The organism is Nocardioides sp. LHG3406-4 (genome assembly GCF_049897745.1).
GTDB lineage: Bacteria > Actinomycetota > Actinomycetes > Propionibacteriales > Nocardioidaceae > Nocardioides.
Map to the genome: position 1 here is coordinate 280123 of NZ_JAFCWV010000005.1, position 102200 is coordinate 382322.

General features: G+C 70.6%; 91 protein-coding genes, 1 tRNA gene, 1 rRNA gene and 1 other RNA gene (1 of these 94 running past the window's edge). 31 read left to right on the top strand and 63 right to left on the bottom strand.

Features of this window, described 5'->3' with window-relative positions:
• The 5 genes from ACP7BP_RS18170 to ACP7BP_RS18190 form a co-directional block, all read right to left on the bottom strand.
• A protein-coding gene (locus ACP7BP_RS18170; protein WP_426246627.1) for a bifunctional metallophosphatase/5'-nucleotidase crosses the window boundary here: on the bottom strand, positions 1–1931 show its 5' portion. 223 nt of this gene lie to the left of the window's left edge; only the first 1931 of its 2154 coding nucleotides appear in the window; it begins with the start codon at positions 1929–1931; the stop codon falls past the left edge of the window.
• Between the two features lie 183 nt (positions 1932–2114).
• Complete coding sequence (pgsA, locus tag ACP7BP_RS18175) at positions 2115–2750, bottom strand: CDP-diacylglycerol--glycerol-3-phosphate 3-phosphatidyltransferase (protein ID WP_426246629.1); 636 nt, start codon at positions 2748–2750, stop codon at positions 2115–2117.
• Positions 2750–4165: a 30S ribosomal protein S12 methylthiotransferase RimO gene (rimO, locus tag ACP7BP_RS18180; protein WP_426246631.1), complete on the bottom strand. Its 1416-nt coding sequence runs from the start codon at positions 4163–4165 to the stop codon at positions 2750–2752. Before rimO ends, pgsA begins: the two co-directional genes overlap by 1 nt.
• 63 nt (positions 4166–4228) lie before the next feature.
• Positions 4229–6004 carry a RodZ domain-containing protein gene (locus tag ACP7BP_RS18185; RefSeq protein WP_426246633.1) on the bottom strand — a complete coding sequence of 592 codons (1776 nt, stop codon included), beginning with the start codon at positions 6002–6004 and terminating at the stop codon, positions 4229–4231.
• Positions 6001–8358 carry a DNA translocase FtsK gene (locus ACP7BP_RS18190; RefSeq protein ID WP_426246635.1) on the bottom strand — a complete coding sequence of 786 codons (2358 nt, stop codon included), beginning with the start codon at positions 8356–8358 and terminating at the stop codon, positions 6001–6003. Before ACP7BP_RS18190 ends, ACP7BP_RS18185 begins: the two co-directional genes overlap by 4 nt.
• Before the next feature lie 476 nt (positions 8359–8834).
• Between ACP7BP_RS18190 and ACP7BP_RS18195 the strand changes: the two genes are divergently transcribed.
• Complete coding sequence (locus ACP7BP_RS18195; RefSeq protein WP_426246637.1) at positions 8835–12284, top strand: M4 family metallopeptidase; 3450 nt, start codon at positions 8835–8837, stop codon at positions 12282–12284.
• Positions 12285–12369: 85 nt separating this feature from the next.
• On the opposite strand, the gene ACP7BP_RS18200 is transcribed toward ACP7BP_RS18195, so the two are convergent.
• From ACP7BP_RS18200 to gcvT, 10 genes are all read right to left on the bottom strand, one after another.
• Complete coding sequence (locus ACP7BP_RS18200) at positions 12370–14175, bottom strand: sensor histidine kinase (RefSeq protein ID WP_426246638.1); 1806 nt, start codon at positions 14173–14175, stop codon at positions 12370–12372.
• A 10-nt stretch (positions 14176–14185) separates the two neighbouring features.
• The gene (locus ACP7BP_RS18205; RefSeq protein WP_426246640.1) at positions 14186–15991 is read right to left on the bottom strand and encodes a sensor histidine kinase; all 1806 of its coding nucleotides are present in this window, start codon (positions 15989–15991) and stop codon (positions 14186–14188) included.
• A gap of 111 nt (positions 15992–16102) precedes the next feature.
• On the bottom strand, positions 16103–17788 hold the full coding sequence (locus tag ACP7BP_RS18210) for a ribonuclease J (protein WP_426246642.1): 1686 nt from the start codon (positions 17786–17788) through the stop codon (positions 16103–16105).
• A gap of 10 nt (positions 17789–17798) precedes the next feature.
• On the bottom strand, positions 17799–18692 hold the full coding sequence (dapA, locus tag ACP7BP_RS18215; protein ID WP_426246643.1) for a 4-hydroxy-tetrahydrodipicolinate synthase: 894 nt from the start codon (positions 18690–18692) through the stop codon (positions 17799–17801).
• On the bottom strand, positions 18689–19198 hold the full coding sequence (locus tag ACP7BP_RS18220) for a dihydrofolate reductase (protein WP_426246645.1): 510 nt from the start codon (positions 19196–19198) through the stop codon (positions 18689–18691). The genes dapA and ACP7BP_RS18220 overlap by 4 nt, the downstream gene beginning before the upstream one ends.
• Positions 19188–19997 (bottom strand): thymidylate synthase, encoded by an 810-nt coding sequence (locus ACP7BP_RS18225; protein WP_426246647.1) that lies wholly within the window; start codon positions 19995–19997, stop codon positions 19188–19190. Before ACP7BP_RS18225 ends, ACP7BP_RS18220 begins: the two co-directional genes overlap by 11 nt.
• Before the next feature lie 84 nt (positions 19998–20081).
• Positions 20082–21044, bottom strand: a complete 963-nt coding sequence (locus tag ACP7BP_RS18230) for a hypothetical protein (protein WP_426246649.1) — start codon at positions 21042–21044, stop codon at positions 20082–20084.
• 183 nt (positions 21045–21227) lie between these two features.
• A complete protein-coding gene (locus ACP7BP_RS18235) occupies positions 21228–22031 on the bottom strand; it encodes an aminoglycoside adenylyltransferase domain-containing protein (RefSeq protein ID WP_426246650.1) in 804 nt (267 codons plus the stop codon).
• 5 nt (positions 22032–22036) lie between these two features.
• The gene (locus ACP7BP_RS18240) at positions 22037–22291 is read right to left on the bottom strand and encodes a hypothetical protein (RefSeq protein WP_426246652.1); all 255 of its coding nucleotides are present in this window, start codon (positions 22289–22291) and stop codon (positions 22037–22039) included.
• Positions 22291–23412 carry a glycine cleavage system aminomethyltransferase GcvT gene (gene gcvT / locus ACP7BP_RS18245; RefSeq protein ID WP_426246654.1) on the bottom strand — a complete coding sequence of 374 codons (1122 nt, stop codon included), beginning with the start codon at positions 23410–23412 and terminating at the stop codon, positions 22291–22293. Before gcvT ends, ACP7BP_RS18240 begins: the two co-directional genes overlap by 1 nt.
• Positions 23413–23452: 40 nt before the next feature.
• Between gcvT and ACP7BP_RS18250 the strand changes: the two genes are divergently transcribed.
• Positions 23453–24970: a leucyl aminopeptidase gene (locus ACP7BP_RS18250; RefSeq protein ID WP_426246655.1), complete on the top strand. Its 1518-nt coding sequence runs from the start codon at positions 23453–23455 to the stop codon at positions 24968–24970.
• Here the strand turns inward: ACP7BP_RS18250 and ACP7BP_RS18255 are convergent.
• Positions 24967–25326 (bottom strand): hypothetical protein, encoded by a 360-nt coding sequence (locus tag ACP7BP_RS18255; protein ID WP_426246656.1) that lies wholly within the window; start codon positions 25324–25326, stop codon positions 24967–24969. The genes ACP7BP_RS18250 and ACP7BP_RS18255 overlap by 4 nt on opposite strands.
• A 144-nt stretch (positions 25327–25470) precedes the next feature.
• On the opposite strand from ACP7BP_RS18255, the gene lpdA reads away from it, so the two are divergent.
• Both lpdA and sucB read left to right on the top strand, forming a co-directional pair.
• Entirely contained in the window at positions 25471–26847 is a 1377-nt protein-coding gene (lpdA, locus tag ACP7BP_RS18260; protein ID WP_426246657.1) for a dihydrolipoyl dehydrogenase, read from the top strand.
• A 49-nt stretch (positions 26848–26896) separates the two neighbouring features.
• Positions 26897–28774, top strand: coding sequence for a 2-oxoglutarate dehydrogenase, E2 component, dihydrolipoamide succinyltransferase (gene sucB / locus ACP7BP_RS18265; protein ID WP_426246659.1), 1878 nt, complete (start codon positions 26897–26899; stop codon positions 28772–28774).
• A 65-nt stretch (positions 28775–28839) separates the two neighbouring features.
• On the opposite strand, the gene ACP7BP_RS18270 is transcribed toward sucB, so the two are convergent.
• A complete protein-coding gene (locus ACP7BP_RS18270; protein WP_426246660.1) occupies positions 28840–29919 on the bottom strand; it encodes an SGNH hydrolase domain-containing protein in 1080 nt (359 codons plus the stop codon).
• A 74-nt stretch (positions 29920–29993) separates the two neighbouring features.
• Here ACP7BP_RS18270 and ACP7BP_RS18275 point away from each other — a divergent pair, with 74 nt between their 5' ends.
• Positions 29994–30884 (top strand): TIGR01777 family oxidoreductase, encoded by an 891-nt coding sequence (locus ACP7BP_RS18275; RefSeq protein WP_426246662.1) that lies wholly within the window; start codon positions 29994–29996, stop codon positions 30882–30884.
• 6 nt (positions 30885–30890) lie between these two features.
• On the opposite strand, the gene ACP7BP_RS18280 is transcribed toward ACP7BP_RS18275, so the two are convergent.
• Positions 30891–31397 (bottom strand): hypothetical protein, encoded by a 507-nt coding sequence (locus ACP7BP_RS18280; RefSeq protein ID WP_426246663.1) that lies wholly within the window; start codon positions 31395–31397, stop codon positions 30891–30893.
• A 78-nt stretch (positions 31398–31475) separates the two neighbouring features.
• On the opposite strand from ACP7BP_RS18280, the gene lipB reads away from it, so the two are divergent.
• Genes lipB through ACP7BP_RS18295 form a run of 3 tightly spaced genes read left to right on the top strand, consistent with a single transcriptional unit; the run spans position 31476 to position 33954 of the window.
• Positions 31476–32216, top strand: coding sequence for a lipoyl(octanoyl) transferase LipB (gene lipB, locus ACP7BP_RS18285; RefSeq protein WP_426246664.1), 741 nt, complete (start codon positions 31476–31478; stop codon positions 32214–32216).
• A gap of 42 nt (positions 32217–32258) precedes the next feature.
• On the top strand, positions 32259–33188 hold the full coding sequence (gene lipA / locus ACP7BP_RS18290) for a lipoyl synthase (RefSeq protein ID WP_426246665.1): 930 nt from the start codon (positions 32259–32261) through the stop codon (positions 33186–33188).
• 46 nt (positions 33189–33234) lie between these two features.
• The gene (locus ACP7BP_RS18295; protein ID WP_426246666.1) at positions 33235–33954 is read left to right on the top strand and encodes a DUF4191 domain-containing protein; all 720 of its coding nucleotides are present in this window, start codon (positions 33235–33237) and stop codon (positions 33952–33954) included.
• A gap of 10 nt (positions 33955–33964) precedes the next feature.
• Here ACP7BP_RS18295 and ACP7BP_RS18300 read toward each other — a convergent pair whose 3' ends face one another.
• Positions 33965–34807: a hypothetical protein gene (locus ACP7BP_RS18300; protein WP_426246667.1), complete on the bottom strand. Its 843-nt coding sequence runs from the start codon at positions 34805–34807 to the stop codon at positions 33965–33967.
• A gap of 10 nt (positions 34808–34817) precedes the next feature.
• Entirely contained in the window at positions 34818–35222 is a 405-nt protein-coding gene (locus ACP7BP_RS18305; protein ID WP_426246669.1) for an RDD family protein, read from the bottom strand.
• A 196-nt stretch (positions 35223–35418) separates the two neighbouring features.
• Between ACP7BP_RS18305 and glnA the strand changes: the two genes are divergently transcribed.
• The 3 genes from glnA to ACP7BP_RS18320 all read left to right on the top strand — a co-directional run bounded on the left by glnA (position 35419) and on the right by ACP7BP_RS18320 (position 39256).
• Positions 35419–36837 carry a type I glutamate--ammonia ligase gene (glnA, locus tag ACP7BP_RS18310; protein ID WP_426246671.1) on the top strand — a complete coding sequence of 473 codons (1419 nt, stop codon included), beginning with the start codon at positions 35419–35421 and terminating at the stop codon, positions 36835–36837.
• A gap of 213 nt (positions 36838–37050) precedes the next feature.
• Positions 37051–37800 carry a class I SAM-dependent methyltransferase gene (locus ACP7BP_RS18315; RefSeq protein WP_426246672.1) on the top strand — a complete coding sequence of 250 codons (750 nt, stop codon included), beginning with the start codon at positions 37051–37053 and terminating at the stop codon, positions 37798–37800.
• Between the two features lie 145 nt (positions 37801–37945).
• Positions 37946–39256 carry an HNH endonuclease gene (locus ACP7BP_RS18320; RefSeq protein WP_426246674.1) on the top strand — a complete coding sequence of 437 codons (1311 nt, stop codon included), beginning with the start codon at positions 37946–37948 and terminating at the stop codon, positions 39254–39256.
• Positions 39257–39601: 345 nt separating this feature from the next.
• Here ACP7BP_RS18320 and ACP7BP_RS18325 read toward each other — a convergent pair whose 3' ends face one another.
• From ACP7BP_RS18325 to ACP7BP_RS18400, 16 genes are all read right to left on the bottom strand, one after another.
• Positions 39602–42400 carry an FAD-binding and (Fe-S)-binding domain-containing protein gene (locus ACP7BP_RS18325; protein ID WP_426246676.1) on the bottom strand — a complete coding sequence of 933 codons (2799 nt, stop codon included), beginning with the start codon at positions 42398–42400 and terminating at the stop codon, positions 39602–39604.
• Positions 42401–42494: 94 nt separating this feature from the next.
• Complete coding sequence (locus ACP7BP_RS18330; RefSeq protein WP_426246678.1) at positions 42495–43322, bottom strand: DUF6282 family protein; 828 nt, start codon at positions 43320–43322, stop codon at positions 42495–42497.
• On the bottom strand, positions 43322–44170 hold the full coding sequence (locus ACP7BP_RS18335) for a carbon-nitrogen hydrolase family protein (RefSeq protein WP_426246679.1): 849 nt from the start codon (positions 44168–44170) through the stop codon (positions 43322–43324). Before ACP7BP_RS18335 ends, ACP7BP_RS18330 begins: the two co-directional genes overlap by 1 nt.
• On the bottom strand, positions 44167–45126 hold the full coding sequence (locus ACP7BP_RS18340) for a glycine betaine ABC transporter substrate-binding protein (protein WP_426246680.1): 960 nt from the start codon (positions 45124–45126) through the stop codon (positions 44167–44169). Before ACP7BP_RS18340 ends, ACP7BP_RS18335 begins: the two co-directional genes overlap by 4 nt.
• Positions 45127–45226: 100 nt before the next feature.
• Complete coding sequence (locus ACP7BP_RS18345; RefSeq protein WP_426246682.1) at positions 45227–45997, bottom strand: ABC transporter permease; 771 nt, start codon at positions 45995–45997, stop codon at positions 45227–45229.
• Positions 45994–46968: an ABC transporter ATP-binding protein gene (locus tag ACP7BP_RS18350; RefSeq protein WP_426246684.1), complete on the bottom strand. Its 975-nt coding sequence runs from the start codon at positions 46966–46968 to the stop codon at positions 45994–45996. Before ACP7BP_RS18350 ends, ACP7BP_RS18345 begins: the two co-directional genes overlap by 4 nt.
• Positions 46961–47608, bottom strand: a complete 648-nt coding sequence (locus tag ACP7BP_RS18355) for an ABC transporter permease (protein WP_426246686.1) — start codon at positions 47606–47608, stop codon at positions 46961–46963. The genes ACP7BP_RS18350 and ACP7BP_RS18355 overlap by 8 nt, the downstream gene beginning before the upstream one ends.
• Positions 47605–48510, bottom strand: coding sequence for an alpha/beta hydrolase (locus ACP7BP_RS18360; protein ID WP_426246687.1), 906 nt, complete (start codon positions 48508–48510; stop codon positions 47605–47607). Before ACP7BP_RS18360 ends, ACP7BP_RS18355 begins: the two co-directional genes overlap by 4 nt.
• Before the next feature lie 85 nt (positions 48511–48595).
• Positions 48596–49378, bottom strand: coding sequence for an IclR family transcriptional regulator (locus ACP7BP_RS18365; RefSeq protein ID WP_426246688.1), 783 nt, complete (start codon positions 49376–49378; stop codon positions 48596–48598).
• An 83-nt stretch (positions 49379–49461) separates the two neighbouring features.
• Positions 49462–50553, bottom strand: coding sequence for a 4-carboxymuconolactone decarboxylase (gene pcaC, locus ACP7BP_RS18370; RefSeq protein WP_426246689.1), 1092 nt, complete (start codon positions 50551–50553; stop codon positions 49462–49464).
• 16 nt (positions 50554–50569) lie between these two features.
• Positions 50570–51334 carry a hypothetical protein gene (locus tag ACP7BP_RS18375; RefSeq protein WP_426246691.1) on the bottom strand — a complete coding sequence of 255 codons (765 nt, stop codon included), beginning with the start codon at positions 51332–51334 and terminating at the stop codon, positions 50570–50572.
• A complete protein-coding gene (locus ACP7BP_RS18380) occupies positions 51331–51981 on the bottom strand; it encodes a SatD family protein (RefSeq protein WP_426246693.1) in 651 nt (216 codons plus the stop codon). The genes ACP7BP_RS18375 and ACP7BP_RS18380 overlap by 4 nt, the downstream gene beginning before the upstream one ends.
• Before the next feature lie 14 nt (positions 51982–51995).
• Positions 51996–52880 carry a class I SAM-dependent methyltransferase gene (locus ACP7BP_RS18385; protein WP_426246695.1) on the bottom strand — a complete coding sequence of 295 codons (885 nt, stop codon included), beginning with the start codon at positions 52878–52880 and terminating at the stop codon, positions 51996–51998.
• 58 nt (positions 52881–52938) lie between these two features.
• The gene (locus ACP7BP_RS18390; protein WP_426246696.1) at positions 52939–54348 is read right to left on the bottom strand and encodes a PepSY-associated TM helix domain-containing protein; all 1410 of its coding nucleotides are present in this window, start codon (positions 54346–54348) and stop codon (positions 52939–52941) included.
• 119 nt (positions 54349–54467) lie between these two features.
• Positions 54468–55157, bottom strand: a complete 690-nt coding sequence (locus tag ACP7BP_RS18395; RefSeq protein WP_426246698.1) for a hypothetical protein — start codon at positions 55155–55157, stop codon at positions 54468–54470.
• 127 nt (positions 55158–55284) lie between these two features.
• Positions 55285–56067 carry an isocitrate lyase/PEP mutase family protein gene (locus ACP7BP_RS18400; RefSeq protein WP_426246699.1) on the bottom strand — a complete coding sequence of 261 codons (783 nt, stop codon included), beginning with the start codon at positions 56065–56067 and terminating at the stop codon, positions 55285–55287.
• Between the two features lie 188 nt (positions 56068–56255).
• On the opposite strand from ACP7BP_RS18400, the gene ACP7BP_RS18405 reads away from it, so the two are divergent.
• Entirely contained in the window at positions 56256–56834 is a 579-nt protein-coding gene (locus ACP7BP_RS18405) for an HNH endonuclease signature motif containing protein (protein ID WP_426246700.1), read from the top strand.
• A 78-nt stretch (positions 56835–56912) separates the two neighbouring features.
• On the opposite strand, the gene ACP7BP_RS18410 is transcribed toward ACP7BP_RS18405, so the two are convergent.
• From ACP7BP_RS18410 to ACP7BP_RS18435, 6 genes are all read right to left on the bottom strand, one after another.
• The gene (locus ACP7BP_RS18410) at positions 56913–57884 is read right to left on the bottom strand and encodes an alpha/beta fold hydrolase (RefSeq protein WP_426246702.1); all 972 of its coding nucleotides are present in this window, start codon (positions 57882–57884) and stop codon (positions 56913–56915) included.
• 60 nt (positions 57885–57944) lie between these two features.
• Positions 57945–60923 (bottom strand): bifunctional [glutamine synthetase] adenylyltransferase/[glutamine synthetase]-adenylyl-L-tyrosine phosphorylase, encoded by a 2979-nt coding sequence (locus tag ACP7BP_RS18415; protein WP_426246704.1) that lies wholly within the window; start codon positions 60921–60923, stop codon positions 57945–57947.
• A gap of 26 nt (positions 60924–60949) precedes the next feature.
• Positions 60950–62287: a glutamine synthetase family protein gene (locus ACP7BP_RS18420; protein ID WP_426246706.1), complete on the bottom strand. Its 1338-nt coding sequence runs from the start codon at positions 62285–62287 to the stop codon at positions 60950–60952.
• 548 nt (positions 62288–62835) lie between these two features.
• Entirely contained in the window at positions 62836–62967 is a 132-nt protein-coding gene (locus tag ACP7BP_RS18425; protein WP_426246708.1) for a hypothetical protein, read from the bottom strand.
• An 11-nt stretch (positions 62968–62978) separates the two neighbouring features.
• A complete protein-coding gene (locus ACP7BP_RS18430) occupies positions 62979–65015 on the bottom strand; it encodes an NAD(+) synthase (protein ID WP_426246710.1) in 2037 nt (678 codons plus the stop codon).
• Between the two features lie 35 nt (positions 65016–65050).
• Positions 65051–65701: a class I SAM-dependent methyltransferase gene (locus ACP7BP_RS18435; protein WP_426246711.1), complete on the bottom strand. Its 651-nt coding sequence runs from the start codon at positions 65699–65701 to the stop codon at positions 65051–65053.
• 101 nt (positions 65702–65802) lie between these two features.
• Here ACP7BP_RS18435 and ACP7BP_RS18440 point away from each other — a divergent pair, with 101 nt between their 5' ends.
• The 6 genes from ACP7BP_RS18440 (at position 65803) to ACP7BP_RS18465 (ending at position 70785) form a co-directional block, all read left to right on the top strand.
• Complete coding sequence (locus tag ACP7BP_RS18440) at positions 65803–66312, top strand: hypothetical protein (protein ID WP_426246713.1); 510 nt, start codon at positions 65803–65805, stop codon at positions 66310–66312.
• The gene (locus ACP7BP_RS18445) at positions 66309–66647 is read left to right on the top strand and encodes a hypothetical protein (protein ID WP_426246715.1); all 339 of its coding nucleotides are present in this window, start codon (positions 66309–66311) and stop codon (positions 66645–66647) included. Before ACP7BP_RS18440 ends, ACP7BP_RS18445 begins: the two co-directional genes overlap by 4 nt.
• On the top strand, positions 66644–68476 hold the full coding sequence (locus ACP7BP_RS18450; RefSeq protein WP_426246716.1) for an alpha/beta hydrolase: 1833 nt from the start codon (positions 66644–66646) through the stop codon (positions 68474–68476). Before ACP7BP_RS18445 ends, ACP7BP_RS18450 begins: the two co-directional genes overlap by 4 nt.
• Positions 68477–68486: 10 nt before the next feature.
• Positions 68487–69005, top strand: a complete 519-nt coding sequence (locus ACP7BP_RS18455; RefSeq protein WP_426246718.1) for a hypothetical protein — start codon at positions 68487–68489, stop codon at positions 69003–69005.
• Positions 69006–69101: 96 nt separating this feature from the next.
• Positions 69102–69977, top strand: coding sequence for a 3-methyl-2-oxobutanoate hydroxymethyltransferase (panB, locus tag ACP7BP_RS18460; protein WP_426246720.1), 876 nt, complete (start codon positions 69102–69104; stop codon positions 69975–69977).
• Positions 69978–70011: 34 nt separating this feature from the next.
• Positions 70012–70785: a hypothetical protein gene (locus tag ACP7BP_RS18465; RefSeq protein WP_426246722.1), complete on the top strand. Its 774-nt coding sequence runs from the start codon at positions 70012–70014 to the stop codon at positions 70783–70785.
• 43 nt (positions 70786–70828) lie between these two features.
• On the opposite strand, the gene ACP7BP_RS18470 is transcribed toward ACP7BP_RS18465, so the two are convergent.
• Positions 70829–71113: a hypothetical protein gene (locus ACP7BP_RS18470; protein ID WP_426246723.1), complete on the bottom strand. Its 285-nt coding sequence runs from the start codon at positions 71111–71113 to the stop codon at positions 70829–70831.
• A gap of 64 nt (positions 71114–71177) precedes the next feature.
• Here ACP7BP_RS18470 and ACP7BP_RS18475 point away from each other — a divergent pair, with 64 nt between their 5' ends.
• Positions 71178–71717: a hypothetical protein gene (locus tag ACP7BP_RS18475; RefSeq protein WP_426246724.1), complete on the top strand. Its 540-nt coding sequence runs from the start codon at positions 71178–71180 to the stop codon at positions 71715–71717.
• Positions 71718–71720: 3 nt separating this feature from the next.
• On the opposite strand, the gene ACP7BP_RS18480 is transcribed toward ACP7BP_RS18475, so the two are convergent.
• Complete coding sequence (locus ACP7BP_RS18480; protein ID WP_426246725.1) at positions 71721–71918, bottom strand: hypothetical protein; 198 nt, start codon at positions 71916–71918, stop codon at positions 71721–71723.
• A 24-nt stretch (positions 71919–71942) separates the two neighbouring features.
• On the opposite strand from ACP7BP_RS18480, the gene map reads away from it, so the two are divergent.
• Complete coding sequence (gene map, locus ACP7BP_RS18485; RefSeq protein WP_426246727.1) at positions 71943–72791, top strand: type I methionyl aminopeptidase; 849 nt, start codon at positions 71943–71945, stop codon at positions 72789–72791.
• Between the two features lie 170 nt (positions 72792–72961).
• Here the strand turns inward: map and ACP7BP_RS18490 are convergent, their stop codons facing one another.
• Positions 72962–74440, bottom strand: coding sequence for a S8 family peptidase (locus ACP7BP_RS18490; protein ID WP_426246728.1), 1479 nt, complete (start codon positions 74438–74440; stop codon positions 72962–72964).
• A 120-nt stretch (positions 74441–74560) separates the two neighbouring features.
• Here ACP7BP_RS18490 and rnpB point away from each other — a divergent pair.
• An RNA gene (gene rnpB / locus ACP7BP_RS18495) (RNase P RNA component class A) lies at positions 74561–74949 on the top strand.
• Between the two features lie 89 nt (positions 74950–75038).
• Here rnpB and ACP7BP_RS18500 read toward each other — a convergent pair.
• The 3 genes from ACP7BP_RS18500 to ACP7BP_RS18510 form a co-directional block, all read right to left on the bottom strand.
• The gene (locus ACP7BP_RS18500; protein ID WP_426246730.1) at positions 75039–75611 is read right to left on the bottom strand and encodes a VOC family protein; all 573 of its coding nucleotides are present in this window, start codon (positions 75609–75611) and stop codon (positions 75039–75041) included.
• Positions 75612–75741: 130 nt separating this feature from the next.
• On the bottom strand, positions 75742–76431 hold the full coding sequence (locus ACP7BP_RS18505; protein ID WP_426246731.1) for an ANTAR domain-containing protein: 690 nt from the start codon (positions 76429–76431) through the stop codon (positions 75742–75744).
• Positions 76432–76552: 121 nt separating this feature from the next.
• Positions 76553–76930 (bottom strand): sigma factor-like helix-turn-helix DNA-binding protein, encoded by a 378-nt coding sequence (locus ACP7BP_RS18510; RefSeq protein ID WP_426246732.1) that lies wholly within the window; start codon positions 76928–76930, stop codon positions 76553–76555.
• Positions 76931–77251: 321 nt separating this feature from the next.
• Here ACP7BP_RS18510 and ACP7BP_RS18515 point away from each other — a divergent pair, with 321 nt between their 5' ends.
• Positions 77252–78163, top strand: coding sequence for a MerR family transcriptional regulator (locus ACP7BP_RS18515; protein WP_426246733.1), 912 nt, complete (start codon positions 77252–77254; stop codon positions 78161–78163).
• Between the two features lie 113 nt (positions 78164–78276).
• Positions 78277–78609, top strand: coding sequence for a helix-turn-helix domain-containing protein (locus ACP7BP_RS18520; RefSeq protein ID WP_426246734.1), 333 nt, complete (start codon positions 78277–78279; stop codon positions 78607–78609).
• Positions 78610–78625: 16 nt separating this feature from the next.
• Here ACP7BP_RS18520 and ACP7BP_RS18525 read toward each other — a convergent pair whose 3' ends face one another.
• From ACP7BP_RS18525 to ACP7BP_RS18540, 4 genes are all read right to left on the bottom strand, one after another.
• Positions 78626–79219: a ClpP family protease gene (locus ACP7BP_RS18525; protein ID WP_426246735.1), complete on the bottom strand. Its 594-nt coding sequence runs from the start codon at positions 79217–79219 to the stop codon at positions 78626–78628.
• Positions 79216–79827 (bottom strand): ClpP family protease, encoded by a 612-nt coding sequence (locus ACP7BP_RS18530; RefSeq protein WP_426246737.1) that lies wholly within the window; start codon positions 79825–79827, stop codon positions 79216–79218. The genes ACP7BP_RS18525 and ACP7BP_RS18530 overlap by 4 nt, the downstream gene beginning before the upstream one ends.
• 135 nt (positions 79828–79962) lie before the next feature.
• Positions 79963–80847, bottom strand: coding sequence for an endonuclease domain-containing protein (locus ACP7BP_RS18535; protein ID WP_426246739.1), 885 nt, complete (start codon positions 80845–80847; stop codon positions 79963–79965).
• Positions 80848–80917: 70 nt separating this feature from the next.
• Positions 80918–82366, bottom strand: a complete 1449-nt coding sequence (locus ACP7BP_RS18540) for an RNB domain-containing ribonuclease (protein ID WP_426246741.1) — start codon at positions 82364–82366, stop codon at positions 80918–80920.
• 60 nt (positions 82367–82426) lie between these two features.
• Here ACP7BP_RS18540 and yaaA point away from each other — a divergent pair, with 60 nt between their 5' ends.
• Entirely contained in the window at positions 82427–83197 is a 771-nt protein-coding gene (yaaA, locus tag ACP7BP_RS18545; protein ID WP_426246742.1) for a peroxide stress protein YaaA, read from the top strand.
• Here yaaA and ACP7BP_RS18550 read toward each other — a convergent pair.
• The 7 genes from ACP7BP_RS18550 to ACP7BP_RS18580 all read right to left on the bottom strand — a co-directional run bounded on the left by ACP7BP_RS18550 (position 83194) and on the right by ACP7BP_RS18580 (position 89739).
• Complete coding sequence (locus tag ACP7BP_RS18550) at positions 83194–83937, bottom strand: zinc ribbon domain-containing protein (RefSeq protein ID WP_426246770.1); 744 nt, start codon at positions 83935–83937, stop codon at positions 83194–83196. The genes yaaA and ACP7BP_RS18550 overlap by 4 nt on opposite strands.
• 33 nt (positions 83938–83970) lie before the next feature.
• Positions 83971–85089: a Nif3-like dinuclear metal center hexameric protein gene (locus tag ACP7BP_RS18555; RefSeq protein WP_426246744.1), complete on the bottom strand. Its 1119-nt coding sequence runs from the start codon at positions 85087–85089 to the stop codon at positions 83971–83973.
• Positions 85090–85098: 9 nt separating this feature from the next.
• The gene (locus ACP7BP_RS18560) at positions 85099–86652 is read right to left on the bottom strand and encodes an AMP-binding protein (protein WP_426246745.1); all 1554 of its coding nucleotides are present in this window, start codon (positions 86650–86652) and stop codon (positions 85099–85101) included.
• A 193-nt stretch (positions 86653–86845) separates the two neighbouring features.
• Positions 86846–86920, bottom strand: a tRNA-Val gene (locus ACP7BP_RS18565).
• 206 nt (positions 86921–87126) lie between these two features.
• Positions 87127–87591 carry a peroxiredoxin gene (locus ACP7BP_RS18570; protein ID WP_426246746.1) on the bottom strand — a complete coding sequence of 155 codons (465 nt, stop codon included), beginning with the start codon at positions 87589–87591 and terminating at the stop codon, positions 87127–87129.
• 45 nt (positions 87592–87636) lie between these two features.
• On the bottom strand, positions 87637–89247 hold the full coding sequence (locus ACP7BP_RS18575; RefSeq protein ID WP_426246748.1) for an AMP-binding protein: 1611 nt from the start codon (positions 89245–89247) through the stop codon (positions 87637–87639).
• A gap of 39 nt (positions 89248–89286) precedes the next feature.
• Positions 89287–89739 carry a DUF3052 domain-containing protein gene (locus tag ACP7BP_RS18580; RefSeq protein WP_426246772.1) on the bottom strand — a complete coding sequence of 151 codons (453 nt, stop codon included), beginning with the start codon at positions 89737–89739 and terminating at the stop codon, positions 89287–89289.
• A 175-nt stretch (positions 89740–89914) separates the two neighbouring features.
• Here ACP7BP_RS18580 and aceE point away from each other — a divergent pair, with 175 nt between their 5' ends.
• Complete coding sequence (aceE, locus tag ACP7BP_RS18585) at positions 89915–92704, top strand: pyruvate dehydrogenase (acetyl-transferring), homodimeric type (protein ID WP_426246750.1); 2790 nt, start codon at positions 89915–89917, stop codon at positions 92702–92704.
• A 17-nt stretch (positions 92705–92721) separates the two neighbouring features.
• Here aceE and ACP7BP_RS18590 read toward each other — a convergent pair whose 3' ends face one another.
• Complete coding sequence (locus ACP7BP_RS18590; protein ID WP_426246752.1) at positions 92722–93705, bottom strand: alpha/beta fold hydrolase; 984 nt, start codon at positions 93703–93705, stop codon at positions 92722–92724.
• 84 nt (positions 93706–93789) lie between these two features.
• On the opposite strand from ACP7BP_RS18590, the gene ACP7BP_RS18595 reads away from it, so the two are divergent.
• The 6 genes from ACP7BP_RS18595 to ACP7BP_RS18620 all read left to right on the top strand — a co-directional run bounded on the left by ACP7BP_RS18595 (position 93790) and on the right by ACP7BP_RS18620 (position 100287).
• A complete protein-coding gene (locus ACP7BP_RS18595) occupies positions 93790–94998 on the top strand; it encodes a PucR family transcriptional regulator (RefSeq protein ID WP_426246754.1) in 1209 nt (402 codons plus the stop codon).
• Between the two features lie 79 nt (positions 94999–95077).
• Positions 95078–96262 (top strand): acyltransferase domain-containing protein, encoded by a 1185-nt coding sequence (locus ACP7BP_RS18600; protein WP_426246755.1) that lies wholly within the window; start codon positions 95078–95080, stop codon positions 96260–96262.
• Positions 96262–97263 (top strand): beta-ketoacyl-ACP synthase III, encoded by a 1002-nt coding sequence (locus ACP7BP_RS18605; RefSeq protein ID WP_426246757.1) that lies wholly within the window; start codon positions 96262–96264, stop codon positions 97261–97263. Before ACP7BP_RS18600 ends, ACP7BP_RS18605 begins: the two co-directional genes overlap by 1 nt.
• 55 nt (positions 97264–97318) lie before the next feature.
• The gene (locus tag ACP7BP_RS18610; protein WP_248581188.1) at positions 97319–97564 is read left to right on the top strand and encodes an acyl carrier protein; all 246 of its coding nucleotides are present in this window, start codon (positions 97319–97321) and stop codon (positions 97562–97564) included.
• 51 nt (positions 97565–97615) lie between these two features.
• Complete coding sequence (locus ACP7BP_RS18615) at positions 97616–98854, top strand: beta-ketoacyl-[acyl-carrier-protein] synthase family protein (RefSeq protein WP_426246758.1); 1239 nt, start codon at positions 97616–97618, stop codon at positions 98852–98854.
• The gene (locus ACP7BP_RS18620; RefSeq protein ID WP_426246759.1) at positions 98854–100287 is read left to right on the top strand and encodes an acyl-CoA carboxylase subunit beta; all 1434 of its coding nucleotides are present in this window, start codon (positions 98854–98856) and stop codon (positions 100285–100287) included. The genes ACP7BP_RS18615 and ACP7BP_RS18620 overlap by 1 nt, the downstream gene beginning before the upstream one ends.
• A 48-nt stretch (positions 100288–100335) precedes the next feature.
• On the opposite strand, the gene ACP7BP_RS18625 is transcribed toward ACP7BP_RS18620, so the two are convergent.
• The 3 genes from ACP7BP_RS18625 to rrf all read right to left on the bottom strand — a co-directional run.
• Positions 100336–100812 carry a DUF3145 domain-containing protein gene (locus ACP7BP_RS18625; protein WP_426246774.1) on the bottom strand — a complete coding sequence of 159 codons (477 nt, stop codon included), beginning with the start codon at positions 100810–100812 and terminating at the stop codon, positions 100336–100338.
• Between the two features lie 212 nt (positions 100813–101024).
• Positions 101025–101993 (bottom strand): tetratricopeptide repeat protein, encoded by a 969-nt coding sequence (locus ACP7BP_RS18630; protein ID WP_426246760.1) that lies wholly within the window; start codon positions 101991–101993, stop codon positions 101025–101027.
• A 96-nt stretch (positions 101994–102089) separates the two neighbouring features.
• Positions 102090–102200: ribosomal RNA gene (gene rrf, locus ACP7BP_RS18635) — 5S ribosomal RNA — on the bottom strand; the annotation flags it as partial.

Consider the following 102200-nt stretch of genomic DNA (forward strand, 5'->3'; position numbering starts at 1 on the left):
ATGCGCGGCGCGCCCTTGCGGACTGCGGTGTGCTTGGGGAAGTACTTGACCTTGGTGACCTTGGGTCGAGTCTTCTTGACGTCGCGGACCAGCGTGGTCTTGCTCGGCAGCGCGACCAGCTCGACCTGCGAGGCGCCGGGCACGGTGAACTTGACCTCGGCGGAGCTGTTGGTGACGGCCACGGTCTTCATGACCTTGCGCTTGCCGTCGCGGACCCGCACCACCTGGACCTGGGTGTTCTTGACGCTGCCCTTGGAGGTCACGTCGAGCTTCGACAGGTTGGTGGTGATCTTCTGGCCGGTCTGGAGCGACGCGGGCAGACCCTGGGCCACGACCTGCTCCCGCGCGAAGTTCGGCGCAAGGTTGGCGTGCTCCCGGAGGTACTTGATCCACAGGTCGCGGTCGATGAGACCGGTGTCCTTGGCCTTGCCCTCGGTGAAGGCGGTGAAGTTGTCACCGCCGGTGCCGAGGAACGAGAAGGTCGACACCGTGTAGGTCTCGGTCATGCTGATCGGCTTGCCACCGATGCGGATCGCGGTGATCCGCTGCCCCGCGGGCTTGGTCGGGTCCTGGGTGACCTGCACGTTGTCGGAGACACCCATGTGGAGGTACGACCGCGAGGATCCGGCCGGCGGCCACTGCTGCTCGAGCACCTTCTTGAGCTGGGCGCCGGTGAGGTCGATCGTCCAGATGTTGTTGACGAACGGCAGGACCGCGTTGGCCTCGGCGTAGGTGACCACGCCGTCGGTGTTGGCCGGGTTGGTGGTGGTGTCGCCGGCGAACGTCAGGTCGGCGCGGAGCCCGCCCGGGTTGACGAGTCCGAGCTCAGGCTTGGCGATGTCGGCGGGTACGCCGTCGCGCAGCGCGTTGGCCACCAGGGAGCCGATCGTCGACTCCGCGGTGCGGTCCTCGTCCACCGCCGGCGTCGAGAGATCGCGGTCGGCCCGGGTGATGTCGGCGGTGATGGTGCCGACCGGGGTGTCGCCGACGACCTTGGCGTCGGCCAGGGCCTTGTCGACGATGGTCTTCACCGCGTCGACCCGTGGGAACGCGCCCGGCGCGGCCGCGGCGGCGACCCTCGGGACGTTGCTGACCCCGTTGACCGTGACCGCGTCGGTGGTGGTCTCGTAGCTCAGGTCGACCCGGCCGACGTACTCCCCGTAGCTGCCGGTCTGGACGACCGGCCGAGGGGTGCTGAGCGCGTAGCGCTTGTGCGTGTGTCCGGTGAAGATGACGTCGACCTTCGGGCTCGTCTCGTTGACGATCCGGCCGAACGCGCCGCTGGTGGTGCCGGCGTCGTCGGGGGCACCCTCGTGGTACTCCGCGACGACCACCTGGGCCTCCCCGTTGGCGGGGTTGCCGTCGGTGAGCTGGCCGGCCACGCGGTTGACGGCGGCGACCGGGTCGCCGAAGTCGACCGCGGCGATGCCGGCGGGGCTGACCAGGGACGGCGTCTCTTGGGTGACGGCACCGATGATGCCGACGGACACGCCGCCGACGTCGCGGATGTCGTACTCCTTGAGCGCCGGGTTGGTGGTGCCCTTCTGGTAGACGTTTGCGCCGAGGTACTCGAAGGCGGCGCGGTCCTGCACGCGGCCCTGGAGGTCGGTGAAGCCCTTGTCGAACTCGTGGTTGCCCACGGCGGACGCCCTCATCTCGAGGGCGTTGAGGACGTCGATGGTCGGGTTGTCGTCCTGGCTGGCGGAGGCGAACAGCGACGCGCCGATGTTGTCGCCCGCCGAGAGCAGGAGCGTGTTGGCGTTCCGGTTCTGCTCGATCGTGGTGGCGAACTTCGTCGTGTTGTCGTCGATGCGGCCGTGGAAGTCGTTGATGTTGAGCAGTCGGATGTCAACCGGCGCGGCGTGCGCGGGCACGGCGGTGGTTGCAACGACGGCGAGTGGCGCCGCGGTGAGGGCGGCGGCTGTGGCCACGGCTCCCCATCGTCGGCGCAGTGGGCTGCGTGTAGTCCCCGTACTCTTCGACACAGTTGTGTTCCTCCGTGATGTGGATGGTGGTGACGCACGCCACCATAACCCGAAGGGACTACTCCACCGTGACACCAAAGGGCCATGCCTCTCTGGCGACAAGGTCAGGTGTCCGGTCAGGTGTGCCGGTCAGGCTCGAGTGCCACGCCTGACGACCGCCCGCTGGCGCCACACGTCGCGGAAGAACTCGTAGCCGGACCACAGCGTCATCGCGACCGCGCCCGCCAGGGCCACCTGGCTGAGGTAGAAGAGCGCCTCCCCGAGGCCGCCCCACGCGTCGAAGTTGCCGCCGTGCGCGTCCCCGTGCGGCAGCGGCCAGATGAGGCCGCTGAGGGCGACCGCCTGCACGGTGGTCTTGATCTTGCCGCTCTGGTTGGCGGGCAGGACGACGTGCTTGAGCACCGAGAGGCGGAGCAGGGTCACCGACCACTCGCGGACCAGCACCAGGATCGTCACCCACCACCAGATGTCGCCGACGACCGAGAGGCCGATGAACGCCATGCCGGTGATGGCCTTGTCGGCGATCGGGTCGGCGATCTTGCCGAAGTCGGTGACCAGGTCGTGCTTGCGCGCCAGGTCGCCGTCGACCTTGTCGGTGATCATCGCGACCGCGAAGATCCCGAATGCGACCCAGCGCCACAGCGTCGAGTCGCCGCCGTCGTGCAGCAGCGCCCAGCCGAAGAACGGCACCATCACGATGCGCAGGGCGGTGAGCATGTTCGGGACGTTGACGTTGCTCGCCTTCGCGGCGCCGGCCTCGCTCATCACACCCTCCTCGCGATCAGGTCGACCCCGTCCGTGCCGATGACCTCGGCGGCGACCAGGTCGCCCACCGACACCGCGCCGGGCAGGTCTACCAGGGACGTGGTGCCGTCGACCTCGGGCCCCTGGTGCGCCGCCCGGCCGACCACCTCACCGTCGGAGACGTCCTCGACCAGGACGTCCACGACCTCGCCGATGCGGTCCTCGGCGCGCTGGGAGTTCAGCTCCTCGACCAGGGCCGTCACGTGCTCGGTGCGCGCTCGGACCTCGTCGTCGTCGAGCTTTCCGGCGTACGTCGCCGCCTCGGTGCCGTCCTCGTCGGAGTACCCGAAGACGCCGGTGACATCCATCCGCGCCGCCTCGAGGAAGTCGCACAGCGTCTGGAGGTCGGCCTCGGTCTCGCCGGGGAAGCCGACGATGACGTTGGAGCGCACGCCGGCCGCGGGGGCGAGCGTGCGGATCTGCTCGAGCAGGCCGAGGAAGCTCTCGGGGTCGCCGAAGCGGCGCATCCGACGCAGCACGGAGGCACTCGCGTGCTGGAACGACAGGTCGTAGTAGGCCGCCACGCCCGGAGTCGACGCGATCGCCTCGATGAGCCCGGGCCGGGTCTCGGCGGGCTGGAGGTAGGACACCCGGACGCGGTCGACCCCGTCGATGCCGGCCAGCTCGGGCAGCAGCGTCTCGAGGAGGCGCAGGTCGCCGAGGTCCTTGCCGTAGGAGGTGGAGTTCTCGCTGACCAGGAACAGCTCCCGAACTCCCTGCGTGGCGAGCCAGCGGGCTTCCTGCACGACGTCGCTCGGGCGGCGGCTGACGAACGAGCCGCGGAAGCTCGGGATGGCGCAGAAGGAGCAGCGGCGGTCGCAGCCGCTGGCGAGCTTGAGCGGGGCCATCGGACCGCCGTCGAGGCGGCGGCGTACGGCGCGGGGGCCGCTCTCGGGTGCGAGGCCGGCCGGCAGGTCGGGGGCTGCGTGTCCCGGCACGCTGACGGCGCTGGCGTCGCGCTCCGTCGGCGAGATCGGCAGCAGGCGACGCCGGTCGGCGGGCACGTGCGACTGGTGCTTCTCCCCCGCGACGATGGCGCGCAGCCGCGCCGCGATGTCGGGGTAGTCGTCGAAGCCCAGCACGGCGTCGGCCTCGGGCAGCGACTCGGCGAGGTCCTTGCCGTAGCGCTCGGCCAGGCAGCCGACCGCGACGACGGCCTGCGTCCGGCCGTGCTCCTTGAGATCGGCGGCAGCCAGCAGGGTGTCGACGGAGTCCTTCTTGGCCGCCTCGACGAACCCGCAGGTGTTGACCACCACGGTGTCGGCGTCCTCCGGGTCGGCGACCAGCGCGAAGCCCCCGGCCTCGAGCCGTCCCGCCAGCTCCTCGGAGTCGACCTCGTTGCGCGCGCAGCCGAGAGTGACGACGGCGACGCTCATGGGTGATTGCTCAGTGGTGGTGCTCATCGTGGTTCGAGTATGCCGTGAGGCACCCCGGGGGCCTCATTCCGCGGCGTAGGTGCCCTGCACTGCCTCGCCGGGCTCCCCCACGGCACCGCGGTCGCGGCCGTCGACGGAGACCGTCACGGCCCCGTCGGAGGTCTGGACCCGCAGCGGCGGGGACGCCTTGACGATCTTGCTCTCGCCGATGGCCAGGTTGCCCCTGAACACCTCCGCGCCCGTGCTGTCCCGCACCACGATGTGGGCCCCGCCGGAGACCGCCGAGATCTCGACCGGGACCGGGTCGGCCGCCTTCGCAGACCCGCCGTGCGGGCCACCGGAGCCGTTGAGCACCGGCTCGACGCCACGCAGCTCGCTCGGCGCGTCCATCACCAGGCGGGCGATCGACCAGGCCAGCACCAGCGCCATCACGACGGCGACCACGATCGACCAGTTGGGTCCGCCGCGCGTGCCCCGGATGCTGCCGTGCGAGCCGGTGGCCAGCTCGGCCTCGAAGACCCGGCGCGGGTCGATCGGCGCGTGGGCGTACCGGTCGTCGTAGGCCGTCAGGAGGGGCGCGACGTCGATGCCGAGCACGCGGCACAGCGTGCGGAGGTGTCCGCGGGCGTAGAAGTCGCCGCCGCACGGCACGAAGTCGTCGACCTCGATCGCCTCGATGACGTGCGGCCGGATGCGGGTGCGCTCAGCCAGCTGGTCGACGGTGAGGCTGAGGCGGGTACGGGCTGCCCTGAGCTCGGGTCCGACCACCGGGTCACTGGCCGGCTCGATGCCGAGCTCGTCCATCACCAGCGGCGCGACCGCGTTGCCCTCGCGGGCGATCGGGCGGACCCGGTCGCCCCAGACCTGGTCGTCCTCGACCATCTCGACGACGGGCCGGGTTGCGGGTGCCTCGTCGACGTGGCGAACCTCTGCGCGGGCCCCCACGACCGGGGCGCGGGTCGGGTCGGGAGTCGGCGTCGCGACTGTGGTGTCCACCGCAGTCTCGTCGAGGTCCTCGTCGACCTCCCCGTCCTGCTCATGGTCGTCCTGCTCATGCTCGTCCTGCTCGCGACGAGGCAGCAGCGCGGAGACCCGCGCGATGCCGAGAGCCAGCAGCGGGCGCGGGTCGCGCACCAGTGGCGGCAGGGATGGCCGGGAGTCGTCGGACTCGTCGTCCCGGGTCTGGCCGGGCAGCAGGTCCTGCGGCAGCTCGGAGCCCGCGTCGGGCTCGGGGTCGGCGTCGATGACGACCAGCTCGGTGTTCCGGTCGGCCAGTGCGGCCAGGGACGCAGCCAGGTCGTCGGTGCCCACGACTCGTGTGGCCAGGCCGAGCGGCATGGCCAGCGGGGCGCCGTACAGCCAGCTGGAGAGCCGCGCTCGGCGCGAGGCGCTGGCGTCGAGCTCCTCGACGAGCCGCTCCGGGTTGTGCGGTACGACGACCAGCCGGCCGTCTCGCCTCAGGCCCGCGCGGGGCGTGTGCTCCACCCGCGCCACGGCACCCCACGGCAGGCCGCGCCACGAGCGGCCCAGGCGGATCCGGACGCCCTGGGCGTCGGCGACCAGCAAGGGCGTGCGGGCGTCGACCAGGGCGGCGAGCCAGCCGATTCCGAGGGCGCCGATGGCGGCCGCGAGCACCCAGTCGAGCGGTGACCCGGTGATCACGGCTCGGCGCAGGTACATGATCGCGATCGTCGAGGCGACCGCACCGACGGCCGCGGCGAGCCCCGCGTTGCGGCGTACCTCCACCGGTCCGGGGGCCATGCTCAGAGTGCGGCCTCGGTGGTCCTGCGCGTCGTCGTCGTACGGGTCGTGGATGTCGTGGACTTCGGTTGCGCTCATCGGTCCCCCTCCAGCGTGGCGATGACGGCGTCGATCTCGTCGGGCTTGATGAGCACGTCTCGCGCCTTCGAGCCCTCGCTGGGCCCGACGACGCCGCGGCTCTCCATGATGTCCATCAACCGGCCGGCCTTGGCGAAGCCGACGCGGAGCTTGCGCTGCAGCATCGACGTCGAGCCGAACTGCGTGGAGACGACCAGCTCGATGGCCTGGACGACCAGGGCCATGTCGTCGCCGATGTCGTCGTCGAGGTCGCGCTTGGCGGCCGCCGGGGCGGTGACATCGTCGATGTAGCTGGGCTCGAGCTGGGTCTTGCAGGCCTTCACCACCTGGTGGATCTCGGCCTCGGTGACCCACGAGCCCTGGACGCGCACCGGCTTGCCGGCCCCCATCGGCAGGAACAGGCCGTCACCCTGGCCGACGAGCTTCTCGGCACCGGGCTGGTCGAGGATCACGCGGCTGTCGGTGACGCTGGACGTGGCGAACGCCAGGCGCGACGGCACGTTGGCCTTGATCAGGCCGGTGACGACGTCGACCGAGGGTCGCTGGGTGGCGAGCACCAGGTGGATGCCGGCAGCACGGGCGAGCTGGGTGATCCGGACGATGGCGTCCTCCACGTCGCGCGGCGCGACCATCATCAGGTCGGCGAGCTCGTCGACGACCACCAGGAGGTAGGGGTACGGCGACAGCGTGCGCTCGCTGCCAGGAGGCACCTCGAGCTTGCCGGCCCGCACCGCCTTGTTGAAGTCGTCGATGTGACGGAACCCGAAGTTGGCGAGGTCGTCGTAGCGCATGTCCATCTCGCGCACGACCCAGGCCAGTGCCTCGGCGGCCTTCTTGGGGTTGGTGATGATCGGCGTGATCAGGTGCGGGATGCCTTCGTAGGCGTTGAGCTCGACCCGCTTCGGGTCGACGAGGATCATCCGCACCTCGTCGGGTGTCGACCGCATCAGGATCGAGGTGATCATCGAGTTGATGAACGACGACTTTCCGGAGCCGGTGGCGCCGGCGACGAGCAGGTGCGGCATCTTCGCGAGGTTCGCGACGACGAAGCCGCCCTCGACGTCCTTGCCGAGCCCGGCCACCATCGGGTGGTGGTCGGCCCGTGCGATGCCCGACCGGAGCACGTCGCCGAGGCTGACGATCTCCTTGTCGGTGTTGGGGATCTCGATGCCGATGGCCGACTTGCCGGGGATCGGCGAGAGGATGCGGACATCGGCGCTCGCGACGGCGTACGCGATGTTCTTCGACAGCGCGGTGACCTTCTCGACCTTGACCGCCTGGCCGACCTCGACCTCGTAGCGGGTGACGGTCGGGCCCCGGGTGTAGCCGGTGACCTGGGCGTCGATGCCGAACTCGTCGAGCACCTGCGTCAGCCGACCGACGACGTCGTCGCTCGCCTTCGAGCGCGCCTTGTGCGGCGAGCCGGGCTTGAGGACCTCGTTGGCGGGCAGGGTGTAGGTGACGTCGCCGGAGAGAGCCAGCTGCTCGACCCTCGGCGGCAGCGGGGTGTGCGGGGGCGGCTCGACGCGGTCGTCGCCGACGGGGGGCGTGACCTCTGTCGGAGCGTCGGCGAGGAGGTCGAGGCCCACGTCGGTGCTCTCAACCGCTCCCTTGCGCCGGCGCTTCCTGACCTCACGGTCCTCCAGGACCGGGCTGTCGTACGCCGGGTCGCCGAGGTCGGGGTCGATCTCGTCGAGCATCCCGCGGCGACGGGTGCGGATCGGCTGGGTGAGCTGGGTGTCGTCCTCACCGTCGGCGCCGGCGGGGGTGCGGCCGAGCAGCCGGTCGCGGGTGGCGGCGAGCCTGGCCGGCACCTGGTAGACGGGCGTGGCCGTGATGACGAGCAGACCGAAGAGACCGAGCAGCGCGAGCAGCGGCACCACGACGTACGCCGTGCGGAGCAGGTCGAGCAGCAGGCTGGAGACGACGAAGCCGACGGCACCGCCGGCCTCCTGCAGCGCGCTGGCGTCGCCGAGCTCCGGCTGCGGGTTGCCGTTGGCGATGTGCACGATGCCGAGCACCCCGAGGCACAGCGCCGACCAGCCGATGACCTGCCGGCCGGCCGGCCCGTTGTGCTCGGGGTCGCGCAGGGTGCGCCAGCCCAGGAAGGAGAGCCAGAGCGGCACCAGCCACCCGACCTTGCCGACGGAGCCGGCGACCGCCGAGCGGACGAACTCCATGAATCCGCCCGGGGGCTGCCACCACACGGCGGCGGCGACGACCAGGGCGAGACCGAAGAGGAAGAGGCCGACACCGTCGCGGCGGTGGGCCGGGTCGAGGTCGCGGGCGCTGTGCCCGATGCTGCGAGCGAGCGAGCCGATGGCGTGGGCCACGCCCAGCCAGACAGCCGACACGGCACGACCGATGCCGGAGAAGGCGCGGGAGACGGGGCCGGGGCCGCTGCGCACGGCGCGCGGAGCAGGACGCCGGGCAGGGCGCCGGGTCGGTTGCTTGGACGCACCTCGGCTGGAGGTACTCCGGGATCGGGTGCTCGAACCCTTCCGGGCGGTGGTTCCGGACTTAGAACCCGACCGCGAGGCCGACTTCGTGGAACCACTCCTGGACGTGCTCGAGCTCCGCGACCCCGGCGGGGAAGACGTACGGGTCGCCATGCTGCGACCCTACGGGATCAGTCACTCCAGCCCCATGCATCACAGGGCGAACGCGGGCGCGTGTCGCAGCGGCAGGTCAGGCGCACATCGCCCCCGGCCGGAGACGTGACAAGAAGTTGCCGCTGCGCCCTTTACGTGTAAGGAACTCGTTCATAAGGTGACGCGGGTCACCCTCGCCGCTCGGGCTTGGGCCGTCACTCACTTTTGGAGGAAGACACGTGAAGTTCCTCAGGCAGGGCATCGCCCTGGCGGTCGCAGGAGCCGGCCTAGCGGTCATCCCGGCGGTCCAGATGCAGGCACAGGCGGCCGAGCCGTCACTCGTTCAGCAGATGAAGAACCAGGCTCAGGGCAGCGTCGACATCTCGAAGGAGTCGGCCACCGGAGAGGTCGGGTTCGTCCGACTCGACGGTCAGGGTGACCTGATGCCCTCCGTGAAGGGCAGCTCCGCGAGCGCGGCCGCCGACAAGGCCGACGCCTACCTCGGGAAGTACGCCGCCAACTTCGGTGCCCGCCCGAGTGAGCTCAAGCAGGGGCCGGTCGAGAAGAGCAGCGCCGGCTGGACGGTCACCTACACCCAGGAGTTCCAAGGCGTCCCGGTCTTCGGGTCCATGCTGCGGGCCAACCTGGACGAGCAGGGCGACCTCACCGCCGTCAACGGGTACGCCGCGCCCGACCTCGCTCTCGACACCAACCCTGCCCGTTCGGCGAGCGCCGCGGCCAAGGTCGCGGTCGGCGCGGTCAAGGCGATGCCGCCAGGGGCGGACGGCAAGGCTGACACCTCCGGTGTCAAGGCGGTCACCAACGATCTGGTGATCTACCGGATGGGTTCGACCAAGGGCGAGACCGGCAAGGCCGTCCTGGCCTATGTGGTCGAGGTGAGCAACGGCGCGAACATCCGCGACATGGTGTTCGTCGACGCCAACTCCGGCAAGCTCATCAACCGCTACTCGATGATCCACGACGCGCTCGAGCGTCATCTCCTCGAGGCGGCCGGCTCGGATGACCCGACCACCTTCACCAACGTATGGAACGAGGGCGACCCGTTCCCGGGCAGCCTCAACGTGGACCAGCAGAACGAGATCATCGGGACGGGCGAGGCCTACTGGTTCTTCAAGAACGTGTTCGGCCGCGACTCCTACGACGGTGCAGGCCACAGCATGACCACCGTCAACAACGACGGCCGCATCGACTGCCCCAACGCCAACTGGAACGGCATCACGACCAACTACTGCGACGGCGTCACCGCCGACGACGTGGTGGCCCACGAGTGGGGCCACGCATACACCGAGAAGACGCACGGCCTCATCTACCAGTGGCAGTCCGGAGCCCTCAACGAGTCCTACTCCGACATCTGGGGCGAGACCGTCGACCTCATCAACGGACGCATGGACGCCGACGAGAATCTCACCAAGCGTGCCGACGGCGAGTGCTCGCAGCACAGCCCGGCCCTGCCGCAGCTCGTCATCAACTCGCCTGCCAGCATCGCGAAGATCTGCCCTGCCGGCGCGGCTGCCTACGGTCCCCAGGTCACCGCTGCGGGCCTGACGGGCAACGTCGTCCTGGCCGTCGACGCGGCCAACCCGGCCGGACCGATCACGACCGACGCGTGCACACCCCTAACCAACGCAGCGGCTGTCGCGGGCAAGATCGCCCTGGCCGACCGTGGCACCTGCTCGTTCAAGACGAAGACCCTGAACATCCAGCAGGCAGGCGGGATCGGGGCCGTGATCGGCAACAACACCGGCGTGGCGCCCTTCGGGCTCGCCGACGACCCGCTGATCACCACGCCGATCACTATCCCGTCCGTGGGCATCAGCCTGCCTGACCGCAGCCGCATCAGCTCGGCCCTGACCGCCGGTGCCACGGTGAACGTGACGATGAAGGACGCCACCACCACCGCGAAGTCGCCGTCCCACCGTTGGCTGGTCGGCGAGGACGCGCCCGCGTTCAACCCGACCAATCCCTCACAGGCCGCGATCCGGGACATGTGGATGCCCACCTGTCACGGTGACCCGGGCAAGGTCTCCGACGCGGAGTACTTCTGCGACACCTCCGACGCCGGCGGGGTGCACAGCAACTCGGGCGTGCCCAACCACGGCTACGCGCTGCTCGTCGACGGCGGCAGCTACAACGGAGTGACGGTCACCGGCATCGGCATGGACAAGGCAGCAGCCATCTACTACCGGGCCATGACCGCCTACCAGACGCCGACGACCGACTTCGTGGACCACGCTGACGCCCTCACGGCGGCCTGCAACGACATGGTCGGTCAACCCATCAACACCCTGACCGTGGCCGCGAATGCGACCCCGACTCCGGCAACCCCGGTAGCGGCCGCCGACTGCGCCCAGGTGGCCAACGCCATCGCCGCCGTCGAGCTTCGCAAGGAGCCGACTCAGTGCAACTTCCAGCCGTTGTTCGAGCAGGGCGGGGCACCCGCCTGTGGTGACGGCTTCGCCGAGGACGTCCTCTGGAGCGAGGACTTCGAGAACGGTCTCGCCGGTTGGGGCAAGGACCAGGAGATCGTCTACGACGGAGGACTCGCGAGGGAGTGGACCACGGTCACCGACGCGGAGGGTCACTCGAGCCGGGTCGCCTTCGGCAATGCCGACGGCCGCATCGGCCAGTGCGTGGGTGGACCGGGAGACTTCTCGAGCCGGGACTCGATCATCGCTCCGGTCATCGAGCTGCCGGCCGGCACGCTGAGGGCGCCGCGCCTGTCCTTCGAGCACTCCATCGCCACCGAGCTGAACGTCGACGGTGGCAACGTCAAGGTCAGCATCAACGGGGGTGGGTTCGAGACCGTGCCAGCCTCGGCGTACACCCTCAACGCTCCCGACGTGCTGCTCCCCGCCGCTGCCGGCAACACCAACCCGATGGCCGGCGAAGAAGCCTTCACCGGCACCGACGGTGGCACCAACACCACTGTCTGGGGCACCTCCGTCATCGATCTGACGGCGCTCGGCATCGAGGGCGGGGACACCGTCCAGTTCCGCCTCGACATCGGGCGTGAGGGATGTGGTGGCGTCAGCGGTTGGTGGGTCGACAACATCAAGCTGATGCAGTGCAAGCTGAAGGCCAAGGTCTCCGGCGTGCACCTGCCGGAGCCTTCGACCTTCGGTCAGGCCTCGTCGGTGAAGGTGACCGTGGAGCGAGACGGCTCCATGGGCAGCGCGCCGACCGGTGACGTGACCCTCACCAAGGCCGACGGAAGCACAGTCGGCTCCGGGACGCTGGCGGGTGGCACCACGACCATCCCGTTGCCTGCGGACCTGCCGGTGGGTGTCCACACGATGACCGCGTCCTACTCCGGCAGCGAGGCGATGGCGCCGGCGACTGGGAAGGTCACCGTCACCGTGAGCCCCGGATCCGGTAGGGACGACTCGAAGACGCGGCTGAAGATCTTCCCGAAGAAGCCGGTCTTCAAGGACGACATCAAGGCCGCCGCCAAGGTCAGGACGATCGACGGGGCCAAGGTCACCGGCCGCGTGAAGTTCCTCCTCGACGGCAAGAAGATCGGCAGCCGGGTGCTCGACAACGGCAAGGCGGAGCTGATGATCACCAGGACCCTCAAGATCGGCAAGCACAGGCTGGTCGCCGTCTACACGGGTTCGAACGCCGCCGACGGCAGCCGTGACAAGGTGAAGTTCAAGGTCAGGCGCCGCTGACGCAGTCAGCTCAGCGCGCAGGACAGCGAGGCCCCGCCGGATCCGATCCGGCGGGGCCTCCGTCGTCCCGACCGGGGAACGTCGCTCAGGACACCGACGACAGGCGGGCCTGACGCGGCAGGCGAAGCGAGAACGTGCTGCCGACCCCGAACTCCGACTCCACGGTGATGTCACCGCCGTGGAGCTCGGCGATCCGGCGCGAGATCGCCAGCCCGAGGCCCGTGCCGGGCAGCGAGAGCGCATCGGGGTTGCTGGACCGGTGGAACGCCGAGAAGAGGTGACTCTGGTCCACCTGCGAGATGCCGAGCCCGGTGTCGCTCACCGTCACCACCGCGGTGTCTCCCTCGTACGCCGCCTGGACCTCGACTCGGCCGTGGCGACGGGAGTACTTCACGGCGTTGCCGACCAGGTTGTCGATGATGCGGCCCAGCTCGTCGGGGTCGCCCGACACGAGCACGGGTGAGCCCGTCGTGGCGAGGGTGCACGAGATGCCCGCCGACTCCGCCTGGAACGCGAGCAGCTCCACGCTGTTGCGGCACAGCTGCTCGAGATCGACCTGCCGGCGTACATGTGCCCGCTTCTCCTGCAGGCTCGAGTAGTTGAGCAGGTTGGTGATCAGCCGGTCCAGGCGCTGGGCGTTGCGCGCGATCGCCTTGACCGACGTCGCTCCGAGCTCGACCTCGTCAAGCAGCTCGACGTGGCCGATGATCGAGGTGAGCGGCGTCTTGAGCTCGTGGGAGATCGTGGCGATCAGCTCCGACTTGTAGCGGTCGAGCTCCTGCAGCTCGGCGACGAGTCGGCTCTCACGCTCGTACAGGCGCGCGTTGAGCACGATCCGGCCGAGCTCGCGCGCGATGTCGGCGACTGCGGAGAGCTCACGCTCGTTGAACCGTCCCGGCTCGGCCAGCCGGGCCATCACGAGCAGACCCAGCATCTCCTGCCCGACGCCGATCGGCGCCGCCACCACGTGCGTCACGCCGTGCTCGCGCATCCTGGCCTGGAGCACCAGCTGGCTCTCGGGCAGCTCGGGGCAGGCCTTCTGGTCGACCGACAGCTGCACGGGCCGACCACTGGGCCACGCGGTGCGGGACAGGTCGCGCCGCAGGCCCTGGATGCCGCCGCCGGGCTCGTTGGGCACCGGGTAGCCGGCGACGTGCTCGCTCGGACCGGCCTCGCCCTCTGGGAAGCACCGGATCCAGGTCTGAAGGGCCGAGAAGCCGTGGGTCATCACCTCGGCGGACTCGTCCAGGGTCGAGTCGAGCCCGATCAGGCTGGCGGTCATCGCCACCGCCTTGACCGTCTCTCCGAGGCGCACCCGCTCGGCCAGCTCGTCTCGCTGGCGGGCGTTCGACAGCGCGAGGCCGGCCTGGACGACGTACAGCTCGAGCAGCTCTCGCAGGTCCTCGTCCGGGAGCCGGCCGCCGGGAGGAAGGTCGAACCCCATCGTCCCGAGCAGCTCCCCCGTCGCGGAGTACAGCGGCGCGAGCAGCATGTCCTCGGGATGCCAGGCCATCGGGTCGTCGCTCACCTCGATGTCCGGGGTCCAGATCGAGCCGTCCCGCATCCACGTCGGCACCAGGTCGTGCCGGACGAAGCGCAGGATGCCCCAGTGCTCCCCGTTCTCCATCAGCTCGAGCATGAGATCGACCGGGTCACGGTCTCCGAGAATGGCCTCCGCAAGGGCCGGGGGGCCCTCGCAGTAGGTGACGACCATCTCGTTGCCGTCGACCTCGGAGAGCGCCACCGCCCCGAACCCCAGCTCGAGGACTCCGCGGGCGACCTCACCCAGCACGTCGTGCGTGTCGTTGGGCGAGTTGACGCGTCGCATCAGCTCGAAGAGGCGCGCGATGCTCTGGTTGCGCGTCGGATCGAAGGAGTCGTCGTCGTACATCGTCGGCCGCTCAGGAGGCCGGCGCCGAGGCGCTGCCCAGGTTCGCGGCCCTCGGAAGGCGGAGTCGGAACGTGCTGCCCTCACCGAGCTCGGACTGCACGGTGATGTCGCCACCGTGGATCTCGGCGATCCGACGCGAGATCGCCAGGCCGAGGCCGGTCCCCGGGATCGACAGCGCCTCGGGGTTGCTCGAGCGGTGGAACGCGGAGAAGAGGTGGCCCTGGTCGACCTGGGAGATGCCCAGGCCGTTGTCGGAGACCGCGACCTGTGCCATCTCGCCGTCGTCGCTGACGCGCACCTCGACCTCGCCGCCCGGACGGGAGTACTTCACCGCGTTGCCGATGATGTTGTCGATGATCCGGCCGAGCTCGTCGGGATCACCGTTCACCAGCACCCGACCGTCGGTGCGGGAGAGCGTCCAGCGCACCCCGCTGGCCTCGGCCTGGAACTGGAGCAGCTCGAGACTGTTCTGGCACAGCTCGGCGAGGTCGACCGGGAGCCTGACGTGCTCGCGCTTGTCCTGCACGCGGGAGTAGTTGAGCAGGTTCGCGATCAGCTGGTTGAGGCGTTGCGCGTTGCGGGCGATGGCGCGCACCGACATGGAGCCGTGCTCGGACTCGTCGAGCAGCTCGGTGTGACCGATGATCGAGGTCAACGGTGTCTTCAGCTCGTGCGAGATGGTGGCGATCAGCTCGCCCTTGTAGCGGTCGAGCTCCTGCAGCTCGGCCACCAGCCGGCTCTCGCGCTCGTACAGACGCGCGTTGAGCACGATGCGGCCGAGCTCACGGGCAATCTCTCGCACCGCCGCCAGCTCGTGCTCGTTGAGGGCCTGGTCGGTGTCCCGCATGATCACTAGGTAGCCAAGCAGCTCGACCCCCACGCCCAGCGGGGCGGCGACCAGGCTGCGGGCGTGGTACTTGCGCATCAGGTCCTGCAGGGCCTCGCGGGCCTCGGGAAGGGCTCGGGACCGCTCCGCGTCGATCGTCAGGTGGATAGCCGCGCCCTGCGGCCAGGCCGTGCGTCCCAGGTCGCGGCGCAGCACGGCCAGCCCGGCATCGGCCGGGTTCGGCGCCGGGTAGCCCGCCGCGTGCTCGCTGCGCCCGAGCTCGCCGTCGGGGAAGCAGCGGATCCAGGCCTGCACGGCTCCGAAGCCGTGGGCCAGCGCCTCGGCGGACCGCTCCAGCGTGGAGACCAGACCCACGAGGCTGGAGGCCGTGGCCACGTCCTTGACGATCTCGCCCAGCCGGACCTGCTCGGCGAGCCGCTCCCGCTGCTGGGCGTTGGACAGAGCCAGACCGGCCTGCACGACGAAGAGCTCGAGCAGGTCGCGCAGCGCCTGGTTGGGGATGCGGTTGCCCGGTGGGAAGTCGACCGCCATGTTGCCGAGCAGCTCGCCGGTGGCGGAGTAGAGCGGCGCGTAGAGCGCGTCCTCGGGGTGCCAGGCCTCCGGGGCGTCCTCCGGCTCGTAGTCGGGGATCCAGGCGTTGTCGAGGAACTCGTCGTCCACCCGTCCGTGCGGCACGTAGCGCAGGATCCCCCACTTGTCGGCCTGGCGGAACTCGTCCATGATCCGCTGCTTGGGCGTACGCCGCCCGATGATCTGGGTGCGGACGTCCTCCGGTCCCACACAGGCGGTCATCACCAGGTAGTCGCCTTCCAGACGCGCGATCGCGGCCACCCCGAAGCCGAGCACCTCCACCACGCCCCGGGCGATCTCCTCGAGCACCTCGGCGGTCTCCGTCGAGGAGTTGACCCGGCGCATCAGGTCGAAGAGTCGCCGAACGCCCTCGGCACGTGAAGGATCGAGATCCTGCATCGCTTCCTCCGAGCGGCCCGGCGGGTGGGGTGGACAACGTGACCGCCACAGGCGGGCCACTGACCAAGAATAGGGACCGCCTGCCCCATGCGTGAGTCCTTTGCCGAACTGCTACGCCTCGATGACGACCGGAATGATCATCGGCCGGCGCCGGTGTGCCCGGCTCACCCAGCGGCCCACCACGCGCCGTACGGTCTGCTGGAGCTGGTGGGTGTCGGTGACGCCCTCGGCCACGGCCCGGTCGAGCGCCTCGATGATGGCCGGCTTCACGGCGTCGAAGGCCGAGTCGTTCTCGGCGAAGCCGCGGGCATGGATCTCCGGCCCGCCGGAGACCTTGCCGGTCACCGAGTCGATGACCACGATCACCGAGATGAAGCCCTCCTCGCCCAGGATGCGCCGGTCCTTGAGCGACGACTCCGTGATGCCGCCGATGCTCGACCCGTCGACGAAGACGTACCCGCAGGCGACCTTGCCGGCGATCCTCGCCACGCCGTCGATGAGGTCGACGACCACACCGTCCTCGGCCATCACGACGTTCTCGACCCCGGTCGCCCGCGCCAGGTCGGCGTTGGCCCGCATGTGGCGGATCTCGCCGTGCACCGGCAGCACGTTGCGCGGCTTGACGATGTTGTAGCAGTAGAGGAGCTCGCCCGCGCTGGCGTGCCCCGAGACGTGCACCAGGGCGTTGCCCTTGTGGACGACGTTGGCGCCCCAGCGGGCGAGGCCGTTGATGACGCGGTAGACGGCGTTCTCGTTGCCGGGGATCAGCGAGCTGGCCAGGACGACGGTGTCGCCCTCCTCGATGTGCACGAAGTTGTGGTTGCGCTGCGCGATCCGGCTGAGTGCAGACAGCGGCTCGCCCTGCGAGCCGGTGGAGATGAGCACCTGACGCTCGGGCGGGAGGTCGGCGAGCTGCTTGGCGTCGACGAGCACGCCGGCCGGCACGGTGAGGTAGCCAAGCTCCTTGGCGATCTGCATGTTGCGCACCATCGAGCGGCCGACGTAGGCGACCTTGCGGTCGTGCTCGACGGCGGCGTCGAGGGCCTGCTGGACGCGGTGAACGTGGCTGGCGAAGCAGGCGACGATGATGCGCTGCTCGCTCTTCTGGAACACCCGGTCGAGCACCGGCCCGATGTCCTTCTCGTGGGTGGTGAAGCCGGGCACCTCGGCGTTGGTGGAGTCGGTGAGGAAGAGGTCGACCCCCTTCTCCCCCAGCCGCGCGAAGGCGCGCAGGTCGGTGACCCGGCCGTCGAGGGGAAGCTGGTCCATCTTGAAGTCGCCGGTGTGCAGGACGAGGCCGGCGCCGGTGCGGATCGCCACCGCGAGCGCGTCGGGGATCGAGTGGTTGACCGCGACGAACTCGAGGTCGAAGGGACCCAGCGACATCCGGTCGCCGGCCTCGACCGTGTGATGCACGGTCTCCCTGAGCCGGTGCTCTCGCAGCTTGGCGTCGAGCAGCGCCAGCGTCAGCTTCGAGCCCACGAGCGGGATGTCACCGCGCTCGCGCAGGAGGTACGGCGTGGCGCCGATGTGGTCCTCGTGGCCGTGGGTCAGCACCAGCGCCTCGACGTCGTCGAGGCGGTCCCGGATGGGGTCGAAGTCGGGCAGGATCAGGTCGACCCCGGGATGGTGGTCCTCGGGGAACAGCACGCCGCAGTCGACGATGAGCATGCGACCGTCGTACTCGAAGACCGTCATGTTGCGCCCGACCTCGCCGAGGCCTCCGAGCGGGATGATCCGCAGGCCACCCTTCGGCAGCTCGGGCGGAGCGGACAGCTCGGGATGGGGGTGGGACAAGGGGTACTCCTCAGATCAGATGGGACGCCGCGAGGCCGGCACGCAGGGCGGCGACCTCGTCGTCGTCGAGAGGAACGAGCGGTCCTCGCACGTTCCGGTTGTCGAGCACGCCGAGCAGCTGCAGTGCTGCCTTGGCGGTGGTGGCTCCGTAGTTGTCGGCGCCCATGACGGCGTCGATCGCGGGGAGCAGCCGCGTGAAGATGGAGAGGGCCCCGGCATGGTCGCCGGAGTCGAAGGCGTCGACCATGGCCCGCGTCGCGTCGCCGGCCACGTGCCCGACCACGGAGACGACTCCGCACGCGCCGTGCGCCAGCCAGCCGAGGTTCGCGATGTCGTCGCCGGAGTAGACGGCCAGCCCGAGCCCGCGCAGCCGCACGCCGCGGGCGTAGTCGCCGACGGCGTCCTTGACGGCCACCACCTGCGGCCATGCGACCGCCTGCTCGTAGGTCTCGAGGGCGATCGTGGTGCCGGTGCGCCCCGGCACGTCGTAGAGCATCACCGGGACGTCGGACGCCTCGACGACGCTGCGGAAGTGGTGGAGCAGGCCGGCCTGACCGGGCTTGTTGTAGTAGGGCGTGACGAGCAGCAGCCCGTCGGCGCCGAGCTTGGCGGCCTGACGGGCCAGCTCGACCGAGTGGGCGGTGGCGTTGGTGCCGACTCCGGCGACCACGCTCGCGCGGTCGCCGACGGCCTCCTTGACGACGCGCAGGATCTGCCCGTCCTCCTCGACGGAGGTGGTCGGAGACTCACCGGTCGTGCCGCTCACGACCACGCCGTCGTGGCCGTGCTTGACCAGGTGCGCGGCGATCCGGGCGGTCGCGTCGAGGTCGACCGAGCCGTCGTCGGCGAAGGCGGTGGCCATCGCGGTCAGGACGCGGCCGAACGGCGCGGCAGGCAGGCTCATGCTTCTAGGCTATCGGCCGGGGCCTGCGGACCCCGGACCCGGACCAGCCAGACCCAGTCGAGATCCGGTCGCGTGACGCGCCGCGTCTCCTGCCACTCCCCCGCCTCGAGCTCCGGGTAGTGGGCGTCGCCGGGCGGCGAGAGATGGACCTCGGTGAGGATCTGGTGGGTCGCCAGCGGTAGGGCCAGGTCGTAGATCTGCGTGCCCCCGGCGACGTACACCTCGTCGTCGGCGGCCAGCGCGAGAGCCTCGCCGAGACCGTGCGCGACCTCGACGCCGTCGGCGCCCCAGGAGCGGTTGCGCGTCACCACGATGGTGCGACGGCCCGGCAGCGGACGACCGATCGAGTCGAAGGTCAGCCTGCCCATGACGAGGGTGTGCCCGAGGGTCTCGGCCTTGAAGTGGGCGAAGTCCTCGGGGATGTGCCACGGGATCCGGCCGTGGTCGCCGATCACGCGGTTGTCGGCGTACGCCGCGATCAGGGTGACCCGACGCTCAGACGGCAATGGGGGCCTTGATGCCAGGGTGCGGGTCGTAGCCCTCGAGCGCGATGTGCTCGAGGTCGAAGCCGTCGATCTCCCTGATCCGCGGGTCGAGCGTCAGGGTGGGCAGGGGGCGGGGCTCGCGGGTGAGCTGCAGGCGGGCCTGGTCGACGTGGTTGGAGTAGAGGTGCGCGTCGCCCATCGTGTGCACGAAGTCGCCCACCTCGAGGCCGGTGACCTGCGCGACCATGTGGGTGAGCAGGGCGTACGACGCGATGTTGAAGGGCACGCCGAGGAACACGTCGGCGCTGCGCTGGTAGAGCTGGCAGCTGAGCCGCCCCGGCCCGTCGGTCTGAGGAGCGACATAGAACTGGAACATCGTGTGGCAGGGCGGAAGCGCCATGTCGGGGATGTCGGCGACGTTCCACGCACTGACGATGTGCCGGCGGCTGTCGGGGTTGGTGCGGAGCTGGTCGATGACCTGGCTGATCTGGTCGACGTGCCGGCCGTCGGGCGTGGGCCAGGATCGCCACTGGTGGCCGTAGACCGGGCCCAGGTCGCCGTTCGCGTCAGCCCACTCGTCCCAGATGGTGATGCCGCGGTCCTGCAGCCACTTCACGTTGGTGTCACCGCGCAGGAACCAGAGCAGCTCACCGAAGACCGAGCGGGTGTGCACCTTCTTCGTGGTCACCAGCGGGAAGCCGGCACGCAGGTCGAAGCGCATCTGGTGGCCGAAGACCGAGTGGGTTCCGGTGCCGGTGCGGTCGGTCTTCTCCACTCCCTCGTCGAGGATCCGCTGGAGGAGGTCGAGGTAAGCCTTCACGACCGCCAGCCTACGACGCCGCGGGGACGTCCCGGGCGACCCTCGCCGGAGGACCGGAGCCGATCGCAGCGCGTCTCGGGCCGGTCACCGCAACCGCAGGGTCCCGGAGGTGCCGGACACCCGGACCAGGTCTCGGCACTCGACGGGGTCCAAGGTGCACGTGCGCAGCACCTGGGTGCCGGTCTCGGAGAGTCGTACGCCAGTGTCTGCCGGGCGCTTCTCCACCACGTTGCTCAGCACGTAGGTCACCGATCCGTCGTCTGCGAAGGCCGCATCGAGCACCCGCACGTCGGTGCCGAGCCCGGAGTCGATCAGCTGGCCGCGACTGGCGTCGTACACGCGGGCGCCGTCGGTGCCGATCCGCACGATGTAGCGGCCGTCGAGCGAGGACCGGACGCCCGCGTCGACGCTCTCACTGTCGGTGGGGGCCGAGGCCTCCGTCACGTCACCGTCGCCGTCGATCGAGTGCCACTGGCCCCGCCTGTCGCGGAAGACGACCTCACCGGTCCCGCCCGGCGCGAAGGACTCCACAGCGGGCAGCTCGACGGACACCGCGGCGAGGTGCAGCCGGCCCTCGGCGTACCACGGCACGGGTGCGGGGTTGGCCTCGTCGTCCACGTCGGGCGACGGGGTGCGGGTGGTGGCCCACGCCAGGTAGCAGCCCACCATCACGCACGCGGCCGCGGCGGCCGCGAGCCGGCGCAGGACGGCACGCCGCCGTCGGGCGGCCTGCTCGTCGATCAGCCCGAACGGGTCGGGGCTCACCGCCACCTCCACCGTGTGCTCGATCGACGCGGGGTCGTGCAGCACCGGGGCGACCGCTCCCGGGTCGGCCGCCAACCCCGCGGCGGCGCGAACGTCGGCCCACACGCGCAGGTCGGCGTCCTCGTCGCGAGCCAGCCGGGCCCAGCCGCTCCGGTGCCGTGCCAGCACACCGGCCACGACGGCCTCGGCCCTCCCCACCTCGACGCCCGCGCCGACGAGCGAGCGCACGAGCACCGGCCAGCGCGCCTGCACGAACGACGTGAAGTCAGCCAGCGCAGCCAAATGCCATCTCCCTCGGGCCCTCGGACTCGATGCGTCAGGGGTTCGTCACCGACGAGCCCGAGGATGGGATGCGGGCTGCACGTCCCGCGTCTCGCGTCAGCCCTCGACACTGTTCCACACCCAGATCAACGGCGCCTCGACGACGCCATCGACGAGGTGGTCGTAGCTCGCAGAGCGCGGCCATCACGACGGTTCCGTGCCGCCCGCCACGACGTACGCCGTGAAGTCGGCGGTGTCCCGTGCCCGAGACTTCGCCTCGCCCGGGTACTGGTCGGCCCCGCCCTCGCGGATGCGCAGGGCCTCCCGCAGCACCCGGTGGAACCGCGCCGGGTAGTGCGTCAGCCCCCAGCGGCCGGCCCGCGACTTCGTGGTCATCTCGCCGGTGACGAGCAGGTGGTCCAGGCGTGCGACACCCAGCACGCACCAGCAGCACGCTTCCTCGGCCTCCCCCTCCGACGGCATGGCTGCGAGCGCCTCGGCGGTGCTGCGCCAGTAGGTGTCGAGGTTGCCGCTGGTGAACGCGGTCAGCCGCTCCGGCGACGTCCACACGCCTAGGCCGTCGATCGCCGGGCCGCGCACGGTCACGCCGCCGCTGGCCAGCTCGTGCCAGGTGACGAGGTCGACTCCCTGTCTGCCCTCGGGGTAGAAGGTGCCACCCAGCGTGCACGGCACGTCCGGGCACACCTCGGGATCGTTGCCCAGGTCGCTCGCGAGGAGGTGGGGGCCGTCGAACGGGATCATGGGATGAGCGGCCAGCACCGCCTCGTGGGCGGAGCGCAGAAGGGCTAGGTCAACGCGGTCGGGCCGCCGCACCAGTGTGGCCACGAAGTCGACGTCGCTCTGCCCGGGCAGCCACTCGCCGAGCGCCAGCCCGCCGCGCAGGTAGAGGCCGGACACCAGCCCCGGGACGGTCGCGTCGAGGCAGCCGAGCCAGGTCGTGCACACGGCGGCCGCCTGCGCGGGGAGCCGCGCGAGGTCGCCCGTCACCCCGGTCAGGCGTGCAGCGACATCGGCCCGTAGACGGCACGGTCGAGCTCGTAGAGAGTGACCGCGTCGACCCCGAGCTCGGCCAGCTCCGCCCAGAACTCCCCGACCCAGGACTCGGCGTCGGCCTGGCTGGTGAAGCGCGCGCCGGCGTACTCCTCGTCGACGGCGACCTCCTGACCCGCCTCGTCGAGCAGGGCCCAGTGCCAGGGCCGCTCGGCCGGGCTGGGCGGGCGGAAGGTGGGCGGTTGGTCGGGCAGCATCAGGCCTCCCTGACTGACGGGTCGACGAACGGCAGCTTCGTGAGGGCGAAGATCTCGCGCCGGCCCCGGATGTCCACACCGAGCTCGGCGTCCGGGTTGACCATCGTCGGGACCAGTGCCATCCCGATGCCCTTCCTCAGGGTCGGGCTGAACGTGCCGGAGGTGATGTCGCAGAGCGGTACGTCGGCGACGAGCGTCACGCTCATCCCCGGGCGCGGGATCCCCCGGTCGACCGCGATCAGCCCGCGCAGCTTGCGCTTCGGGCCGGACTCCTTCTCGGCGACCAGCCGGTCCCGACCCCAGAACGTCTCCTTCTTCCACCCGACGGCCCAGCCGAGCCCGGCCTCGTTGGGCGTGACGTCGACGGTGATGTCCTGGCCGTGGAGCGGATAGCCCATCTCGGTGCGCAGCGTGTCGCGTGACCCGAGCCCGCAGGCCAGCATCCCGAACTCCGCGCCCGCCGCCAGCAGCTGGTCCCACAGCTCGCCGGCGATGTCGTTGGCGGCGATCAGCTCGTAGCCGCGCTCGCCGGTGTAGCCGGTGCGGCACACGACGACGCCGGGGCCGCCGCTCGCGCCGAACTCGGCCTCGACGAACGACATGTACTCGTGGCCCACGGGCAGGCCGACGCGCGAGAGGACCTCGTCGGACTTCGTGCCCTGCACCGCCAGCACGGCGTAGTCGTCGTGGTGGTCGATCACCTGGACGCCCTCGGGTGCCTCCGCCTCCAACCGGCGCACCACCTCGGCCGTGTTGGCGGCGTTGGGCACGAGCAGCACGTGCTCGTCGTCCTGGTAGTAGGCGATCAGGTCGTCCACGATGCCGCCGGTCGCGTCGTCGCAGCACAGGGTGTACTGCGCCTTGCCCGGACGGATCTTGGCCAGGTCGTTGGAGAGGGTGGCGTTCACGAACGCGGCCGCGCCCGGCCCGGTCACCATCGCCTTGCCGAGGTGGGAGACGTCGAAGATGCCGACGCTCTCCCGGACCGCGGTGTGCTCCTTGACTACTCCGGAGGAGTACTCCAGCGGCATCGACCAGCCGCCGAACTCCGCGAACTTCGCGCCGAGAGCCGCATGGCGGTCGTGCAACGGGGACTGCTTCAGGTCGGACGTCTGCGCCATGCGGCCGAACCTACCGCAGCGCAGTGGCTATCCTGCCTCGGTGACGACGACCTACACGCTCCGAGCAGCCAACCCCGCCAAGACCCGCGCCGACGCCCTGGTGATCGGCGTGCGGTCGACCAGCAAGGGGCCCGAGCTGGCTGCGGGGGCCGAGGAGGTCGCCAAGGCCTACGGCCGCAAGCTGCGGCCCCTGCTCGCGTCACTGGGCGTGAAGGGCAAGGCCGGCGAGTGCCACCGGGTGCCCAGCAACGGCGCCGTCAACGCACCGCTCCTCGTGCTCGTCGGGCTCGGCTCCGACGTCGACGCCACCGCCGTACGCCGCGCGGCCGGGGTGGCCGCCCGGGGCGTGCCCAACGCCTCGACCGTGGCGATCGCGCTGCCTGCCGACGAGCCTGGGCTGGTCGCCGCCGCGACCGAGGGCCACCTGCTCGGCGGCTACTCCTTCACTGCCTACAAGTCGTCCTCGAAGGGCGACGACCAGCTCAAGGCCAGCGACGTCGTCGTGATCTCCCCGGTCGCACGCAAGGCCGAGGCCATCGGCGCCTTCGAGAAGGCCCAGGTGCTCGCCGCCGCCGTCGCCACCACCCGAGACTGGGTGAACCAGCCGCCCGGCGACCTGACTCCGGAGAAGTTCGCCGACGCCGTCACCGTCGCGCACAAGGCGGCCACCAAGGGTCGCGGTGCCCCCAAGCTCAAGCTCGAGGTGCTCGACGAGGTGCAGCTCGCCGAGCTGGGCTGCGGCGGCATCCTCGCCGTCGGAGGCGGCTCCGACGCGCCCCCTCGCCTGGTCAGGCTCACCTACTCCCCCAAGGGCGCCACGCGGCACCTGGCGCTGGTCGGCAAGGGCATCACCTTCGACTCGGGCGGCCTGACGATCAAGCCGGCCAGCGGGATGACCACCATGAAGTGCGACATGGCCGGCGCGGCCGCCGTGCTCCAGGCCACGTTCGCGATCGCCGCGCTCGGCCTGCCGGTCAAGGTGACCGCCTTCGCACCGATGGCGGAGAACATGGTGTCCGGCTCGTCGGTGCGACCCGGCGACGTGCTCACGATGTACGGCGGCACCACCGTCGAGGTGCTCAACACCGACGCCGAGGGTCGCCTGGTGCTGGCCGACGCGCTGGTGATGGCCACCGAGGCGAAGCCCGACGTGCTCCTCGACGCGGCGACGCTGACCGGCCACATGGTGCTCGCTCTCGGCGAACGCGTCGGCGGGGTGATCGGCACCGACGGGATCGTCGATGACGTGCTCGCGGCCGGGGCGCGGGCCGGCGAGGCGCACTGGCCGATGCCGATCCCCGAGGACATGGAGGAGCGCATCCACAGCAGCAAGGTGGCCGACCTCGCCCAGCACGACTGGGTGCGCTGGGGCGGCGGCCTCTTCGCGGGCGCGTTCCTGCGCGAGTTCACCGACGGCCTGCCGTGGGCGCACCTGGACATCGCCGGTCCGGCCTACCTCTCCGGCGGCCCGGTCGGCCACTGGACCCATGGCGGCACCGGCTTCGGGGTCACCACCCTGGTCGAGTTCGCGGCCGCGCTCGCGGACGAGCGGGGCTAGAGCCCCTGGGCCTTGCGGCGGCGGTTGTAGTCCCGCATCCGCTGCGGGACGCCCACCACCGCGGCGTCGTACGACGGGACCTGGCGCTTGTTGCAGAACGCGTGCGCCCACTCGACGGAGGGCACGCGTCGCCGCGTCCACTCACCGTCGTGCGCGACGAGCAGCAGCGTCACGTCGCTGACAGCGGTCCGGGGCTCGACGAACCCTTCGACGCCCCGCCGCGCGGACACGAACTCGTCGAGGTGCCGGGCATCGGTCGCGTCGGATGCGCGCACGGTGGTGGACCCGGTGCGCGCGGTGTCGCGGCCCGGACGGCGCATCCGCGCTCCGCGTCGAAATCGGCTGAACAAACCCATGGGCACAGTGTGCCAACTGGTTGGGGACATCCGGGTGTCGACAGCCTCACAAAGAGTGCGAAGATGGGTCCGCGGGCAGCCAAGACCCGACGATCGAGCAGTGCGGATGTCGCGAGCGCAAGTGCAGCAAGGGGAGGACCCAGCGTGGCCGAGGCCGAATTCGACGTACTCATTCTCGGCGCCGGGTCCGGTGGTTACTCGTGTGCCCTCCGCGCGGCCCAGCTCGGTCTGTCCGTCGGGCTGGTCGAGAAGGGCAACCTCGGCGGGACCTGCCTCCACATCGGCTGCATCCCCACCAAGGCGCTGCTCCACGCCGCCGAGATCGCCGACTCCGCCCGCGAGGCGTCGCAGTTCGGCGTGCAGGCCACCTTCGAGGGTGTCGACATGGCGGGCGTCAACGCCTACAAGGACGGCGTCGTCGACCGCCTCTTCAAGGGACTCACCGGGCTCATCAAGGGCCGGGGCATCACCGTCATCGAGGGTGAGGGCACGCTGACCGGCCCGCGCACCGTGACCGTCGACGGCACGGCGTACTCCGGAAAGCACGTCGTCCTCGCCTCCGGCTCCTACTCCCGCACGCTGCCCGGCCTCGAGATCGACGGCGAGCGGGTCATCACCTCCGAGCAGGCACTGCGGCTCGACCGGGTGCCCGCGTCGGCGATCGTGCTGGGCGGTGGCGTGATCGGCTGCGAGTTCGCCAGCGTCTGGAAGAGCTTCGGTGCCGACGTCACCATCGTCGAGGCGCTGCCGCGTCTGGTCGCCGTCGAGGACGAGGCGTCGTCGAAGGCCTTGGAGCGCGCCTTCCGCAAGCGCAAGATCGCCTTCCGGACCGGCACTCCCTTCCAGAGCGTCAAGGTCACCGATACCGGTGTGGCGGTCACCGTCGAGGGTGGCGACGTCATCGAGGCGGAGCTGCTCCTCGTCGCAGTCGGTCGCGGGCCGACGACCGACGGTCTCGGGTACGCCGAGCAGGGCGTCGCGATGGAGCGCGGGTTCGTGCTCGCCGACGAGCGCTGCCGCACCAACGTCGACGGCGTCTTCGCGGTCGGCGACATCGTGCCGGGCCTCCAGCTCGCCCACCGTGGCTTCCAGCAGGGCATCTTCGTCGCCGAGGAGATCGCCGGTCTCGAGCCGACGCCGATCGACGAGGCCGGCATCCCCCGGGTCACCTACTCCCATCCCGAGATCGCCTCGTGCGGTCTCAACGAGGACCGGGCGCGCGAGCTGTACGGCGACGAGATCACCACGGTGACCTTCGACCTCGGGGGCAACGGCAAGAGCCAGATTCTCAAGACCCAGGGCTTCGTCAAGCTGGTGGCCCGCAAGGACGGCCCCGTCGTGGGCATCCACCTCGTGGGCGACCGCGTCGGCGAGCTGATCGGCGAGGCCCAGCTCATCTACAACTGGGAGGGCCACGCCGACGACGTCGCTCCCCTGGTGCACGCCCACCCGACCCAGAACGAAGCTCTCGGCGAGGCCCACCTGGCCCTGGCCGGCAAGTCGCTGCACGCACACGCCTGATCCAACCCCCTAGTTTTTGACCGACCGCCTCCTAGACGACAGGAACCCCATGGCCTCCGAAGTCACTCTCCCCGCACTCGGCGAATCCGTCACCGAGGGCACCGTCACCCGCTGGCTCAAGCAGGTCGGCGACACCGTCGCGATCGACGAGCCGCTGCTGGAGGTCTCCACCGACAAGGTCGACACCGAGATCCCCTCCCCCGTGGCGGGCACGCTCCTCGAGATCAAGGCCAACGAGGACGACACGGTCGAGGTCGGTGCCGTGCTGGCCGTCGTGGGCGAGGAGGGCGAGTCCGGGGGTGCCGGCTCCTCCGACGAGTCCGGCGACGAGTCCGGCGACCAGTCGGGTGAGCAGGCGTCCGGCGGCGACGGCGAGGCCGGTGGCGGCCAGGACGTCGAGCAGGAGGCCGCCGAGGCCGACGCCGAGCAGCGCGACTCCTCCGGCGAGGCCCCCTCCGAGCAGGAGACGCCCGAGCAGGCCGAGCCCGAGCAGGAGGCGCCCGCTGCGGAGCAGAAGTCCTCCGGTGGTGGTGGTGGTGGTGGTACGTCGGTCACCCTGCCCGCGCTGGGCGAGTCGGTCACCGAGGGCACGGTCACCCGCTGGCTCAAGCAGGTCGGCGACGACGTCGCGGTCGACGAGCCGCTGCTGGAGGTCTCCACCGACAAGGTCGACACCGAGATCCCCTCGCCCGTGGCAGGCAAGCTCCTCGAGATCAAGGTCAGCGAGGACGAGACCGTCGAGGTCGGGGCCGAGCTCGCCGTGATCGGTTCCGGCGACGCCGGCCAGCAGCAGGAGTCCGCACCCGAGCCCGAGCAGAAGCAGGCAGAGCCCGAGCCCGAGAAGACGCCGGAGCCCGAGCAGAAGCAGGTGGAGCCCGAGCCCGAGCCGGAGCTCGAGCCGGAGAAGAAGCCCGAGCCCGAGCAGGCGCCCACGCAGCAGCCTGCCGCCGAGGCCGCACCGTCCGCGGCACCCCGCGCGGCGGACGGCTCGGGAGACCAGAGCAGCTACGTCACCCCGCTGGTCCGCAAGATGGCCGCGGAGAACGGCGTCGACCTGGCCGCCGTCACCGGCACCGGGGTCGGGGGCCGGATCCGCAAGCAGGACGTCCTCGACGCGGCGGCCGCGAAGAAGGCACCCGCTCCGGAGGCGGCCCCGGCAGCCGCCGCACCCGCCGCCGCGTCGGCGGCCCCGGCGCCGTCGTCCTCGCCCTCCCCGCTGCGAGGCAAGACCGAGCCTCTCTCCCGGTTGCGGAAGGTCATCGCGAAGCGGATGGTCGAGTCCCTTCAGGTGAGTGCCCAGCTCACCACGGTCGTCGAGGTCGACGTGACGACGATCGCCCGCCTGCGGGCGTCGGTGAAGGACGACTTCGCGACCCGGGAGGGCGTGAAGCTGTCGTTCATGCCGTTCTTCGCCAAGGCCGCGATCGACGCGCTCAAGCAGCACCCGTCGCTGAACGCCACGATCGACACGGAGAAGGGCGAGGTGACCTACTTCGACCGCGAGAACCTCGCGATCGCGGTCGACACCGAGAAGGGGCTGCTCACTCCGGTCATCAAGGAGGCCGGCGACCTGTCGATCGCCGGGCTGGCGCGCAAGATCGCCGACGTGGCCGAGCGCACGCGCAGCAACAAGATCACGCCCGACGAGCTGTCGGGCGGCACCTTCACGCTGACCAACACCGGCAGCCGAGGGGCGCTGTTCGACACGCCGATCATCAACCAGCCTCAGGTCGCGATCCTCGGCACCGGCTCGATCGTGAAGCGGCCCGTCGTGATCGACGACCCCAACCTGGGCGAGACGATCGCGGTCCGCTCGATGGTCTACCTCGCGCTGACCTACGACCACCGCCTGGTCGACGGCGCCGACGCCGCTCGCTACCTCACCGAGGTCAAGCAGCGCCTGGAGGCCGGTCAGTTCGACGTCTGACCCGGACCTGACCGACAGCGAGCCCCGGACCCAGCACGTGGGTCCGGGGCTCGCGTCGTGACAGGTCAGTCGTCGGGGTCGAAGGCGGACCACTCGTCGAGGCCGATGGCCGCGCCGAGCGCCCGGCTGATCCGCCGCACGTACTCCCGGTTCAGGTGGAACGTGTCGCGGTAGACCACGTAGTCGTCCACCACGGCCGGGCAGACCTCGTCGTCGCACAGCCACGGCAGGGGCGAGACGTACGTCGCCCCGTGGTCCTCGGCGGTCGCCCGCACGGCCTCGTCGTGCTCGTCGTACACGCCGGTCTCGCGCGCGACCGCACACTCCTGCACAGCGTCCTCGTGCTCGGCCAGGCAGACGCTTGCGTCCTGGGTGGGGTACGGCGCCTCCCCGAGTACGAAGACCTCGGCACCGCTGTCGTCGAGCGAGGCGAGGGAGCGGTCGAGCCCGTCCTGCCAGAGCTGGTCGGCCTCGGGGTCGGGTGTCCACGTGTTGTCGAGGTTGCCCTGACCGAGAGGCCGGCGTCGGCCGTCCTCGGCCACGGCGAACTGACGCACGCCCCCCGCGAGGATCACGATGTCCGGCCTGACGAAGTCGTCGACGACCACCGGCACCTGCTCGTTGAACGCCCTGCACTCCGTGTAGGGGCGGGACTCCGCAGACAGCCACGGAGTCACGCCGAGCAGCGGCGGGCACCCCAGCTTGCTGACGACCGTCAGCTGGTAGCCGGTCTGCTCGGCCACCCGCGACAGGGCGGGCATCCACATGGCTGCCCGGGAGTCTCCCCACAGCAGGATCGACCGCTTCGCCGAGAGGTCACCCACCGTGCACAGGACCTCGATGGCGACGTAGCCGTAGTCGTGTGCGCAGCGCTGCTCCAGGTTGTCGAGCGAGCCGTACTTGCCGATCAGGCCGGGCTGGGGCACCAGGTCCTCGGGCACCTTCGACGAGCTCGTCGCGGCCGACCTGACCGCCGACTCGACGGCCCGTGCGTCGGGCAGGGACCGGACGATCTCCGCCTCGCTGGGGCGGCCCCCGTCGTGGTCGTCGTCGGGGTCGTCGCCCGTACAGCCGGCGAGGAGGACGACCAGGACCGTGAGCAGCGTGACCAGCACGCGGCGTACTGGCGAAGGTCGGGCAGGCACGCGCTTCACCCTCTCACGCAGGTCCGCGTGGCTGATCCAGGTGGTGCCAACCGGACCCGTGACATGGTTGCAACATGCACGTGGTCATCGCCGGGTCGTCCGGTTTTCTCGGCTCCCGTCTCGTTGCGTCCCTGCGCCGCCACGGGCACACGGTGACCCCCCTGGTCCGTCACGAGCCACGCGAGCCCGCCGAGCGACGCTGGGACCCCTACGTCGGCGCGCTCGGACCCGAGGTGGTCTCGGGGGTGGACGTCGTCATCAACCTGGCCGGCTCCCCCACGGCGGGCAACCCGCACTCGCGGAGCTGGGCTCGTCGGGTGCTCGAGTCCCGGGTGACGACCACCCGGGTGCTGGCCGAGGCGATCGCAGCCGCCGACGAGCCCCCGCGCTTCCTCGCCGGCAACGGCATCTCCTACTACGGCGACCACGGCAGCGAGCCCCTCGAGGAGGACGCCGACCCTCGTGGTGAAGCCCTGCTCACCAGGGTGAGCAGGGCCTGGGAGGAAGCCACCCTGCCCGCCCGCGACGCCGGCGCCCGCGTGTGCGTGCTGCGCACCGCACCGGTGATAGACCGGCGCAACGCACCGATGAAGCAGCTGCTCCCGATCTTCCGGGCCGGGCTCGGCGTGCGCCTGGGCTCGGGCACCCAGCACTTCCCGGTCATCTCCCTGCGCGACTGGGTCGGCGGCGTGTCCTTCCTGGCGGAGTCACACGACGTCGACGGCCCGTTCAACCTGTGCTGCCCCGACACGCCCACCAACGTCGAGTTCACCGAGGCGCTTGCCGACGCAGTCGGAAGACGGTGCCGGCTGACGGCGCCGTCATGGCTGATCCGCCCGGCTGCCGGGGCCATGGCGCCCGAGGTGCTCGGCTCGATCAACGCCAGGCCGAAGGCCCTCGAGCGGGCGGGCTATGACTTCCTCGACGAGGACGTCCGCGACGTCATCGCCACCGCACTGGGCTGAGCCCGCTCACTCGCGCACCTCGTCGACCAGCCACGAGCCGGCCACGAGCCGCAGGGTCACCTCGCGGGTGCTGGCCCGGTCGGTCGGCAGGGCGATGCGCTGGTCCTCACCCACGGCCACCGCTCCGCGCATCCGGTCGGTCACCGACACCACCAGGGCCCGGCCGTCGTGGCGCAGCACCCGCGCCCGCAGCACCTGGGTGCGCAGCCCGCGGACCCGCAGCCCCCGGTCGACGTACGCGCGGAGCATGGCTGCGTCGCGGCGCCCCGTGCGCGAACCGGGGACGTAGAGACGCCCCAGCGCCTCCACGTCTCCCGCCGCCCAGGCCCGGGCCCGGCGCCCGTCCCACGAGGCGAGGGTCGCGACGGCGCTGGGCGGCCTGCTCCGCGCACCGGTCGGCGCCGGCGCAGCGGGGTCGTCGCCGCCCGCGGTGGCCCACCACACCGTCACCACGAGCAGGACACTGAGCGCCGCCAGGACGGCGCTGCCGACGACCAGTCTGCGAGCGAGCACGGCTCCACTCTGCACGCAAGCGCCGACCTGTGGTGGGCGTCATCCACAGGCCCCATTCCCAGGGGTAGGGTCGACGACATGCCCTTCGATCTGCGAGTCGCCGGCCTGGGCGACGAGGCCGTCGACTACCTGGCCGCATGGGACCTCCAGCGCGAGGTGCACGCCCGCGTCGTGGCGGGCGAGTCGCCCGACACCGTGCTCGTCCTGGAGCACCCGCCCGTCTTCACCGCCGGCAAGCGCACCGCCGACGACGAGCGCCCGGCCGATCCCGGCGGGACACCGGTCATCGACGTCGACCGCGGCGGCAAGATCACCTTCCACGGCCCGGGCCAGCTGGTCGGCTACCCCATCGTGAGGCTCCCCGACCACGTTCAGGTCGTCGACTACGTACGTCGTGTGGAGGAGGCGCTGATCCGCGCGTGCGCCGACCTCGGCGTCACCACTGCGCGCATCCCTGGGCGGAGCGGTGTCTGGCTGAGAGCCGACAGCCGCGGCCCCGAGCGCAAGGTCGCCGCCCTGGGCATCCGGGTCAGCCGCGGCGTGACCATGCACGGCTTCGCCCTCAACTGCGACGTGGACCTCGGGTGGTACGACCGCTTCGTTCCCTGCGGCATCGCTGACGCCGGCGTCACCTCGCTCAGCGCCGAGCTGGGTCGCGACGTCACCACCGCCGAGGCGCTCCCTGCGGTCGAGGAGCACCTGCGCCACTACCTCGACTGGACGCCGTACACCCCGACGCCCGACTACGACGCCCGCCCCGAGCCGGGGCGAACACCTCGCATCGAGCTGGTCGGGCTCAGCACGCCGCAGGGCGTCTGAGGGCGAGTTGGGGCCCCTCGGGGCCCCGCGTAGAGTGGCGGGGTGACGCTAGCTCCCGAAGGCCGAAAGCTGCTCCGCCTCGAGGTCCGCAACGCGGAGACCCCCATCGAACGCAAGCCCGAGTGGATCAAGACGCGGGCGAAGATGGGCCCGGAGTACACCGCCCTCCAGAACCTCGTGAAGTCCGAGGGCCTGCACACGGTGTGCCAGGAGGCCGGCTGTCCCAACATCTTCGAGTGCTGGGAGGACCGCGAGGCGACGTTCCTCATCGGCGGTGACCAGTGCACCCGTCGTTGCGACTTCTGCCAGATCGACACCGGCAAGCCACTGCCCCTGGACCGCGACGAGCCTCGTCGCGTCGCCGAGTCGGTGCAGAAGATGCAGCTGCGCTACGCCACCATCACCGGCGTCGCGCGCGACGACCTCGATGACGGCGGCGCCTGGCTGTACGCCGAGGCGGTGCGCGCCATCCACGAGCTCAACCCCGACACCGGCGTCGAGAACCTGATCCCCGACTTCAACGGCAAGCCCGACCTGCTGCGCGAGGTGTTCGAGTCGCGTCCGGAGGTGCTGGCCCACAACGTCGAGACCGTGCCGCGGATCTTCAAGCGGATCCGGCCGGCGTTCCGCTACGAGCGCTCACTCGACGTCATCACCCAGGCCCGCGACTTCGGCCTGGTCACCAAGTCCAACCTGATCCTCGGCATGGGCGAGACGCGCGAGGAGATCAGCCAGGCGCTGGTCGACCTGCACTCCGCCGGCTGCGAGCTGATCACCATCACCCAGTACCTCCGGCCGTCGCTGCGCCACCACCCGGTCGAGCGCTGGGTGAAGCCCGAGGAGTTCATCGAGCTGAAGGACGAGGCCGACGAGATCGGCTTCTCCGGCGTGATGTCCGGTCCGCTGGTGCGTTCGTCGTACCGAGCCGGCCGGTTGTACCGTCAGGCCTTGGAGTCCCGCGCGTCTGCCTGAGCGCGACCCAGGTTCACATTCGCTCGACCACGACAGAAGGCCACGCATGTCCACGCCCAGCACCCCGGCGGCACCCGAGAAGTTGAGCCGGCGCAAGCAGTTCGCCCAGACCTACCGGATGGCGCACAAGACCGACCGGGCGCTGCCCTGGTGGATCCTCGGCACGTTCGTGGTGGGAGCGGCCGTCGGCTTCACGATCCTGTGGCTCCTGCCCGGATCGGGTGCCCTGTCGCTGGTGCTCAGCATCGTCAGCGCCCTCCTGCTCGGACTGCTCGGTGCCCTCATCGTCTTCGGTCGCCGTGCCCAGCGGGCGGCGTACTCCCAGATGGAGGGCCAGCCGGGCGCCGCCGCCGCCGCGCTCCAGATGCTCCGCCGTGGCTGGAAGGTCGACCCGGTCGTGGGGTTCACCAAGCAGCAGGACGTCGTGCACCGCGTGGTGGGCCCGCCCGGGATCATCCTGGTCGGCGAGGGCAACAGCCCCAGCCGGTTGAAGAACCTGATGCTCACCGAGCGCCGCAAGCACGAGCGCGTCGTCGCCGACGCCCCGATCCACGAGGTCGTGTGCGGCAACGGCGAGGGTCAGGTGCCCCTGACGAAGCTGGTGCGGCACGTCACCAAGCTCGGCAAGGGCGTCAAGCCGGCCGAGATGACCGACATCTTGAACCGGCTCAAGGCGCTTGACGCCAACCGCTCGAACATCCCCCTCCCGAAGGGGCCGATGCCCACTTCGATGAAGGGGATGCGCGGCAACATGCGCGGCCGCTGACGCGAACCGATCAGCCGGCGGGGCTCATGGTCGGCATGCCCGGCATGGTGGTGACCTGGTCCTTGCTCGGCGCCTCGATCTTGACGTCCTTGCCCCAGTCGTCGACGTTCATCGTCAGCTGACCGGCCTCACCGAGGTCGCTGGTCATCTTGCGGAAGAAGCCGTCGCCGTCGAGCCACACGTCGTACTTGAGCTCCTTGGGCAGCACACCCTCGGGCGCGTCGCTGGCCAGGCCGCCGGACACCTTCTCGCCGTCGGCGACGAGCGAGTAGTGGCGCATCTGCTCGCCCTCGACGTCCTCCTCACCGACGAACGTCACCGACGAGATGGCGCCCTCGAACTTGTCGAACGCGGTCGCCGGGTCGAGCTGCTTGGTGAAGTCGCCGCCCAGGGGGTTGCTGGGGTCGTCGAGGTCGAAGCTGTAGAACTTGTCGCTGCCGGGCATCGACATGTAGAAGGTGCCTTCGACCAGCCGCAGGTCGAGCTTCTGGCCCGACGCCGGGTCGGACATGGTCATGGTCATGGACGGCGGGGTCGTGGAGTAGTCGATGTCGCCCTCGGCGCCGAAGGATGCCTGGCCCTCGGTCGTCATGGTCATGTGGGCGGTCGACTCCTTCGAGAAGGCCGCCTTGTAGTCGGCGACGAAGTCCGCCGGGTCGACCTCCTCGCCGGCCGGGGGCGCGTCGGTCGCGGGCGACTCGCTGCTCTCGGCGGTGGCGCTGGGCGAGGCGGAGTCGGAGGCCGCGTCGGAGGCGGGCTCGGGGTCGTCGGAGCCGCACGCGGTGAGTGCGGCGAGTGCGAACGGGAGCGTGGCGCCGGCCAGGGCCAGGCGCCGGAAGTGTGAGGTCCTCATGGGATCGAGGCTACCGGGCGGTTCCCGACACGGCTCGGAGCGGCACCGAGACGGTGCCCGCGGCCAGGTCGTGCAGTCCGCGGCCGTCCGGCCGGAAGACGAGCGGAGGGACGACCAGGCAGACCAGCACGTTGCGCAGCAGTGCCTGGAGTACGCCGACCGGCCGGCCGCTTCCGTCGTACCGCACGACCCGCAGCCGGGTCACGAGCTTGCCGAACGAGCCACCGGCCCAGGTGGTGAGCATCGTGGCCTCGATGACGTAGACCCCCATCGTGTAGAAGCCGGACAGTCGGTCGTCGCTCCACCCACCGGGGCCGATCAGCACGACCACGACGAGTGTGGAGGCGAACCAGTCGACGACCAGCGCCAGCATCCGTCGGGCCCAGGAGGCGGTCTCGATCACATGGTCAGGCACACGGTCAGGCTAGGCGGTGGCGCCGAGCGGCTCGCGAGCTGGGCATCTGTTACACGGGCGAAACAATCGGGATACGGTCAAGAAACTGCCCCTGCGTAGGTTCACAGAGATTTGGTGCAGCGCCGCACCCGGTCCTGAACCCGCTGACAGACCCGCACCCGGTCGAGGACGAGATCCCCGGCCAAGGAGGACACGAATGTTCGCAAACAGCGACGAGCTGCTGAAGTACGTCAGGGACGAGGGCGTCGAGATGGTCGACGTGCGTTTCTGTGACCTGCCGGGCGTGATGCAGCACTTCACCGTGCCCGTCTCCTCGTTCGACCAGACGGTCTTCGACGACGGTCTGAACTTCGACGGGTCCTCGGTGCGCGGCTTCCAGGCCATCCACGAGTCCGACATGGCGCTCTTCCCGGACCCGACCACGGCGTACCTCGACCCGTTCCGCGCGGCGAAGACGCTGGTCGTCAACTTCTTCGTGCACGACCCGCTCACCGGTGAGGCCTACTCGCGCGACCCGCGCAACATCGCCAAGAAGGCGCAGGCCTACCTCACGTCGACCGGCATCGGTGACACGGCGTACTTCGCCTCCGAGGCGGAGTTCTACGTCTTCGACTCGGTGCGCTTCGAGACCAAGCAGAACGCGGGCTTCTACCACATCGACTCCGAGGCAGGCGCTTGGAACAGCGGCTCCGAGGACAACAACCGCGGCTACAAGGTCAAGTACAAGGGCGGCTACTTCCCCGTCGCCCCCTACGACCACTTCGGCGACCTCCGCGACGAGATCGTGATCGAGATGGAGAAGACCGGCCTGCACGTCGAGCGCGCCCACCACGAGGTCGGCACTGCCGGTCAGGCGGAGATCAACTGGCGCTTCGACGAGCTGCTCAAGAGCGCCGACGACGTCATGAAGTTCAAGTACCTCGTCAAGAACGTCGCGTGGCGCAACGGCAAGACCGCGACCTTCATGCCGAAGCCGATCTTCGGCGACAACGGCTCCGGGATGCACTGCCACCAGTCGATCTGGAACGACGGCGAGCCGCTCTTCTTCGACGAGACCGGGTACGCCGGCCTGTCCGACATGGCGCGCTACTACATCGGCGGCCTGCTCAAGCACGCGCCCTCGCTGCTGGCGTTCACCAACCCGACGGTGAACTCCTACCACCGGCTGGTGCCCGGCTTCGAGGCCCCCGTCAACCTGGTCTACAGCCAGCGCAACCGCTCTGCCTGCATCCGCATCCCGATCACCGGCTCGAACCCGAAGGCCAAGCGCATCGAGTTCCGCTGCCCCGACCCGTCGGCCAACCCCTACCTCGCCTTCTCGGCGATGCTGCTGGCCGGCATCGACGGCATCAAGAACAAGATCGAGCCGCACGAGCCCGTCGACAAGGACCTCTACGAGCTTCCGCCCGACGAGCACGCCGACATCCCGACCGTGCCCGCCTCGCTCGACGCCGTGCTCAACTCGCTCGAGGCCGACCACGACTTCCTGCTCGAGGGTGGCGTCTTCACCCCCGACCTGATCGAGACGTGGATCGACTTCAAGCGGACCCAGGAGATCCAGCCCGTCGCGCTGCGGCCGCACCCGCACGAGTTCGAGCTCTACTACGACCTGTGACCGGTCCGCCCGCTGCCGTCGTGGGACGACCCGCGACGCACTGAGCTGAGCACACGCCGTCGGGTGACCTCCTGGTCGCTCGGCGGCGTGTGCCGTGTGCTGGGTCGATCGCGAACTATCGCTTTTCACGATGTCGGCGGGGGCTTAGCGTCGCCAAGACCAGTTGGTTCGACGGGATCCGGGGGTCACCGAGTGTTCGACTACGACGCCGAGTTGAGCCGTTACCACGTGCGGCTGCGAGCAGCCGCGGATGTGGGGTCCAGTGATCGGGTGCTCGACATCGGCTGCGGTACGGGGCAGACCACGCGGGACGCCGCCCGAGCGGCGACCTCGGGAAGCGCGCTCGGCGTGGACGTGTCCCATCCGATGGTGGAGCGCGCCCGCCAGCTGAGCGAGGCGGAAGGCCTCCGCAACGTCAGCTTCGAGCTGAGCGATGCCCAGGTGCACCCCTTCGCTCCGCGGCACTTCACCGTGGGGCTCAGCCGGTTCGGCACGATGTTTTTCGCCGACCCGGTCGCGGCGTTCGCCAACATCGGGAGGGCACTGCGGCCGGGGGCGCGGCTGGTGCAGCTCGTGTGGCAGCCCCACCACCGCCAGGAGTGGTTCGGTGCGATCCGACAGGCGCTGGCCGGCAGTGACAGCCAGATGTCGCCGGCTGGGCTCACCCGTGCTGCCTTCTCGCTGGGTGACCCCGCAGTCGCGGCCGGTCTGCTGACCGCTGCCGGATTCACCGCCGTCGAGATCACCGAGGTACGCGAGCCCATCTACTACGGCCCGGACGCGGCCGGAGCCCTCGACGCCCTCTCAGGACTGGGGATGGCCGAGGATCTGGTCGCCGATCTGGACGAAACGGGGAGGGCTCGCGCCCTCGAACGGCTGCTGGTCCTGCTGGACGCCCACGACACCGGCGAGGGCGTCTGGTTCGACTCCTGTGCTTGGTCGCTCAGCGCCTCCCGACCTTGACTGGGTGCCGCCAGCGAGGCTGATTGAGGTGCGAGGAGGTCGCTGGTTGAGGTGCGAGGAGCGCAGCGACGAGCCTCGAAACCAAGACCGCCCGGGTATGCACAGCCGCCCGGAATCGGGGCGCCGAAATGTCGGTGGTCCCTGGTTGGCTTCTCGTACGGCGATCACCACGAGCGAGCTTCCCGACACCGCAGCCGCGGTGCTGGCGTTCGCCCGTTCCCGCCGGCAGGTGGCCGACCGGGCGGAGGCGGAGCTGCTGGTCGCAGCCTGTGAGTGGGCCGACCTGCACCCCGCCGAGTCGGTGTCGGACGCGGCCGCGTTCACGGTCCCGGGTGGGGGTGAGCACGAGGAGCCGGTCGCCGGCCCGGGTGCACCACTGGTCGCGGAGCTCTGCATTCCCGAGTTCGGTGCCGTCCTCGGCCTGTCCACCACCGCGACGAAGCAGCTGATCGGCCAAGCCCTCGAGCTGCGGCACCGGCTGCCCAGGTTGTGGCGCCGGGTCCAGGCCGGTGACCTCCCGGCGTGGCGGGCCAGGCGGATCGCGGAGACCACCATCCACACAGGGTTGTCGCGGGAGGCGGCGGGGTACGTCGACACCCAACTGGCGCCGTTCGCGCACCGCACCACGGTTTCGGCCGTGGACAGGTTGGTCGATGCCGCGGTCGCCCGGTTCGAACCTCAGCGTGCCGCCGCCGAAGCTGCCCGCGGCGCAGAGAGCCGGCATGTGACCATCGAGGACCAGCAGGTGTCCTTCGCGGGCACCATGCGGGTCACCGCCGAGCTCGACCTCGCCGACGCCCTCGACTTCTCCGCCGCCGTCACCCACGGCGCCGACGTGTTGAAGGCACTCGGATCCGAGGAGTCCCTCGATGCCCGGCGGGCCGCCGCGGTCGGAGAGCTCGCGCGCACGCAGCTGTCGCTCGACCTGGCCGCGTCGCCGCCGGTTGAGGAGGTTGCGCAGCAACCGTCTCGAAACCAAGGCACCCCACCCGCACCGGCCCGGCAGGTGGTCCTGCACGTGCACCTGACCGAGGACGACCCGGTCGCCCGCCTCGAGCCCGGCACCCTGACCACCCTCGACCAGGTCCGGCACTGGTGCACCCGCTCGCACACCCAAGTGGTCATCAAGCCGGTCCTCGACCTCAACGAACCCATCGTGTGCGAGGGCTACCAGCCCTCACCTCGGCTGCGCGAGCAGGTGATCCTCCGCGACCAGACGTGTGTGTTCCCGTGGTGCACGAGACCCGCCCGGGGCTGCGACCTCGACCACATCGTCCCCCGGGAACACGGCGGCCCCACAAGCACTGCGAACCTGGCCGCCCTGTGCCGGAGACACCACCGCCTCAAGACCCATTCGGCCTGGACCTATGTGCGCACCGGCCCCGCGGCGTACACCTGGACCAGCCCCCACGGCCACACCTACGACCGCGACCCCGCTGGCACCGAACCGGGTTGACCACCACGCCCCACACCCCGCCGACACCGCGTCGGTGGGGCCGCTGGGGTGCAGAGACATCGCGCCGACCTAGCGACACGCCCGACACCCTGACACTCGATGTCGGTTCACAGCGGAGTCGACAAGCGAGTTACGTGCGTTTCGCGCGGCGAATGCAGTGTTCGGAGGTCTCGTGGACAACCGGCCACCGTGCCCTGGAGGTGCGCACCTCCGGCGGCTGCGCACGTCTTCGCACCGCTGCTGGACGCGCCGGATGCGGAGCGGCTCGCGCTGCTGCGCTGAGTGTCAGTGGGATCCGACCGCTCCGTCAGTCGTCCCGGCCGCTTCTCGTCGGCACCCTTCGAATCACAACCTGCTGGCGAGGAGCTCGGCCAGGTGGAGGGCAGGGACGTCGGCGAGGTCGTCGAGCTGGATCTTGCACGACATCCCATCGGCGAGCACGATCGCGTCGGGGTTGGCTCGCACAGCCGGCAGCAAGTGGGTCTCCGCGACAGCTAGGGAGGCCTCGTAGTGCCCCTTCTCCACGCCCCAGTTGCCCGCCAGGCCGCAGCAGCCCGGGACCCGGGTGACCTTCGCACCGGCTCGCTCCAGCAGCTGCTGGTCTGCTGCCCAGCCGAGCACCGACGACTGGTGACAGTGCGGCTGGGCGACGACCTCGACACCGGAGAGGTCCGGCAGCGCCACGTCCAGACGCTCGACGAGCTCGGCAAACGTGAGCACCCCACCCCCGACCGTGGCCGCCCGAGGATCGTCGACCAGCTCCACGAGGTCGCTGCGAAGGGTAGCCACGCAGGAGGGCTCGATGCCCAGGACGGGGACGCCGCTCTCGACGTACGGCGCCAGGTTGGCCACCGTCCGTGCGGCGATCGACCGGGCCTTGTCCAGCTGACCGGTCGTGATCCAGGTCAGCCCGCAGCAGGCCACCTCGGGGATCACCCCGACGCGGAGCCCGGCAGACTCCACCACCCGGATCGCCGCCAGTGCGCTCTCTGGGAGGAAGTGGTTGGTGAAGGAGTCCGCCCAGAGCCACACGTCTGGTGCCTCGACCCGCTCGACCGAGCGACGCAACGTGCGGTCGGCGAAGCGCGGGATGGAGCGGCGCTGATCGAGCCCCGCCCCCGCGCGAGCCATGGCCGCCAACGGCCTCCATCGCAGGATGCGGTTCAACCCCGGTGCGACCGGCGCAGCGAGCCGGGCCCACATCGGCAACCGGCCGAGTGTGTAGTGGGTCAGCGGTCGACGACGGCCGGCGTAGGTCTGGTGCAGCGTCTCGGACTTGTAGGTCGCCATGTCGACCCCGGTCGGGCAGTCCGAGGAGCACCCCTTGCAGGAGAGGCAGAGGTCGAGCGCCTCGTGGACGGCCGGGTCCTTCAGCCCCCGGACCAGCGATCCGTCCAGCGCCTCCTGCAGCACGCGGGACCGCCCGCGGGTGGAGTCCTTCTCGTCGCGTGTGGCGAGGTAGGACGGGCACATCACACCCGCCCCGGGCAGCGAGGGGACGACGCACTTGCCGACGCCGGTGCATCGGTGTACGGCGTCGGCCATCGAGCCGCCGTCGTGGATGAACCGCAGCGCGGGGCGCGCACCGCGGGCGCGCGGCCGCTCGGGGCGCAGGTCCGCGTCGAGTGGTTCAGGGTCGACCAGCACACCGGGGTTGAGCATGCCGTCGGGGTCGCAGATGGCCTTGACAGCCGCGAAGAGCCGCAGCGACTGCTCGTCGTACATGAGCGGCAGCAGCTCGGAGCGCGCGCGTCCGTCGCCGTGCTCGCCGGAGAGTGACCCGCCGTACTCCCGGAGGCGGGTGGCGCACGCGACGAGGAACTCCCGGAACCGGGCCCCGCCGTCACCGAAGGTGAAGTCGATCCGCACGTGGACACAGCCGTCCCCGAAGTGGCCGTAGGGCACGCCGTCGAGGTCGTGCTCCTGGAGCAGGACGTCGAAGTCCCTGAGCCAGGCACCGAGGTGCTCCGGCGGGACGGCCGCGTCCTCCCACCCAGCGTGGGCGGGGCGACTCAACGACCGGGCGGCCAGTCCGGCGCCGTCCTCGCGGATGCGCCACAGAGCAGCGGCCTCGGCGGCGGAGTCGACGACCCGCGACTCCAGGGGCTGGGCGGCGGCCACGATCGGCGCGAGCAGTCCGGGGTCGCTCACCTCGACGAAGAGCCAGCCGGCACCGCGCGGCAGTGCCGGCACCGATCCTCCTCGTGCGCGGACCAGGTCGAGGATCCGGGCGTCGAGGCCCTCGCAGGCGACCAGCCCGCCCCGCTCGACTCCGACCGAGGCGTCGGTCGGACGACCGGCGGCGGCGAGGATCGCGGGCACCGCGTCCGCGGCCTCGACCATCGACGGGTAGCCGAGGACGACCAGCTGGCGCGGGACCTCCTCGACCAGCCGCACGGTCGCCTGACGGACGACCGCCAGCGTGCCCTCCGTGCCGGCGAGGAACCGGTCCACCGAACGGCGCTCGGGCAGCAGGTGCTCCAGGGAGTAGCCGCTGACCTGGCGGGAGAACCTGCCGAACGTCGTACGCAGGTGGCCGAGGTGGTCGTCGGCCAGGGCGGCGAGGCGGGCGGGTACGTCGTCCGCCGCCGAGCCCCAGACGGGGTCGACCGCCACGATGTTGTCGGAGGTTCGGCCGTAGCCGAGCGCCCGCGAGCCGCAGGCGTTGTTGCCGATCATCCCGCCGATGGTGCAGCGGGTGTGCGTCGAGGGGTCCGGCCCGAAGCGCAGCCCGTACGGCGCCGCCGCGCGCTGCAGGGTGGCGTGGACCACGCCCGGTTGCACCACCGCGGTGCGGGTCTCCGGGTCGACCGACAGAACCCGGTTCAGGTGCTTGACGGTGTCGACCACCAGGCCGCGGCCGATCGCGTTGCCGGCGATCGAGGTGCCGGCCCCGCGCATGGTGAGCGGCACGCCGGTGGCACGCGCGACGTCGACGACCGCGAGCAGATCGTCGGCGTCTCGGGGCCGCACGACCGCCTGCGGCAGGACCCGGTAGAGCGAGGCGTCGCTGGAGTAGAGCGCACGCGTCAAGGTCGAGTCGTCCGCGTCGGTGACCCCGCGGCGCCGCAGCTCGGCGAGGAGGTCGGTGCTGGTGACGGCGCCGCCACTGGCGGCGTCACGTGCCTTCGGCCCGGTACTCATCGGTGAACCTCCTGACGAGGGGACAGCGCGTGGAGCAGGGCCGTCGATGATGTTGGTCGCGTCGTGTTTCGCCGCCGCGCAGCTGCGACAGTAGTCATGCGGGAGCGAACAGCTCGTGCGGCACCTCTGCGGCCGCCGCCTTCAACCATCCGCGGTCGAGACCCTCCCCTGCCAGCACGTCGATGAGTTGCGTCACCGCTTCCGGCGGCATCGGCGAGTCGGGCTGGCCTCCGTCCGAGGACAGCACGAGCTTCGCCCCCGCGGCCTCGGCCACGCGCGCGAGCAACGCTGGCGTGCACTGCGGTTGGTGCAAGAGCTGGTACGCCGTGATCTCGATGTGGCCACCGATCCGGGCGAGATGGCGCACCCCGGCCGGCTGGATCCCTGGCACCGTGTAGGACGGGTGGGTGAACAGCAGCCGGGTGACGCCCTTGTCGCCGGCCCGCGCAGCCAACCAGCGACACTCGGCTTCGCTGAGGTGGCCCGTGGCCAGCACGGCGTCGTGCTCGACGATGAGGTCGAGCACCAGATCGACCGCCGCGGCGGCTGACGGGTCCACCGGTGGGATCGCGTAGCTGTGCGACCCCAGCCTGGGCTCGTGCAGGCACAGCGCGGGCAGACCCGCAGCCCTCTGTGTGTGGGCGTCGGCTGTAGGCATCCAGACCACTCGTCCACCGGTCCCCAGCGCGGCTGCCACTGCGGTGGGGTTGACTCCCCCGACGTGCTGGTTGAGCGCGATGCCGCCGAACACGTCCAGGCCGGTCGCGGTGGCGACGGCGTGAGCACGCCCGACCGTGGACTCGTAGTGAGCCTTCAACACGAAGCCCGTGTGCCCCGAGGTCTCGAAGGCGCCGGCGATGGTGGCGTCATCGCCGATGCGCGGAAGGACGTCGGGCGCGGCATGGACGTGGCTGTCGAACATCAGCGACCGCGTTCGGACGCGAGCCGGGCGGCGGTCTCCGCAACCACGTGCATGGGCGGATCAGCGAGCAGCGGCCACTCGGCGCGCAGGCGCCGAAGCCACTCCAGGTCGAGCTCCACGGTGAGCGCGCCCACCTCCGCTCCGAGCTGGGCGATGACCCGTCCGTCGGGCGCCACCACGCGTGAGCCGCCCCAGAACTGCGAGCCGGCTTCGACACCGGACCGGTTCACGAACACCACGAACGCCTGCAGCGTCAGGGCCGCATGGCGCAGGATCACGTCCCACACATCCGCGGTCGGGCTCCCCACGTTCGACTCGACACTGTTGACCGGCACGACGAGCACCTCCGCGCCCGCCTGGGCGGCCAGCCACGGTAGCGGCGGTTGCCACATGTCGTTGCAGATCAGCACCGCCACCTGTGCCCCTGCGACGGTGTGCACCGCCGTGGCGTCGCCGGGTCGGAAGTGACGCCGCTCGACCCACTGCCGGTAGTGCGGTAGCGAGATCTTCCGCTGCACGACCACCTGGCCGCCGCCCGTGATGACGGCGCTGTTGTGGACATCGGGCCCGGACTGCTCCGCGAACCCGGCGATCACGGTGGGCCCGTGATCGCCGAGCGCGAGGAGTGCTGGGGCGTCGCTCGCGATGGCCTCGACGGCCTCGAGCTCGCTCAGGTGATACCCGTGGGTCGCCAGCTCCGGGGTGACGACGAGGTCGACGTCCGGTTCGGCTGCCACCAGCTCTGACAGGTGACGCAGGTTGCCGGCGACGTCACCGAGGCCCGGGTCGGTCTGCAGCAACCGGACCCTCATCCGGGTCGGCTGGTGGTCGTCGCCGGGCACAGTCACTTCACGAAGCCTTCGCTGACCAGCCAGTCGTTCGCGACCTGCTCCGGGGTCTCACCGTCGACGTCGACCTTGCCGTTGAGCTCCTGGAGGGTCTCGTTGTCGAGCGCTTCGGCGATGGGTGCGAGAACCTCCTCGATGCCGGGGTCGGCCTCGAGCACCTTGGCGTTGATGCTGACCGACGGGTTGTAGATCGGGAAGAACTTCAGATCGTCCTCGAGCACGGTCAGGCCCAGGGCCGCGATGCGACCGTCCGTGGCGAACACCTCCCCGAAGGCGCAGGGTCGGCCCTTGTCGATGGAGCTGTAGACAGCGCCGGCGGCCAGCTCCGAGACGGCGGAGTCCGGAACCTGGAAGTGATACGCCTTCTGGAGTCCGGTCCACCCGTCGTCCCGGCCGAAGAACTCAGCGGCACCGCAGAAGCTCGCCTGCTCGGGATCCGTGCCGGCAAGCTCGGCATAGTCGGAGAGCGTGGACAGACTCAGCTCGTCGGCCGTCTCGGTGGCCACGGCCATGGCATAGGTGTTGTTGGCCGGCGCCGGCTCAAGCCAGGCGAGTCCGTTCTTCTCGCGGTCCGACTCGTCGAGCCGCGTGTACAGCTCCTGGGGGTCGCTGATCAGCTCGGACTCACCGAGGTGATTGACCCACCCGGTCCCGGTGTACTCCCAGTACAGGTCGACATCGCCGCTCTCGAGAGCCGACCTGACCGAGCTTGATCCCGACATTCCGCAGCTGCGGTCGACCGTCGCCCCAGCGGACTCGAGGGCCTGAGCGGTGAGCTCACACAGCACGAGTTGCTCGGTGAACTCCTTGCCGCCGACGGTGAGCTGGGCGCCTTCGAGGTCGACGCCCTCGGCGAGGGAACCGGCTTCCACGTCGCTGGGAGCCGACTCCCCCAGGGAGCAGCCTGCGAGCAGGGCCACCCCGGCGACCATGACTGTGATGCTCGTGAGCCTCATTGTTCCTCCTGGTTGTGTTGCGCAGTTGTGTTGGTGCTCGAGATGTCCCCGTGGTCGTGCTGCGTCCGTGGTGGTGCGACTCCAGGACGGGAGCAGTTGTTCACAGCCCCTTGGGGCGCAGTGCCCTCTCTGCCAGGCCAGCCAGCCAGTCGACCATGAGCGCCAGCGCGATCGTCAGGACGCAGCCGGTGATGAGGATGGGCATGCGGTTGAGGACGATGCCGCGCTCGATCAGGTCACCCAGTCCGCCTGCGTTGGTGTACGTCGCGAGCGTCGCCACACCGACGTTCAGAATGAGGGAGACGCGCAGGCCGGCGAGCATCACGGGGACCGCGAGGGGCAGCTCGACCCGTCGCAGGATCTCGTTCTTGCCCATGCCCATCCCACGTGCCGCGTCGATGACGAACGGGTCGACCTGTTGCAGACCGATGATGGTGTTGCGGAGGATCGGAAGAAGGGCATACACGACCAGCGCCACCACCGCCATGTGGAACCCGACGCCGTAGATGAGCGCAAGCAGCACGAGGATCCCGATCGACGGGACGGCCTGCCCAGCGTTGGCCACGAGAAGGACCGGAGGGCGGAGCCATCGGGCTGCCGGCCTGCTCAACAGGATGCCGGCGGGGATCGCGATCAGCACCACGACCGCCGTGGAGGCCGCGACTAGTACGACGTGCTCGCGGAGGTTGTTGAGGACGACGCCGTTGGTGAGGCTTCGGGTCTCGATCGAGTCCAGATCAGAGGTGCGGATCCAGATGAGCTGCCCCACGGCGAGGGTGACTGCCAGAACGGGCAGCACCCAGGTGGTGCGGGTGGTGTCGGACCCCAGCCTGTCGGAGGTCGTGGCCTCCTGGGTCGCCGTGGAGCTCATCTCGACACCTGATCCGTCAGCCGGGCGACCGCGGTCGCCAGCATCAGGGACTGGACCGAGACCGGACCGACTCCGGGCACGTCCACGCCCGCCGCATTGGCCTGCAGCGCTCGTTCGAGTGCCTGGGCCACGGTGTGCACCCGGTCGACCGGAACCGCTCCGTCGATGCTGTCGGGCGTCAGGTCGAGGTCGCCCACCCGCAGAAGAGCCAGGCGTCGGATCGCGGCACCCTCGCCGATGAAGGAGCGGACGAAGTCGTCGGCCGGATGCGTCAGGATCTCCAGCGGGGTGGCGAACTGTGCCAGGCGACTGCCCTCGGCGAAGATCGCGATCCGATCGCCCAGCTTGAGCGCCTCGTCGATGTCGTGGGTGACGAAGACGATGGTCTTCTTGATCCGCTCCTGCAGCCGGAGGAACTCCTCCTGCAGTCGCTCCCGGGTGACCGGATCGATGGCGCCGAACGGCTCGTCCATCAGCATGATGGGCGGGTCCGCCGCCAAGGCGCGAGCCACGCCTACCCGCTGTTGCTGCCCGCCGGAGAGCTGCTTCGGATAGCGGCGGGCATGCTTGTCGGGGTCGAGGCCGACAAGCTCGAGGAGCTCGCTCGAGCGCTCCTTGATCCGTGCCTTGGGCCAGCCGAGCATGCGCGGGACCAGACCGACGTTCTGCTCGATCGTCATGTGCGGAATCAGTCCGACCTGCTGGATGACGTACCCGATGTGCCGCCGCAAGTCGTCCGGCTCCGAGCGCGTGACGTCCACGTCGTCGATCCAGATCTCCCCGGATGTGGGTTCGACGAGCCGGTTGATCATTCGCAGGGTGGTGGTCTTGCCGCAGCCGGAAGGGCCGACGAGGACCACGAACTCACCCTTGCCGATGTCCATGTCCAGCGGCATCACGGCGTCGTTCGTGGTGCCGGGATACCGCTTGCAGACCTGGCGCAGGCTGATCATGGGTTGGGTGTCAGACATTGAGACCTCGCGGGGTGGTCAGTTTGGCGATGATGAGGAATGCGATGTCGAGGGCGAGCGCGAGCGCGATGACGCCCAGGACACCGCTGAGGACTTCGTTGAGCGCGTTCGCGCCCCCGATGCGTGCCAGACCGCGGAAGATGAGCTCGCCGAGGCCGGGCCCCCTGACCGCGGCGCCGATGGCTGCGATGGCGACGACCATGATCGTGGCGACCCGGATGCCGTTGAGGATGACCGGCCAGGCCAGCGGCAGTCGCACGACCATCAGCCTTCGCCACGTCCCCATGCCCATGCCGCGAGCCGCGTCGACCACGCTCGCGTCGACGCCCTCCAGACCGGTGACGGTGTTGCGCAGGATCGGGAAGACCGCGTAGGTCGTCAGCGCCAGGATCGTGGGTACGACGCCTAGGCCGAACACGGGGATCATCAACCCGAACAGCGCGAACGAGGGGATCGTCAGCAGCGTTCCGGACACCGAGAGGGCGCCGCGTCGCGCCCGCGGCATCTGCTCGGTCGCGGCAGCGATGGCGATCGCCAGGACGGTGGCGAGGGCCACCGAGATCAGGACCACCTGGACGTGCTGGATCGTCAGGAAGGTCAGGCGCTCGGCGTTGTTCGCCACGTAGTCGGCGAAGCTCATTGCCGTAGACCGAGGCCTTCGCGGAAGAATCCGTCGATCACCGACGTCATCTGCTTGAAGGTGGGGTCCTCATCGAACATCCACTCGGTGTGGCCCTTGCCCTCGAGGACCTCGAGGTGCTTCTTGCCGCCTGCCGCTGCGTGGAGATCTTGTCCTTCCTCGAGCTTGTGGAGCTGGTTGTCCTCACCATGGACGACGAGCAACGGCTGATCGACCAACCGAGCGGCATAGTCGGCGGGACGGAAGCGCAGCAGGTAGTCGGCGGACTCCAGGTTGACGCCGGCGCCGAATCCCGGCGCCTTGTAGAGCTCCTCGCCGACATAGCCGTCGGTCCGGTCGTCGAGGTCGAGTCGCACGATGTCCCAGGGCGAGGTGATCTCGGACCTGCCGTGCTCGCTGCGGTGCCCACGGTCGGACTCGATCCGGGCAAGCAGGTCGCTCCAGGAGGCCTCGTCGTGCATCTTGCGCGTGGATCGATACCCGTCCGCGATTCCGTTGCAGCTCGCGACCACCTTGACACGCGGGTCCTCAGCGGCTTCGGCGACGACGACGCCACCACCGAGACCCCATCCGACCAGGGCGATCCGGTCAGCGTCGAGCCCGGGGTGGGCACTGACGCGATCCACGGCGGCGCGGACGTCGAGTACCCATTCCTGCGGGACGAGGCGCCCACGCTCACCTTCGCTGAGGCCGAACCCGCGGTAGTCGAAGGCCAGCACGGCGTACCCCAGCGGGGTGAGCGCTCGAGCGAAACGCTCGGGGTGGATGACTTTGAGTCCCTGGTAGCCGCTGGCCGCGATGACGATCGGGTAGGGCGCACCCCGGCCGTCATCGTCGGGCAGGTGGAGGTCGGCGTCGAGCCGATGGCCGTTGCTGAAGAACGGGAGGGGGCTGTTGGGCATGCTTGATCCTTCTCATGGGTTATCGGAACTCGACCTCGACGAGGTCGACGTGGGAATGCAACGAGAGCGTCAGTCGCTCGTGGTGTTACGCGGTGGTCTCTCCTCCTGGAGATGCGAGCAGGCTGCTGAGGTGAGTGGCGGCCCCGATGAGCGATCGGCTGGCGGCGGACCGGTCGCCCTGCATGCGGTACGACGGCGCGGAGACGTTCAGGGCACCGACGATGTGGCCCCGCATGTCGCGCACCGGCGCCGCCAGTGCCGTGAGGTCCTCGTCGAACTCGTTCTCGACCCACGCGAACCCCTCGGCACGCGCGACGCGAACGCGTTCGATGAGCTCGTCGACGTTGCGAGGGGCGTTGCTGCCCTCCCCTCGCGGGAAGTGCCGGCTGAACAGCTCGCGGATGTCGTCGTCGGATCGGTCGAACAGCAGGACCCGCCCCGACGACGTGGACGTCAGGGGCGAGACGCGTCCGACCCAGCCGACGGCCTGGATGGTGCGTTGGGGGCTCTCGGACATGATGGTGAAGACGTCGGCTCCGCGAAGGATGCTGAAGTGGACTCGCTCGCGAACCAGCTGGGTGAGGCGTCTCATGACCGGGGGCGCCAAGAGCAGCAGGCGCTGGTCCCCGGCCTGGGCTGCGATCGCGAAGAGCCGCCAGCCGATGGAGTGCCGACCGTCCTCGGTGCGAGTGATGACACCGAGCTCGACGAGGGGCTTGAGCTGACGGGACACCACCGACTTGTCCCGCTTGAGCGCCCGCGCCAGCTCGGTCACGCTCAGCCCGTCCCGGGCGTCTGAGTCGACGTCGGCGATCGCCTCCAGGAGAGCGACCAGTTTCGCCGCTGCTGTGTCGGAGGTCTCGCTCATGTCCACAGCGTGCCCGCCTGGTGTCCGCACGGCAACAACGGGTTGCACGTAATGCAACAGCCCGGCAACGGCGACGTGACGCGCTAGCGGTGACCTTCCTCCGCCATCACCTGCTGGGCGACCCGGAACGCCGCGTTGGCGTCCGGGACGCCGCAGTAGATCGCGGTCTGGAGCAGCAGCTCCTTGATCTCCTCGGCCGTGACGCCGTTGGTGCGGGCCGCGCGCAGGTGCACGGCGAGCTCCTCGTGGTGCCCGCGGGCGACCAGCGCGGTGAGCGCGACGAGCGAGCGGCTGCGACGGTCGAGCCCGGGCCGCGTCCAGATCGAGCCCCAGGCATAGGTGGTGATCAGCTGCTGGAAGTCCGCTGTCAGGTCGGTGCTGGTCGCGGTGGCGCGTTCGACGTGGGCGTCCCCGAGCACCTCGCGGCGCACCGCCATGCCCGCGTCGTACACCTCGCGCAGGGTGCGGTCCTGCTGCTCGTCCTCCCCGAGCGGCTCGCCCAGCAGGTGGTGGCGAAGCAGGCGCGTCACCACGTCGGGCACCTCGGCGGGGGCGAGGTGGGCCACGCCGTCGAGCTCGACCAATCGGCCGTCCTGCACGCCGTCGGCGATCTCGCGCACCGTGTCGGGCGGCGTCACGACGTCGTCGGCTCCCGCCACGGCAAGCACGGGCGCGCCGATCTCCCCCAGTCTGTTGCGTACGTCGAACTCCGAGAGCGCGGCGCAGACCTGCACGTAGTCGGTGCCCTCGGCCCGGTCGAGCGTGTGCAGCAGCGCCGAGTCGTCGATCCGAGCGCCGGTGCACAGGAGCACAGCGGCGGTGACCCGGCGAGGCACGTCGAGCATCAGCTGCAGCCCGACAGCGCCCCCGACCGAGTTGCCGGCATAGGCGAAGGGGCCGCCCAGCTCGCCGCGCTCCTCGAGCACGGTGTCGACCACGCGCAGCACACCGGCCGCCAGCTCGGCCATCGTGAACGGCTCGTCGTGCACCCACCGGTTGTGGCCGTGTCCCGGCAGGTCCCAGGCCACCACGTCGAAGGCGTCGGTGAGCCCCGAGGCGGAGGCCGACCACAGCGCCGTCGCCGAGGTGCCGAGGCTGGGGCCGAGGACCAGCAGCGGCAGCTCGGCCCGGTTGTGTGCGCCGGTCAGCCTGACTGTCGTGACGGCCGGAATCATGCGTCCTCCTCGCAGGTCAGGCCGAGAGCAGGACGAGGGAGGCCAACGCGATGGTCCAGCTCACGAAGCTGCCGACGAGGAAGTACTCGGTCACCTCGTGGATCCCCTGGCTCACCGGGCGGTCGGACTCGCGTTCGCGGTCGCGGGCCGCCTGCAGCTCCGGGAAGCGGATCAGCCCCTTGGCCGCCACCACGATGCCCGCCGCGGTGACCTGGCCGGCCAGGCCGAGGCCCAGGATGAACACTCGCTCCAGCGGACCGAGCAGACGACCTCCCTTGAGCTGCGACGGCGGCAGGTCGTGAGCCGTTCCGCCCTTGCGCGGGTTGACCGTGTGGGTGGCCGCGAGCACGAGCCGCACCAGCACGTTGCCGGTCGACAGCTGGAGCAGCACCAGTCCGAGGAGCAGCAGGGCCCGGTCGGGTGTGAGACCGGACAGCACGGGGATCGGCGAGTCGGCCAGCCAGGGCTCGAGCCATCCGCTCGCCGGGCTCGCGAGCCCACCTGCAGCCACCGCGGCGATCACCGCTGCTGCGAAGACCGCCAACGGCCACCACGCCGGCCCAGCACCGAAACCACGGGTGACCGCCCAGCCCCACGCCATCACCGCCACCGCGATGGCGACCAGGGCGACGACATCTGCCACGTCGATGAGCCCGACCGACAGCCCCAGGAGTATGACGACGATGGCGGCCACGCCCTCGGGCACCGTCTTCTGGGGCCGGACCGAGAAGATCAGGTCGGTCAGCCCGAACCCGACCAGGAGCAGCGCCAACCAGCTCACCGGATCCCCCTCAGTTCCTCGTCCATGGCCAGCACGACCCCGAGTCCATCGTTTCGCACTCGCTGCGAGACCGCCGAGGCGGAGATGCCCTCGACGCGCGCCAGCTCGTGCTGGGTGCTTCCCGCCAGCAGACCACGGAGCACCGACAGGGACCGGTCGGAGAGTCGGCCGACGAGATGGTCGCGTGCCAGCAGGGCGGCGTTGACGGGCGCAGCATCCGGGCCGAGCACCTCGGGTGCGAGCGCATAGCGGGTACGCGCCGATCGGGTGCCCGAGCGGGTCGCGTCGGCCTTCACGGCCTCGATCGCCGCGCGCGCGGTCCACCAGCCTGGGCCGTCCTCGACGCGCGGCGCCTCCGCCAGCACGGCGACCGGCCCCCAGCCGATGCCCTGGCGCACGTCGATCGCGGGCAGCAGTGCCAGTCTCAGGTGCAGCGACGCCGACAGGGCGGACCCGACGTCGGCGAACGTACCCTGGAACTCGTCGCCTGCTGTGACGGTCAGCGGGGCCACCGGCGCCCACGCGGTGTTCATCTCGGCCAGGACCGCGACCAGCCGCTCGTGGAGGCCCGCGCGGTCGGCAGCAGTCCGAGAGCCGACCACGTCACCGATCACCACGGCTGAAGGCGTCTGCTTCATATCCTGCATATGAAGAAGATAGCTTACTTTCGGCGAGTTGAAGCGATCCGCTTCACACGTCGTACGACGCGGCGCAGCGGCGACCGACCGACACGGGCCTCGAGCCTGGCCACCTTCGCCCGGGCTGCTCGCCGGGCGGCGCGCTCGGCCGTCAGCTCGCCGAGCAGCGCACCCATCACGCCGGGCAGCCTGGTCTCACCGAGCAGCCGGGCCGGCATCGCCGAACCGCGCCGCACGATCCAGACCGGCTCGTCCTCCTCGACCCGGAGCCAGGCGCACATGTCCGCGCCCAGCACTTCGACGGGCGTGACCCGCTGGAACGTGAGCCCGGACTCCTGAAGTCGGCCCTCGAAGTCGTCGCCGTACCACCGCACGTGGTCGTGCTGGCCGAACCGCGCCTTGCGCTCCTCCGGCGTGGTGTCCACGTCCTCGTCCGTCACCGTGCCGAAGCGGATGGGCACCTGGACGAGCGCGAGCCCCTCGGGCGTGAGCACCCGGGCGATCTCGCGCATGGCCGCACGGTCGTCGGGGATGTGCTCGAGCACGTGGTAGCAGAAGACGAGATCCACCGAGGCGTCCGCCAGCGGCAGCTCGGTGAGGCTGGCGAGCACGTCGACGCGGCGCCCGTCGAGGCCGAGGTCGAGACCGATGTGCCGGCCCGGGCGGAGACTGGCCAGGATCTCGGTCGTCTGCGGCGACGGGGCGACGTCGAGGAGCACGTCGACGGTGCCGATGGCCGGCTTGAGGCTGCTGACGAGCACCGCCAGGAAGCGATGCCGCTCGAGGCTCTTGCAGCGTGGGCAGCGCGCGTGCGGCCGGCCGTTGGGGCCGGGCTTGAAGTTGCGCAGCCACACGACGTTGCCGCAGGCGGAGCAGTAGCGCTTGGGGAGACGCTCGACGGCTGACACGCCGCACACCCTACGGGCGCGGGGCCGCGGCCCAGGGCGGGGCCTATGGCCGGGTCGCCTACGCCGGCACGCCGAAGAAGTCCCTCAGCGGGCCGATCCGCCGCAGCACCAGACGGTCGAGCAGCAGCACGGCGAGCACGGAGATCCCGAACACCGGGAGCAGCACGCCGAGCCCCATCAACCCGACCAGGAGCAGCGGCGAGGCCTTGAGCGGCAGCCGGCCCCGCGGCGCACCCATCGACGTACCGCGGGGCCGACGCCGCCACCACATCAGCGGCCCCGTCACGCACATGAACATCACACCCACGCACATCAGCGCCGACGCCCAGAACGAGACGCGCCCGAGCGAGCGGCCCTCGTGCAGGCCGATGCCCTGCGCCACGACCTTGGCGAGCAGCGGGTAGTCGTCGAAGCCGTACGCCGACACGATGTCGCCGCCGTACTGGTCGACGTGCACCGTGCGCTCGTCCGACGGTGCGTCGAAGGCGTAGCCGATCACCGAGAAGACGCCCTCGTGGTCGGCCGGCATCGCCACCGTCATCGGGTGCCGCAGACCCTCGGCGTCGGCGACCGTGAGCGCGGTGTCCACGTTGGCGACACTGACGCCGTCGCCGTCATCCGTCGAACGCGGCACGGGCGACTCCCCCATCGCCCACGGCACGTCGGTCGCGTGGGAGTGCGGCAGCGACTCGTCGAGGCTGGACGTCGGGTCCGAGAGGGCACCGTGGTCGAGGCTCCACATGGACGAGCCGTTGGCGCTCGCCAGCCTCTGGACCTGAGCGCCCCAGACACCGGTCCACGGCAGCCCGGAGATCAGCAGTCCCAGCAGTCCGACGCCGACGAAGGCACCGACCGCGGCGTGGCGCATCCGCAGTCGCTGGCCGGTGCGCCGGGCCTGCCGACGGCGTGCCCTCCGGCCCTTCACGAGCAGGTAGTAGCCGGTCAGCGCCATCACGATCGCCCAGCACGCGGCGAGCTCGATGACCAGGTCGCCGAACCGGCCGCTCATCAGCTCGCTGTGCAGGCGGACGGCGTACCCGGAGAGCGTGGTGTCGGGGTCGAGCGAGCCGAGCACCTTCGCGCCGTAGGGGTTGACGTAGATGTCGCGGGTGCCGCCGCCGTCCTCGGTGAGTGAGAAGACGGTGCTGCGGTCGACGGCCGACGGCTCGGTCATCGAGACGATCGTGGCGTCGGGATGGGCGCGCTCGACGGCCGCCTGCTGCGCGGCGTACGGCTGTCGGATCTGGGTCGCGGACTCAGGAGCGACCTTCATGAGATCGGCGTGCAGGAGGGGCTCGAGCTGGAAGCGGAGCAGGTAGATCAGCCCAGTGCTGGCGAGCACCAGCAGGACGGGCACGACCAGGAAGCTGGCGTAGAAGTGCCAGCGCCAGAACGCCCGGAACCAGCCGGCGTTCTGCCGGCTCGGTCCCGGCGTCGTGCGCGGGGCAGGAGTGAGTACGTCGGTCATGCAGGGCTCTCCTCAGAGCGGCGCGCGGGCGCGCGCGGGTGGGCACGGGCCAGGAGCCCGTGCTGGGGATGGGTGCCGTGCTGCCTGGATCAGGCAGCCCCGGATCAGGCAGCCCTGGATCAGGCAGTGAGGAGAGCCGGCGGCCCGCGACGTACGACGACGCGGGAGAGGAGCTCGGGAGCCCGCGGCGGGCGTGGCTCCGCGGTGATCGGGACGACCGACGTCGGTGGCACGACGACGACGCGGCAGGCGGCGACCGCGGCGGCCAGCGGCCCGAGGGCAGCGCGGGACGCGAGCGCGACCAGTGACCACAGGGCACGCTCACCGGCGGCGAGCCAGAGGCCGACGAGGGCAGCCGCCGCGAGGTGCGCGAGCATCATCGACGCGTGCGCCGAGAGGTCGTTGATCAGGTGGCCGACGGGCACCGCGGGCGCGACCGCCGACGTGGTGCCGACGGTGGCGTCGTAGGAGTCCATCAGTGAGCCGAGCCGCCGCCCGTCGACATCGGGCAGGCCGCCAGCGCCGATGTGCGGCACGGTGGTGCCCCGGCGATCACCGGCGTGGCCCGCTGTGACCGTCAGCGCGACGTGCACGGCCGTCTGGCCGAACACAAGCAGGGTGACGATGCGGCGGCGCGATGCAGGGCGGTTCAGCAGGGCCGCGCTGAGCACGAGGGCGATCACGAGGAGCCCGGTCAGGACGGGCAGTCCGGGCAGCAGTCCGTCGGCGGACACGTGCCCCACGACCCCGGCCAGCATCGTCACGGCCGCCATCGCGAGCGCTCGCGACCAGACGAGGACCGGATCCATGGGACTCATTGTCACCTACGGCTGGTCCTGCGGCTGGTCGGAGGGTCGCCCCCGAAGAGGCCCCGGGTTTTGTTGGAACGTTCGCGCAACGCGCGTTGCGCGAACGTTCCAACAACGGCGACGGCCGTCAGTTGACGTTGCGGAACTCCGGGATGCCCTCGCCCAGCTGGATCGCCGAGACGGCGTCCTGCAGCGCGGTCAGAGCCACTCGCTGGGTCATCGGGCCGTACGACACCCGCGCCACGCCGAGCTCCTGGAGCCGAGTCGTCGACGGCGTGCCCGGAAGGCCGATGGTGGTCAGCTTCTGCGGACCGAAGGCCCCGACCAGCGTGGACACCATGTCCTCATCGAGCATCCCCGGCACGAACACGACCGGGGCCCCGGCGTCGAGGAAGGCCTTGCCGCGGTCGACCGCGTCAGCGAGTACGACGCCCGGATCCCGGTCACCGGCACGCACGAACGTGTCGGTGCGGGCGTTGAGCACGAAGTCGGGGACGCCCTCCGCCTCGGCTGCCTTCATGATCGCCTCGACCTGCGCCGCGGCCTCGGCAAGGGGCTTCATCTGGTCCTCGATGTTGGCGCCCACCACGCCTGCCCCGATCGCGCGGCGGATGGTCTCGGGTGCGTCGCCGTACCCGCCCTCGAGGTCGGCCGAGACCGGCAGGTCGGTGGCTCTCACGATGCGGCCGACCATGTCGAGCATCTCCCCGACCGGGATCTTCTCCCCGTCCGGGTAGCCGAGCGTCGCGGCGATCGAGTGACTGGCGGTGGCCAGGGCCCGCGTGCCGTCCATGGCGGCGACCACCTTGGCACTGACCGCGTCCCAGACGTTGACGACGGTCAGCAGCTCGGGTGCGGCGTGCAGGTTGAGGAGGTCGGTGGCGCGGGCGGCAGTGCCTGAGTCGGTCATGACTCTCAGCCTAGTGGCCCCTTCGCTCGTCCCAGGGTGGTAGATCCGCCGTGACGAAGTGGCTCAGCGGTGGCGCTGGTTGAGGTGTGAGGAGCGCAGCGACGAGCCTCGAAACCAAGACCGCCGAGTATCCTCAGGCACCCGAATCGGGGCGCCGAAATGTCGGTGGTCGGTGATTGGCTTCTCCTGTGGCGATCAGCACCAGCGAGCTTCCCGACATCGCGTCGGCGGTGCTGGCGTTCGCCCGTTCCCGCCGCCAGATGGCTGATCGGGCGGAGGCCGAGCTGCTGGTCGCAGCCTGTGAGTGGGCCGACCTGCACCCCGCCGAGTCGGTGTCGGATGCGGCCGCGTTCACGGTGCCGGGTGGGGGTGAGCATGAGGAGCCGGTCGCCGGTCCGGGTGCCCCGCTGGTCGCGGAGTTCTGCATTCCCGAGTTCGGTGCCGTCCTCGACCTCCACCAGCCGATCGTGTGTGACGGCTACCAGCCCTCGGCCCGGCTCCGCGAGCAGGTGATCCTGCGCGACCGCACCTGTGTGTTCCCCTGGTGCACGAGACCCGCCCGCGGCTGCGACCTCGACCACATCGTCCCCCGGGAACACGGCGGCCCCACAAGCACTGCGAACCTGGCTGCCCTGTGCCGGAGACACCACCGCCTCAAGACCCATTCGGCCTGGACCTATGTGCGCACCGGCCCCGCGGCGTACACCTGGACCAGCCCCCACGGCCACACCTACGTCCGCGACCCCGCCGGCACCGAACCGGGTTGACCACCACGCCCCACACCCCGCCAGAGGCCACACCGGCGGGGCCAGTGGCACGAAGACTGACAGTGGCAGCGACGTGCCCTACCAGCTCAGCCGAGCAACGAGCCGCTCGTTGGCAGCGTCCCAGTTCTCGGTCATCGACGTGCCGCCATGGCCGTCGCCTTCGTTGATGATGAGGCTGGATTGCGGCCAGGCGCGGTGCAGTTGCCAGGCTGTGACCGCCGGCGACGAGATGTCTCGCCGACCATGGATGAGGATCCCCGGGACCTCGTTCAGGCATTCCATGCGCTCGAGGATGGCCGGGGCGCAGAAGCCGTCGTGGGACCAGTAGTGCGCAGTGAGGCGTGCGAAGGCGAACCTGAAGCGCGCATCGTCCCATCGGGTGTCGCGGTGGAAGCCCCCGGTTCCGATCGAGATGTGGGTGTCCTCCCAGAGCGCCCATTCCGCGGAGGCGGCATCTCGCACCGCCGCATCAGGTGACTCGAGGAGGCTGGCGTACCCCTCGACCAGTCGCCCCTGTCCTCGTAGGTAGCCGATTCCCGAATTCTCCGCATGGCCGGCGAAGCGGTCCCACGCCTCGGGGAACACGGCGCCGATGCCTTCGGTCACCCAGTCGACCTCCCGGCGGCTGGTCGTCGTCACAGCGAAGGCCACCAAGCCGAGAACGCGCTGCGGGTGGGCCTGCGCATACGCCAGTGCCAAGGTGGCCCCCCAGGAGGCTCCGTTCACGATCCAGGCGTCGACCCCGCGGTGATCGCGAAGCTTCTCGATGTCGTTGACGAGATGGGCGGTGGTGTTGGTGGTGAGCGAAGTCGATAGCTCCGACGCGTGAGGCGTCGAGCGGCCACAGCCTCTCTGTTCGAAGCCGAGCACCCGCGTACGAGCCAGATCGAATCGGTTGCGGTAGTGACTGGTCCGCAGTCCACCCCCAGGGCCGCCGTGGAGATAGAGCGCCGGGACGCCGTCAGGCGATCCCCACTCCTCCCAGTAGACCTGCTGGCCGTCTCCGACCTCGAGCATCCCGCTGGCGGTGGGTACGTCGTCCGTGCGCATGCGCCCATGACACCACCCCCGACAGCAAGGCTCGGTCAGGCTGCGACCGGGGTCTCGACCTCAGCCCCAGAACACCCGCTCCACGACGGCGTGCGCCCGCCGGGTGACGCGCAGGTAGTCGTTCGCCATCCGGTCCGACTCCCCCGTCGGATAGCCGAGCACGCTCGCGACCGCGGCCTTCTCCTTGGCGTCGCGCGGCAGCTGGTCGGCCTTCCTGCCGCGCACCAGCGTGACGGCATTGCGCACCCGGCTGACGGTGCGCCAGGCAGCGGCGAGTACGGCGGCGTCGTCGGCATCGATGAGCCCGGCGTCGGCCGCGGAGTTGAGTGCGGTGAGCGTGCGGGGCGTGCGCAGCTGCGCCACCCGGCCGGCGTGGCGCATCTGCAGGAGCTGGACCGTCCACTCGACGTCGGCCAGGCCGCCCCGGCCGAGCTTGAAGTGGGTGTTCGGGTCGGCTCCCCGCGGCAGCCGCTCGATGTCGACCCGGGCCTTGATCCGGCGTACCTCGGTGACGTCGTCGTCCGTGATGCCCGACTCGGGGAAGCGCAACGGGTCGATCAGGGCGGTGAAGCGCTCCCGCAGCGCCGGGTCGCCGACGACCGGGTCGGCGCGCAGCAGCGCCTGGAACTCCCACACCTTCGACCACTTCGCGTAGTAGGCCGCGTAGGACTCGAGGGTGCGCACCAACGGTCCCTGCTTGCCCTCGGGACGCAGCCCGGCGTCGACCTCGAGGGCCGGGTCGGTGCCGGGCAGGGCGAGCAGGCGGCGTACCTCGTTGGCGACGGCGTGGGCGAACGACGCTGCCTCCTGCGGGTCAGCACCGGCGATCGGCTCGTAGACGAACATGACGTCGGCGTCGGAGGCGTAGGACAGCTCGAAGCCGCCATAGCGGCCCATGGCGACGACCGCCATCGTGGACAGCGCCTCGTCGAGCGACCGCTGGGCGCGCACCGACTCCGTCGCGACGGCCAGCGTCGCCTCCAGGGTGGCGTCGGTGAGCCGTGAGAGCCCCGCCCCGACCGCTTCGACGTCGTTCTCGCCCAGCAACTCCCCCACGGCGATGCGGAACAGCTCGCGGCGGCGTACGGCGCGGATCGCGCGGACGGCGTCCTCGGGGTCCGTCTGCCGCGAGGCGGTCGCCGCCATCTCGGTGCCGAGCGCCTCGGCCGTCAGCGGTGACAGGTCGTCGCCCAGCATCCGCACCCCCTGCGGCTCACGCACGAGCAGGTCGGTGGCGAAGCGGGACGTGCCGAGCACGGTGGCCAGGCGCTCCGCGACCTCGCCCTCGTCGCGCAGCAGGGCGAGATACCAGTGCGTGCTGCCGAGCGTCTCGCTGATCCGCCGGAAGCCGAAGAGCCCGGCGTCCGGGTCGGGTGCGTTGGCGAACCACTCGAGCATCACCGGCAGCAGGGTGCGCTGGATCGCGGCGGTGCGCGAGACGCCGGTCGTCAGCGCCTCGAGGTGCCGGAGCGCGGCCTTCGGGTCGGCGTACCCCAGCGCCGCCATCCGGCGCTCCGCCTGCTCGGGTGAGAGCCGCGCCTCGGCGCCCGGGATGCGGGCCACGGCGGTGAGCAGCGGCCGGTAGAAGAGCTTCTCGTGCAGTCGCCGCACCTCGCGACGGTGGTGCGCCCACTCGGTGGCGAGTGCCTTGACGGGGTCCTTGTGCAGACCCATCGAGCGGCCGAGTCGGCGCAGCGACGCCTCGTCCTCGGGTACGACGTGGGTGCGACGCAGTGCGAAGAGCTGGATGCGGTGCTCGAGCGACCGCAGGAAGACGTAGGCGTTGTGCAGGGCCTCGCCGTCCACGCGCCCGACGTAGCCGCCCCGGGTGAGACTGGCCAGCGCACTCAGCGTGGTGCCCTGCCGCAGAGCCGCGTCGCTGCGACCGTGCACGAGCTGTAGCAGCTGTACGGCGAACTCCACGTCGCGCAGGCCGCCGGCCCCGAGCTTGAGCTGACGGCCCGCCTCGTGGGCGGGGATGTGCTCGACGACCCGACGCCGCATCGCCTGCACGTCGCCCACGAAGCCCTCGCGGCCGGCGACGCTCCACACCATCGGGGCCACCATCTCGACGAACTCTCGCCCTAGCGCCAGGTCGCCCGCGACCGGCCGGGCCTTGAGGAGCGCCTGGAACTCCCAGGTCTTCGCCCAGCGTTCGTAGTAGCCGCGATGGCTCGCCAGCGTGCGGACCAGCGGTCCCGACTTGCCCTCGGGGCGCAGGTTGGCGTCGACCGGCCAGATGGTGCCCTCGCCGGTGTAGTCGGAGCAGACCTGCATCAGCTGGGAGGCCAGCTGGGTCGCGGCCCGGGTGGCCCGCGCCTCGTCGGCGCCGTCCGTCGGCTCGAAGACGAAGATCACGTCGACGTCGGAGACGTAGTTGAGCTCGTGGCCGCCGCACTTGCCCATCGCGACCACGGCCAGCCTCGCCAGCGCGGCGTCCTCGCCGACCCGCGCGCGGGCGACCGCCAGCGCCGCCTCCAGCGTGCCGGCCGCGAGGTCGGACAGCTCGGCCGCGGTGTCGTCGAGGGCCTGGCCGTGCGCGAGGTCGCGGGCGGCGAGACGAAGCAGCACCCGGCGGTACTCCACACGCAGCGCGTCGGGCGCCGCGCTCTCGGACAACGTGGACACCGGGCTCGGGTCGTCCGGGTCGGCACCGACCGCGCGCAGCAGGTCGGCACGGACGGCGTACGCCGAGGGCCGCGTCGAGCCGAGCGTCGGGTCGGTCAGGTCGCGCCAGTGGTCGGGATGCCGCGCGAGGTGGTCGCCGAGCGCTGAGCTCGCCCCCAGCACGAGCAGCAGCCGCATCGCGGTGCCCTCGTCGTCGGCGAGCTCGGCCAGCAGCGCGTCGCCCTCGCCGCACGCCGCCACCAGCCTGGCCAACCCCCGGAGAGCCAGGTCGGGGTCGGCCGCCCGACCGAGGATCGCCAGGAGCTCCTCCCCGCGAGGTCCCAGCGAATCGAGCTCGTCGAGTGCACGGTCGGCCTCCTGGAAGCCCAGCCGGGCCAGGCTCCCGCTCGTCGGTCGCTCGCTCCTCGCCACGGGCCCACCACTCCTGTCGACGGCGCTCAGATGACCGGCAGCATGCGGTCCCGCTCGAACGCGGAGACCTGGCCGCGGTACTCCTCCCACTCCGCGCGCTTGTTGCGCAGGAAGAAGTCGAAGACGTGCTCCCCGAGGGTCTCGGCGAGCAGCTCGGACTTCTCGGCGATGACGATCGCGTCGTTCAGCGTCTTGGGCAGGGGCGCGATGCCCAGGCTGGTGCGCTCCCGCTCGGTCAGCGACCAGACGTCGTCCTCGGCCTCGCGGGGCAGCTCGTAGCCCTCCTCGATGCCCTTCATCCCGGCGGCCAGCATCACCGCGAAGGCGAGATAGGGGTTGGCTGCCGAGTCGATGGTGCGCAGCTCCATCCGGGTCGACTGTCCCTTGTCGGGCTTGTACATCGGGACCCGGATCATCGCCGAGCGGTTGTTGTGCCCCCAGCAGATGTACGACGGTGCCTCGCCGCCGCCGATCAGCCGCTTGTAGGAGTTGACCCACTGATTAGTGACGCAGGTGATCTCGCTCGCGTGGCGCAGGACGCCCGCGATGAACTGGCGCCCGGTGGTGGAGAGCTGGTACTCCGCGCCGGCCTCGAAGAAGGCGTTGCGGTCGCCCTCGAAGAGCGACACGTGCGTATGCATGCCCGACCCGGGGTGGGTGGTGAACGGCTTGGGCATGAAGCTCGCCCAGATGTCCTGGCTCAGCGCCACCTCACGGATGACGGTGCGGAAGGTCATGATGTTGTCGGCGGTGGTCAGCGCATCGGCGTAGCGCAGGTCGATCTCCTGCTGCCCCGGACCGCCCTCGTGGTGGCTGAACTCCACCGAGATGCCCATCGACTCCAGCATGGTGATCGCCTCGCGGCGGAAGTCGGCGCCCATCGACTGGGCGGTGTGGTCGAAGTAGCCGCTGCGGTCGACCGGCACCGGCTCCTCCCCGGCCGACGGGGAGTTCTTGAAGAGGTAGAACTCGATCTCGGGGTGCGTGTAGAACGTGAAGCCCTTGTCGGCCGCCGCGCTGAGCGTGCGCTTCAGGACGTGCCGCGGGTCGGCGTACGACGGGCTGCCGTCGGGCATCACGATGTCGCAGAACATCCGGGCCGTCGACGGGCCCTCTCCGCGCCACGGGAGGATCTGGAACGTCGCGGGGTCGGGCTTGGCGAGCATGTCGGCCTCGTAGACCCGCGCGAAGCCCTCGATGGCCGAGCCGTCGAAGCCGATGCCCTCCGAGAACGCTCCCTCGAGCTCGGCGGGCGCGACGGCCACGGACTTCAAGAAGCCGAGCACGTCGGTGAACCACAGCCGCACGAACCGGACGTCGCGCTCCTCGAGAGCCCGAAGGACGAAGTCTTCCTGCTTACCCATGGCGCCCACTATCGCGCATGCGGACGGCGGTCGGGTGCCGCGCCCGGTCCGATGGTCGTCGCCGTCAGGACGACGGCGTGCACACGGTGACGTCCTGGGTCCCGAGGACGCCGTCGTACGCGCGCTGCATCGGCTTCAGCCACGCCTCGGTGCGGGCCGCCCAGGCCATCAACGCCAGCAGTCCGCCCGCCGTTGCCGTCGACGGTGACCCGGCGGACCTTGATCCGCATGGTGGCAGCCCGCGCGTCGGTGCCTGCCCAGCATGCGCTGGCGCGGCGCTCGAGGCGAGCCTCGCGGAAGGGGATCCTCTCGCCCACCTGCGCGCCGGCGTACCGGAAGGCAGCCAGCGCCACGTAGCCGGTGCTGCCCTCCCAAGGCGCTGACCGCGACGGAGAGACCCGGCGTCCGGTCGGTGGGCACAACGAAGGTGACGCGCCCGTCCTTGACCCGACGGGGCTTCGTGCTCCACACGTCGACGTCGCCGTCGGTGGTGTCGAGGACGGAGCTGAGACCGACCTCGCAGGTCTCACAGCCGACGACGCGGATCGTCAGTGGGTCGTCGCCTTGGCGGTCGGCGTGCTCACTGCCTGCGCCCCCACCGGGCCGACGCTGGTCGACAGCGCTGCGGCCGCGGCGACGCCGGCCGCGGACGACAGGACCCGACGTGCACTGGTGTTCATGCTTCTCCCACTCATTCGTCCGGGATCTGAGCCAGCTCCGTGAGCCAAGCGGCGGCCGAGGCGTCGGACGGCATCCGCCAGTCGCCGCGGGGGCTCATCGTCCCGCCGGCGCTGACCTTGGGGCCGTTGGGCAGCGCGCTGCGCTTGAACTGGTTGGCGAAGAAGCGCCTCACGAAGACCTCGAGCCATGCCTTGATCGTCGCCAGGTCGTACGCCGGCCGGTTCTCCTCGGGATAGCCCGGCGGCCAGTCGCCCTCGGACGCGTCATCCCAGGCGTGCCTGGCGAGGAACGCGATCTTGCTCGGCCGGAAGCCACGTCGTACGACGTGGAAGAGCGTGAAGTCCTGCAGGTTGTAGGGCCCGACGGACGCCTCCGTGGACTGCGGCTCGACCCCCTCGGTGTGCGGGACCAGCTCCGGGGTGATCTCCTGCTCGAGGATCTCGCGCAGCAGCTCGTTCGTGTCGTCCTCGAACTGACCGGAGTCGATGACCCAGCGGATCAGGTGCTGCACCAGCGTCTTGGGCACGCCGGCGTTCACGCTGTAGTGCGACATCTGGTCGCCGACGCCGTAGGTGCACCAGCCCAGGGCCAGCTCCGAGAGGTCGCCGGTGCCGACGACGATGCCGCCGCGCTGGTTGGCCAGCCGGAAGAGGTAGTCGTAGCGCAGCCCCGCCTGCACGTTCTCGAAGGTGACGTCGTAGACCGCTTCGCCCCGGGAGAAGGGGTGCTCGATGTCGGCGAGCATCTGGTTGGCCGAGGCGGTGATGTCGAGCTCCTCGAACGTCGTGCCGAGGCTCTTGGCCAGCCGGGTGGCGTACGACCGGGTCGTGTCGCCGGTCGCGAAGCCGGGCATCGTGAACGCCAGGATGTCGCTGCGGGGCCGGCCCAGACGGTCCATCGCCTTCGCCGCCACGATCAGCGCGTGGGTCGAGTCGAGCCCGCCGCTGACGCCGATGACCGGCTTGGGCGTGCCGATCGCGCGGATGCGCTGCTCGAGGCCGCAGACCTGGATGTTGTAGGCCTCGTAGCAGTCGAGGGCCAGTCGCTCGGGATCGTCCGGCACGAAGGGGAAGCGGTCGACCTTGCGCCGCAGCCCGATGTCGCCGGCCGGCGGGTCGAGGGTGAACGCGATCGTCCGGAAGATCCGGTCGCCGCCGTAGGTGCGCCGGTTGTCGTCGAACGTGCCCTGGCGCAGCCGCTCCTGCCGGATCCGGTCGAGGTCCACGTCGGCCACGGTGGCGGTCGCGCGCTCGGTGAAGCGCTCGCCCTCGGCGAGCAGGTCACCGCACTCGTAGACCATCGTCTGGCCGTCCCAGCTCAGGTCGGTGGTCGACTCGCCCTGGCCACCCGCGGCATAGAGGTACGCCGCGCTGCAGCGGCTGCTGGCACTGCGGACCAGCTGGCGGCGGTCCTCGGCCCGGGCCACGGTGATCGGGCTGCCCGAGAGGTTGGCGAGCACCGTCGCGCCGGCCAGCGACGCCTCCGCGCTGGGCGGGATCGGGACCCACATGTCCTCGCAGATCTCGACGTACAGCCGGAGGCCGGGCATGTCGATCGCCTCGAAGATCAGGTCGGGACCGAACGGCACGTCCTCGCCGGCGAGCCGGATCGTGCCTCCGCGACGGTCGTCTCCGGGGGCGAACCACCGGCGCTCGTAGAACTCGCGGTAGGTGGGCAGGTAGGACTTCGGGGCCACGCCCAGCACCCGCCCCCGGTGGATCACCACGGCGCAGTTGAGCACCCGGGTGCCGTGGATGAGCGGTGCCCCGACGACGAGCACCGGTAGGAGGTCGACGCTGGCCTCGACGATCTTCGCTATCGCTGCCTGCACGCCGTCAAGCAAGGTGTCCTGGAGGAAGAGGTCGTCGAGCGAATAGCCGCACAGCCCGAGCTCCGGGAAGATCGCCACCGCCACCGCGTCGTCGTGGCACACACGAGCCTGCTCCAGGACCGTCGCTGCGTTGGTGGCGGGGTCGGCGAGCGCGACCGGCACCGTCACCGTCGCGACGCGCGCGAAGCCGTGGGCATAGGCGGAGTAGAAGTCCACGCGGCGAGTCTAGGGCTGACCCGACCGAGGACCGTTCAGCGCTGGTACGTCGCCAGCCAGCGAGGTCCGTGCTCCTCCAGGCGAAGAGCCTCGAGCCCGCCGCGCGCGAGCCCTTCCATGAAACCCCGCGAGAGCGGGAACGGTGGCCCGCTGTCCGCCGGGTCGGCCCCGTCGGGTCGGAAGGCGACGGCGAACAGGGTGCCGCCCGGCGCGACCAACTCGGTGACGGCGTCGGCCATGTCCTCGCGCGGCGGGTCGGGGACTGCCTGCAGGGTGAAGATCTCGACCACGAGGTCGTACGCGCGGTGCCACTTCGACGGCAGGTCCAGCAGGTCGGCGACGCGGTATTCGACGGCGGAGTCGGGGCTGCGGCGACGTGCCTCGCCGATCGCTGTGGGCGAGAGATCGAAGGCGGCGGTGTCGAAGCCGCGCGACGCGAGGTACTCCGCGTCCGCCCCCAGGCCGCAGCCGACGACGACGGCACGTCTGCCGGTGCCGTCGAGGCTGGCGTCGTCGGCCCACTCCTGCAACAACGGGTGCGGCGTGGTGCGGTCCCAGGGCATCGACACCTGACCCGCGGCGCCCTCGGCGTACAGCTCGTCGAACCAGGCAGTCGGGTCCCCTCGCCCGATGGCCTCCGCCGACAGCTCGTCGGCGCGGACGTCCCAGTCCCTGGGTTGTGTCATGAAGACATTCTGCCCCGGGCCGCATGGCTGATCGAGCGACCGAGTCGATCTGGCTGCACGTCAGGGGTTTGAGCACGGCCCGGACGCGGGATAGTCACCCCATGGCGGCCCCTGATCCTGCGCGCGACGACCCGTTCTTCGCGGAGCTGCGGCGCAAGCACCCCGACGTCGACATCGTGCTGCTCCCACCGGTGGATCCCGCTCCACCCGACCTGCCACCCGCCACGATCGGGCAGGCGCTGGCGACCCGGCGCCACGCCCTCGCCGTGGTCGAGGCCCTCTGGGGTCGCATCGACCGGACGCTCGAGTCGCCCGTGCAGTTCTGGTGGCCCCAGGCCGACCCGCGGCTCCAGCGGTACGTCGTGATGGCCGCCATCGCAGACCTGGAGGAGGGCGAGACGGAGGCGGTCACCAACCGGATCGCCCGGGCGCTGCTCGACCTCGGCTGGCAGCCGCAGCCGTCCCCGGCCGACCAGCCGGCCCTGCTGGCCCGGGTGGGTTCCCTGGACGTCAAGGTGACCGGTCACGACTCGGCCGTCGCGGTGGAGATCGTCTCCGATCCGCTGCACCTGACGCCCGAGACGATGAGCCGGCTGGCGGAGGCCTCATGACGCTCCAGGTGTGGAACCAGAAGCTGAGGAAGGCCGCTGCCGACTGGGAGGAGCAGGGCGACGACCTGCACGGCGCGGGCAAGACGCTGGCCGGCGCCGAGAGCACCGTGGACCTGCTGGGCTCGCGGGTGGCGCCCGTTGCGACGTCGTTCCTGGCGACCTGGGGCAAGGAGATCCAGAGCCTGCGTTCGAGGGCCAACAAGAACAGCACCGACCTCGCCACCACCGCCGACGAGTTCCTCACCTCCGACAAGGACACCGTCGACGCCATGCAGCGGCTGCTGTCGTGGGAGGACCGCAACACCCTGCCGGTCCAGCCGAGGGGGATGCGATGACGCAGATCGACGTGCCCGCAAAGATCGCGCAGATCGCCGAGCTGGAGGCCAAGGCCGGCGCTTCGTCGATCACCACCGCCCTCCGAGCCTCGGCGACGGCCCTGAGCGACGTGGCGACCTGGACCACCAGCCACGGGGCACCAGCCGACTGGACCGGTGACGCTGCCGAGGCCGCCGACCACGCGATGACCGCCTTCGGCAAGGACGCCGACGCCGTGACCGCCGCCCTGGAGAAGGCGACCGGGGCCTGCGACACCTACGTCGACCAGGTCGTCCAGCTCACGGCCGACCGGGAGGGCCTCGAGGCCGACCGGATCGAGCTCAACAACGACATCGACGCCCTGCTCGCCGAGATCGAGAGCTCGACCGAGGAGGACGTGCCGGCCCTCCAGACCAAGGCCCAGACCCTGCGCAGCCGGGCGACCACGATGCGCGGCGGGATCACCGGCTTCTGGGAGCGCGTGACCGCCGCGGAGGACCGCTTCATCGACGTGCTCCGGTCGGTCGACACCAAGGCGGAGGCGACGGACGCAGCCACCAGCAGTGGCCGACCCGACACGGGCGAGCTGATCAACCAGCTGAAGAACGTCGGCACCGAGCCCGCGGCCATCACGGCCTGGTGGAACGGACTCTCGGACGCCGAGCGCGAGGCGCTCAAGATCAGCGACCCCGACCTGGTCGGGAACCTCAACGGAATCCCCACCGGCGACCGCGACGAGGCGAACCGTACGTCGCTGCAGCGAGACCTCGACTACCTCAACGGCATCGGCGAGGACGGCGAGCAGCTGACCGACGACCAGCGTCGGCACCTGACGAACGCCGAGAGTGCTCGCGACGCCCTCAACATCCCCGCGGCCATGGGTCACGACGACGTCGACGTGAACCTGATCGTCTTCCAGCCGACCGCCTTCAACGGTGACGGGGCAGCGGCGGTCAGCTACGGCGACCCGGACACCGCCGACAACACTGCCGTGATCGTGCCCGGCATCATGAACGACGGCGCCTCGATCGCCGGTCAGGGCAGGGACGCCTACACGCTGTACCGCGAGGGGATCAGGAACGGCGAGTCGATGGCGAGCATCGCCTGGATGGGCTACGACTCACCGAACTGGAACCCCCAGGGAGTCCTGGACTACCCCGGCAGTGGGCTCGACATCGGCAGCGTGGTCACGGAGGACAAGGCCATCGCTGGCGGGCACGCGCTGTCCGACTTCGTCGATGGGCTGCGTGCCACCGACGAAGGCGACAGGTCCCACCTCTCGGTGATCGGGCACAGCTACGGCTCCACGACTGCGGCGCACGCCGCCGCCGGTGATGGGCTGGACGCCGACTCCCTGACGCTGATCGGGAGCCCCGGCGCGGGTGGCGACGACGTCAACGGCGTCGGCGACCTGCACATGCCCGAGGGCTCGGTCTACGCCGGCTCCGCCGACAACGACTTCGTCAGCTGGCTCGGGCGCGACGGTGACCTCGGCATGGGCCAGGACCCGACCCAGGCCGACTTCGGCGCCAAGGTGTTCGGCGTGGACCCCGGTGCCGACTTCCACGCGGAGAACATCGGTCAGGGAGTCACTAACCACACGTCGTACTTCGCCGAGGACAGCCAGAGTCTCGACAACCTCACCAAGATCGCCCAGGGCGACGAGCCGGACATCGTCGGCGGCCGCACTCAGGAGGCCAACGACTATGCCAAGGACTGGGCGCGCGACGAGGTGGTGCACCAGGCCGACCGCGCGGTCGATGCGGTGGTCGACGAGGTCGAGGAAACCTACGAAGACGGCAAGAAATGGATCGGTGACCGGTGGGACGACGTCACGCGCATCTTCTAGGGTCGTCGGCATGACTCGAGTCGCCCTGTGCCTGGTGGTCGCCCTGCTGGTTTCCGGTTGTTCGTTCGGTCAGGGCTCGGAGCCGGGTGGCGAGAACGACGCCGAGGCGTTCAAGAAGACGATGGACGCGCTGGCCCGCGAGCTGCTGCCCGAGCTGCGGACAGCCGTGCACGGGGGCGAGGTGAAGGGGCTCGAAGCCGACTTCTACGAGCCTGGCGGCAGCTTCGGGGTGTGGAAGTACAACGCCCAGGGAGTGATCGAGGCACCGAGAGGGTCAGCCGAGGAGATCTTCACGGCAGTGGCGAGCGTCTTCGAGGAGCACGGCCTGAAGGTCGAGCGCGACCCCGAGGGCGACGACGTGACCGGTCGCAAGGACGGCGTCCTGGTCAAGGTCGCGCGGACCCTCCACAGCGAGGTGGAGTCGGTCTCGCGGCTCGACGTCGTCTTCGTCTCCGACGACGGCCTCTCCTCGCGCGACGACTTCGCCGAGGACTCGCCCCCCGAGGACTACACCACCTACGTGAAGTGACCGGCGCCACAGCGCCACCGGTCCTCCCCCGGACTAGCCTGAAGAGGGTCCGTGGACCTCGCCAGGAGGCTGCGAGATGACGTCAGGAGAGTCGCCATGAGCGAGCAGCAGACAGGCGAGGTCGCCGCGCCGTACGGCACAGGGCCTGAGCAGAAGGGATCCTCCCCCGCCAAGCCAGTGAGGCGGGTGCGCACCCATCACCTGCGGGAGATGAAGGAGCGCGGGGAGAAGTTCACGATGCTCACCGCCTACGACATGTACACCGCTGCCACGTTCGACGAGGCCGGCATCGAGGTGCTCCTGGTGGGCGACAGCGCCTCCAACAACGTCTTCGGCAACGAGACCTCCCTACCGGTCACGGTCGACGAGCTGCTGCCGCTCACCCGCGCCGTGGCCCGGTCGGTCAGGCGCGCGCTGGTCGTGGGCGACCTTCCGTTCGGCTCCTACCAGGCCTCGCCGGAGCAGGGCTACCTCACGGCCGTGCGCTTCATGAAGGAGGCCGGCGCGCACTGCGTCAAGCTCGAGGGCGGTGCCGAGATGGCGCCGGTGATCGAGAGGTGCACCCGGGGCGGCATCCCGGTGATGGCCCACATCGGCTTCACGCCCCAGAGCGAGCACACGCTGGGCGGCTACCGCGTGCAGGGCCGTGGCGAGACGGCCGACCGCATCCTCGCCGACGCGCGCGCCGTACAAGAGGCCGGCGCCTTCGCCGTCGTCATGGAGATGGTGCCCGCCGACGTCGCCGCGCAGGTCTCGAAGGACCTGGACATCCCGACCATCGGCATCGGCGCAGGGCCCGACTGCGACGGCCAGGTGCTCGTCTGGCAGGACGCCTTCGGGTTGCGCACCGGACGGATGGCGACGTTCGTGAAGCAGTACGCCGACGTGCACGGCGTCCTGCTCGACGCGGCCCGGGCCTACGCCTACGACGTCCGCGGTGGCACGTTCCCGGGCCCGGAGCACTCGTTCTGACCGCCTCCCCCGGCGAGCGTGATGGGATGGCGGCATGAAGTCGTGGTCGCTCATGGCACTCCTCGCCGTCGTGTTCTGCGCGGTCGGCATCGGACTCGCCATCGGTGCGTGGCAGTCCGGGGAGCTCGCACTGTGGGGAGGCGCAGCCATCTTCGTCGTCGTGGGCCTCGTGCCGGCGGCGTTGCTGCCGCGGGCCCGTCGCGAGCAACGGCAGGGCTCGGGTGTCCTCGCTCCGGCGAGTGCCACCGAGGGCGCTCCCCCTCCTGACGGCGCGACCTGGACGCTGACCCAGGTCGCCGACGAGCTGTCGCGGCAGTTCGAGGGGACGCCGTACGTCGTGCACGCATCGCCCGAGCGGATCCGCATCCATGCCGACCTGGCCGACGCGACGTTCCTGGACTTCGCGGGCGTGAACAAGGTCAAGGTGGTGCGCGGGCTCGACATCGTGCCGAACGGCGACGGGCTGGCCGTCGTGCGCGACTGGGAGCAGGACCTCGACCTGACTGCCGGGGTCGGTCGGCTCACCGGGTCGACGCGGATGTTCTCCGGGTCCAAGATCGGGTTCGAGCGCCGCATCCGGTGGGGAGTCGGCGCTGACGGCGACTGGAGACGGCAGGTCGACTTCTCGAGCTCCTCTCGCCAGCTGCGCGGCGTCGCGGTCGACGTGCTCAAGCGAGCCGGGATGTACCCAGGCTGGTACGCCACCTTGCCTGCGGACGCGAAGGCCGGCCTGATCGTCGGGCTGATCGGCGCCTCCGCCATCCCGCTCGTGCCGCTCGCGCTGCTGGTCGCCTACCTGGTGAAGTAGGCGGGCTGGGAGGGCGTCCGGACAGGACCGCACCAGCAAGGGCTCAGGCAGACCAGCCGAGCCAGCGCGCGCCGGCGACGAGCACGACGAACCACACGACGACGGCGAAGACCGGCAAGGCCGTCACGCGCTGCGGGTGTGGCGTCCACCAGCGGGTGGCCACGACGAAGAGCACGCACCACAGCGCCATCAGGAGCGTCACGGCCCACCACGGCGCCACGAGCCCGCTCGCGGCGTACAGGAAGAAGGCCGCGGCCATGCCGATCATGCCGACGAACGGCCACACGGGGGTCGCGTGCGGGTTGTGCTGCTGACGTCCGGGGGCCACGGGGTCAACCTAGCCGCGACGCGCGGCCCTATGCCGGACTGCGACGTCATGGCAGGGTGACGGCATGAGCGACACGTCCAGCACTCCTGCCAAGAAGACCCCCGCCAAGAAGACCGCAGCCAAGAAGTCTCCCGCGAAGAAGGCGACGAGCAAGAAGACCACCGCCGCGAAGACGTCCGCCACGAAGGCGCCGGCGAAGAAGTCTTCCGTCCAGAAGGTGACCGCCTCGAAGAAGACGAGCGCCTCGAAGAAGGCGACCGCTGCGCAGAAGGCGCCCGCCGCAAACCCGACGGTGGCCCCACCGGCGATGTCCACCCCGGCGGCCACCGCCCCCGACGGAACCCCGGAGCCGGTGTCTTCTCACACGGCCGCGGCTCAGCTCGCCGCTGCGGTCGCCACGGCCGAGGCGACCGTCAAGATGGCGCAGGCGGCCGCCGAGAAGGTCGCCGCCGACGTCGCCGCTCGGGTGGCCGCCCAGGTCAGCTCGAACGCGGTCACCAAGGAGCTGTCCAAGACGGTGCACAAGGCGGTGCTGCGGGCGCTCAAGCAGGCTCAGCAGGGCGCCGAGATGCTGCCGGGCAAGAAGCGGAAGGGCAAGAAGTAGCGCTCAGTCCTCGGCCTGCTCGTCGCTCCACTTCGGGTCGTTGTCCCACTCCTCGTTGCGCTCCTCGACCTTCTCGAGGGCCCGCGAGGCCTCGGCGGCGCTGGCGTAGGGACCTAGCCGCTCGGCGTTGCGGCATCCGTCCCGGCCTTCGACGGTGTGGTGGGTGAGGCAGAACCAGTACTCCGTGTCCGAGTCGCTCATGTGCGTGAAACTACACTCGCCCCCGTGAGTGCTGTAGCCCCTGCCGTCATCTCCGCGCGTCGCCCGGTGCCCGATCACATCCCGCGGCCCGAGTACGTCGACCAGCCGGCGCCGGAGCGCTTCACCGGCAGCGAGGTCAAGGACGCCGAGACCATCGAGAGGATGCGGGTCGCCTGCCGCCTGGCCGCCCAGGCACGGGAGCTCGTAGGTGCATCGATCGTCCCCGGCGTCACCACCGACGAGCTCGATCGGATCGGCCACGAGTTCCTCTGCGACCACGGCGCCTACCCTTCGACGCTGGGTTACAAGCGGTTCCCCAAGTCCTTGTGCACCAGCGTCAACGAGGTCATCTGTCACGGGATCCCCGACGCACGCGTCGTCGAGGACGGCGACATCGTCAACATCGACATCACCGCGTTCATCGGCGGCGTGCACGGGGACACCAACGCGACGTTCCTCGCAGGCTCGGTCGACGAGGAGTCCCGGCTGCTCGTCGAGCGCACCCGAGAGGCACTCCAGCGCGGCATCGCGGCCGTCAAGCCGGGGCGCCGCATCAACGTCATCGGCCGGGTCATCGAGTCCTACGCCCGCCGGTTCGGGTACGGCGTGGTGCGCGACTTCACCGGGCACGGCATCGGCACCGCGTTCCACTCGGGTCTGGTCATCCCCCACTACGACGCCCCGCAGTACGACGACGTCATCGAGGTCGGGATGACGTTCACCATCGAGCCGATGCTCAACCTCGGCACCCACGAGTGGACGATGTGGGACGACGACTGGACCGTCGTCACCAGGGACCTCAAGCGCAGCGCGCAGTTCGAGCACACCCTGCTGGTGACGCCGACCGGCGCCGAGGTCCTGACGAACCCCTGACCCGCCGCCGGCCGAGGTGCGAGGAGCGCCAACCACCGATGCCGGCTGAGGTGCGAGGAGCGCCAGCGACCGACGCCGGCTGAGGTGCGAGGAGCGCCAGCGACGAGCCTCGAAGCCAAGGCGGTCTCCCTCGGTCCCGAGGCTCGCTGCTCACCCTCAGCCAGCGAGCGTCACTGGATCGCGTCGAGCGCGTCGACCATGCCCTGCCCGGCGTAGCTGTTGTCGCCGAGGTTGCCCACGCAGGCCGGCCCGACGTTGCCTTGGGGTGCGGAGCACGCCTTGTCGTCGGCCTGGGCACGCAGCATGGCCAGCATCGTGCGCGGGCTCCAGCGCGGGTGCGCCGACCTCATCAGGGCGAGGACGCCGGCCACGTGGGGCGAGGCCATCGACGTGCCGCTCTTGAGTCCGTAGCCGTTGCCTTCCACGACCGTCGACAGGATCCGCGAGCCCGGAGCCGCGACGTCGATCTTGCCGAGGCCGCGGTTGGAGAACGAGGACAGCTGACTGTCGAGGGTGGTGCCGACCTGAGCGAACGACGACACGGTCACGACGCCGTCGAGCTCGGCCGGGATGTCCTCGCACCCGTTGTTGATCGTGCGGTTGATCGGCGTGCTGTCGTCGGGGCTGGTGGTGTCGGTGGTGTTGTTCGACAGGTCGGTCGCGGCATTGCCGGCCGCTGCGGCGTGCACCGTGCCCTGCCTCGTCGACCACTGCACAGCGCGGTCGACCGCCTCCTTGGCCGCGGCCTGGTCGGGCTGGTCCGAGCAGTAGTACATGAACGGGTCGACGTAGTAGCTGTTGTTGGTGACGTCCATGCGGTGCATCCCCGCCCAGACGAAGCCGCAGACGGCGTACTCCGGGTAGATGAAGCCGGCGTCGTTGACCACCTTCACCGAGGCCATCCGCACGCCCGGGGCGACCCCGACGATGCCGACACCGTTGCGCGCGGCCGCGATGGTGCCGGCGACATGGGTGCCGTGGTCGCTGGTCGTCGGCTGCCAGCCGGTCGCCGAGGTGTCCGGGCGGCCGGCGTCGGTGCAGTTCACCGAGTCCGCGACGTCGATGTTGGGCGCGAGGTCGGGGTGGTCGGCGTCGATGCCGCTGTCGAGCACGCCGACGACGACGTCACGGGAACCGTCGCTGACCTGGTGGGCCTGGTCGGCCTTGATCATCTGCATGTCCCACTGCTCGCCCTCGCGCGGGTCGGGTACGACGTCGGCCTGGGGCGTGTTGGCGAACTCGTCCTTCACCGTGCCGCCCCGGCGGGCGTCTGGGGTGCCCTCGCTCACGGCCACCGTTCGGGTGGCACCGACCGTGTCGACGGCGTACCCGCCCTTGCGCACCACGTCGACCCGGAAGGCGGCCCGGTCGGAGTGGGCGATGACCACCCCGATCTGCGGCCAGGACTGCACGACCACTCCCCCGGCACGCTCCACCGCACGCTCGACCTTGCGGGTCTGGCCGGGGGTCTCGTGCCGGGCGTTGACGACGTACGCGCTCACCTGCCCGTCGGGGGTGAGGATGGGAACGGGCGTCGAGGCGGACTCACGGGCGGGCGACGCCAGGGCGCCACCGGTCAGCGTCAGGGCCGCTGCGAACGACACGGCGAGGGTCGCGCCCGTCAGGGCGCGGGTACGAACGTGGGTCATCTGGTGCTCCTAGTGGTCGTGACATCCCGAGCTGTCCGGACCTCGGAGGAGACGTCGCGGCAGTGAGATCACTCCAGCATCCGCGGGCCTTCTCGTCAACGGCTAGCATGAGCACGCGAATGGGCTGGCCGGGCGACCGCGTTCTCCTCACGGGGAGACCGAGGAAGGTCCGGGCTCCACAGGGCAAGGTGGTGGGTAACACCCACCCGGGGCAACCCGCGGGACAGTGCCACAGAAAACAGACCGCCGCTCCCCCGGGAGCGGTAAGGGTGAAACGGCGGTGCAAGAGACCACCAGCGTCCCGGGCGACCGGGACGGCTAGGCAAACCCCACCTGGAGCAAGATCAAGAAGCTCCCGCCACGGCGGGGGCGCGTGTGCGCTCGAGGGCGGCCCGCCCGAGCACACGGGTAGATCGCTTGAGGCGGCCGGCAACGGTCGTCGTAGATGGATGGTCGCCACAGCGCCTACGGGCGTCGTACAGAACCCGGCCTACAGGCCAGCCCATTCGTTACACCCCAGCTGACCTGCGAGAACGTGCATCACACCACTCTTCTGTGGCAGTGACTTTTCTGCATGCCCGTCCGTGGAGGCCCCTGACTACGAGCCCTTCCGCGCGGCCAGCACGCAGAACTCGTTGCCGGACGGGTCGGCGAAGTGGCGCCAGGGCAAGTCTCCCCACCCGAAGTGGAGCTCGCGCCCGCCCCGGTCAGCGATCCCGGCCGCGACCGCATCGGCATCGTCGCCGGACTCCAGCCGGAGGTCGAGGTGGGTCCGGTTCTTGCCCTCCGGCTTGGGCTCCTCCTCCGGCACCAGCGCGAGCAGCGGCCCGCGGCCGGACGGGTGCTGGAGACCGGGCACCTCGCTGCCCGCGACCGGCTCCCAGGCGGTCAGCCACTGCCAGAAGGCCAGGTCCCGGGGCGGGTCGGCAGACTCGAGCCGCAGCGCCGCGAGCTCCCCAGCCCGGACGTCGAGGCGGAGTCGAGGTCGCTCGGTCGGCTCGTCCGGCACCCGCTGGAAGCAGAGGTCGAGCTCGGGCCCGCCGGGCACCGAGAGGCGCGTCTCGAACCCGGCCTCCTCGTCGGTCAGCGTCTCGGTGCCGAGCTCGGCCTCCCAGGCCCGGCCGGTGGTCTGCGGATCAGTGGCGTCTAAGACGACGTTCTCGAAGTACACGCCCTCAGCCTAGGACGCCGACCGGTCCGCTGCCCCGCTTCGGTCACGAGACCGTCGGCAGCCTCACCGGTGGCAACGCGCACCTGGTGGTCCACGCAGGCCAGCCCATGCGTTGCACCACGCGGACGCTTCAGCTCCCAGGCAGCGCGTCGCCACCCCGCGGAGGTCGATGCATGGATACGTCATGGAGCAGCACGTCGAAGCTCTTGCGCGTACGGACATCGCTCGTCGCGCCTGTGCTCGCCGCCTCGATCAAGCGCCCGGCCAGCTCACGGAGCTTCACGTTCTTGTTCTGCGACCACCAGCGGAGCGTGTCGAATGCCTGGTCGGCGTTCAGGCTGTAGCCGACCATGAGGGCGCCGATGGCCCGCTCGATGGTGGCCCGGTGCTGTGCTGAGTCCATGACCGCTTGGCGAGCGACCTTCTCGCTGTCGCGGCGGAAGTCGGCGGTCAGGTCGATGTAGTGGCCGTTGATCGCGGGGCCTGAGGCTGATTCCGCGCAGGCCGCGGCCTCGCACACGATGAGGACCCTGCGTTCGACGCCGTCCGCTGCGGCCAGGCAGTAGGAGACACTCGTCGGCTTCCCGGCACTGCGTGCTCGGACCAGGATGTCGGCGACACGCGCACGATCTTCAGGGTCCTTGGACGACACCATGTACTCGGTCGCGGGTGTGATCGACCGGGGCTGCAGGCCCAGGATCCGGTACACCTCGTCGTCCCACTCCCAGACGCCCGCGCCGGTGTCGAAGGAGAACCGGCCGACGCGGGTCCGGGGCGCGGGCAGGGCTCTCGACTCGGCTTCGTCCCACGTGGCGCTCACTGGGCCTCCTGATACGTCGGGAATCGCTGGGGTGCGTGGCCAGTACTGGATGCCCGATCGGGGATCGGACCTGGTGACGGTTCGTCGGCGTGAGCGGCCGGCAACGGCCTGACCGGGCTGCTCAGCCGCTGGTAGCGACTCGTCCTTTGCTCAGGCGACCGAGCTCTCGCAAGCCGGACGTCAGCATCTGGGCCACCGTCTCGCCTGGGACGCCGAGCAGGTCTGCCGCCTGCTGATAGCTGTGTCCACCGAAGACACACAGCGCCAGGCACGCTCGTTGCAGCTGGGCAAGCTGCGCAAGCCACGTCATCGCTGGCAGTGGGCGCAGCATGCTGGGCGTGTCGGCGCCCAGCTCCGTGCTGCGTCGATAGACGTGACGCGCCAGCGATCGTCGGGCCTCGTCCGGTGCCGTGCTGATGTCCGAGCGGGCGAGATCCGTCATCGCCAGCGCCACCGCCCGCATGGCCGTCTCCTCGTCGCCCAGGAGCGCGAGGGCCATCGCGTAGGCCCACCTCCCGTGGCTGTTCCACAGGTCTTCGGCCTGCTGTCGCGATACAGCCGGTCGGCCGACAGCGGCCACGTGGGACGCAAGGGCGCCGGGCGTTCCCGCTCTGCGCCTCCGGGCATCAGCTATCTGGTCCTTGAGCAACAAGGAGTCCATGGGACCCGAACCCAGTTGTGTCGCGTCCATCGCCGCGGTACCTCTCTTCGATCCAAAGCAGTCGGCCATGCACTGTGGGTAGGCGTCCAAGGTAAGAGCAAGCGACCGGCGTGTCTACCCTTTGCCAAAGGTATCTTGGTCCACTACATTAGACAAACCATGTACACGATCAAGCGGGCCGCCCAGCTCACCGGTGTCCCTGAGACGTCCCTGCGGGCGTGGGAGCGTCGGTACGGCGTCTTCGCTCCGCAGCGGAACGAGGCCGGCTACCGCGTGTACGACAGGGAGTCGTTGGCGGTCATCTCGACGATGCGGCGGCTCGTGGACGACGGCTGGTCTCCAGCGGCAGCCGCCCAGGCGGTTCGGAGCGGAACCATTCCAGCCACGCTGGACCGGGACCCTGGACACCCGCCCGTGAGCGGACCCACCCAGCCGAACGCAGCCACCTACACCCAACGCTTCCTGGATGCGGCAGCACAGATGGACATCGCCTCCATCGAGGAGAGCCTCGATGGAGGCTTCGCCCTCGGATCGTTCGAGCACGTCGTCGACACGTGGCTCTTTCCCACCCTGGAGGCTCTCGGCGAGGGCTGGTCACGAGGCGAGATCGACATCGCAGGAGAGCACGCGGCGAGCCACGCCGTCCACCGGCGACTCTCAGCGGCGTTCGATGCGGCCGGCAGCAGGTCCCGCGGCCCCGCTGTCGTGGTCGGCTTGCCGGCGGGCAGCCAGCACGAGCTCGGGGCACTGGCCTTCGCCACCGCCGTACGCCGGAGGGGCCTAAACGTCCTCTACCTCGGAGCCAACGTCCCCGTGCGCAGCTGGGAGACAGCGGTGCGGAGCCACGAAGCTCGAGCAGCGGTACTCGCCGTCGTCACTCCCGCGGACCGCCCGGCGGCCGTGACGGTCGCCGAACAGCTTGCGACCCATGAGCTGTCACCCGCGGTCTGCGTCGGGGGTGCCGCGGGAGCGGGTCTCTCTCCGGGCGTCCGCGAGCTGGCACCGAACATCGCGACAGCGGCCGAGGAGCTCGACGAGCTGACGCATGCAACGAGAGCCAGTCGCTCCTGACCTCGATGGTCGATCCCTCGGCTTGGCCTCTCGGGCACCCGAGCACACGATCTCGGTTCCGCTGTGAGCAGAACGAGCAGGATCGGTGCCGGTGCGGCGGCTAGCGTGGACGCATGGGAGAAGTCATCTCGTTCCCCGAGCCGTCCGGTGATCCGGCCAGGACCCGCCCCGAGCCGCTGTGGCGCGAGCAGGTGGGACGAGTCCTCCGCGAGGCGAGGTCGGCGGCGCAGCTGCGTCTGATCGACGTGGCCGAGCGGGCCGGCGTCTCGCCGCAGTACCTGTCCGAGCTCGAGCGTGGCCTCAAGGACCCGTCCTCGGAGATCCTCGCCGCGGTGTCCGGTGCCCTCGGTCTGCGCACGGTGGACGTCGCCTCCCGCGCGGTCCGGTCGCTCGGGCGCAGCCACGTGACGGGTGGGTACGACGGCACGATGTGCCTCGCGGCCTGAGGTCGACCGGAGCCGCTCAGGCGCCCCGCTGGTCCAGCACCGCGTCGACGATGCCGTAGGCCAACGCGGCCTCGGCCGTCATGACCAGGTCGCGGTCGGTGTCCTCGCGCACCTGCGCCGGCGTGCGACCGGTGTGCTGGGCGAGCAGCTCCTCCAGCAGCGACCGGACCCGTTCCACCTCCTCGGCCTCCAGGATCAGGTCGGGGATCGTGCCCCGTCCCTCGGCCGCCGGCTGGTGCAGCACCACGCGGCCGTGCCGCAGGATCTGGCGCCGTCCGGGTGCGCCGCCCGCCAGCAGCACTGCTGCCGTGGCGACGGCCTGCCCGACGCAGGTGGTCTCCACGGGCGCCCGCACGAACTGCATCGCGTCGTACACCGCCAGCATGGCGGGGATCGAGCCGCCCGGGGAGTTGATGTAGAGGTTGATCGCCGAGTCCGGGCTCTCGGACTCGAGGTGGAGCAGCTGGGCGATCACGGCGTTGGCCACGCCGTCGTCGATCGGGGTGCCCAGGTAGATGACCCGGTCGGCCAGCAAGCGACTGTAGATGTCGGTCGTGCGCTCGCCCCGGCTGGACTGGGTCGTGACGTAGGGGATCGTGTAGGAGCTCATGCCCGGACCCCCAGGCCGAGGGATCGCGGCGCGGGTGGGCGGATCTCCGCCAGCGACTCGACCACGTGGTCGACGAAGCCGTACGCCGTCGCCTCGGCGGCATTGAACATCCGGTCCCGACGCGAGTCGCGTTCCACTGTCTCCACCGGCTGACCGGTGTCCTCGGCGATGAGGCCAAGCACCGTGTCGCGTGTGTGACGCAGGTCCTCGGCCTGCAGGGCGATGTCCTCGGCCGTGCCTCCGAACCCCGCCGACCCCTGGTGGAGAAGCACCCGGGCATGCGGCAGCGAGTACCGGCGCCCGCGCGCGCCGGAGCTGAGCAGGAACTGGCCGGCGCTGTAGGCCATCCCCATGTTCACGGTGCACACGTCGGCGGGGAGCAGTCGCATCGTGTCGCGGATGGCCAGCATGGCTGGCACCGATCCGCCGGGCGAGTTGATCCACAGCCAGATGTCGGCACTCGGGTCGTCGGTCGCCAGCATCACCAGCGCCGAGCACAGCCGGTTGCCGACGGTCTCATCGAGCACGGACCCGAGCAGGATCGTGCGTTGGTCCAGGAGGCGACGAGCCAGGTCGTCGTCGAGGCGGGTTGTCGAGGTGTCGGTCATGTCGCCACGGTGACACCCAGAGGGCGCGCAGAGGAGGTAGTGCTGCTGGCGGCGGATCCGCTGTGAGCCGCGCGGTGGTCAGGGACTCTCCCATGGTGCGCGTCGAACGTGCAGAAGTCCGGCCACGGCCTCCGCTCACGCGGAGGCGGGGAACCCGGTGGACACTTCGGCTCGTCCGACGCGCCGTACGGCGACGCCCAGCACCCAGCGGACATAGCGCTGGTCGAGCATCACCTGCTCCCACGTGAACCGGAGCACCCGCCAGTCGTGGAGCACGAGCAGGTTGTAGCGGGCACAGTCGCGTGTGTGCGCCCGGCGGGTCGCGTGATGCGTCCATGAGTCGGCCTCGAGCACGATCCGACACGAAGGGCAGACCAGGTCAGGGCGCACTCGGCCGGTGCCGAGGTCGACGGGGACCTGCGGCACTACCTCGAGCCCGGCCTCGATGCACAGTGCCCTCAGAACGGACTCGAAGGGGTTCGCTGCTCGCCCGTCGGCGCGCCGCAGCACCCGCCGTACGGCGTCAGCACCGGCACCGCGCACGTCGATCCCGTCGAGGTCAGCCCGGGTCACGTCGCCGGACCGCAGCGCCGAGTCGCCGATCGCCAGCGCCTCGTCGAAGGGCAGCCGCCGCGCGCAGTCGATGACGGTACGCAGCGGCTTCGTCACCCCGTCGGCTACCTGATCCTGGGCGAGGCTGACCCACATGAGTCGACACGACTCTCGACGAGCCCGGTCGACCTTCCGGTTGCGAGGCACGATGACCTCGGGCACGGGTGGTGGCTGCTTCGTCTTCCAGCCATAGTGCGCCGCGGCGCTCCGCAGCGCGACGACCCCCGAGACTGCAGCGGCCGCGTGATGCGCCTCCGACGCGCTGGGCAGTACATACCGCCCCCGCGCCGGCCGCAGGATCTCTCCGCGGCGCACCGCGCGGCGGATCCTCCTCGGCGTCGTCAGCCCCAACAAGGCGCCGGTCTCCGCGACGCCTCCGAGCCTGACCAGGGCCTCTGCTGCCTGCATGGCACAAGTCTGATCGATACCGCCGCGCTCATGGGCCGCTCATCCACAGCCCGCCGGACCGCCTGTCAGCTCAGCCGAGGGTGAACGCCACCGACCTCGTGCGTACGTCGGCCTTGGCGAGCGTGACCTGCACGTCCTCCCCCAGCGGCAACCGGGCAGAGCTCGTCACCGGTGCCTCGACGGCGGGGTCCTGGACGGTCACGTCGCCACGCTTGTCGTCCTTCTCGTCGAGCTCGATGACCACGCCGGGGAAGGTCTCGCCCACCCGGTCGGCGAGCACGTGCGCCTCGGCGAGGTTGATGATGGCGTTCTCGTACTGGTTGGCCCGGCGACCCGACTCGCGCATCGTCTCCGGCAGCTCGCCGAGCTTCTCGAGCACCCAGCCCGGCACCTCGTCGCCGGCACAGAGGGCGACGCAGATCTCGCCGGCGTACCGGTCGACGAGCCGGCGCAGTGGGGCGGTCACGTGGGCGTACTCGGAGGCCAGGGCCGCGTGCAGCGGCTGCTCGGGCAGCGCGCCGTCGAAGCCGACGTACCCGCTGCCTCGGAGCAGGCGCGTACAGGCCACGATCATCGCGGCGTGCGAGGAGTTACCGGGGTCGAGCGAGCGGATGAAGTCCGGGTAGGGCTGCTCGGCCGGCCACTCGATGCGGAGCGCCCGCGCCGTGCGGTGCAGGCGGGCGAGGTCGCGCGGATCGACGGGCGGCAGGGTGCGCAGCAGGCCGACGCGGGCGTAGACCATCAGTGAGGCCGCCGCGAAGCCGGTGAGCAGCGAGATCTGCGCGTTCCAGTTCTCGACGGGCAGCAGCTGGCGGAACTCCAGCCGCCACTGCTCGCCCTCGATGAGGATCTCCTGCTCGGGCAGCGGGAGCGAGACGCCGCCGCGGGCGGCCTCGCGTGCCAACCGCAGCTCGCCGACCTCGCGGAGGAGGGTGAACACCTCCGCGGCGGTGCCATCGTCGAGCTGTGCCTGCACGCTCGCGTAGTCGAGCTTCGCCCGCGACCTCACCAGCGCCCGCTCGACCTGGACGTCGGTGCCCTCGCCGACGCTGTCGACCTTGATGGTCCACAGCAGCGCGGGCCGCACCTGGTCGGGCAGCAGGGAGCCGGCGCCCTCCGAGATGACCTTCGGGTGCAACGGGATCTTCGAGTCGGCACCGTAGAGGGTCTGTCCCCGGCGGTTGGCCTCGACGTCGACCGCATCGCCGGGCGTGACGAACGCGGCCAGGTCGGCGATGGCGTAGTGGACGACGTACCCGTCGCCGTCGCGTTCGATGTGGAGCGCCTGGTCGAGGTCCATCGAGGTGGGAGGGTCGATCGTGACGAGCTCGATGTCGGTGCGGTCGAGCTCGGGGAGCCGCGGGTTGGCGGCAGCCTCGGCAGCCGCCTTCTCCACCTCCGGCGGGAACTCCGCCGGGAGCTTCATCTCCGCCCGGATGGCGGCGATGCCGTCACGCATCTCCTGGGCGGCGACCCCGTCGTCGGTCGACCGGACGCTCAGCACGCGGTTGCTCGGCATGCGCAGCACCCTAGCCACCGCCTGCCTGCAGGACTGCCGCCTACCCCTACTCTTGCGCGCGTGCTGATCCTGCTGCCTCCCAGCGAAGGCAAGTACGCGCCCCGGCGCGGCAAGCCGCTCGACCTGTCCTCACTCGGCTCCCCCCGACTCACCGGTGCACGAGAGCGTGTCCTCGCGGCGCTGGAGGAGCTCAGTGCGCGACCCGACGCGGCGGAGGTGCTCGGCATCGGCAGCACCCAGGCCGACCTGGTCGGTCTCAACGCCCGGGTGCGGACGGCGCCCACTGCCCGGGCCGACGCCGTCTACACCGGAGTTCTGTACGACGCCCTGTCGTTCGCCGACCTCTCCCCCGCAGCCCGCCGCCGCGCGACCAGCCGGGTGGCCGTCGTGTCGTCGCTCTTCGGACTGGTGCGCCCGGGCGACCGGATCCCCGCCTACCGGCTCTCCGGGGACGTGAGCCTCCCCGGGGTCGGATCCGTTGCCGGCGTGTGGCGCGAGGAACTCGGCCCGGCAGTCCTCGACGCACTCGGCACCGGGTTGCTCGTCGACCTCCGGTCCTCCACGTACGCCGCGTTCTGGCGGCCGCCCGCCGAGCTCGTGCGGCGGACGTCGACCGTCAGGGTGCTGCACGAGAGCGGCGGCCGGCGGAGCGTGGTCAGCCACTTCAACAAGGCCACGAAGGGCCGCATCGTGCGCGCGCTCCTGGAGGACGGGCGCAACCCGGCCACGCCCGCCGCCCTGGCCCGTGTGCTGGGCGACCTCGGCTGGCACGTCGAGGCCACCGCGGAGCGCACGGGCACTCGGCTCGACGTCGTGGTCAGCGACCTCTAGAGACCGGACTCGCTGGTGCGCACCAGGATGCGCTGGCACTCCTCGCAGCGGATGACCTCGTCGCTCGGGGAGGCCTTGATCACCCCGAGCTCGGCGTTGTCGAGCGTGAGCATGCAGCCGCTGCACTGACGCGCCCGAAGGTGGGCCGCACCGACGCCGTTCTTGCTGGCGCGCAGCTTGTCGTAGAGCGCGAGCAGGTCGGCCGGCAGGTCGGCGACCAGCGGGAGGCGCTCGGCCTCGATGGCGGCCAGGTCGCGCTCGATGCCAGCCGTCTTCTCGTCGCGGTGGGCCACGACGTCGGCGAGCCGGGCATCGGTGCCAGCCAGCTGGGAGGTGAGCATGTCGAGGGCCGCCTGCGCCGCCTCGAGCCTCTCCATGATCTCGATCTCGGTGTCCTCGAGCGACGCGATGCGGCGTTCGAGCGAGACGAGCTCCTGCTGCATGCGCGAGAGGTCCTTGGGGTTGGTGATGAGCCCCTGGTCCATCCGCTCCCGGTCGCGCGTGCGCCGCGTCTTCACCTGCTCGACGTCGGCGTCCGCCTTCGCCTGCTCGGCGACCAGGTCGTCGACCACGATCTGCGCGTCCCGCTGCTGGTCGAGCAGCTCCGTGTGGCTCTGGGTCAGCGAGTCGATCTCGGCCAGCTCCGGCAGCGATGCCTTCTGGTGGCGCAGCAGATCGGCACGGGAGTCGAGCTCCTGGACGTCGAGCAGCTTGAGTTGGGCGAACGGGTCGGCTTTCAGCGTCGGCTCCTAGATTGTGTGAGGACTGACGGGTCAGGCCCGGAAGTCCCAGGGATCGGTGCACGTCGTGCTCACGATGACCTCCACCGTATCCCCCAGTGACTGCGCCAGCTGCGCCCGGAGCACCGGGAGCCAGGTCCACTCCGCGGCCCAGTGGGAGATGTCGACCAGGGCAGGCCCCGCGTGCTCGCGGAACTCCGACGCCGGGTGGTGGCGCAGGTCGCTGGTGACGTAGGCGTCGACCCCCTCGCCACGTGCGTCGTCGAGGTGGCCGTCGCCGGCTCCACCGAGGACGGCAACCGTCTCGATCCGGTCGCCGCGACCTCCGGAGACCCGCACGCCGTGGGCGGTCCGGGGCAGTGCCTTCGCCACCGTTGCGGCGAAGGCGGCGAGCGTGGTGGGCTCGATGCGCCCGACCCGACCCGCGCCGGAGTCGGCGGCCGCCTCGACGGCCACCTCCACGACGTCGTAGGCCGGCGTCTCGTAGGGGTGTGCCCCCATCAGGGCGGACACGACGGCGGAGTGTCGCGAGATCGGCAGCACCGTCTCGATGCGCACCTCGTCGACGACCTCGAACGAGCCCACTTCGCCGATCGCCGGTCGCGCGCCGCGCAGGGGACGGAACCGCCCCTCCCCCGTGGAGCTGAACGAGCAGGAGTCGTAGTCGCCGATCGCGCCGGTCCCGGCCGCGGAAAGAGCCGCCCGGACGGCCTCGGCGTCGCCGGCCGGGACGTACGTCGTGAGCTTGGCCAGGCGCTCCGTGGGACCGGGCACGAGCGGGCGGAGGTCGGTCAGCCCCAGGGCCAGGGCCAGCGACTCCGAGACGCCGCCGGCCGGCGCGTCCGCGTTGGTGTGGGCGGTCAGCAGCCCGCAGCCCGCCCTGATCAGGTCGTGCACGACCCGACCCTTCGGCGTCGTGGCCGCCACGCTGGACACCCCGCGCAGCAGCAGCGGGTGGTGGGTGATCAGCAGGTCGGCGCCGTCCCCGATCGCCTCGCGCACGACCGCGTGCACCGGGTCGACGGCAAGCACGATGCGACGTACGTCTGCGGCCGGGTCGCCGACCGCGAGGCCGACCCGGTCCCAGTCGGCTGCGACCGCGGGTGGATACCAGCCGTGGACCAGGGCGACGACGTCTGCGAGGGCCGGCATGGCTGGATGCTAGTTGACCTGCCGGTCGCGTCCTTCCCAGTAGGGCGCCCGCAGCTTGAACTTCTGGAGCTTGCCGGTGGCGGTGCGGGCGAGCTCGTCGCGGAACTCGACGACCGTGGGTGCCTTGTAGCCGGCCGCGTTCTCCTTGCACCAGGCGATGAGCTCGGCCTCGGTGGCCATCTCACCCTCCGACAGCACGACCAGGGCCATGATCGTCTCGCCCCACTTGTCGCTGGGCACCCCGATCACGGCCACCTCGGCGACCGCCGGGTGCGAGAAGAGCACGTCCTCGACCTCGATCGAGGAGACGTTCTCGCCGCCGGTGATGATGACGTCCTTCTTGCGGTCGGTGATCGTGAGGTAGCCGTCCGCACCGATGACGCCGCCGTCACCCGTGTGGAACCAGCCGCCGGCCAGCGCGGCCTCCGTCTCCTCCGGCTGGTCCCAGTAGCCCTCCAGCACGACGTTGGAACGCGCCAGCACCTCACCGCCACCCTCGCCGTCGGCGTCGGGCTCGGAGACCGCCAGCGTCACCCCCAGGGCCGGGCCGCCGGCGCGCACCAGCCGCTCGGCCCGCTGCTCGGTGCCGAGGTCGTCCCACTCGGCGCGCGTGCGGTTGAAGGTCAGGAGGGGTGAGGTCTCCGTCAGCCCGTAGATCTGGATGAACTCCCAGCCGAGCTCCTCCTCGACCCGCACCACGGTCTTCGTCGGCGGCGGCGCGCCAGCCATGATGATGCGCACCCGGCCGCGACCGGGGATCTCGCCCTCCCAGTCCTGGGCGGCATCCAGTACGGCGGCGGCGACGGCCGGTGCGGCACACATCACCGTCACCCCGTGCTCCTCGACGCGGCGCAGGATCTCGGCTCCGTCGACCTTGCGCAGCACGATCTGCGGCACGCCCAGGCCGGTCATCGCGAACGGCATCCCCCACCCGTTGGCATGGAACATCGGCAGGGTGTGGAGGTAGACGTCGCGGTCGGTGACGGCGGCATGCATCGCGAAGGTGACGGCATTGACCCAGATGTTGCGGTGGGTGATCTGCACGCCCTTGGGACGCGCGGTGGTGCCCGAGGTGTAGTTGATGCACGCCGTGGCGTTCTCGTCGGGCTCCCACGTCGCGGGGTCCACGCCCTCGGCCGCATAGAGGCTGTCGTCGTCGCCGAGCACGAACCGGTGCTCTGCTCCGACGTCCGCCAGGGACTCGTCGAGCTCGGGGTCGACATAGAGCACCCGCGATCCCGAGTGCTCGACGATGTAGGCGACCTCGTCGGGCCGGAGCCGGAAGTTGACAGGCACCAGCACCCGGCCGGAGCCCGCCACGGCGAAGAACGACGTGAGCAGTCGAGCGCTGTTGTGGGAGACCACCGCGACCCGCTCTCCGGGCCGGATGCCGAGCTCGTCGAGCCGGGCCGCCTGGCGCCGCGCCAGCGCCGCCAGCTCGGCGTAGGTCAGGGCCCCGAGGGATGCGGCCGGCTGGTCCGGCTCGTCCACGACACCGATGCGGTCGGCGTACACGGTCTGGGCACGGTCGATGAAGTCGGACACGCTGAACGGGACGATCACGGTGCCTCCTGGACGCTCGTCGTGACCGTCATCACTCTAGTGAGCCGCGGGTTGCCTGCGGGTTGTCCAGCCCCGGTCGACCCGGTCAGGCGCGTCGCCACGATCGTCGCGGTGACGGGCAGCGTCGTCATGCCGGCCGCGACGAGGCCGATGAGAGGCCTCTCACCGCCGGAGGGACCCGGGCGGGGGCTTGTGGTGCGTCGGGACGGTTTCGAACCGCCGACCGCTCGGGTGTAAACCGAGTGCTCTACCGCTGAGCTACCGACGCCGGAGCGCTCACCCTACGGGAGCCCTACGGAAGGGCCCACACGGCTGGTTCCGGGACCGGACCCAGCGTGAACGAGGCACAAATGAAAAGAGTCGAGCCGCTGACGTCTCGGGTCATCAGCGGCTCGACATGGAGAAGACTACGACCTGGTTCCAACCCTTGTCACCCGAATCCCGGAAATCGTTGGGAATTTCCTCGAGTGCGCTCTAGACCACTGCCTGCAGCTGGGCCAGGTGCTCGTCGAGGTCCCGGCCCTCCGGCATCGCGTTGTGCACCGCCCAGGCGAGGTTGCCGTCCCGGTCGATGACGTACGACGACCGGCGCGGGCAGCCCTTGGCCTCGTCGAAGACGTCGTACGCCGAGGAGACCGCACCGTGCGGCCAGAAGTCGGAGAGCAGCGGGAAGTTCAGCCCGTCGGAGTCGGCGAAGGCGCGCAGCGCGTAGACCGGGTCGCAGGAGATGCCGAGCACCTCCGTGTCGAAGGTCATGAACTGCGCGAGCCGGTCGCGGATCCCGGCCATCTCGCCGGTGCACACGCCGGAGAAGGCGTAGGGGTAGAAGAAGATGACGACCGCCTTACGCCCGCGGAAGTCCGACAGGGTGACGTCGGCTCCGAACTGGTCGCGCAGGGTGAAGTCGGGCGCCGGCCCGCCCAGGGAGAGTCCATTCATGGTGGCTTCATTCTCCCACTCGGGTCCGGGCGGCCCGATGGCGGCTCAGCCCTGCTCGACCAGCTCGCGCTTGATGACCTTGCCGGTCGCGTTGCGCGGCAGCTCGTCGAGGAAGACGATCTCTCGCGGCACCTTGTAGCGCGCGAGGTGGTCCTCGACCCAGTCCTCGAGGTCGGCCTCGGAGGCGGCGTCCGGGCCGGCCAGCACCACGAAGGCCCGCAGCCGCGCGCCGTAGTCGGCGTCATCGACACCGGTCACCGCCACGTCCACAACCGCCTCATGACGCGCCAGGCAGTCCTCGACCTCCTGGGGGAAGACGTTCTCGCCGCCGCTGACGATCATGTCGTCGTCGCGACCCTCGACGTAGAGCCGGCCGTCGGGCCCGATGCGACCCACGTCGCCGGTCGACATCAACCCGTCGATCATGTCCTTGCCTCCGCCGCCGGTGTAGCCCTCGAAGAGCAGCGAGTTCCCCACGAAGATCCGGCCGGCCTCGCCTTCGGTGACCTCCTCGCCGTGCTCGTCGTACACCTTGACGATCGTGCTGTACGGCGGGCGACCGGCCGACGAGGGAGCCTCCCGGAGGTCCTCGGGGCCGGCCACGCTTGCGTAGGCCACCTCGGTGGACCCGTAGGTGTTGTAGAGGTTGTCGCCGAACCGGTCCATCCACGCCAGGGCCAGGTCCCCCGGGAGCGCCGACCCCGACGCCGCGACGACGCGCAGCGACGTCTCGTCGAGCTCGTCGAGAGTCGCGGCGGGCAGGGCCAGGATCCGCTGGAGCATCACCGGGACGACGACGAGCGACTCACACCGCTTGTCGCGCACGACGCGGAGCGCCTCCTCGGGGTCGAAGGTGCGGCGCAGCACGACTGTGGAGCCGAGCAGCATGGCCAGGAGAAGGTGCGCGAGGCCCCAGGTGTGGAACAGCGGCGCGGCGATGTGGGTGCGCCACCCGTGGCGCATCGGGATCCGCGAGAGCAGGGCCACGGCGGCGTCGAGGCCCGCCTCGTTGCGTGGGGCCCCCTTCGGGGTGCCGGTCGTGCCCGAGGTCAGGATGACGATCCGGGCGTGTCGCGACGGAGGAGCCAGATCGGTGACGGGGTACGTCGCGACGAGGGACTCGAGGGTCGTCGTGCCCTCTGCGGGCTCGTCGGTCCAGGCCACCACGCGGTCGGCGTCCTCGACCGCGGCCAGCAACCCGGTGAACTCCTCGTCGTGGATGATCACGCCGGGCTGCTCGCGGTCGAGCACGTCGACGAGCTGAGGTCCGGCGAAGGCGGTGTTGAGGAAGAGGAGGTCGGCACCGAGCTTCGCGACCGCGACCGTGGCGTCGACGAAACCACGGTGGTTGCGGCACATCACGGCCACGGAGTCTCCGGGGCCGATGCCGCGCTCGGCCAGCGCGTGGGCGAGAGCGTTGCTGCGGCGGTGCAGGTCGCCGAACGTGAGGGGACCCAGCTCGTCGACCAGCCCGACGCGGTCGGGCGATCGGGCGGCCAGCGCGGTGAAGCCACCGGCAGGACCGGTGCCCCACCTGCTCACGGCTCGCAGGATCCCGACGAGAGCGCCCGGCGGGTACGGGCGCACCACTCCCGCTTCGGTCAGCACCTTCACGCTGACCGCCGCCGAGGCCGCGCGGCCCATGAGCCTCTTCATGGTGAGAGTCGTACCCGGCTGACCGGCGCTCCTCGGCGGCTAGGCCGGCGTCTTGGGGGCCACGAGCCGGGTGGCCTGCCAGTCCTTGCTGACCGCCGCCGTGGTCGTCTGGGCGAGTCCGGCGATCGGGGCGGCCTCGGCGATGTCCGCCGCGTCGACGCTTCCCGGCCGACCCACCTTGGGCGTGAGCAGCCAGATCGCCCCACCCCCGACGAGGTCGGTCAGCGCGTCCACCAGGCCGTCGACCAGGTCGCCGTCGTCGTCGCGCCACCACAGCAGTACGGCGTCGACGACGTTCCCGTAGTCACCGTCCACGAGGTCGGCGTCGATGGTGTCCTCGACGGCCATGCGCAGCTCGTCGTCGGTGTCGTTGTCCCAGCCGAGCTCCTGGACAACCATGCCCTGCTTGAGTCCCAGCCGTGCTGCCGGCGTATCGGCACCACTGCTCTGGCTACCGGACTGATCACCGGTCTGGGCGGACTCGCCGCCCATCGTCGCGCTCACCGCACGCCTCCTTGTTCTCGTCGTGTCCGCCCTGCCAGCGCAGGGAGTGGGGAGTAGTCCAGCGGAGTTGGGACAAGGGCGCAACCCTGCGCGCTCCACCCGTCGGTGTGCGAGTACTCAAGGGTAGATTTTGTGTGCGACACGCACATGCGACGATGAACACGTGACCGATCAGTCCAGCGAAGAGCGCAGCGGCGTCCCCACCCCATCGGATGCCCCCAAGAAGGCCGTGATCCACGAAGGGCTGCCGACCCAGCTCCCCGACATCGACCCAGACGAGACGACCGAGTGGATCGACTCGTTCGACGCGATGATCGACGACCGCGGCCGCGAGCGTGCCCGCTACGTCATGCTCCGGCTTCTCGAGCGGGCGCGGGAGAAGCAGGTCGGCGTCCCGGCCCTGCGCAGCACCGACTACATCAACACCATCCCGCCCGAGCGCGAGCCGTGGTTCCCCGGCGACGAGGAGATCGAGCGGCGGATCCGCGCGTTCATCCGCTGGAACGCCGCCGTCATGGTGTCCAGCGCCAACCGCAAGGGCCTCGAGGTCGGCGGGCACATCGCGACCTACCAGTCCTCGGCGAGCCTCTACGAGGTCGGCTTCAACCACTTCTTCCGCGGCCACGACCACCCAGGCGGCGGCGACCAGATCTACTTCCAGGGACACGGCTCCCCCGGCATCTACTCCCGGGCGTTCCTCGAAGGCCGGCTGACCGAAGACCAGCTGCACCGGTTCCGCCAGGAGGTCCAGCACGGCCCGGGCGCCGGCCTGCCGTCGTACCCGCACCCGCGCCTGATGCCGGACTTCTGGGAGTTCCCCACCGTCTCGATGGGCCTGACGGGGATCAACTCCATCTACCAGGCACGCTTCAACCGCTACCTGTCCAACCGCGGCATCAAGGACACCAGCCAGCAGCACGTGTGGGCGTTCCTCGGCGACGGCGAGATGGCCGAGCCCGAGTCCCTCGGCGCCATCGGCGTGGCCGCGCGCGAGGAGCTCGACAACCTCACCTGGGTCATCAACTGCAACCTGCAACAGCTCGACGGCCCGGTGCGCGGCAACGGCAAGATCATCCAGGAGCTGGAGTCCACCTTCCGCGGTGCCGGCTGGAACGTCATCAAGGTCGTGTGGGGCCGGGAGTGGGACGCCCTGCTCGCCCGCGACGTCGACGGTGTGCTCGTCAACCAGATGAACACCACCCCCGACGGGGCCTTCCAGACCTACTCGACCGAGTCGGGCGGCTACATCCGCGAGCACTTCTTCGGCGGTGACCAGCGCCTGCGCCGGATGGTCGAGCACATGACCGACAGCCAGATCGAGCACCTGCCGCGCGGCGGTCATGACTACCGCAAGGTGTACGCCGCCTTCGACGCCGCCACCAAGCACGTCGGCCAGCCGACGGTGATCTTGGCCCACACGATCAAGGGCTGGACCATCGACGCACTGGAGGGGAAGAACGCCACCCACCAGATGAAGAAGCTCACCCAGGACGACCTCAAGAAGTACCGCGACCGGCTCTACCTGCCGATCAGCGACCGCGACCTGACGGAGTCCTACGAGAAGACCGGCGGCGCGCCGTTCTTCCACCCTGGGATGGACTCCCCCGAGATCCAGTACATGCTCGACCGCCGCAGGGCGCTCGGTGGCTCGCTGCCGCGACGCCTGGACCGGTCCTCGACGCTGAAGCTGCCGGGTGACGCGGTCTACTCCGAGCTCAAGCAGGGCTCGGGCAAGAACAAGATCGCCTCCACCATGGCCGTCGTCCGCCTGCTCAAGGACTGGATGAAGGACCCGGAGATCGGCAAGCGGATCGTGCCGATCGCCCCGGACGAGTACCGCACGTTCGGCATGGACGCGATGTTCCCGACGGCGAAGGTCTACAACCCGGGCGGCCAACAGTACGAGTCGGTCGACCGCAAGTTGTTGCTGGCCTACAAGGAGTCGCAGCAGGGCCAGATGCTCCACGAGGGCATCTCGGAGGCCGGCGCCATGGCTTCCGCGACGGCTGCCGGGTCGGCGTACTCCACGCACGGCGAGCACATGATCCCGTTCTACATCTTCTACTCGATGTTCGGGTTCCAGCGCACCGGCGACTCCATCTGGGCGATGGCCGACCAGCTCGCCCGGGGCTTCCTCATCGGCGCCACGGCAGGTCGCACCACGCTGACCGGCGAGGGCCTCCAGCACGCCGACGGGCACTCGCCGCTGATCGCAGCGACCAACCCCGCCGTCGTGCACTACGACCCGTGCTTCGCCTACGAGATCAGCCACATCATGCAGTCCGGGCTGGAGCGCATGTACGGCGCCGACGCCGAGAACGTCATCTTCTACCTCACCGTCTACAACGAGCCCGTCTCGCAGCCGAAGGAGCCCGACGACGTCGACGTCGACGGCATCCTCAAGGGCATGCACCGGGTGTCGACCGGCGAGGGCGACGGCCCGCGGGTGCAGCTGCTCGCCTCGGGCGTCGGCTTCCCGTGGATCGAGGACGCCCAGCGGATGCTGGCCGAGGAGTGGGGCGTAGCCGCCGACACCTGGTCGGTGACGTCGTGGAACGAGCTCTCCCGCGACGCCATCACGGCCGAGAGCTGGAACCTCCTCCACCCCGACCAGGACCCCCGCCGGGCCTACGTCGCCGACAAGCTGGCCGACGCGGCCGGCCCGAAGGTGGCCGTGTCCGACTACATGCGGGCCGTGCCGATGCAGATCGCGCGCTGGGTGCCCGGTGACTACCGGGTCCTCGGCACCGACGGCTTCGGGTTCGCCGACACCCGCGCGGCCGCCCGACGCTACTTCCACGTCGATGCCCCGTCGGTCGTCGTCGCAGCGCTGCAGGCACTCGCCGACGCCGGCGAGATCCCCCGCGAGAAGGTCATCGAGGCGTTCACCAAGTACCGCATCGACGACCCCACCGCCGTCCGGGACGTGGAGCAGGAGGGCGGCGACGCCTGACGGCTGCGCGCCGGCGCTCAGGCGCCGGCGCTGCCGCCGATCGGGTGCACGGGTGCGATCGGCCCTTCGCCGGCCTCGGCCTGGCGGGCAGGGCGGGCGCTCCCGTCCTCGAGCAGCCTGCGCCAGCGTGCCCGGGTGAAGGTCGCGGGCTGGGTCGTGCGGACGAAGTCGTTGAGGATCCGCACGAACCGCTGCGGGTGGTCCTTGTGCGGGAAGTGCCCGGCGTTCGGGATGACCTCGACCCGCGCCAGCGGTGCCAGCTCGGTCACGTTGGCGGCGTGGGTCACCGGGATCACCCGGTCGTCCTCACCCCACACCACGCACATCGGCATCGCCTCGGTGAGGTAGGCGCGGTCGGACATGGTGACGATCTGGCCGCGCCAGTCGACCACCGCGCGCACGACGTGCCGGATCGCGGCGCGCGAGCGCGGGTCCTTGAAGGAGTCGTAGATCTCGGCGACCTCGTCGAGATCACGTGCGGGCTTCCAGCCCGTGGCCGCCAGGGCACGCAGGCCGACCACCCCGGCGTGCCGGATGCCGGGCAGGGTGAGCATCCCCATGGCCTGGTGGAACCCGGGGGTCGTGATGGCGCGGATCGCGGGGCTGACCTCGGGTCCGAGCCCGCCGGTGGAGACCAGCAGCATCCGCTCCGTGCGCTCGGGGAACTGGTAGGCGAACTGCATGGCGATGCCGCCGCCGAAGCTGTGGCCGACCACGGTGACCTTGTCGACACCGAGCACGGTCAGCAGGTCGCGCATCCCGTTGGCGTAGCCACCGACGCTGTAGTCGGCTCGCGGCTTGTCGGATCGGCCGTGGCCGAGCAGGTCGGGTGCGATCACGGTGTAGCGGCGGGCCAGGGAGGAGATCACGGAGTCCCAGGTGGTGTGGTCGCAGCCCAGCCCGTGGAGCAGCAGCACGACCGGACCGTGCCCGGCCTTCACGAAGGCGCGACGGTGACCGTGGATGTCGACGTACGTGACCTCGTGCCGCGCCTTTGTCACAGATCCTCCTGCGGTGATCGATCAGCGATTCAATCATCAACCACCCCGCGGCCGGTCACGCCGCCCTGCACTAGCCTCGTCGACATGGGTGCGGAGCCGAGCGACATCACGCAGAGCCCGCCGTCGCGCGACCGCGCCGCCGACGCCCTGGCCCGCTCGACGGGGATGCTCAGCAGGACCGCGATGGCCCGCATGGAGTCCGACATGGCGTGGTTCCGCGACCTCAGCGCCGAGGACCGCTCCTGGGTGGGGCTGATCGTCCAGTCCGGCATCAAGGGCTTCGTCGACTGGTACCGCAGGTCAGACGACGTCGACGATGCCGGCGACAGCGCACTGGCGATCTCCGTCTTCGGCGCCGCGCCGCGTGCGCTCACCGGCGTCATCAACCTCCAGCAGACCGTGGAGCTCGTGCGACTGAGCATCGACGTGGTCGAGAGCAACGTCGACGAGATCCTCGACCCCGACGACGTGCCCGCCGTGCACTCGGCCGTGCTGCGCTACGCCCGCGAGGTCGCCTTCGCGACGGCGGAGGTCTACGCGCGGGCCGCCGAGGTGCGTGGTGCCTGGGACGCCCGGCTCGAGGCCCTCGTCGTCGACGCGGTGCTCCGCTCGGAGGCCGACGAGAGCGTCCTCTCGCGTGCCAACGCCCTCGGCTGGGGCGACCACGGCGACGTCGTGGTGGTCCTCGGGTCGGTGCGCCCCGAGCACGCCGAGCACCACCTCTTCGACGAGGTACGCCGCCTCGCGGGCGCCGCCGGCATGGACGCCCTGTGCGCCACCCAGGGCGACCGGCTGGTCGTCGTGCTCGGCGGGGTGCGCGACGAGCTCAAGGGCGCGGAGCAGGTGGTGTCGGCGTTCGGCCCCGGGCCCGTGGTGGTCGGCCCGATCACCTCCGACCTCAGCCATGCCCACCTCTCGGCACGGGCCGCGCTCTCGGCCCACCGCAGCGCCGGCGGCTGGCCCGAGGCACCCAGGCCGGTGCGCACCACGGACCTTCTTCCCGAGCGGGCGCTGGCCGGCGACGGGCACGCGCGGCGGCACCTGGTCGAGGAGATCTACCTGCCACTGGCCACCGCGAAGGGCACCCTCGTGGAGACGCTCGCCGCCTACTTCGGGTCGGGTGCCTCGCTCGAGGGCGCCGGCCGGGCGCTGTTCGTGCACCCCAACACGGTGCGCTACCGCCTGCGCCAGGTCGCCGACCTGACCGGATATGCGGCCGGCACGCCGCGCGACGCCTTCACGTTGCAGATCGCGCTGGTCCTGGGTCGGCAGTCGGGCCGAGATTCGTTGTAGGGACCCTACAAAGTTTGGCCGGGCGTTTTCGTGCGCGCCGGAGGCGCCACCAGGGCCTCCGACCCGGCAGGCTGGACTGGTGCTCGTCATCGTCGCTCCCGGTCAGGGAGCCCAGACTTCCGGATTCCTCCGACCGTGGCTGGAGGACCCCACCTTCCGCTCCCGTTTCGAGTGGCTCTCGACCGTCGCCGGCCTCGACCTGGTGCACTACGGCACCGAGGCCGACGCGGACGCGATCCGGGACACCCAGATCGCCCAGCCCCTGCTCGTGGCCACCGGCCTGGTCGCCGCGCTCGAGCTCTTCCCTCACCCTGCCGACGCCTTCGCTCAGATCGGTGCGGTGGCCGGCCACAGCGTCGGCGAGCTGACCGCCGCCACCGGCGCCCGCGTCATCACCGCCGAGCAGGCAATGGTGCTCGTGCGTGAGCGGGGCCGCGCGATGGCGCAGGCGGCCGCCGTCACCCCGACGGGCATGACGGCGATCCTGGGCGGCGACCGTGACGCCGTGCTCACCGCGCTGGAGAAGCACGGCCTCACCCCCGCCAACGACAACGGCCCGGGCCAGATCGTCGCCGCCGGCACCGCCGAGCAGCTCGCCGCCCTGGCCGAGGACGCACCGGAGAAGGCCCGGTTGATGCCGCTCAGCGTCGCCGGGGCCTTCCACACCCGGCACATGGAGCCGGCGGTCGGCCAGCTGGCCGCCCACGCCCGCTCGGTCTCCACCCACGACCCGCGCACGCGGGTCATCTCCAACAAGGACGGCAACGTCGTGCACGACGGCCGCGAGGTGCTGGCCCGGATGGTCGGCCAGATCGCCAACCCGGTGCGGTGGGACCTCTGCATGGACACCATGCTCGACCTCGGCGTCACCGGCATCCTCGAGATGCCGCCGGCCGGCACCCTGACGGGCATCGCCAAGCGAGCGATGAAGGGCGTCGAGACCTTCGCCCTCAAGTCTCCCGAGCAGCTCGACGACGCCCGCGCCTTCTGCGACAAGCACGGGGAGGCCTCCCCCATGGAGAACTCCCCGACCTGGCGGATGGTGGTCTCACCCGTCAAGGGCATGTTCCACCGAGCCGACGAGGCCACCGACGGGGACCTCCTGGCCCCCGGCTCGGCCATCGGCGACGTGGCCAGCTCCCGCGACCGCATCACCGTCAGCACGGCGCACGGCGGCCAGATCGTCGAGTGGCTCGTCGAGGACGGCGACCCCGTCTCACCGGGCCAGCCGTTGCTGCGCCTCCACCCGGAAGGTATGAACTGATGGCCGGTCTCACCAGCCCGACGGGGGCGCCCCACGCGGCGATCCTCGGCCTCGGCACCTACCGTCCCACCCGGGTCGTCCCCAACGCCGAGGTCGTCGAGGCGATCGACTCGAGCGACGAGTGGATCCAGCAGCGCTCAGGCATCAAGTCCCGTCGTTGGGCCGGTCCCGAGGAGTCGGTCCAGATGATGTCGGTGGCGGCGTCGCGGATCGCCCTCGAGAGGGCAGGCCTCGACCCCCGCCAGATCGACTGCGTGGTGGTCGCGACCGTCAGCCACATGCTCCAGACCCCGGCCGTGGCGACCGCGATCGCGCACGAGCTGGGCACCGAGCAGGCCGCCGCGTTCGACATCTCCGCGGCATGCGCGGGCTTCTGTCACGGGATCGCCATGGCCTCCGACTTCGTCCGCGCCGGCAGCGCCCGCCACGTCCTGGTCATCGGCGTCGAGCGCCTCACCGACATCCTCGACCTCAACGACCGCGGGACGGCCTTCATCTTCGCCGACGGCGCCGGTGCAGCCGTCGTGGGACCCAGCGAGACCCCCGGTATCGGTCCGGTGGTGTGGGGATCCGACGGGGAGCAGTTCGACCTGATCCGTCAGCGTGAGGACTGGCGCGACGTGATCGCGTCCGGAGACCTGGTCATGCCCCACCTGACGATGCAGGGCAACCCCGTCTTCCGGTGGGCGTCCTTCGCCATGGCCAAGGTCGGTCAGCAGGCCCTGGACCGGGCCGGGGTGACCCTCGACGAGCTCGACGTATTCGTGCCCCACCAGGCCAACATGCGCATCACCGACGCGATGGCACGCTCGATGAAGCTGCCCGAGCGGGTGCGCATCGCCCGCGACATCGCCGACCAGGGCAACACCTCGGCCGCCTCGGTCCCGCTCGCGCTCGACCGGATGATCGCCGAGGGCGACGCCAAGTCGGGCGACACCGCCCTGCTCATCGCCTTCGGCGCCGGTCTCGCGTACGCCGCCCAGGTCGTCGTCGTCCCCTGACCGCTCCACCACAGATCCGACACACAGCTCCATCACCTACGAAAAGGAAAACCAGATGGCCACCACCGAAGAGATCCGCACCGACCTCGCCGACATCGTCAACGAGGTCGCCGGCATCCCCGCCGAGGACGTCCAGCTCGACAAGTCGTTCGTCGACGACCTCGACGTCGACTCGCTGTCGATGGTCGAGGTGGTCGTGGCCGCCGAGGAGAAGTTCGGCGTCGCGATCCCCGACGACGAGGTCAAGAACCTCAAGACCGTGGGCGACGCCGTCGCGTTCATCGAGCGCGCCCAGGGCTGACCGCCCCAAGTCGCCGCCCCAGCACACCCCTCGCACAGGAAGTAGTCACCCATGAGCAGCACTCGTGTCGTCGTGACCGGACTCGGCACCACCAGCCCCGTCGGCGGAGACGTCGCCAGCACCTGGGAGGCCATGCTCAAGGGCGAGTCCGGCGTCCGCCGGATCGAGGAGGACTGGGGCGACGACTTCCCGGTCAAGATCGCCGCGACCGCCAAGGTCGACCCGACGAGCGTGCTCGACCGGGTCAAGGCCCGACGCCTCGATCGTTCGTCGCAGCTGGCGCTCGTGGCGGCCATGGAGGCCTGGGCCGACTCGGGCCTCGGCGAGGGGGGTGTCGAGGCGGAGCGTCTCGGCGTCTGCCTGGCCTCCGGCATCGGCGGCGTGCACACGCTGCTGTCCAACTACGACACCCTCCGGGACAAGGGCTTCCGGCGGGTCTCACCGCTCGCCGTACCCATGCTCATGCCGAACGCCCCGGCCGCGAACGTCGGGCTGTACGTCGGCGCGCGGGCCGCGGTCAACACCCCGGTGTCCGCCTGCGCCTCCGGCAACGAGGCGATCGCCCTGGGGCTGGACCAGATCCAGCTGGGCCGAGCCGACGTGATGCTGTGCGGCGGCACCGAGGCAGCCATCCACGCGCTGCCGATGGCGGCCTTCGCCCAGATGATGGCGCTCTCCAAGAACCCCGGTGACCCGGCCACGGTGTCGCGGCCGTGGGACGTCGCGCGTGACGGCTTCGTGCTGGGCGAGGGCTCGGGGGTGCTGGTGCTCGAGTCCGAGGAGCACGCGCGGGCCAGAGGAGCCACCATCTACGCCGAGGTGCTCGGCGCCACGATCACCAACGACGGCCACGACATCGCCCAGCCCGACCCCAGCGGGCAAGGTGGGTCGCGGGCGATGGCCGGCGCGATCAAGGCTGCCGACATCGCCCCGTCCGACGTCATCCACATCAACGCCCACGCGACCTCGACCCCGCTGGGTGACATCGCCGAGGGCCTGATGATCCACTCGGTCCTCGGGGACGCGGCGGACGACGTGGTCGTGACGAGCACCAAGTCGATGACCGGGCACCTGCTCGGTGGGGCCGGCGCCCTGGAGGCCGTGGCCACCGTCCTGGCGCTCCGCGACCGGGTCTCCCCGCCGACGATCAACCTCGACGACAAGGACCCCCAGGTCGACCTGGACATCCCGACCGAGCGCCGCGACCTGCGCACCGGCGACGCCGTGGCGATCAACAACTCCTTCGGCTTCGGCGGCGCCAACGTCGCCGTCGTTTTCGGGTCCGTCTGATGACCACCACGGCCGCGGCCAAGCCCGCGAAGCTGCCCCGCGACGAGGACCCTCGCAACCCGGTGCACCGGCTCACCGCGCTGCTCGACGAGGGCACGCTCGAGCTGCTCACCGCCGACGACGACTCGGGCATGCTCGCCGCGGTCGGCCGGGTCAACGGCACCTCGGTGGTCGCCTTCTGCTCCGACGCGACCGTCATGGGCGGCGCCATGGGCGACGTCGGCTGCCGCGTCGTCGTCGATGCCTACCACCGCGCGATCACCGACGGCGTGCCGATCATCGGGCTCTGGCACTCCGGAGGCGCCCGGCTGGCCGAGGGCGTGCTCTCCCTCCACGCGGTGGGCCGCATCTTCCACGTGATGACCCAGGCCTCGGGCGTTATCCCGCAGGTCTCCGTCGTGCTCGGCCCGGCCGCCGGCGGCGCTGCCTACGGCCCCGCCCTCACCGACGTCGTCATCCTCGGCCCCGACGGCCGGATCTTCGTCACCGGCCCCGACGTGGTGCGCTCGGTGACGGGCGAGGACGTCGACATGCTCCGGCTGGGCGGCCCGGAGCCGCACGGGCGCCGCTCGGGCGTCGTACACATCCTGACGGAGTCGGAGCAGGAGGCTCTCGAGCGAGCCCGCACCGTCGCCACGCTCCTCGGCTCGCAGGGCAGCCTCGACGCCGCCGCGGTCGAGGACCGCGACCTCGAGGCCCTGCTCCCGGAGTCCAAGAAGCGCGCGTACGACGTGCATCCTCTCGTCGAGTCGATCCTCGACGAGGGCACCGCCCAGGAGCTGCACACCCGCTGGGCGCCCAACATCGTCACCGCCCTCGGACGCTTCGGGGGCCGCACCGTGGGCGTGGTCGCCAACAACCCGCTGCGCCTCGGCGGCTGCCTCGACTCCCTGTCGGCTGAGAAGGCGTCCCGCTTCGTGCGCATGTGCGACGCGTTCGGCGTCCCGCTCATCGTCGTGGTCGACGTGCCCGGCTACCTGCCGGGCGTCGGCCAGGAGTGGGACGGCGTCGTACGCCGTGGCGCCAAGCTCCTGCATGCCTTCGGCGAGTGCGTGGTCCCCCGGGTCACCCTGGTCACCCGCAAGACCTACGGCGGCGCCTACATCGCGATGAACGCGCGCTCCCTCGGCGCCACCCGCGTGCTCGCCTGGCCGGGCGCCGAGGTGGCCGTGATGGGCGCGGTGGCCGCGATCCGCATCCTGCACCGGCGCAAGCTGGCCGAGGTCTCCCCCGAGATCCGCCCTCAGGTGGAGGCGGAGCTGGCAGCGGAGCACGAGCGGATCGCTGGTGGCGTCGACAAGGCTGTCGAGATCGGCGTGGTCGACGAGGTCGTCCAGCCCTCGGCGACCCGCTCGGCGATCGCGCACGCCATCGTCGAGGCCGTCGACACCGTCGGCGTACGACGCGGCGCGCACGGCAACATCCCGCTCTGAGACCATCCCCATGGTGTTGTCTCGGCGCAGGTTCGTGCCCGCGCCGAGTCACACCACCTGGTGAAGCCACCTCACGGGCGCGCCCTCGCCGGCGTGACGGAACGTCTCCAGCTCGTCGTCCCACGGCCTGCCGAGCAGCTTGTCGATCTCGTTGAGCAGCGTGGTGTCGCCCAGTGCTGCCTTGACGACGGCGGCCTTGAGCCGGTCCTCGGGGATCATCAGGTCGCCGTGCAGCCCGGTGACGGCGTGGAAGACGCCGAGCTCGGGAGTGAAGGAGAAGCGGGCGCCCTCGGTGCCGGAGGTCGGCTCCTCGGTGATCTCGAAGCGCAGGTGGTTCCAGCCTCGCAGAGCCGAGGCGACCGCCGCGGCAGAGCCCACGGCCCCGCTCCAGGAGAGCTCGGCTCGGTAGGTGCCGGGCTGGGCGGGCTGTGGCGTCCAGTCCAGGCTCACGGCAACGCCAAGGACACCGCCTACCGCCCACTCGATGTGGGGACACAGCGCCGACGGCGCCGAGTGGACGTACATGACGCCCCGGGTGGCAGTGCGGGTTGCAGTAGTAGCGGTCACCGTGACCTCCTCATTCACCGGCGTCGAGGTACGCCTTCCCCAGCGGTCTCGATGTGGTGATCAGGTGTTCGGTGACACGTATGTGGTTGGTGGATCCATTGTGACCCATGAGACAGGCGAGCGCCAGTGATACGGGCGCGGGCGCTCCGGCGTGTCCGAGGGCCGAACCGTCAGCCGATCCGCTTCTCGAGCAGCTCGGCACGCAGCGCGGCGTCGGTGATCTCGTCGCTGTCGATCGCGTGCGCGCGGTGGAACCATGCCAAGGCATCGCCCTCACGCCCGGCGGCCTCGAGAGTGTCGGCGTACGCGTAGCGCAGGCGCACCACCCAGGCCGAGCGGCTCTTCGACGCCAGCGGGGCCAGCTCCAGCGTGCGCAGCGCTGCGTCGAGCTGCCCCATGTCGCGCCGGGCACCCGACTCGACCAGGGTCATCTCCGCCTTGGCCTCGGCAGAGAAGTTCGGGACGGACGGGCTCTTCGCGAGCTTGATGGCCTGCTCCGGCTGGCCCAGGGCGCGATGGCAGTCGGCCATGATCGGCAGGTAGGCGGTGGCGCCGTTCATGCGCTTGGCTGCGCGCAGCTCCGAGAGCGCCTCCGCGTAGTGACCGGCTGCGTACGCCGCCTCGCCGGCGGCCTCCCGCACCACGGCCAGTCTCGGGGCCCGGGCGCGCGCCGCCAGCGCGTGCTGGTAGGCCGTCTCCGGGTCCTCGTCGATGAGCGTGCCCGCCGCGGCCAGGTGCCGCGCCACCCGAGCAGCGAGCTTCTCGGGGAGCCCCTTCAGCTGAGCGATCACCGACCGGTCCAGCTCCTTGCCGGTGATCTCCTCCGGCAGCTCCGGGCCGTCGTACTGCGCCTGGTCGACCGTGCGTGCCACCCGGTCGTCGCGATCTCCCCGACGGTCGTCGCGCCGCTTGAAGTCGCCGCCCCTCGCGTCGCGAACGCGGTCGGCCCGACCACCGCCGGAGCGCTCCGGCTTACCGCCGCGCTCGGGCTTGCCGCCGTGGTCGGGCCGGCCAGCGCCGCGCTCGGGCTTGCCGCCACGGTCCGGCTTGCCGCCACGGTCCGGCTGGGCACGGCCAGACCCCGTGGGGCGCCCGCCCCCCGCACGACTCGGGCGCTGACTGCGACGTTCCTCGGCCACGGCTTCACCTTTCAGGGAGTGCACGTTCTTCGAACCCACGAATGGGGCTAAATGGCGTAGAGGCCACCCTATCCGGGTGGCCTCTACGGAGTGTATGTCCGGCGGCGTCCTACTCTCCCACAGCCTCTCGGTTGCAGTACCATCGGCGCTGAAAGGCTTAACTTCCGGGTTCGGTATGGGACCGGGTGTTTCCCTTTCGCTATGGCC

Coding starts and splice junctions, on each gene's coding strand:
- ACP7BP_RS18420 (WP_426246706.1), bottom strand. CDS start 62,287: ATGGGTAAGCAGGAAGACTTCGTCCTTCGGGCTCTCGAGGAGCGCGAC.
- ACP7BP_RS18410 (WP_426246702.1), bottom strand. CDS start 57,884: ATGCGCACGGACGACGTACCCACCGCCAGCGGGATGCTCGAGGTCGGA.
- ACP7BP_RS18510 (WP_426246732.1), bottom strand. CDS start 76,930: ATGGCCCTCGCGCTCCTGGGCGACGAGGAGACGGCCATGCGGGCGGTG.
- ACP7BP_RS18350 (WP_426246684.1), bottom strand. CDS start 46,968: ATGTCTGACACCCAACCCATGATCAGCCTGCGCCAGGTCTGCAAGCGG.
- ACP7BP_RS18360 (WP_426246687.1), bottom strand. CDS start 48,510: ATGCCCAACAGCCCCCTCCCGTTCTTCAGCAACGGCCATCGGCTCGAC.
- rimO (WP_426246631.1), bottom strand. CDS start 4,165: ATGAGCGTCGCCGTCGTCACTCTCGGCTGCGCGCGCAACGAGGTCGAC.
- ACP7BP_RS18575 (WP_426246748.1), bottom strand. CDS start 89,247: ATGAAGAGGCTCATGGGCCGCGCGGCCTCGGCGGCGGTCAGCGTGAAG.
- ACP7BP_RS18300 (WP_426246667.1), bottom strand. CDS start 34,807: ATGAGGACCTCACACTTCCGGCGCCTGGCCCTGGCCGGCGCCACGCTC.
- ACP7BP_RS18605 (WP_426246757.1), top strand. CDS start 96,262: ATGGCCGGTCTCACCAGCCCGACGGGGGCGCCCCACGCGGCGATCCTC.
- ACP7BP_RS18535 (WP_426246739.1), bottom strand. CDS start 80,847: ATGCAGGCAGCAGAGGCCCTGGTCAGGCTCGGAGGCGTCGCGGAGACC.
- ACP7BP_RS18425 (WP_426246708.1), bottom strand. CDS start 62,967: ATGAACACCAGTGCACGTCGGGTCCTGTCGTCCGCGGCCGGCGTCGCC.
- ACP7BP_RS18540 (WP_426246741.1), bottom strand. CDS start 82,366: ATGCCGAGCAACCGCGTGCTGAGCGTCCGGTCGACCGACGACGGGGTC.
- ACP7BP_RS18455 (WP_426246718.1), top strand. CDS start 68,487: ATGACTCGAGTCGCCCTGTGCCTGGTGGTCGCCCTGCTGGTTTCCGGT.
- ACP7BP_RS18325 (WP_426246676.1), bottom strand. CDS start 42,400: ATGAGTACCGGGCCGAAGGCACGTGACGCCGCCAGTGGCGGCGCCGTC.
- ACP7BP_RS18515 (WP_426246733.1), top strand. CDS start 77,252: ATGTACACGATCAAGCGGGCCGCCCAGCTCACCGGTGTCCCTGAGACG.
- sucB (WP_426246659.1), top strand. CDS start 26,897: ATGGCCTCCGAAGTCACTCTCCCCGCACTCGGCGAATCCGTCACCGAG.
- pcaC (WP_426246689.1), bottom strand. CDS start 50,553: ATGATTCCGGCCGTCACGACAGTCAGGCTGACCGGCGCACACAACCGG.
- gcvT (WP_426246654.1), bottom strand. CDS start 23,412: ATGGCGCAGACGTCCGACCTGAAGCAGTCCCCGTTGCACGACCGCCAT.
- ACP7BP_RS18205 (WP_426246640.1), bottom strand. CDS start 15,991: ATGCAGGATCTCGATCCTTCACGTGCCGAGGGCGTTCGGCGACTCTTC.
- ACP7BP_RS18330 (WP_426246678.1), bottom strand. CDS start 43,322: ATGTTCGACAGCCACGTCCATGCCGCGCCCGACGTCCTTCCGCGCATC.
- ACP7BP_RS18555 (WP_426246744.1), bottom strand. CDS start 85,089: ATGCCGGCCCTCGCAGACGTCGTCGCCCTGGTCCACGGCTGGTATCCA.
- ACP7BP_RS18580 (WP_426246772.1), bottom strand. CDS start 89,739: ATGGGCGGCGAGTCCGCCCAGACCGGTGATCAGTCCGGTAGCCAGAGC.
- ACP7BP_RS18445 (WP_426246715.1), top strand. CDS start 66,309: ATGACGCTCCAGGTGTGGAACCAGAAGCTGAGGAAGGCCGCTGCCGAC.
- ACP7BP_RS18340 (WP_426246680.1), bottom strand. CDS start 45,126: ATGAGGCTCACGAGCATCACAGTCATGGTCGCCGGGGTGGCCCTGCTC.
- ACP7BP_RS18615 (WP_426246758.1), top strand. CDS start 97,616: ATGAGCAGCACTCGTGTCGTCGTGACCGGACTCGGCACCACCAGCCCC.
- ACP7BP_RS18610 (WP_248581188.1), top strand. CDS start 97,319: ATGGCCACCACCGAAGAGATCCGCACCGACCTCGCCGACATCGTCAAC.
- ACP7BP_RS18365 (WP_426246688.1), bottom strand. CDS start 49,378: ATGAGCGAGACCTCCGACACAGCAGCGGCGAAACTGGTCGCTCTCCTG.
- ACP7BP_RS18530 (WP_426246737.1), bottom strand. CDS start 79,827: ATGACCGACACCTCGACAACCCGCCTCGACGACGACCTGGCTCGTCGC.
- dapA (WP_426246643.1), bottom strand. CDS start 18,692: ATGAGCCTGCCTGCCGCGCCGTTCGGCCGCGTCCTGACCGCGATGGCC.
- ACP7BP_RS18345 (WP_426246682.1), bottom strand. CDS start 45,997: ATGAGCTCCACGGCGACCCAGGAGGCCACGACCTCCGACAGGCTGGGG.
- ACP7BP_RS18395 (WP_426246698.1), bottom strand. CDS start 55,157: ATGGATCCGGTCCTCGTCTGGTCGCGAGCGCTCGCGATGGCGGCCGTG.
- ACP7BP_RS18620 (WP_426246759.1), top strand. CDS start 98,854: ATGACCACCACGGCCGCGGCCAAGCCCGCGAAGCTGCCCCGCGACGAG.
- ACP7BP_RS18275 (WP_426246662.1), top strand. CDS start 29,994: ATGCACGTGGTCATCGCCGGGTCGTCCGGTTTTCTCGGCTCCCGTCTC.
- ACP7BP_RS18475 (WP_426246724.1), top strand. CDS start 71,178: ATGAGCGACACGTCCAGCACTCCTGCCAAGAAGACCCCCGCCAAGAAG.
- pgsA (WP_426246629.1), bottom strand. CDS start 2,750: ATGAGCGAGGCCGGCGCCGCGAAGGCGAGCAACGTCAACGTCCCGAAC.
- ACP7BP_RS18435 (WP_426246711.1), bottom strand. CDS start 65,701: ATGACACAACCCAGGGACTGGGACGTCCGCGCCGACGAGCTGTCGGCG.
- ACP7BP_RS18255 (WP_426246656.1), bottom strand. CDS start 25,326: ATGGGTTTGTTCAGCCGATTTCGACGCGGAGCGCGGATGCGCCGTCCG.
- lipB (WP_426246664.1), top strand. CDS start 31,476: ATGCCCTTCGATCTGCGAGTCGCCGGCCTGGGCGACGAGGCCGTCGAC.
- ACP7BP_RS18595 (WP_426246754.1), top strand. CDS start 93,790: ATGGGTGCGGAGCCGAGCGACATCACGCAGAGCCCGCCGTCGCGCGAC.
- ACP7BP_RS18525 (WP_426246735.1), bottom strand. CDS start 79,219: ATGAGCTCCTACACGATCCCCTACGTCACGACCCAGTCCAGCCGGGGC.
- glnA (WP_426246671.1), top strand. CDS start 35,419: ATGTTCGCAAACAGCGACGAGCTGCTGAAGTACGTCAGGGACGAGGGC.
- ACP7BP_RS18295 (WP_426246666.1), top strand. CDS start 33,235: ATGTCCACGCCCAGCACCCCGGCGGCACCCGAGAAGTTGAGCCGGCGC.
- ACP7BP_RS18520 (WP_426246734.1), top strand. CDS start 78,277: ATGGGAGAAGTCATCTCGTTCCCCGAGCCGTCCGGTGATCCGGCCAGG.
- ACP7BP_RS18570 (WP_426246746.1), bottom strand. CDS start 87,591: ATGAATGGACTCTCCCTGGGCGGGCCGGCGCCCGACTTCACCCTGCGC.
- ACP7BP_RS18185 (WP_426246633.1), bottom strand. CDS start 6,004: ATGAGCGCAACCGAAGTCCACGACATCCACGACCCGTACGACGACGAC.
- ACP7BP_RS18625 (WP_426246774.1), bottom strand. CDS start 100,812: ATGTACGTCCACTCGGCGCCGTCGGCGCTGTGTCCCCACATCGAGTGG.
- ACP7BP_RS18390 (WP_426246696.1), bottom strand. CDS start 54,348: ATGACCGACGTACTCACTCCTGCCCCGCGCACGACGCCGGGACCGAGC.
- ACP7BP_RS18355 (WP_426246686.1), bottom strand. CDS start 47,608: ATGAGCTTCGCCGACTACGTGGCGAACAACGCCGAGCGCCTGACCTTC.
- ACP7BP_RS18480 (WP_426246725.1), bottom strand. CDS start 71,918: ATGAGCGACTCGGACACGGAGTACTGGTTCTGCCTCACCCACCACACC.
- ACP7BP_RS18380 (WP_426246693.1), bottom strand. CDS start 51,981: ATGCAGGATATGAAGCAGACGCCTTCAGCCGTGGTGATCGGTGACGTG.
- ACP7BP_RS18400 (WP_426246699.1), bottom strand. CDS start 56,067: ATGACCGACTCAGGCACTGCCGCCCGCGCCACCGACCTCCTCAACCTG.
- panB (WP_426246720.1), top strand. CDS start 69,102: ATGAGCGAGCAGCAGACAGGCGAGGTCGCCGCGCCGTACGGCACAGGG.
- ACP7BP_RS18440 (WP_426246713.1), top strand. CDS start 65,803: ATGGCGGCCCCTGATCCTGCGCGCGACGACCCGTTCTTCGCGGAGCTG.
- ACP7BP_RS18240 (WP_426246652.1), bottom strand. CDS start 22,291: ATGCTGCCCGACCAACCGCCCACCTTCCGCCCGCCCAGCCCGGCCGAG.
- ACP7BP_RS18465 (WP_426246722.1), top strand. CDS start 70,012: ATGAAGTCGTGGTCGCTCATGGCACTCCTCGCCGTCGTGTTCTGCGCG.
- ACP7BP_RS18200 (WP_426246638.1), bottom strand. CDS start 14,175: ATGTACGACGACGACTCCTTCGATCCGACGCGCAACCAGAGCATCGCG.
- ACP7BP_RS18450 (WP_426246716.1), top strand. CDS start 66,644: ATGACGCAGATCGACGTGCCCGCAAAGATCGCGCAGATCGCCGAGCTG.
- ACP7BP_RS18490 (WP_426246728.1), bottom strand. CDS start 74,440: ATGACCCACGTTCGTACCCGCGCCCTGACGGGCGCGACCCTCGCCGTG.